Origin of the sequence: Azonexus sp. (genome assembly GCF_041909095.1) — a bacterium.
In the GTDB taxonomy this organism is placed as follows: Bacteria; Pseudomonadota; Gammaproteobacteria; order Burkholderiales; family Rhodocyclaceae; genus Azonexus.
The window spans coordinates 56,903-160,085 of record NZ_JAYREB010000008.1; the positions used below are offsets into that span (position 1 = coordinate 56,903).

Below are 103,183 nucleotides of genomic sequence, written 5' to 3' on the forward strand. Positions count from 1 at the left end.
CGAGCGAACGCAGCACGTCTTCCAGCTCCGGTTCCAGCGTCGCCAGCCCGGTGGCGACGTTGACCACGACCGGAAAGAAGGAGATCAGGAAGGCGGTGAGGATGGCCGGGATGGTGCCGATGCCGAACCAGACGACGAGCACCGGCACGAAGGCGACCTTGGGAATGCTGTTGAAGCCGACCAGCAGCGGGTAGCAGGCCTTGTACACCAGCGGCGAGGCGCCGACGGCGAGGCCGAGCAGCATGCCGACGACAACGGCGAGGGCGAAGCCGGCGAGTGTCGTCCATAGCGTCTGCAGCGCGTGCATCATGATCGGCCCGGCGTATTCGAGGCCGGAAGCCCAGATCGCGCTCGGCGCCGGCATCAGGTAGTCGGGAATTTTCAGGCCGCTGCAGATGATTTCCCAGACCAGGAAAATGGCGACGGTGAGCAGCCAGGGCGCGGCCTTGATGGCGGTGGAGGTTTTGATGGCCATGGGGATTCCTCAGGATTCGCGGATGCGGCCGATGTGGTCGCGCAGTTCATGCACGTAGGCGGCGAAAGTGTCGGTGTAGGTGACATCGAGCGGGCGCGGGCGCGGCAGCTCGATTTCCTTGCGTACCAGGATGCGGCCCGGGCGCTTGCTCATCACGTAGACGGTATCGGCGAGGAAGACCGCCTCGCGCAGGTCGTGGGTCACCAGGATGACGGTGAACGGCTTCTCCTGCCAGAGGTCGCGCAGCATGCACCAGAGTTCCTCGCGGGTGAAGGCGTCGAGCGCGCCGAAAGGCTCGTCGAGCATCAAGAGGCGCGGCTGGTGGATCAGCGCGCGGCAGATCGACGCCCGCTGCTGCATGCCGCCGGACAGCTCCCAGGGGAACTTGTCGCCGTAGCCGGCCAGGCCGACGCGGGCGAGCAGCGCTTCGGCGTCGGCGGTGTATTGCGCCTTTTCCTTCTTCAGATTGCTGCGGAAGGGTTCGACGATTTCCAGCGGCAGCATCACGTTGTCCAGCGTGCTGCGCCAGGGCAGCAGGTTGGCGGCCTGGAAGGCCATGCCGACGATCTTCAGCGGCCCGCCAACCTCGCGGCCATCGACGAAGACGTAACCGTTGCTCGGCGGCTTGAGGCCGGAAACCAGCTTCATCAGCGTGGATTTGCCGCAGCCGGACGGACCGACGACGGCGACGAATTCGCCTTCGCGGATGTCCAGGCTGACCTCCTCGATGGCGTTGGCGCCGCCCGGCGCGTAGGCCAGGCTGACGTTCTCGAACTTGACGAAAGACATGCGGATTCCCTATTGGTGACAGCGTCGACCGGCGGCGGCTGCCGCCGGCCCGGGGCGCCTTACTTGAGCGCGCGTTCGGCGGCCGCCGGCAGGAAGGCGGCGTTGAACAGCTCGGCGGCCTTCGGCGTCGTCGGCAGACCGTAGGCTTCGACGGTTTCGGCCAGCGAGCGCTGCAGGCGCTCGGCGGTGACGGCACCGAGCCCGTTTGCTTTCACTTCCGGCGTGATCACGCTCGATTCGAGCGCCAGCTTGAGACGGCGGGTTTCCAGCGCGACGTTGATCAGCGGATCGCGTTCCTTGACGTAGGCGATGGCGGCGTCCGGGTTGGCGATGGTTTCCTTGAGCGCCTTGTTGAAGGCGCGCAGCAGGCCAGCCACCGCCTTGGGCTGCTCGGCGAGCATCTTCGGGCTGGCGATGATCGCGTTGCCGTACAGCGCGACACCGTGGTCCGGGTACTTCAGGGCGACGATGTCCTCCGGCTTGGCCCCGCGCGCTTCCAGGTTGAGCAGGCTGGTGAAGTAGAAACCGGTGATGCCATCCACGTCGCCGCGCGCCAGCAGGGTCTCGCGCAGCGCCGGTTCGACGCTCTGCCACTTGACCGCGTCGACCGCCAGTTTGTTGGACTTGGCGAAAGCCGGCCAGGCCTTGCGCCCGGCGTCGAAGACCGGCGCCGCCAGCGTCTTGCCGACGAGGTCGGCAGGCTTCGTGATGCCCGACTTCTTCAACACGAAGACGGCAGCCGGCGTCGCGTTGTACACCATGTAGACGGCCTGGATCTTCGAACCCGGCGTCTTCGCGTCGTGCTCGACCAGCGCGTTGAAGTCGGCAAAGCCCATCTCGTAGGCGCCGGTGGCAACGCGCGTCACCGCGCCGGCCGAGCCGGAACCCGAGTCGATCTCGACATCCAGCCCTTCGGCCGCGAAGTAACCCTTGGCCTTGGCCAGCAGGAAAGGCGCCGACGGCCCTTCAAAACGCCAGTCCAGCGTGAACTTGAGTTTCAGCGGCGCCTGAGCGAGCGCGGGGGCAGTCAGGCAGGCGAGACCGGCGGCAAGCAGCAGGCGGCGGCAGGCATTGAAGGGAACGGACATGAGCGATTCTCCTGAACGGTTTGTAATGGCCGTCCCTACGCAATCGCCGTGCCAAACAACAAGCCACTGTTTTAAAGGAATATTTTTAGCAAGCGAATTTTCCGGACTGGTGCCTGAGTGCCCGACGGGCGGTTTTTCCCGAATCTGGCGGAAAAACGCGCCTCAAATTGGTGCCAATGGCGCGAAAACGCCCCCTTCCCGTGCATGGAAAATCGATATTTATCGCCAGACAATCCCATTATATTCAACGGGATATATGAAACCGACTATATGGTTTGAGCGATACGGGTTATGTCGGATACGGACGAGGCTTCCTGATAGATTTTGCCCATCGTCAGGCTGCTGCACCGCAGCATCCGCCCGAGATCACCCAAACTCAAAAACCAGGAGGTTCAATCATGTTTGCCAAGAAGTCCATCGTCGCCGCCAGCGTCCTGCTCGCCGTCGGCATCACCGGCGCCAGCGCCGCCGACTGGAGCGACACCTACATCGGCTGGCGCTACGGCACCCAGTTTGGCGAGCCGTTCAACAAGAACGACATCAGGAAGAACATCTTCAACTTCGGCCACGTCAGCGGCTACAAGTACGGCACCAACTTCCTCAACGTCGACATGCTGCTCTCCGACGACAAGGATTCGCTCAACGGCAGCAGCGGCGCCCACGAAGCCTACGTCGTCTATCGCCACACCCTCGACTTCGGCAAGATCGCCGGCAAACCGGAAATGTTCAAATGGGGCCCGCTGCGCGGCGTCGGCTTCACCGCCGGCTTCGACTACAACAACAAGTCGGGCGACAGCTACCAGTCGCGCAAGCGCATGCTGGTCGCCGGCCCGACGGTGATGTTCGACGTCCCTGGCTTCCTCAACGTCAGCGTCCTGCAACTGTGGGAAAGCAACGCCCCGCGCACCCATCCGCAGCGCTACCACTACGACGCCCACCCCATGCTCACCGCCGCCTGGGGCATCCCGCTCGGCTCGCTGCCGCTCTCCTTCGAGGGCTACCTGAACTACATCGCGTCCAAGGGCAAGAACGAATTCGGCGGCCCGACCAAGCCGGAAACCAACATCGACGCGATGATCATGTACGACGCCAGCAGCCTGGTCGGCGCCAAGGCCAAGACCTTCCGCGTCGGCCTGGAATACCAGTACTGGCGCAACAAGTTCGGCAACGACCACAAGGGCGCGGCCGGCGACGGCGCCTTCGCCAAGACCCCGATGATCCGCGCCGAATACCACTTCTGATCGCGCGGGAAGAAGACTGAATCGAAGCAGGCCGCCCGATGGGCGGCCTGTTTGCGTTGACTCGCCGGAGATCAGGTTGCGACAGGCGGGAAACTGACTGCGGGTTTATCGGAGGCGGTGCTCCGAACGACTGCAGGCGGCGGCTGTCGGCCAACAGCCGACCGTCATCCGACTGGAGCGCAAGACATTCAAGTGGCCGCTCCAGGTGTTAATTCGGCCCCCGGATGCGTCCTCAACCTGTCGCTCCGCCTCTGCTTTGTTCAGCCTTTGCCGACGGATGCGGCATCTCCACCCAACTCCGCCTTTTTGCGCATGGGCGGAAATACCTCCTTATTGAACCAGCGGTGCAGACGCAGGGTTTGCTGATCCAGCGATTGCGAGCGGCGATGCAACCAATCCAGCAGGGCTGATCCGCTGAACCACCAAGCCCCACGCTCATCCCTGAAAAAACCATCGTTCCCATATTGCAGGGCCAGTCGCCGCAAGAGGTTGGTATCGGCTTGGTGGTGAAGAATGTCGAACACATCCGCTGCCAGCGTTTGGCAATCGTTGTTTTGCCAGCGAACGCGGACAGGATGGTCGTGGAAAGCGTGGTGGATACCTTGCTGATCGTTGAGCGCCATGCGCTTTAGCCAGCGAAACGTTACGCCGGCGCCGTGCTTCACGAGAAAAACCGAAACCGCGACGCCGATAACGGGTGTAATCACGACAAAGCCGATCAGCCAGCCAAAGAAAAACTGGGCGCTGGCGAACAAGGCAATAAACGCTGCGATACCCAGTAGCCAATTAACCAGCGCTTTCTTCCTGGCGTCGTCGTCAAAGGACATGGTGATTTATCTTCGGCATTACTTGCTCAGGTAATTTAGTGCCCATCGGTATTGCGCCAGTAACTCAGGATTTTCACCCGTCTCTGGTATCGTCCGCACCCGCCTTTCCAAAGACTCGCGAACAAGAGTCGACTTGCACAGCCGCTTGAATGTAGCAGCCTTCTCGGGCTGGTCAGGACGTAGGTTGTGCATATACATACCGAGATACATCGTAATTTCTTGCGAACCGGCCCCCTGTTTATTGATGCAGGCGCTTTCGTCCGTGAACATTTCCACGGTCAGCTGAGCGGCGACCTTCGGATCCCAATAACTGTCCAGCAGAAACCCCAGTGGCTCCGGCTGATCCACACGCAGCCTGGCAGCAGCGAAAAGCGCTACCGCATCTGCGTCGTGCTGCTTGATGGCCTTAAACAATCCGTATGAAGTCACCTCGTAGTCACGCAATTTCAGTTGCGCACGCGGGTTGTCCATCTGCCGCGACATTTTCTCTACCCCATCCTTGATCATGCTGGTATCCGCCTTGACGTCCAGCAGCACCCCGAGCATGGCCTGCTGCAAATCTTTCAGAGGGGGGTGGGCATTGGCAATCAATCCACCTTTGTTCGCATAAGCCAGCGAAATACCGCCGAACAACGCAGAAACGCCGAGCAAGGCGGCAAGTACGCGGGCAAATGGGTGATTCCAGCGGGCGGGTACTTGCTCGGCAAGTCCATTGGCTTGGGCGGCTTGCCGTTTTTCCCTGATCGCCAGCGTGATCATCCCGACGAAGATCATGCCGATTACTGTGAAAACAACGTATCTCAGGCTAGTGAAAGCATCGCCGAGAAAATCGAGAAACCCATTGAGTACGGTAAACGGCAAGACCAAGGTGTTGATGGGGGTCAGGTGGTCCCTCAGGAATGTGGATGTTTTCGTGAACATGTTGCCCCGGATTGGTTGGCAGATTTTGTTTTATGCACGGCAAAGCTGATTGTTGATGGCGTAAAACAAGGCTAATAAAAATGGTGAGGGGTTCGGAAGCGCTTTCTCTGCATTGGCGAGCGCCCCTCGCTGAGGTCGGCGGTCACTTTCAAGAACATCGATTGGTATTCGCGGATCGCCTTGTCTGACAAATCTGTAGCTGCTTGCAGCGAACCCGGGCGATCTACGTCCACTCCATAAATGATTCCGTGGCGCATCTTGCCGGAGCCTTTGATCGAATCTATAGCATAAAGCTGCGCTTTGTCGCCCACAGTGCAGGACGAGAAAAAGGCCACGCCTTGCGCCGTTCGAATCAAAACAGCTCTTTCCGGAATCGATTCGGTAGTCAGCGTCTCCTTGTCCTTGCAGGTTGTTTCGCGGAAGGTTTTCATCAGGCGAGATCAGAACGCCACGTCCGAGTCCATCTTGTCCGAAGAGAGCACCAGTATTCGCGTGCGTATTCCGTTTTGATCGTCGAACGGCACCAACTCGAACATACCTTGGCCCTCGCTCGGCAGAACAACCCATGAACCCTTTACCTCCAGCGCATCGCCACCAGCCAGAGGAAACACGCTCGTCACTTTCTCCGGCTTCAAATTGTCCGGCATCGCGACCAGATTCATCCGTTCCAGCGGGTTCGCCGCTTCCTGCGCTTTTTCGGTCAGGGCGGGTTGCTTTGGTTCTTTTTCAAGCGACCCTTGGGTAGCGAAAGTTCCGCTACTCAGACAAGCGCAGCCCACAGCCAGTACGATTGATTTCTTCATGGTGTTTGTCCTCGACTTGGGCCAACAAATGAGGTCTGACCCCGGTTATTCTCTGACCCCCATTTTTTCGACTAAGCCGCCGTCCCGCCAGTGCCGACTTTTACACGTGTTGATTACCTGCCTGGCTCCAGTCCCAGGTAGCGATCTTCACTGCAAGCCTTCTGATCCCCGGTCGCAAAGCATCGGTTGTTAGCGTTTCGGCGGTATTCTTCCAAAAAATTCTCCTCGGCTGTTGTGGGCCTGCGGGCCGGCATTAGTTCCTTCAATTGTTCCGCTTCCACACGGGCCATGACATCCGGATCCAGGTTCAGCGCAACGCGAAACCCTCTTGTCACGGAGCGGATGATCGTTCCCCCCGGCTTGCTAAAGCTCACATCGGCGTCAGCGGGCCGGCGCAGGGTCAGATTGGCTGCCAGTAACGCCCAGTTTTCTCCGCGTACGACACGTCGCTCACAACCGGGCGGATCATTCCGAGCACTGCCGTCAACCGGTGCGCCGGCAAACGTCGGGTGGAAACAGTCGGCGGTCATTTCACTCATATTTCCGCTCATGTCGTACAAACCAAACGCGTTCGGTCGGTAAGAGGCCACAGGCGTGGGAAATACCTGCCCGTCGTTGCACTTGAATCGACCGTCCATATTGAACTTTTTGATCGCCTGCGCCGTGACATCTCCGACGTTGGCATACTCGCAAGCTTGGTCCTGATCGCCGCCCCAGGGGTAAAGTCCCGTCGTCCCCGCCCGGGCCGCATATTCCCATTCCGCTTCGCTGGGCAGACGGTATTGCCGCTTGAATTTATAGGACAGCCACTTCACATAGGCATTGGCATCTTCCCAGGTCACGCAGCTCACCGGATGATTCCCGCTGACCGGATAGCCGGGTTCACGCCAACTTTTCACCAGGGCCACTTTCTGTAGGTCAATATCGGCCTCACATCCAACTGATGGCTCCGGCCGGCCGGTTTCCTGCACAAACGCGGCATATTGGGCCACGGTCACTTCCGTGCGACCGATGGCAAACGGCGGCAGGGACACCCGATGCCCCGGATTGGCCTTGTAGTTCACGTTGGCCGGGTACTGCCCCATAGCAAAGCTGCCGGCCGGCAGGTTCACCATTTCCGGGCAACTCTTGCAGTCCTTGTACACCTTGCCGGGCGTGGCATCGCCGAGCAGAAACAAGCCGCCGCGAGTACGCTTCTCCTTCTTTCTGGAATTGTCATCCAGTTGTACGGCGGGTTTGTATGCCACCGGCGCCGCTTGCACCAGCGGCGTCGGCGGGGCGGCGGCCGCTGTTGCCGGCGCCTGGTATCCTCGTTCTTCCCACTCCGTCAGCAGCTGGCAAGCATTTCCGGTATTCCGCTCACAGACCCGTTTGGCATCGGCACGTGCCTGTTCCTTACTCGCACTGCCGGTCTCCAACGCGATGCTACAGCCGTTGTCGCAGGACATGAAGATAGCGAAATATCCGCGCTTCTCGGTGAGCTCGATTACCCTGCAATCGCTGCCGCCGCCGTGGGCCTTGCAGTTCTCCACCGCCGCGGACATGGCGGCTTCCTTGCTGGGGGCATTCATGCTGACGCCCACCCGGCTGGTGGAGTTGCTCAAGGCGACTGCGGTAAAGGCCTGGGCATTGGTGCAAGCCAAGGCGATAGTCAGGCCCGCGATGAATCCTGTAACGCGTTTCACATTGGTTTCCTTGCCATAGAAAGTGGCGAAATATGGCGGTTATTAACACGGCAATTCAATTGGTTAACTTTTTATTATGCGGCGGTATATTAGATTCTCGGATGCTTGTAATGGAATTTCACCCATTTCGTAGTGAAATAGGGGCTTGGCTCCTATTGTTATTCATCTTTGAATCCGACTCATAATGGCTTTGCTGAAAATATTTCCTCCACAACCTTTAGCAGCCACTCTTCAGTGAAATTGGCAGTATCCTTAAAAAAAATTACAGATATACATATTCATCTTTTCAATCGCAGCCTTTTCCAAGACTCCTGTGTCTGTGTACACCCTCGCTTTCCAGTTCCCATTTTTCGGGGTGCTAAGGCGCCGCTCTTCAATCATTAATTTAGAGTACTCGCTGGGGGTAAATCGTAGCTCAATCGAATGACCTGAAATGCTTGTGAAGGGTAAGCTTTTCCAATCTTTGACAATCACGATTGGCTTAAGGCCATTGGGAGTGCTTACGGTGCCAGTCTCAACAAGCGGAAATAAAACGTTACTTGTCGATTCATGGGTGTTGAAAGCATAGTGCAAATCTGGGCGGGGGAATCGCAGTTCTGGCCTTCCGTCTTCTTTTACAATGACTACATCAGTTTCTCTCTCATAAATTAGTTCAAGCCCGGGAACCTTGACTCTCGGGGATTTGCCACGAGTATCCAATGAATATAGGGCACTGTATCTTATCTGCCGCCTGATAAATTCAATTAAGATTCCCATCGCAACTACGATGGCTACGGCGTTGGTAATGTACTGATTATCTAAAAAGCTCAGGAAATCAACCTTCGATATGGCAAATGCCCATGCCATTAGTATGGAAAACCATAGAACAACACAAAGGATAAACTCTATAAACCAATGCCGTTTCTTGACGATTTTCATTTTTTACCTTTCGATAGAATGATGGATTCATGTATTCACGTTTTTTGGCACGTTCCCTGTACAAAACGGGGTGATCTTTGATTTTTTTAAAAAAAGTTGTCGCAACACCAGCAAGGCAGGTCGCTCATGGCTCCGACTGTCTGTCCGATGGGGTAGGTTATTGGGCAAGCCATGGGTCTGAATGATCTAGTTGTTTTCCAGGGAGGGGAGCAGAGCTCTTTTTCTGACGCCGCCTAGATAGGGGTCCCGGGCAGCCTCCATGGTGGAGAGCAGGTTGTCCAACTGGAACAAATCCAGCCGGGCGCGGGTGTAGGGCACTCGGTTGGCCTGTTCGACCCAGTGTCGGGCCGTGTCGAGGTTGCGGTCGACGCCATGGCCGGCGAAATACATTTCACCGAGTTCCACCTGCGCAATGGGGAATCCGGCCTCGGCCGCCTGGGCCAGCCATTTGAGCGCCTTGGAGTTGTTGGCGTTGTAGCGCGTGACTTTGCCGCTGCCCGGTTCAATGGCCTTTTCGATGCCTTCGCGATAGGCAAGCGCCAGCGTGGTCTGGTGCACCAGGCTGCCGCCAGCGGCCTGGTGTTCGAGCGCGGGGAGTTCGTCGGCGGTCAGGCGTTCGACGCGCTGCTGGATTTCCCAATCGAGCATGTCCCATTCCTGTGCACTGAGATCGTTGAACCAGTTGAGCGGTGGCGGGGTTTCTCCCCGAACCTCGCGGCCCTCCCGCCCTAGTCGGGCGAACTGGAGGGGTTTGCCGGCCGCCACGGTAACGCTGTCCGGCGGTTGGAAATAGTAGTCGTCGGTCAGCGACGACTCATACCAGGGAATCTGGTCGTCCAGGCTTTGCCGGCGGACGAGGCTGCCGACCTTGTTGAAAATATCGCGTATTTCAAGTTGCGGTTCGAGCAGCGTTCGGGCCAGCGTTTCGCTGTAAACGCTGTTTTTGCCTTGGCCTTCGGGCGCCTGCTGTCCGGGGGAGGCGGAATAAGCGATCAACGTGCCGCGCGGGGCATGTTCCCGGGCGAGGCCCAACGCGTTGAAACTGCGGTAGCGAACCGCACCGGCCGGCTGGAAAGGATTGTTGCGGCAGGCGTCGAGAATCAGGATGTTAACCGCACTGCGGGCCAGCGCCAGGCGTTCGAGCAGATGGCGCACCGGATAGGCCTTGAGCGGGACGCTGGCTTCGCCGGTCAGTTGCATGTCGATTGGTGTCAGGTAATTGCCGCCGCCCACCTGCATGCCATGTCCGGCGTAGTACACCAGCGCGGTCGCTCCTTCCGGCAGGCCATCGGTGAAGCGGGCCACGACTGCCATCATTTCCTCGCGGGGCAAGTCGGTGCGTTCGGTCACGGCAAACCCCAATTGCCGCAGTGTCTGGGCCATCAGCTTGCCATCGCGCAGGGCATTGGGCAGCGCATCGCGGCTATATCCGCCATTCGCCAGTACCAGCGCATGCTTGACCGCCTGGTTGCCTGCAGCACCGACGCTGGCGCCGCAACTCAGCAGAAAAACCAGGAATACCAGCCGGATCAAGGCTGGCATGCCGCTTCCTTTGTCTCGACGACGATTATATCTGCCACCAACGGGCTGTTGCGCAACTGTGCCAAAGCTTCATTGACTGAAGCATCTGCAGGCAGGCCGAGCCACCATTCGCCGATTTCAGAGGGGCCACTAACCACGCGTACCTCAGCTTTGCGCAATAGCAGCACGACGGCTTCCTGAGGTGCACTGGCCTTGAAGACGACGCGCAGGCGGGCAACTGTCGCGCAGGGCGTTGTGGTCGCGCTGTGGCCCCGATAGCGCCGGGTTTCATCGTCGCTGACGTTGAGCCACAGATTCTGGACAGAGATGACAGCGATCAAGGCCGCCAGGACCGGCGCCGGGGCCCAGTGGCGACTGAATAGCCAAGCGAAGAATCCGCTACGACTCGGCTGTTCTTCGGTCTGGAGGGCCAAGGCCTCGGCTGCGCTGCTCATTTCGTCGGCCAATTGCCGGTGGAGGGCACGATAGGCGTGGCGTGGGTCGCCGGGGCCGCCGAGCGGCGAGCCGGTGATGCCGACATGCTCGGCGTCGAGGTCACGGGCGAAGATATGACCCGGCCGAGGGGGAATGGGCTCGGCACCGGTTGGCGCTTCAGCCAGCGCAATCACGGCCCCCAGGCGCGCCGGGGACAACTTGGCGAGAATCGGCGCGTCACCCGGGATGATGGCTCGCAACGGCAAGCGGGTCATGACCATGCCGGCTTGCGGGTCGGCGGGGCCGTCGTCGTCCTCGATCAGTAAATCCCGGTCGGTGGCGTAATCGGTATCTGCTGTCACCAGCCAGCCTTGCCATTGCTTGCCGCCCAAGTGGGCGCCAAGCAGCACGCCGACATTGCGGCCAAGCGGTCGGGAATTCCGGTCATTTATCGCGTTGACCGCAGACAGGGCGCGAATTTGCCCGACGGCCGGAGCGCTCGGCACATGAGCTAGCTGTGCGGCGACCGTGCGTGCGATGTGTTCGCGGATGAAGTCGGGCATGGCCGGAGGCGGCGTATCTTCCTGGACTGCATCCTGGTCAGGCAGGCGCTCAGATGATTCCGGTGATGCCGGGCTATCGAAAAGCTCCCTGCGTAAGCGTTCGAGTGGGGGATAGAGGCGGTGTGGCATTACGTTTCCCCCTGGGTTTTCTGGACGCGCAAGCACAGCAGATTCAATAGCGCGACCAATTCCCGGTGCCACTCTGGTGATATTTCTGCTCGCAGTTTTTTCAGCCAGCCGCCGAGCAGGGTGTTTTCATAGCCTTGAAAGAAACCGCCCTTTTGCCCCGTGATCCCCAACTTCTTGGCTTTGTAGTGATAGCTGGCAATCTGCCAGCGCTTGGCGATGGCGTCCATCGGCAGACGCGCCTCATCTTCGGCGCAAGTGTGGTGCCGCAACATCCGCCGTTCGCCTTCGCCCAATGTGGCGAGAAATTGGTCCGCTTCGGCATTCACTGTCGCCACATCAATGCCGGCTTCGGCCAGGAGGTGCAAGTCGTCGTGGGAAGGCGTCGTTGTACAAGCCGCCATTTCCTCGGTCTGGATACCTTCTTCGCCTGCAGCGTGCTCATCTATCTCTATGAGCCCGGCCTGGTCGCGTATTTCATCCTGGGCAAAGCGCTTCAGGTAGCCGTGCAGAACATGCGCGCTATCCAGATCGCCCGCCTGGGTCGTCCGGGCGTTTTGCAGAATCTTCTGCACGAAAAAAGCATGGATCAGATCCTGTCGTGCCTCGGTGTCGGCATATTCCGCCGGCAACCGGGTGCGTAACAGCAAGCGGGTGACCTGATGATAGAAATCCGCCCATTCCGCCTCTGTCAGACCAGGTGAAAGTTTGCGCCGGCGCCAGTAATCAAGAATCGCCGGGTTGTCGGAGTGGGGCACCATGCTATCGGTTCAGGATTGAAACGAGCGCCATTATGCCGTGGGGGATTGGCCGTCGGCGAGGATGGATTCAATAACCGTCACGGCCTTCTTGAGGAAAACGTTCCAGTCACCATACTCCGTCGCCACACCTAGGGTATGGTGGCCTTTCGGCAAAAACACCCCGAGGGCAAATTTTCCTGGGTCGCTAAGTTCCAGAAAGTAGCTGGTTTCACAGGTGATGAGCGCAAGAGGTATCTTGCTGCCGCTGGGGTACACCCCAACCATGTAAAGGTACTCGATGGCACCGGAAGACTTCAGATTGGCGTAGCACTCGATGCGCATCGTTCCGTCATCATGACGATGAACGACATCGGCAGATTCAATGGGGGGCAGGTAAAGCCACTGCGGGGCGGGGGAAATCATGGCGAAGGTTTTCTGTGGGCTGATATCTCCATAACTGTCCAAGAAAAATATTTTTGAAATTCTTCGGCTTTCGAGGTTCGCTGTCAGGCCACGCTCTGTACGACCGCTTCACTCTGTCACCGGCCGTAGAAGCCGGGATGCTGTGTAGGTCCGCTTAGGGTCGTGAGCCGTCCCCGTTGACGCTTCCTACACAGCAAAAAAACAACAAGGGCTTGAGCAAATCAGCCGAGGCTCCCTCGGTGAACGGATCGTGTCCCCGCTAGCACCAAGCGGCGCTCGCGGTAGCTGACCAGTTCGCCTTCGTCCAGCAGGGTGTAGCGGATGGCGCCGGTTTCCAGCAGACGGATGGCGACCGAGTTGCCGCCTGGTCGATATCCAGAGAAAACCTGAGTAAGTCTGTGGATAACCCAACAAAAAGCCCGGCGATCAAGGCGATGCCGGGCTGATTCGTTTTTGGGCGGAATCAGGCCGCCAATTCCCGTAAGACTTCCGGATGCGCTTGCGCCACCCGTAGCAAGGTTTTTGCCGCACCGGAAGGCTCGCGCCGCCCCTGCTCCCATTCCTGCAACGTGCGTACCGACACCCCCATCAGTTCGGCGAACTGCGACTGCGATAGCCGGGAAGTCAAGCGGGCCTTGGCAACTGGCGATTCCACCACCCGGCCATCCCGGCTCACCACTGACACCCGGCCGACCTTGCCAGCCTGCATTTCGCGGGCGGCTTCCCGCAACTCGGCATCCAGATCGCGCCCGGCATCGCGGGCCATCAATTCAGCTTCATTCAATTTCGGCATGATCAGCCAGCTCCCGTAAAAGATTCAGCGTCGCCGCAGAAATGTTCTCCTGTGCGCTCTTGGCATACACCGTCAAAAGCCAGATACGGCCCTTGGCGTCCTGCACGTAATAGAGCGCCCTCACGCCACCCCGCTTACCCATTCCGGCGCGCGACCAGCGCAACTTGCGCACCCCGCCAGAACCCGGCACCACAGGTGAAGCGAGCCCACCCTGCCCGCTCCAGCCCCAACCCTAGACTTCAGCGCTGGCGTGCCTTGCCCGACTTCGGCATGGGCTTGCGCGCCCGCTGGCCGGGGCGCGACTGGGTTTCGGGTTTGGGCTTGGGCATCAGCAGGTTGGCGGCGGGACCGGCGGCGGCGGCGCGGTGCGCTTGCATGGCGGCCAGCCAGGGCGAGGCATCGACGGCAACGGGGATTTCCGGCGTCGCCGCGCTGTAGCCGGCGAGCAGGTTGCGCAGCGCAGCCAGGCGCAGCGCGCTGTCGCCCCGCCGCGGCAGCGCTTCGACCAGACGCTCGGCAGCCGGCGTCAGGCCGACGCCGTCGTCGCCGCCGGCGATCAGGCCGGCGCCGTCGAGGCTGGCGAAAGCGGCGGCGAACTCGGCGGCGCTGGGCAGGCTGCCCTGGATCAACTCGACCGCCGCGACGATGGCCGCCGGCTCGGCCGGCCGGCGCTTGGCGGCGAGCGAGACGGCGAGCAGGAGGAGAAGTTCGTGATCGTGGATGGGGGACATGGAAAAACCTTTGCTGAAAATGGCGCCGCTCGGAACTCGACTCGCTGCCTGACCCGACAGTGTACCGGTTCGCCCCGCCAGCGCGCGATCGACTTATACCGATTATGCGTAGTCCTGCGTATTCCCCGCCACCAGCCCTTCCCGGATAATCCGCCCATGACTTCGCGCCTCCCCGCTTTCCAGGCGGACAGCACCGCCACCTGGCACGCCGAGTTGCACCTTGCCTTTGCCCGGCAGGGCGCCCGCACGGTGCTGCGCGAAAACCGCCACCGCGGCCCGCTGCGCGTGCAGAAGGCGCTCTACCCGGAGGGCGACGCGGTCTGCCAGGCGCTGCTGCTGCATCCGCCCTCGGGCATTGCCGGCGGCGATCATCTGGCCATCGACATTGCCGTCGACGACAACAGCCACGCCCAGATCACCACGCCGGGCGCCGGCAAGTGGTATCGCTCGGGCGGCGCCGCAGCGTCGCAGACGGTGACGCTCAAGGTGGATGCCGGCGCGACGCTGGAATGGCTGCCGCAGGAAAGCATCGTCTTCGACGGCGCGATTGCCCGCATGGCCACCCATGTAAACCTCGCCGCCGACAGCCGCTACCTCGGCTGGGACATCCTCTGCCTGGGCCGCGCCGCGGCCGGCGAGCGTTTCGAACACGGGCAGTTTTCACTTTTCTGCCGCGTCGACCGCGCCGGCCAGCCGCTGTGGCTGGAACGCGGCAGCGTCGCCGGCAACGACGCCATGCTCGCCAGCCCGGCCGGCTGGGCCGGGGCGAGCGTCTGCGGCACGCTGCTGTGCAGCTTCCCGGAACTGCCGCAACTGGCCGCCGCCCTGCTCGAAGCCCTGCGCGCCGTAGCGCCCGTCGATGGCGCCCAGCACGGCATCACCGCCCCGCCGGGCATCCTCATCGCCCGTTACCTCGGCAACAACAGTGAAGCTGCCCGGCTGTGGTTTGCCGAACTGTGGAAAATCCTGCGCCCGGCCTGCTGCGGCCGACCGGCCGTGCTGCCCCGAATCTGGAATACCTGAAGGAGTCGTTATGGAACTGACACCGCGTGAGAAGGACAAGCTCTTGATCTTCACCGCCGGCCTCTTGGCCGAGCGGCGCCAGGCCAAGGGCCTGAAGCTCAATTACCCGGAAGCCGTCGCGCTGATCACCTGCGCGATCATGGAAGGCGCCCGCGAAGGTAAAACGGTGGCCGAGCTGATGCACGCCGGCACCCAGGTACTGACGCGCGCCGACGTGATGGACGGCATCGCCGAGCTGATCCCGGAAATCCAGGTCGAAGCCACCTTCCCGGACGGCACCAAGCTGGTCACGGTCCATAACCCGATTGTTTGAAAAAGGAGCGCCCATGATCCCCGGAGAACTCCTCGCCGAACCCGGCGAACTCGAATTGAACGCCGGCCGCCCGACCATCACCCTGGTCGTCGCCAATACCGGCGACCGGCCAATCCAGGTCGGCTCGCACTACCATTTCTTTGAAACCAACGCCGGCCTGAGCTTCGACCGCGAAGCCGCGCGCGGCTACCGCCTCGATATCGCCGCCGGCACCGCCGTGCGCTTCGAGCCGGGCCAGACGCGCACCGTGCAACTGGTCGCACTGGCCGGCGAACGCAAGGTTTACGGTTTCCGTGGCCTGATTCAGGGAGCACTGTGATGGCGAACAAGATTACCCGTCAGGCCTATGCCGAAATGTTCGGCCCGACGACCGGCGACCGCCTCCGTCTCGCCGACACCGAGTTGCTCATCGAGGTCGAGAAGGACTACACGATCTACGGTGAGGAAGTGAAATTCGGCGGCGGCAAGGTCATCCGCGACGGCATGGGCCAGAGCCAGCGAGTTGCCGCTGAAACGGTCGATACCGTGATCACCAACGCGCTGATCGTCGATGCCGTGACCGGCATCGTCAAGGCCGACATCGGCTTGAAGGACGGCCGCATCGCCGCGATCGGCAAGGCCGGCAACCCCGACATCCAGCCGGGCGTAACCATCGTCGTCGGCCCCGGCACCGAAGTCATCGCCGGCGAAGGCATGATCGTCACGGCCGGCGGCATCGACAGCCACATTCATTTCATCTGCCCGCAGCAGATCGACGAGGCGCTGATGTCCGGCGTCACCACCATGATCGGCGGCGGCACCGGGCCGGCGACCGGCACGTATGCAACGACGTGCACGCCCGGCCCGTGGCACATCCACCGCATGCTCGAAGCGGCCGAGGCTTTCCCGATGAACCTCGGTTTCCTCGGCAAGGGCAACGCCAGCTTGCCGGAAGCCCTGCGCGAGCAGGTCGCGGCCGGTGTCATCGGCCTCAAGCTGCACGAAGACTGGGGCACGACGCCGGCCGCCATCGACTGCTGTTTGAGCGTCGCCGACGAGATGGACGTGCAGGTCGCCATCCACACCGACACGCTCAACGAATCGGGCTTCGTCGAAGCCACCATCGGCGCCTTCAAGGGCCGCACCATCCACACCTTCCACACCGAGGGCGCCGGCGGCGGCCACGCGCCGGACATCATCAAGGCGACCAGCCTGCCCAATGTCCTGCCCAGCTCGACCAACCCGACCATGCCGTACACGGTGAACACCATCGACGAGCACCTCGACATGCTGATGGTCTGCCACCACCTCGACCCGAGCATCGCCGAGGACGTCGCCTTCGCCGAATCGCGCATCCGCCGCGAGACGATTGCCGCCGAAGACATCCTGCACGACATGGGCGTCTTCTCGATGATGTCGTCCGACTCGCAAGCCATGGGCCGCGTCGGCGAGGTGATCATCCGCACCTGGCAGGCGGCGCACAAGATGAAGCTGCAACGCGGCACGCTGCCGGAAGACAGCCCGCGCCACGACAACTTCCGCGTCAAGCGCTACATCGCCAAGTACACGATCAACCCGGCGCTGACGCACGGCATCGCCCACACCGTCGGTTCGATCGAAGTCGGCAAGCTGGCCGACCTGGTGCTGTGGAAGCCGGCTTTCTTCGGCGTCAAACCGTCGCTGATTCTGAAAGGCGGCATGATCGCCGCAGCCGCCATGGGCGACCCCAACGCCTCGATCCCGACCCCGCAGCCGGTGCATTACCGGCCGATGTTCGGCAGCTTCGGCAAGGCGCTGAAAACCTCGGTCACCTTCGTTTCGCAGGCCGCATTGCAGAACCCTGCGGTCAACGCGCTGAATCTGCAAAAACCGCTGATCGCCGTTTCCGGCACACGCACGGTGAAGAAGTCGGACATGGTGCACAACGGCGCCACACCGGAAATCACCGTCGATCCGGAAACCTACGTGGTCAAGGCCGACGGCGTGCACCTGGTCTGCGAACCGGCGACCGAACTGCCGCTGGCGCAACGTTACTTCCTGTTCTGACCATGTTGATCCTGAATAAACGCAGCACCGCTCCCGCCACCGACTCGGTGGCGCTCGCCTACGACGAACGCAAGCGCAGCCGGCTCAAGGTGACGCTGGCTTCCGGCCTGGAAGCCGGCATCTTTCTCGAACGCGGCGACCACCTGTACGGCGGCGACAAGCTGGCGGCCGAAGACGGCTCGGCCGTTGTCGAAATCCTCGCCGCGCCGGAAAAACTGATCGAGGCAGTGGCCGACAGCCCGCTGCTCTTTGCCCGCGCCGCCTATCACCTGGGCAACCGGCATGTGCCGGTGCACATCCTGCCAACCGCGAACGGCGGCAAGCTGCGTTTCCAGACCGACCATGTGCTGGCCGACATGGCGCGCGGCCTCGGTTGCGTCATCAGCGAAACGGAAGCGCCCTTCCAGCCGGAATCCGGAGCTTATGGTGGCGGTCACCATCACCACGGCGACGAGCCCGAGCACGCCGACCTGCACAACCCCGGCCACGGCCCGCACCGTTCCGTGCCAAAGATCCACGAATTCAAGCCGCGCTGAGCCCTGAATTGTCGGCAGCTGGCGACAATCAGTTCGCCCAGGCCGGGTCGGGTTCGCTTTGCCCCCGGGAACGCCGCCGCGCCAGGCGGGCGGCCGGCATTTCAACCCAGCGATGAAAACCCGCGGCGGCGACGATGCTCAGACAGAGAGCGACGAGCAAGCCGAAGCTGGCGGCAAGCGGCGTCTGCCAGCCGTAGCTGGCCCAGACGGTGGAAACCAGCAACAGAACGGGGAAATGGACCAGGAACAGGCTGTACGAAATCCGTCCCAGCCAGCCCAGCAGGCGGCTGCGCGGCCACGCCGTCATGAAACCCGTTCTGTCGCCGGCAAACAACAGCAAACCGACGAGCTGGGCGATACCGAGCCGCCAGCGCCATTCGTCAAGCATGGCGACGAGCAGCAACAACTGGAACAACCAGAACTCGGTCCCTCCACCGTCGGCGCGTTGCGCCCGGTAAACCACCACGCCGAGAAAAAAGTAGGGAAAGAAGTAAATCGCCCAGATATCCCAGGCATTATCCAGATTGACGTGGAACAGCGACAAGGCGCTCAATCCCCAGCCACCGAGAACGGCGAAATCGAGGTCATCCCGCCCGACCCGGTCGCGCAGCCAGAGCAGGCCGGCATACAGCGCGCCAAGCTGGAAATTGATGCAGACGAACCATAAGCCGGCCGACAGCGGCTCGTAGCCGAGAATATCCTGCAGGAACAGGAAGTGCGCCAGCAACTGCGGCAAAGTGACCGTCTGCCCGAGCACGGCATCCGGCACCTGCCCGCGGGCGAACAGACAGACCGGCAGCACGATCGAAATGACCGCCAGATAGGGCAAGCCCAGCCGGAGATAGCGCTCGCCAAGGAAGCGCCTGAAGGCTGGCCCGTCCCACTGACGCCCGCTCATGCTGCGGGCCATGACGTAGCCCCCGACGACGAAAAAGACCTGCGTCGCCCGCGCGTTGGTGGCCAGCCAGTCAAGCGCCGTGCCCAGCAAGGGCGCTGCCCATTCGCTCAGCGGGGGATAGAGCGAAAAATGGTGTAGGACAATGACCAGCGAAGCCAGCGCCCGCAAGGCGACGATCAGGGAAAGCCGGGCCCGCCCGGCCATGGCCGGGTGCCGGAAAGCCTGATGAGAAGAAGGATTTTGCATGGGAAGGATTCGGCAAGTTCATGCCGGCCAGCGGCAGAGCGTGGAAAATCCATCCTGATTGCATAAACCGGGCCAAGCCCGGCAGATAGCCAGCAAAAACTCACGAGCCCGCCCTCGACGGCGGGCTGCGTCGTCGTTCCTCGCTGCCAGCTCCCTTCCTGCGTCAGCATGTAGCTGGCAACGGCGCCGTTGCAGGTTTCCAGTCCTTGGCGCTGCTGTGGGCGCGGGCGAGCTTGCTGGTGTCGGCGCACCGCAGGTTGTTGGCGTTGAAGCGCAGGTTGAGGCCGGGCTGCAGGCGGTGGACGGCGAACAGGTCGAGGACGGTACGATCCTCGCTGCGCTCCGGGCGTTCGCCCGGGATGCTGGTCTTCACTTCGGCCTGCCAGAAAGCGACGGCAGCCGTTTTCCGGTAGGCGTTCCGGCTAGCGGCGGTCGAGATCGAGGTCGGCCAGCGAGCCGGCGTCCTCGATCGGTTCGAGATGGGTCAGCACGTGCGAGCGCGGCACCACGGCGCGGATGCCGGCCTCGATTTCCTCGGCCAGATCGTGCCCGCGCTGCACCGTCCATTCGCCCGGCACCAGCACGTGCAGGGTGATGAAGGCGCGCGCGCCGGACTGACGGGTGCGCAGGGCATGGAAGGCCAGGCCGCGTTCGCGGTAGCCGGCGAGCAGGCTTTCGATTGCCCTCACCTGTTCCGCCGGCAGCGCCGCGTCGAGCAGGCCGTCGGCCGAACGACGCACCAGTTGCCAGCCGGTCCACAGGATGTTGATCGCCACCGCCAGCGCCAGCACCGCGTCGAGCCAAAGCCAGCCGGTGAGCCAGACCAGGCCGACGCCGAGGATGACGCCGACCGAGGTCCACACATCGCTCATCAGATGGTGGGCGTCGGCTTCCAGCGAGATCGAGTTGTGCTGGCGCCCGACCGCCATCAGTACGCGCGCCACCGCGAGGTTGATCAGCGAAGCGGTCAGCGAAACGACCAGGCCGACACTGACCGACTCCAGCGGCTGCGGATCGAACAGGCGACCGAGCGCCGCGTAGGCGATGCTGACGGCGGCGACCAGGATCAGGAAGCCCTCGAAGGCGCTCGAAAAATACTCGGCCTTGCCGTGTCCGTGCGGGTGCTTGTCATCGGCCGGCGCTTCGGCCAGCGCCAGCATCCACAGCGCCATCAGGGCGCCTGCCAGGTTGACGAAGGATTCGATGGCATCCGAGAGCAGGCCGACCGAACCGGTGAGCTGCCAGGCCCAGCCCTTGAGCAGGATGGTCGAGACGGCGGCGGCAATCGACAGCCAGGCGTAGCGTTGCAGGGAAACCGGCGCCTTGCGGCTCTGTTCACTCATGGCCCACCCCGCTGATCGGCGTCGGGCGGGCGTTCGCTGCGTTTTCGATAGTCACGGATTGCATCCTGGAGTTCGTTGGCTGCCCATGATCGCTTCATCGCCGCGATCAAAGGGCGCCAAGTCTAGCCGCCGGGTGATGAATGCCGCCTTAACAGGCGATGCCAACGCCCTACCAGCTCCCTTCCAACGTCAGCATGTAACTGGCGACGCTGCCGTTGCAGGTTTCCAGTTGCCAGTCGTTGGCGCCGCTGTGGGCGCGGGCGAGCTTGCAGGTGTCGGCGCGCAACAGGTTGTTGGCGTTGAAGCGCAGGTTGAGCCCTGGCTGCAACCGGTAGACGGCGAACAGGTCGAGGACGGTACGGTCTTCGGTACGCTCCTGGCGCTCGCCCGGGATGCTGGTCTTCACTTCGGCGAAATGCTGCAGGTCGAAGCCGGCCGTGACGCGCTGGCCGAACGGCCGCTCGTAGCCGAGGCTGAGCTGGTAGCGCGGCGATTCGCGGGCTTCCCGGGTCAGGTCGAGGCGCTCGTCGTGCACCCGGCTGCGCGGCACGGTCAGGTGGCCCTTGAGCGTGCCGGGCGCGACACCGAGCTTGCCGAGATTAAGCTTGGCGTCGAGTTCGGCGCCCCAGTGTTCGGCGTCGCCTTCGTTGTACGGCCGGTCGACCCAGCGCGCGCCCTCGAGCGTCACCCGACGCTCGACGAAATCGCTGGTCTGCCGGGCGTAGAGATTGAAACCGACCACCCCGGCGTCGGCCGGCAGGTAGTGTTCGAGTACCGCTTCGAAGTTGGTGCTGCGCTCCGGCTGCAGGTCGGGATTGCCACGCTGGTCGGCTTCGAGCGGCGTGTTGGCGCTCAGGCTGAGGACCGGCCGGTTGCTCAGTTCGTCGAGGCGCGGCAGCTTCAGGCCGCGGCCGATCGAACTCCTGAAAACCCAGCGCTCGGCCGGCTCCCAGCGCACCGCCAGCGACGGCGCGACGATGCCGTGACGGCGGCTGTCGCCGTCCACGTCGAGCCGGAACTGCTCGCCGCGCAGGCCGAAAGTCAGCGTGGTACGCGGATCGAGGGCGAATTCGTCCTGCACCCAGGCAATCGTCTGCCGCTCGCCGGTCTGGTAAAGGCTGGCGGCGCCGGACAAATTCTGGCGGTCGTCGCGTTCGAGGCGGGCGCCTTCCAGCGCCAGCGCCACGACATGGCTGCCCAGCGCGCGGTCGAGGCGGACCATGCCGTTCAGTTCGTCCTCGTCGCGTTCGAGACGGTCGCGGGTCGGCGTCAGGACGCCGCCGGCGCTCAGGTAGTTGCGCCGGGTGTCGGTGTCGCGCTGCCCTTTCATCCAGGCCAGGCGCGAACTCAGCTTGCCGCCGTCGAGCTTGCGCTCGCCTTCGAGGCGCAGGCGGTAGAGGCGGGTCTTGCCGCTTTCCCGGTCGGCGCGGCTGCCGTCGGCGGCGAGGCCGGTACCGGCCAGCGGGTCGGCGTAACTGTAGCGCTCCATCTCGCCCCAGCGCCGGGTGTCGCCGCGAAACAGGGTCGGCCAGATCGAGAAGCTGTCGCCGCCGCGCCGCCAGTTGAGGCGCGGGCTGAAGACCAGTTCGTTCATGGTAAAGCGACCGTCGTTCTCGTCCAGCGCCCAGGCATTGCGGGCGCCGCCGGTGAAGGCCTGGCGATCGCTGTCGCTGCTGGAGACCATGACGTGGTGGTTGATCGTCAGCGGCAGCACCCAGGAGAACTCGCCGGCGTTGCCGCGCCGGGTCACCGTGCTCTGGCCGAAGACCCGGCCGTCGCGCGTACCGGTGGCGAGCTTGACCGTTGTGTCGGACTTCTTGGCGGTCTTCTTCATCACCAGATTGACGGTGACCGAGGCGCCGCCGCCGAATTCGGCCGACGAACCGCGCAGGATCTCGACCCGTTCCAGTTCGCCTGACGGCAGGCGGCCGACCGATGCGGACGCCATCCGCGAATTGCCGCCGACCCGTTCGCCGTCGATCAGCAGTTGCACCGAGTCGCGCACCATGCCGCGCGCCCGCATGCCCTGGCCGCCGTCGCTGCCCTGGCTGCCGGCGTCGATGCCGGGCAGCTTGCTGATCACCTCACTGACCGTCGTCGCGCCGAGATTGGCGATTTCCGCCTGGTTGAGGATCACCTTCTGCGTCACCGCCTGGCGCCGCTCCTCCAGCGCATCGGCATCCGCCGTGACGGTGACCGTCGACAACACTTGTTCCGCCGCCCACCCCTGCCCTGCCAGCACGGCCAGCAGACCGGCCACCCAAGCCTTGTTCATGTTTTTCTCTTCTCCCGTTTCAGACCATGCCGCCAGCACTGGCCCCTTGCCAGAGCTGGACGATGCCCGTTCCCAGCAGCAGGAACGCGCTCAATGCTTCGATGCGCGGTTGCCAGCGCCCCAGTTGTTCGCGCAGTTGCTGGCCGACGTAGGCAACGACGGTGCCGTACACCAGCCAGGGCGCGGCGATGGCGCCGAGGCCAAAGCTCAGGCCGAGCGCGGCGCCGCTCCACGCCGTGCCGCTGGCCGCCGCCGCGACCAGCACCGCACCCTGCGGCGCGCAGGGCGTCAGCGCCATGCCGACGCCCATCAGGTAGAGCCCGGATGGCATCGCCTGGGCCGCCGCCTGACGCGGTCGCCAACTGATTTTCTGTTCGTTCTTTGGCGCGCAACTGCCGCAAGCCGCGCCGGCCGAGCGCCGGCCGAGCAGCGCGACGCCGACCAGCACCAGGGCGATGCCGACCGTCAGATGGACGACCCAGCCATTCACGCCGCCGACGTAGCGCCCGCCCCACCAGCCGCTGACCGCGCCGAAGCCGCCATAGACGGTGAGCCGGCCGAGCGAGACCGGCAGCAGGATGCGCCAGGAACGGGCGATACCCTGGTCGGCATTGACGAAGAGCGGCCCGAGATAGGGCAGGCAACTGAGCAGACAGGGGCCGAGCCCATAGACCAGCCCCAGCCCAAGCGCCATCGGCAAGCCGATGGCTACCGCCTCGACCGGCATGATCAGTGATCTTCCTGCTGTTCGGCGAGGAACTCGCTGCGCGCCAGCACGGCAGCGCCGTAGGCGGTGGTCGTCTGCGGATATTCCGGCACCACCAGCTCGCGTTGCAGTTCGTCCTGGATCGCCGCCACCAGCCCCTTGTTGAGCGCCGGACCGCCGTCCATGTACACGCGGTCCTCGATGCCGACGCGCTTGGCCAGACGCACCGTGCGCTTGGCGATCGAATAGTGGATGCCGGCGACGATCTCGGCCTTGCCGTGGCCGTTGGCGAGCAGGCCGATGATCTCGGATTCGGCGAAGACGGTGCAGGTACTGTTGATCGACAGCGGCGCGCCACTGCCGGTGAAGTGGATGTCGCCCAGCTCTTCCAGATCGAGGTCGAGGTTACGCGCGGCGACGTCGAGGAAGCGGCCGGTGCCGGCGGCGCATTTGTCGTTCATCACGAAGTTGGTGACGTTGCCGCTGTCGTCGATCTGGATCGCCTTCGAATCCTGGCCGCCGATGTTGATGATCGTGCGCACGCCGCCGAAAGCCTTGCCGGCTTCGTGGGCGCCGATGGCGTTGGCAGTGATCTCGGAGATCGAATCGTCGGCTTCCTTGAACAGCTTGCGGCCGTAGCCGGTGGCGATCAGGTATTTCAGACGCTCACGGTCGACCCCCGATTTTTCCAATAAAACGCGCAGCGCCTCCTTGGCGTTCTTGTGGAAGAGGCTGCCGGAGTCGGTGACGTGGATGCCGACGATCTCGCCGGCTTCATTGATCAGTGCGGTCTTGATGGCGGTGGAGCCGATGTCGATACCTGCGAAATAATTCATGCGCGTGCTTTTCTTTTTCTGGTCTTGATGGATTCGAGGAAGGCTTCGACGCGGGTCGACAACTGCCCCATGTCGTCCGGGCTGTAGTCGGTCTCGACGTAGAGCATCGGGATGCCGGCCTGGTTGAGCGCGTCGGCGACGCTCTTCTGCTCCATCTCGTACACCTGGCAACCGGCGAAGGACTGGTAGACGACGCCGTCGGCGTTGAAGGTGGAGACGAGGTCGAGCAGGCGCCGGATGCGGTCGTCGTTGCGGGTGAAGATCGGACAGGTGCAGGGCTTCAGGTACTTGTCGGCGATGCTCTCGATCATGTGGCTGACCAGCCATTCGTCGACCGCCGTCATGTCGTAGAGCATGCGGTTGGCCGAGCAGGTCTCGTCGGCGACGACGACGCCGCCCGCCTCTTCGATCAGCAGCGGCAGCTTGACGTTGGGGAAGATCGGCGGCGAACCGGTGAACACGATGCGCGGCGCCTTCTTCTGCACGGCGCTGAACGCTTCGGCCTCGCGCTGCGCGAGTTCGGCGTTGAGCGCTTCGACGGCGGCGCTCCAGCGCTCGATGTCGTCAAAGAAATAGGCGTTGGTGACGAGAAAGACATCCTTGCCGAGGATCAGCGACGGCGCCTTGCGGCGGAAGTTGTGCAGGGTGCGGAAGGCGGCCTGGGCGCGCGAAGTCTTGGCCATCGCCTCGCGCAGGCGCTGCCGGGTCAGGCGCTTGCCGGTCACCTTCTGCAGGCGCGCCGCCAGTTGCTTGACGACGCGCCGCCAGTATTCGCGCGCCGCCTCGTTGTCCTTGGCGCTCGGCAGGTCCATGTCGTAGACCTCGTAGCCCATGCCTTCCATCATCTGGGCGGCCTTCTTCTTCTGGTCGCAGGTCGTCGGATTGACGATCATCTCCAGCTTGCCGACGTCGGGCACGGCCTTTTCCGAATGCAGGCGGCCGAGCGTCGCCTTGACCAGCGAGCAGGACTTGGCCGGCATGAAGTCAGCGCCGACCTGGTCGTAATGGTAGGCGCCGTTGCACAGGCGCACCGGCGTGCCGCCAGCGGCGTAGATCAGTTCTTCCGGCACCTGGATGCAGGTGGTGCCGATGCCCGGCCCGTCGCGGTCGAGCGGCTGGCCCTCGATGAAGGCGTGGCGGAAGAGGTCGTAGAAATAGGTCATCGCCGCCGGGTTGTCGATGAAATCGTCGACGATGTGGTTGAGCATGACCTCGGCTTCGCGCGCCTGGCGACTCTGGTTGAACGCCGGCTTGAGCGGCACTTCGCGGATTTCACTCACTTGCGGATTCCCTTGTTCATGCGCTTGATGAAACCTTCCTCGGTCGATTCGAAGATGGTGATGTTGGCGAAATCGATCCTCAGCGCGCCCTTTTCCGGGCAGGCGGCGACGCACTTCATGCACAGCGTGCAGTCGTCGGTCATGATTTCCTTGCGTCCGATGTCGTCGGCGATCTCGCGGATTTCCATGTCGCAGGCGGTGTAGCAGTCGCCGCAGCGGGTGCATTTGCTGCCGTCCTTGCGCAGGCGCAGCAGCGCCGGCTTGGAAAGCAGGTAATGCAGCGCGCTCATCGGGCAGAAGAAGCAGAAGAAGCGCTTCTTGACGAAGGAACCGACGATGAAGAGGCCGGTGATGCCCATGCCCAGCGCAGTCAGCACGATCTTGCCGGGGCTGGAGAAGTCGATCGTCCATTGCGAGAAGTCGCCGACGAACAGCGGCAGCACCATCCGTCCCGGGCAGATCTGGCAGAACGGCGCGCCAACCTCGTGCGACCACAGGCCGCCGCCGATGCCGAGCGGAATCAGCAGCAGCAGCGCGAGCAGCACGTACTTGATCCAGGTCAGCCGGCGGAACTGTTCGTGGGTATAGCCCGACTGGCGGATGCCCAGCTTCTGGCGCAGGCTGGTCAGCCAGTCCTGCAAGGTGCCGAGCGGGCAGACGAAGCCGCACCAGCCCTTGTTGAGGACGATGAACCACAGCGCAAAAATGCCGAAGCCGGTGAGCACGGCGATCCCGGCATAGCTGAACAGCTGCGGCCAGGGCCGCGCCAGTTGGTGCTGCAGCGGCAGCAGGTAGCAGACGCCGGCGCGACCGTCGCGGATGTAGCCGCAGCTGAACATCGGCAGGCTGTTGCCGAGGTTGATCGCCAGGTAGCCGCCATAGACGAAGAGGACGAAGGCGGCGAGCTGGAACCAGAAACGGAAACGCTTCAGGTCGACCTTGTTGACCGCGTCGCGCAGCTTACTCATCGAAGCTCACCTCGCGGTAAGGCCGCACGCGGCGCCGGCGGTAGAGGTAGACCGCGGTGCCCGAGAAAAGCAGCACGACGACGGCGATGCCCAGCCCCCAGGCGTAGGACTCGTAGTCCTCGATCGCCGGATAGTAGGCGCCGGCCAGCGTCGTCGTGTAGCGCACGCTGCGGTACGGCGTGCCTTGCCATTCGCCGGCCTGGTCGACCGGGAAGCTGGCGCTGACGACGAAGGTCTCGCGGTGGCGGCGGTCGAACTCGCGCCATTCGGGGAAATAGTCGCGGATGACGACGAAGCTGGCGCGGCCGTCCTCGTCGGACTGCACGCTATTGCTCCAGCCCTGGCCGCTGGTGAAGCTGACGCGGGCGTTCTGCACCGGCTTGCCGTCGCGCAGCACCTGGAAGCGGATGGTGTCGCCGTAGTTGATGCGGGTGAACAGCCCTTCCCCATCCTTGCGCTCGCGGATGATTTCGACCGGCACCCGGGAATCGGTGCGCGGCACCATCATCTGCGCCTCGCCCTCGACCTTGCCATGGCCAGCCGAACGCATCACCTCGGCCTTGGCGACGGTCACCGCCAGGGTTTCCTGGTCGATCGCGCGGCGCACGAAATAGGCGTTATAGACGCCCGGCTCGGGCATCGGGAAAGTCACGTTGTAGGGGCCGCCGTGCGCTTCGACGTCGATGGACGACGCCTGCTGCTGCGCGTCGAGCAGCAACACCGGCTCGCTCGCCGGCACGCTGCCCGCCGTCAGCGGGTTGCTGCCGCTGCGCAGCCACAGGCGCTTGTTCGGGATGCGTCCTGGCGCGCCGCCCATGCCCATGTCGTCCATGCCGCCCATCGCGGCCATCGGGTTGGCGCCACCGCGGGCGCCACCGCGGGCGCCGCCCGGACGCCCGCCGCCGTCGCGGCGCGGCGCCTGGTCGCTCAACCAGAGCACGCCGTCGCCGGCGCCGCCGCGCATGCCGCGCGGCCGGCCGGAGGCTGCTGTGGCCGGCGCGGCGGACATTGCAACCGGAGCGGCCATCGGCATCATGTGCCCGGCATGAGGATCGACCGCCGGGGCGCGAGCGGCCTTCGCCTCGCCGGCTGCCGGCTTGCCCGGGCGAGCATCAGCCGCTGGCGGCGCCTTTTCGGCTGCCGGCGCGGCTGCTTCCGCAGCTACCGGTGCCGCCTCGGCCTTTCGCCGCTCAGCCGCCCGCGCCTGCCAGAAGGCCCGTTTTTCTTCGTCGGAAGCATCGGCCGGCGGCCGCGGCCCGGCGTATTCGCCGCGACTGACGCCAGGCGGCGGTCCGCGCCGCTCGCCGGTGTCCTGCGCCGGCACGCTCGCCGCGCAGAGCAGCATCGACAACAGAACCAGTTCTTTCACCATGCGCACGTTTCGCTCCCGTCAGAAGTTGTAGCTGACGCCGGCGCGCAGGGTCAGCGGTTTGTAGCCTTCGTCGTAAGTCGCCTTGCCGGCGGCGGTCATCCAGGCGCGCTCGGCGTATTTCTTGTCGAACAGGTTGAGGACGTGCAACCAGGCGCTCCAGGTTTTGGTCTTGTAGGCGACGCGCAGGTGGAACAGGTCCGGTCGCTTGTAGGTGCCGCCGACGTTCTCGTTGTTGCGGTAGTAGGAAGCGATGTGGTCGTACTCCAGCTCCGCCCGCAGACCTTCGACGGGCTTGACGCCGACGCGCAAGTTCAAGTGGTGCGCCGGCGCGCCTTTCCAGGTATTTCCGGAATAGTCGTAGGTCGGCGTCTTGTAGTCCTTGTACTCGACGATGCTCCAGGTATGAGATAGCCCCGTATCCAGCCAGCGCGTGACGTCGAATGAAATGGAGGTTTCCAGGCCGTGCAGGCGGGCCTTGCCGGCATTGACGTTCCTTTGGTAGCACGGCTCGGTCGGCGCGCAATCCTCGCGGACGATCATGTTTTTCAGGTCGGTATCGAAATACGCCGTATCGAAGCGCAGGCGTTTCGCCAGCAACTGGCCACGCAGACCCAGCTCGTAGGTCATCGACTCGATCGGCTTGAGGCTCATGTTCATCGGCACATACGTGGTTTGATTCGGGGCCCCGCCGGTGCCCAGCAGGTCGCTCACGCTCGGCGCCAGAAAGCCTTCGGCGGCGCGTGCCCAGAGCACATAACCGCCGGCGAATTCGTAGGTGGCACCGAACTTCCGGACCAGCTTGGAAAAGCTCTTCCGGCCATCGCCCTTGTCGCCCAGCTTGTTGTCGGTCTCGAGATCGAAGTCGTCCTTGCGCACCCCCAATGACAAACGCAGCGAGTCAACCGGGGAAAACTCATAGTGCAGGAATGGCGAGCTGTGTTTTTCCTTGCCTACGGTATAGGTGTTCAGCGCGCCCTTGGCAAAATCGCCGTCCAGCGCGCGGGCATAGGAAGTCGCGTTCTTGAAGCTCTTGGATTTGGCGTCCATCCAGGTCGTGTCGACGCCCAGATAGAGCGTGGACATGGCGAACGAAAAGTCGTGGCGATACATCGACTGGATGCTGTTCTCCGTCGTATCGCCCTCGCCCACGCTCATCGCGGCGGCCGAGGTGGCACTGAGGCTGGTCGAGGTCGTCACGCGATTCAGCGCGGAGACATTTAACTCGCCGTTATCACCGATCCGCCGTTTGTATTGAAACGACGGCGTGACGTAGGTGGTATCGCTCTTCTTGTACTGGGTCGCCAGGCCTTCGCGCCAGTCCGCGTGGAACTGCTCTTCCGAAATCGACCCGGGATCGCGGGAAATATCGTTCAGATATTCCAGACGGGCGGTCAGTTTCGAGAATTCGTCCGGGCGATAGACCAGTTTTCCGCTCAGGGCGCCCTTCTTTTGGGAGGCGCTGTCGTTCTCCCGCCAGCCCTTGTTGTCCATGTAGTTCAGGTTGAAGAAATAGCCGAGATCCTTGTTCAAGGCGCCGCCTTGCGCATAATCCGTCCGGTAGAGGTCGAACGCACCCACTTCCTGCGAAATCCGGCGTTCCAGTTCGCGCGGCGGATCGCGCGTGATGACGTTGATCGTTCCGCCGAAGGCGTTACTGCTGCTCAGCACCGACCCTGGGCCGGTGATCACTTCGACGCGCTCGATATCCGACGGGCTGGTCTCGTCGAGGGCGTTGAAGTTGCCGGTGCTGTAGGTATTCACCCGCATCCCGTCGACCCGCTTGTCGGTGTAGCTCTTGCTCCCGTCGGGAATGCGGATGTTGCGGATCATGGTCATCCCGGGAACGCGCCAGAGCAGCTCGCGCCGGGGATCGACGAACTTCACCGTGTCCAGGACCTCGGGCGAGATCGTCGTCCCGGACATCGGCGAATACGTGCTGAAGGTCTCGATCGCCGATTTTTCCTGAACGCTCAGATCGGCGTCGGCGGTCGTTCTGACCGGCGCCAGAACGCGCTCTTCGCCTTGCGCCAATGCCCATTGGCAAGACAGCCCGAATACGGCGACGGCGATGGCCCGCGGCACATTCTCCGCAACCCCCAGAATTAGCTTTTCCGACATGAATTCACCTAGAGAAATGCGGCTTTGCATCAGAACTGATAGGAAACACCGACCCGCACCAGACGCGGCGAGTAGCCGGCGTCGAAGGAATTGCGCACACCGGCGTCGCTGGAGCCAACGCGTTCCCCGAACTTGGTATCCGTCAGGTTGAGGACGTGCAGCCAGGCGCTCCACGACTTGGCGCTGTAGCTGGCGCGCAGGTTGTAGAGGTCGGGGCGGCTGTAACGGTCGGTATTGGCCTGGTTGGTGTAATAACTGTCGATGTAGTCGCCTTCCAGCTCGACCCGCCAGCCGGCAGCCGGCTTGACCACGACGCGCAGGTTGTAGTGGTTGCGCGGCGTGTAGTAGCGCTTCTTCCCGGAATAATCCGCCGTCGCCGTCTGGTAGTCGGCGTAGCGGTAACGGGCATAGGTGTGCGAGAGGCCGATTTCCAGGTACTGGTTGATGTCGTAGGAGAGCGCCGTCTCGAAGCCGTGAGCGCTGGCCTTGGCGGCATTGACGTTGCGCGTGCGGCAGAAGTCGACGTTCTGGATGCAGGCCTGGGAAACGATCAGGTTCTCGAAGTCGGTCTCGTAGTAGCCGGTATCGTACTTGAGGCCGAAATCGAAGCTGCCACGGACGCCGATTTCGTGGGTCATCGACTCTTCCGGCTTCAGGTCCATGTTGGCCGGTATGTAGCGTGACGCCCAGGCCGCCGCTGGTGTCGCCGGGGTCGGCGTGCCGCTGCCGAGCAGGGTGCTGACGCCCGGCCCCATGAAGCCCTCGGCGACGTTCGCCCAGATCAGGGCGCGCGGCGAGATTTCATAGACGGCGCCGAACTTGCGCACCGTCTTCTGGTAGCTGGTGCTGCCGTCCTTGTTGTTGTTGAACTTGTCGTCGACCCGGTAACTGATGTCGTCGCGCCGCACGCCCACTGTCAGACGCAGCGGATCGAGCGGCGAGAACTCGACCTGCAGGAAGGGTGACTTGTTCTTTTCGTAGGATTTGGAATGCGCAGTCAGCGCCCCGCGCGAGAAATGAAAGCTTTTCGGGCTGAGATCGTTGAATTTCTTGCTGTCGCTGGCCGTGTCCAGATAGTCGAAGCCGCCGGTGAGCGAGGTCTTGGCCAGCGAGAAGTTGTGCTTGTACATCAACTGGATGTTGGTCTCGTACGACTCGGTATCGCCGAGTGTCGAGCCACCGCCGGTAAACCCTGACGAGCGTGCCGTCTGATCGGTGTGACGCTGCTGGCCGTAGAGGTTCAGTTCGCCGACATCGCCGAACATCTTGCGGTAGTGCAGCGACGGCGTCGAATACTTGACCGCGGTGCGCAGGTAGCTGCCCGGCTCGGCCTGCCGCCAGTTATCGTGGAACTGCGCTTCGTCGAGCGAACCGGCGCTCTGGTAGTCGTCGTCGATGTATTCGTAGCGCAGCGCCAGCTTGGAGCTGCTGTCCGGGCGCCAGACCCACTTGGTGCTGAGCGAGGTTTTCTTCTGGTCGGTATGGTCGCGCCAGCCGTCATGGTCCAGCTGGTTGATGTTGAAGAAATAGCCGAGGCTGTCGCTGAGGCGGTCGCCGCCGCTCAGGCCGGTGCGGTAGCCGCCGTCCTCGAAGGCTTCGCCGCTGACCTGGAATTCCCGTTTGGCCGGAGGATCGCGAGTGATCACGTTGATCGTCCCGCCGATCGCATTGCTGCCGCTCAGTACCGAACCGGGCCCGCGGATGAACTCGATGCGCTCGATGTCGCCCGAGTTAACCTGGTCCACGAAACCGTAGGTGCCGGTATTGCGGGCGCGCATGCCGTCGATGCGGTTCTCGGTGTAGTTCTTGCCGCCATCGGTGAAGCGCATGTTGCGACTCATGCTGACGCCGGGCACCCGCGGCAGCAGCTCGTGGAAGGAGTCGACGAAGCGCACCGTCTCCAGTTCCTCGCGCTCAACGACGCTGCCGGCGAGCGGCGTGTATTCGGTCAAGCGGCCGAGTTCGGTGCGCGACTGGACTTCGACCTCGCGCGCTGCCTGCGCCTTGACCGGCGACAGGACGCGGTCGCCGTCATCGGCGCCGAACGCGGGTTGAACGAAAGCAGTCGCCACGGCGACGGCGAGCAGGCTTGGCCTGGATTTCATGAACTACCCCCTGGTGTGTTTTATGTGAATGGATTTTGGCGTCAGCGCGCCTCGCCCGACAGCTGCGTGACGAAGGCGATCTTGACGATGCCGTTGCGCTGCGCCGCCGCCATCACGTCGGCAACGGCTTCGTAGCGCGCCTCGCGGTCGGCGCGCAGGTGCAGTTCGGGCTCGCGGGCGCTGGCTTCGGCGAAGCGGGCGTCGAGCGCGTTGCGGTGCACCGCCTCGCCGTTCCAGTAGGCGATGCCGTCGGCGTTGATCGCCAGCTGGATGACCTCGGGCTTGTCGTCGAGCTTGGTCGAGCTGACGCGCGGCAGGTCGATCGGGATCGCCTGGTGGAAGAGCGGCGCGGTGATGATGAAGATGACCAGCAGGACGAGCATGACGTCGACCAGCGGGGTGGTGTTGATGTCGGCCATCGGGGCGTTGCCGCCCTCGTTGAAGGAACCGAAGGACATCGCGCGCTCCTCAGGCCGCCCGCGCCAGCGTGATGCGGGTGCCGGTGGTCAGGTAGGCGTGCAGGTCGTGGGCGAAGCCGTCGAGATAAGCGGTGACCAGGCGGTTGGCGCGGTTCAGCGCGTTGTAGGCGAGCACCGCCGGAATCGCCACGAAGAGGCCGGCAGCAGTCATGATCAGCGCTTCGCCGACCGGGCCGGCGACCTTGTCGAGCACCACCTGGGTGGCGCCGGAAAGGCCGACCAGCGCGTGGTAGATGCCCCAGACGGTACCGAACAGGCCGATGAAGGGCGCCGTCGAGCCGACCGAGGCAAGCAGGGTGAGCCCCGATTCGTTGCGCGCCTGGGCATGCACCATGTAGTTGCGCAGCGCCCGGGTCAGCGTTTCGCTGTGCGACACGCCGCTGCCGATGCTCTGCCCCTGGCGCCGCTCGTGCGCTTCCATCACCTGCGCCGCGGTCTGCGCCATGCCGGCGAAGATGCCGCTCTTGTCCTGATCGCGGATGATGGTAACGCCGCTGGCCAGGTTGGGCGCGTCCCAGAAGGCATCGAAGGCACGCTCGATGCTGCGGTTGACGCGCAACTGGGCAAAGAAACGGCTGCCGATGATCATCCAGCTGAGGACCGACAATATCGCCAGCAGGATGGCGATACCGTGGGTCACCCAGTCGCCCTGATTCCAGAAATGCATGATCCCCATCGAGGACTCCTTTTCGTCAAGAAAGCTCAAATACGATTGGTACGACGACCCAGGCGGCGACAGGCTCGTCGCCCCGACGGGCGGGAACGAAGCGCCAGCGGGCGACGGTTTCCAGCGCTGAGTTGTCGAGGCGCTCGAAGCCGCTGCTCTTCTTGAGCTGGACCTTGATCGCCTCGCCGCTGGCGCTGACATGGACGCGCAGATGCACGGTGCCGGTCTCGCCCAGGCGGCGCGACGCGGCCGGGTACGGCGGTTTCGGGTTGGACAGGTAATCGGCGTCGAAACGGGCCTCGACCAGAGCCGGCGCGGCCGGTGCCGGCGGCGCCTCGACCGGTGCCGGGGTGGCGACCGGCTGCTCGGCGACGACGAAATTACTGGTCGCAGCGGGCGCCGGCGCGGCGGCCAGCACTGGCTGTTCGATTTGCTTGACGGTGCGCCGCGTCACCTTGGGTGGTGCCGGCGGCAAGGGTTGCGGCGGCGTCGGCGCCGCCTCGTTGAGCAGGCGCACGGCGATCGGCTTCGCCGCCTCGACAATACGCTCGCCCTGTGTCGCCCCGAAGGCGATCAAGGCAAACAGGATACCGTGCACCAGAATGGCGGAGCCCACGCCACCGGCGGACTGCAGCCCGCCCGGCGCCCCCCGGCCCTGCGGGAAAAACAAGGACATCGGCAAACCCCCTCCGGTTACCCGGACCCGCAGGCCTCTTGGCGGGCCACTCGGGTCACTCGAACAAACTGCGCCAACGCAGCGCGACGCGGATTCTGGAGAAAGGTTCCGGCCAGGAGAAGTGACAAATTGTCGCACCAGGCTATGCGGCAATTTGCCGCATAGCAACGCATAAACAATGACTTAGAATTTTCGGTTCAATTTTTTCCAGGCATCGGGCAATTCGCGGCGAGCAGCGTCGCCAGCCCGGCGAAGCGCGACAACGGCAGAGCGGCGCGGCGAGGGTACAATCTCCGGCAAGACCCGACCCGATCCGAGGCCGGGAAGAGATCCAAATCCCGCGGAGCCGCAACCGATGAGTCCCTGCTTTTTCCAGCAATTCGACCCGGACAAGATCGCCGGCTGGCTGGACCGCCTGCAACAAGCCGCCCCCGAAACCCTGCTCTTCGCCCTGTTGCCGGAGGCCGGCACCCATCACGTCGGCGCCTTGCAGACACTGTGCGCCGCCCGCCGGATCGCGCTGCTCGGCGCGATCTTTCCGGCGCTGATCGACGGTGAGCACTTCGCCAGCGATGGCATCGTGCTGCACCCCCTGCCCACGGCAAAATCCCATTTCCTGATCGATGATCTGGACGGTGACCCGGCAACGGCCGCCGCCCGAATCGCCGCCGCCCTGCCGGCGGACGAGCCGGCCAGCCGGGAAACGCAGTCCCTGTTCCTGGTTTTCGACAGCATGCAGCCCAACACCAACACGCTGCTCACCCATCTTTTCGCCGGGCTTGGGCAGCGTTTCCACTACAGCGGCGTCTGCGCCGGCAGCGAAAGCTTCCAGCCCATGCCCTGCCTGTTCGACGGCGAACGCCTGCTCGGTTTAGGGGTCTTGGGCTTCATCCTGCCGGCAACGCAGACGATCTGCGTCGAACACGGCTACCCGGTGGCCAAATCGCTGATGCGCGCAACCTCGACGCAGGGCAACCGGATCGACCGCATCGACGGCAAACCGGCGATGGCCGTCTATCAGCAGGTGATCGCCGACGATTACGGCATTGCCCTGACGCATGAGAACTTCTACGACTACGCAGTGCACTACCCCTTTGGCCTGGTCAGCTCGCTGGAAATTCTGGTCCGCATCCCGGTCGCTTTCAACGCCGACGGTTCGATCTTCTGCGTCGGCGAGGTGCCGCCCGATTCGATGCTGCGCCTGCTGCGCGCGCCCTCGCTCGCCGCCAGCACCTGTACCGATCGCCTCGCCGCCCAGCTCGACCAGACGGCCAGCCCGCTGCTCACCTTCTACTGCGCCGGCCGGCGCCTGCATTTTGCCGCCGATGCCGGCCTCGAACTGGCGGAACTGCAATGCAAGTCCGGTGCCTCGCCGCAACTCGGCGCACTGTCGCTGGGCGAAATCGCCAGCGACGCCGAACTGGGCATTCCTTCCTTCCACAACGCTGCCCTGGTCTGCCTGCGCTGAACGGCGCGCCGCCTGCGCACAACTGCGTATTGGCCGGCGGCCGCCGCCGGGAGACAATGCCGCCATGTCGCCCGCCCTGCCTTCGTTACAACTCGCCCGCCTGCTGCAACTCGCCAGCCCGGCCTTGCCGGTAGGCGCCTACACTTATTCGCAGGGGCTCGAATGGGCGGTCGAATCCGGCGTCGTCGGCAACGAGGCCAGCGCCGGGCGCTGGCTCGGCGACCTGCTGGCGCATGGCATCGGCCGCTACGAGGCGCCGCTGGTGGCGGCGCTGATCGCCGCCTGGGACGCCGGCGACATGGCGGAAGTACAGCGCCTCGACGCAGAATTCCTGGCCAGCCGCGAAAGCGCCGAGCTGCGCGCCGAAACGGCGCAGATGGGTTTTTCGCTGCGCCGCCTGCTGCGCGACCTGCGCGACGAGTCGCTGGCCGGTGTCGGCAGCGTCGTCGAAGCGCAGCCCGAAGTCGCCTTCCCCACCGTCTGGGCCGGCATCGCCGCCGCCTGGAAGCTGGCCCCGGCGGCAGCGCTGACCGCCTACCTGTGGGCCTGGGCGGAAAACCAGGTGATGGCCGCGCTGAAAGCGGTACCGCTCGGCCAGGCTGCCGGCCAGCGCCTGCTCGCCGATCTCGGTGCCCGCCTGCCGGCGATCGCCGAAGCAGCGCTGACGCTGCCGGAAGCTGCCTGGTCGAACTTCACGCCGGCCTTCGCGATTGCTTCCGCCCGCCACGAAACCCAGTATTCCCGTCTCTTCAGATCGTAAAACATGAGCAAACAAGCCCTTAGAGTAGGGATCGGCGGCCCCGTCGGTTCCGGCAAGACCGCCCTGACCCTGGCGCTGTGCCAGGCCCTGCGCGAGCAGATCGACATGGCCGTGGTCACCAACGACATCTACACCGCCGAGGACGCCAAGTTCCTGGTCAATCATTCGGCGCTGGCGCCCGAGCGGATCATCGGCGTCGAGACCGGCGGCTGCCCGCACACCGCCATCCGCGAAGACGCCTCGATCAACCTCGAAGCGGTCGACCGGCTGCAGCGCGCCTTCCCCGGCGTCGAGCTGATCCTCGTCGAATCGGGCGGCGACAACCTGGCGGCGACTTTCTCGCCGGAGCTCTCCGACCTCACCATCTACGTCATCGACGTCGCCGCCGGCGAGAAGATTCCGCGCAAGGGCGGTCCCGGCATCACCAAGTCCGACCTGCTGGTGATCAACAAGATCGACCTCGCGCCCATGGTCGGCGCCTCGCTCGACGTGATGGCGCAGGATGCGAAGGCGCAGCGTGGCGAACGCCCCTTCGTATTCAGCAACCTGAAGACCGGCGAGGGACTGGCGACGATCATCGCCTTCATCCGCGAGCGCGGCATGCTGTGACCCCGGGGCTGGCAGGAGGGGCGGTTATAATCCGCCCTTCGCTTCAAACCCCGTTCAGGAAGAACATGCAGAAAATCGGCAGAATCGCTCTCCTCGCCCTGTGTTCGGCCACCCTTCTCGGCGCCTGCGGCGAGCCCGAAGACACCCGCCCCGGCCAGCCGGTGAAGACCCGGCAAACCGCGTTCAAGGAAATGATCAAGGTCTTCGAACCGATGGGCGTGATGCTGCGCGGGAAACGCTACGAGGAAGAGAAGTTCCTGCGTCTGGCCACCGCCCTGCACGAGAAGCGCGACGGCCCCTGGGCGCATTTCGGTCCCGACACCAATTACCCGCCGACCAAGGCGACGCCGCTGGTCTGGCAGGAACCGGAACGCTTCGCGCGCCAACGCGACGGCTTCCTGAAGGCCACCGACGAACTCCTGGCCGCCGCCCGGAGCAAGGACCAGGCGCGCATCCAGGCCGCCTACGACGCGGCCTACGCCAGTTGTCAGGACTGCCACAAGCCGTTCAAGACGCGCTGAAACCATGCTCCGCCTGACCGAACTCAAACTGCCGCTCGACCATCCGCCGGCGGCACTGCGCCCGGCGCTGTGCGCCCGCCTGGGCATCGCCGACGACGAGCTGGTCGATTTCCACATCGTCAAGCGCAGCCATGACGCGCGCAAGAAGTCGGCGATCGTCTTGATCTACCAGATCGACGTCGCGCTGCGCGACGAGGCCGCCGTCGCCGCCCGCCTGGCCGGCGACCGCCATGTCGTGCCGGCACCGGACATGGATTACCACTTCGTCGCCCGCGCCCCCGCGGGGCTAAGCGAACGCCCGGTGATCATCGGCATGGGCCCCTGCGGCCTGATGGCCGGGCTGGTGCTGGCGCAGATGGGCTTCCGGCCGATCCTGCTGGAGCGCGGCAAGGCGGTGCGCGAGCGCACCAAGGACACCTGGGGATTGTGGCGCAAGCACCAGCTCGACCCGGAATCCAACGTCCAGTTTGGCGAGGGCGGCGCCGGCACCTTCTCCGACGGCAAGCTGTACAGCCAGATCAAGGACCCGCGCTTCCTTGGCCGCAAGGTGATGACCGAGTTCGTCAAGGCCGGCGCGCCGGAAGAGATCCTCTACCTGAGCAAGCCGCACATCGGCACCTTCCGTCTGGTCAAGATGGTCGAGAACATGCGCGCGACGATCCGCGAACTGGGCGGCGAAATCCGCTTCGGCGCCCGCGTCGAACGCCTGCTGACCGAGCACCGCCAGGTCACCGGCGTCGAACTGGCCGGCGGCGAGCGCATCGCCAGCCGCCACGTCGTGCTGGCGATCGGCCACAGCGCCCGCGACACTTTCGAGATGCTGCACGCCGAGGGCGTCTATGTCGAAGCCAAGCCCTTCGCCATCGGTTTCCGCATCGAGCATCCGCAGACGCTGATCGACAAGGCCCGTTTCGGCCCCAACGCCGGCAACGAACTGCTCGGCGCCGCCGACTACAAACTGGTGCACCACTGCGCCAACGGCCGCGCCGCCTACAGCTTCTGCATGTGCCCGGGCGGCCAGGTGGTCGCCGCCACCTCGGAACCGGGGCGCGTCGTCACCAACGGCATGAGCCAGTATTCGCGTGCCGAACGCAACGCCAACTCGGCGCTGGTGGTCAATGTCAAGCCCGAGGACTTCCCCGCCGACTACCGGCAGAACCCGCTGGCCGGCATCGACTTCCAGCGCCACTGGGAAAGCCAGGCCTTCATCGCTGGCGGCAGCAGTTACGACGCACCGGCGCAGCGGGTCGGCGATTTCCTCGCTGGCCGCCCGTCGACCGCGCTGGGCAGCGTCGAACCGTCGTACCAGCCGGGCGTGCACCTGACCGACCTCGCCCAGTGCGCGCCGGCTTTCGTGATCGACGCGCTGCGCGAGGCGATTCCCGCCTTCGACCGGCAGATCAAGGGCTTCGCGATGGCCGATGCGCTGCTCACCGGAGTCGAAACACGCACCTCATCGCCGATCCGCATCAAGCGCGGCGACGACTACCAGAGCATCAACACGCGCGGCCTTTACCCGGCCGGCGAAGGCGCTGGTTACGCCGGCGGCATCCTGTCGGCCGGCGTGGACGGGATCAAGGTGGCGGAAGCCCTGGCGCTGGCGATGCTCGAGCGCTGAGCGGCGCTTGACGACGGCGGCCGCAGACCGCAATCTGGCTGCCAGAAAACCGTAGGGGCAGTTATGGAAGGAATCAATCTGGCGGCGATGCTTGGCGGCGTCGGCCTTTTCCTGCTCGGCATGACGATGATGACCGACGGCCTCAAGCTGGCGGTCGGCCCCTCGCTCTCCGGCCTCCTCCACCGGTGGACGGCGACCCGCCTGCGCGGCCTGCTGTTCGGCATCGTGGCGACGGCGCTGGTGCAGTCGTCGAGTGCCATCACGGTGGCGGCGATCGGTTTCGTCAATGCCGGCCTGCTGCCGCTCGGCCAGTCGCTGTGGGTCTTCTTCGGCGCCAACGTCGGCACCACCTTCACCGGCTGGCTGGTCGCCGTGATCGGTTTCAAGCTCAAGCTGGAGGCGGCGGCGCTGCCGCTGATCGGCGTCGGCGTCCTGCTTCGTCTGTCTGGCCAGGAGACACGGCGCGGCGCGATCGGCAATGCGCTGGCCGGCTTCGGCGTGCTCTTCCTCGGCATCGGTTTCCTGCAACAGGCTTTCGCCGCCGGCGGCAACGCCATCGATCTCAGCCAGTTATCCGGTCACGGCCTCTGGTCGATCCTCGCCTTCGTCCTCGCCGGCGCCGTGCTGACCGCGATGATGCAGGCTTCGGCCGCCACCCTGGCGATCGTCCTGACCCTGGCCGAAGCCGGCGTCCTGCCGCTGAGTGAGGCCGCCGGCGCGGTGATCGGCGCCAACATCGGCACCACGGCGACAGCGTTGCTGGCGTCGATCGGCGCCACCCCGAACGCCCGCCGGGCGGCGCTGGCGCATGTGCTGTTCAACCTGCTCACCGCCGTCGTCGCCCTGCTCGCCCTGCCGCTGCTGCTCGCCCTGATCGGCCGCCTGCGCGAGCTGCTCGAACTGGGCGCCCAGCCGGCAGTGACGCTGGCGCTCTTCCACAGCGTCTTCAACCTGCTCGGCGTGATCCTGATGTGGCCGCTCACCGAACGCCTCAGCCGTTATCTGGAAACCCGCTTCCGGACGCGCGAGGAAGAAATCGGCCGCCCCCGCTACATCGACCGCAACGTCGGCGCGGTACCGGCGCTGGCGGTCGACGCGCTGCAGCGCGAAGTCTCGCGCCTGGGCAACATCGTCCTCGAACTGGCGCGCCAGCGCAGCACGCCGGCAGATGGCGACGGCGCCCCCGCCTGGCCGGCGCTCGATCCCTTCCCGGCGCTGGCGCGCGCCATTGTCGATTTCGTCACCGAGGTCAATCGCCACCCAATGCCGGCCGATACGGCACGCAACCTGGCGGCGCTGCTGCGCGTTCATCGCTACTACGACACCTGCCACGAACTGTGCGCCGAGATTGCCGCCATCCATGCCCTGCCATCAGGTGTCGACGCCGGTCAGGCCGAAGCGATGCGCGACCTGGCGGCGCAGGCACGGCAACTGCTGGAACAACTCGACCCGCAACCCTCAGGCCAGCCGCAGCTGGCGGAAAACGCCCTGCCCGATTTCGAACTCGCCTACCACGCCCTGAAGGCCGGCCTGCTCGAAGCCGGCGCCAGCGGCCGGCTGCCGATCGCGACAATGGAGGAGTTGCTCGGCGGTTTCAGCGCCCTGCGCCGTCTGGTCGAACAGGCGCACAAGGCGGCAAGCACGCTCGCCGGCTTCGCGCCACTGCCCGCCGCCTGAGGTTCAGGCCGCCTCGGCCATCGGCACCAGAAAGTCCTTGCTGATGCCATTGCCGATCAGGTAGATGCGGTCCATGAAGTCGGTCAGCCACTCGTGCAGGCCGGCTTCCAGCAGGTCATCGATGCGGCCGTAGCGCAGCTGCGAGTAGAGCTGGCCGGCCTGACGCAGGGTCTCGCCGGAATGGCTGTTGGCGACCAGCTCCAGATTCTTGACCACACCATTGAGGCAGAAGCGCAAGGAGCGCGGCATGTCGCTGTTGAGGATGAGCAGTTCGGCAACCCGCTCCGGCGTGATGACATCGCGGTAAACCTTGCGATAGACCTCGAAACCGGACACCGAGCGGAGCAGCGCGCCCCACTGGTAGAAATCGGTCGCTTCTTCCTCCTCGCCGTGCGGGCGCAGCACGTGGTACTTGACGTCGAGGATGCGCGCCGTGTTGTCGGCGCGCTCGAGCAGCGTGCCGAGGCGGATGAAGTGGAAGGCTTCGTCCTGCAAGAGCGTGCCCAGCGTGGTGCCGCGCGACAGCGAGGAACGCATCTTGACCCACTCGAAGAACTCGCCGATGCCGGCGTTGGCGATCTGCTCGAAGCTCTTTTCGCGGGCTTCCAGCCAGGTGGCGTTCATCGTCTCCCACATTTCCGTGGTCAGCGTGCCGCGCACGGCGTGGGCATTCTCACGCGCCATGCGCAGGCAGCTGTGGATTGACGAGAAATTGTCGGGATCGCTGACCATGAAGCGCAGCACGTTCTCGCCGGTGACCGTGTCGTACTTGGCGGCGTAGGCTTCCTCCAGGCTGTTCAGGGCGATGATCGCGGCCCAGCTCTGGTTGGTTGCGCCTTCGGACTGCGGCACCAGCGACATCTGCCAGGTCACGTCGAGCAGGCGGGCGAGGTTCTCGGCGCGCTCGATGTAGCGCGACATCCAGAACAGGTGATCGGCGGTACGGCTCAGCATGATTCATCCTCCAGAACCCAGGTATCCTTGGTGCCGCCGCCCTGCGACGAATTGACGACGAGCGAGCCCCTGGTCAGCGCGACCCGGGTCAGGCCGCCGGGCACCATATTGACGCACTTGCCCGAGGACAGCACGAAGGGGCGCAGGTCGAGGTGGCGCGGTGCGATGCCTTCTTCGACGAAAGTCGGGCAATTGGACAGCGCCAGCGTCGGCTGGGCGATGTAACCATCCGGCTTGGCGAGCAGCAACTGGCGGAACTTCTCGATCTGTTCCTTGCTCGAGGCCGGACCGACCAGCATGCCGTAGCCGCCGGCGCCATGCACTTCCTTGACCACCAGTTCGGCCAGGTGGTCGAGCACGTAGGCGAGATCGTCCTTCTTGCGGCACATGTAGGTCGGCACGTTGTTCAGCCTCGGCTCCTCGCCAAGGTAGAAGCGGATCATCTCCGGCACGTAGGGGTAGATCGACTTGTCGTCGGCGACGCCGGTGCCGATCGCGTTCGACAAGGTGACGTTGCCGGCCTGGTAGGCCTTCAGGATGCCCGGCACGCCGAGCGCCGAATCGGCACGGAAGGCGAGCGGATCGAGGAAGTCGTCGTCGATCCGGCGGTAGATCACATCGACGCGTTGCGGCCCCTGCGTCGTGCGCATGTACACCGTGTCATTCTTGACGAAGAGGTCGCGCCCCTCGACCAGTTCGACGCCCATCTGCTGAGCCAGGAAGCTGTGTTCGAAATAGGCGCTGTTGTAGGCGCCCGGGGTCAGCACGACGACGGTCGGGTCGGCGATGCCCTGCGGCGCGACGGCGCGCAGCTTTTCCAGCAGCATGTCCGGGTAGTGCTGCACCGGCGCCACCTTGTGCCGGGCAAAGAGTTCGGGGAAGAGCCGCATCATCATCTTGCGGTCTTCGAGCATGTAGGAGACGCCCGACGGCACGCGCAGGTTGTCCTCCAGCACGTAGAACTCGCCGGCGCCGGCACGCACCACGTCGACGCCAGCGATGTGCGCGTAGATGCCGCCCGGCACGTCGACGCCCTGCATCACGGCACGGTACTGGGCGTTGTTCAGCACCTGCTCGGCGGGAATCTTGCCGGCCTTGAGGATTTCCTGGTCGTGATAGATATCCCACAGGAACATGTTGAGCGCCCGCACCCGCTGGCGCATGCCGCGCTCCAGCGCCTTCCACTCCGCTGCCGGGATGATGCGCGGAATGATGTCGAAGGGAATCAGGCGTTCCTTGCCGGCTTCCTCGCCATAGACGGCGAAGGTGATGCCGACGCGGTGGAAGGCCAGGTCGGCTTCGGCCCGCTTGCGCTCGATGCGCTCGGGCGGCGTCTCCCGCAGCCAGCTCTCGTATCCCTTGTAGTGCTCCCGGACGCCGCCGTTGGCGTCATACATCTCGTTATAGAAGTTCATTTTGGACTCGTCACTGAGGATGCTCTCGCAGATCTTTCAGCAGAATCCATGCCACGCCCCAAAATGGCATCGAATCAGTGAGTTGGCAAAAGGCCGCAGAAACTACCGCCCCAATCTGGTGCCGTATCAATTCATGGTGGTGCAAAAAAAAATCGCCGGCAACTGCCGGCGATTTTCAGGCTGGAACCTGCTTGCGTCAGGCGCGTTCGAAAATCACCGCAATACCCTGGCCGCCACCGATGCACATCGTCACCAGCGCGTACTTGCCGCCGATGCGCTCGAGTTCGTAAAGCGCCTTGGTGGCGATGAAAGCACCGGTACAGCCGACCGGGTGGCCGAGAGCGATGGCACCGCCGTTCGGGTTGGTCTTGGCGGGATCGAGACCAAGGCACTTGGCCACGGTCAGCGCCTGGGAGGCAAAGGCTTCGTTCGATTCGATGACGTCCATCTGGTCGAGCGTCAGGCCGGCCTTCTTGAGCGCCAGCTTGGTCGCCGGGATCGGGCCTTCGCCCATCACGTCATTCGGCACGCCAGCGACGGCATAGCCGGCGATGCGGGCCATTGCCTTGTGGCCGGACCTGGCGGCAACATCGGCAGCGGCCAGCACCATGAAGGCGGCGCCGTCGTTGATGCCGGAAGCGTTACCGGCGGTAACGGTACCGTCCTTCTTGAACGCCGGCTTCATCTTGGCCAGGCTTTCCATCGTCGTGCCACGCTTCGGATGCTCGTCGGTATCGAAAACGACTTCGCCCTTGCGCGTCTGCTTGACGATCGGCAGGATCTGCGACTTGAAGTAGCCGGCATCGATGGCGGCGGCGGCGCGACGCTGCGATTCGACGGCGAATTCATCCTGCTGCTCGCGGGTGAAGCCGTGCTTTTCCGCCAGGTTCTCGGCGGTGATGCCCATGTGGCCGACGCCGAACGGGTCGGTGAGGACGGCAACCATCGAATCAACCGCCTTGGTGTCGCCCATGCGCGCGCCAGAACGCAGCGCCGGCAACAGGTAGGCGGCCTTCGACATGACTTCGACGCCACCGCCGATGCCATAGTCGGCATCGTTCAGCATGATGTTCTGGGCCGTGGTGACGATGCCTTGCAGGCCGGAAGCGCACAGGCGGGAAACCTGCATGGCGACGGAATCCATCGACAGACCGGCCTGGATCGAGGCAACGCGGGAAACGTAGGCATAACGGGAATCGGTCGGCATCGTGGTGCCGACGGTGACGTAGTTGATCGCCAGCGGATCGACACCGGAACGGGCGATCGCTTCCTTCATCACGATGCTGGCCAGTTCGGTGCTTTCAAAGTCGGCCAGGGAACCGCCGAAGGCACCAATCGGGGAGCGGACTGCGCTCAGGACAACAACTTCTCTGCTCATGTAAGACTCCTTGTGAAAATTATTATCAGCCCGCCAGATTGGCCAGCCCCAACAAAAAGAGCAACAACACCCACAACACCGTCGCTCGCCAGACCAAGCCAACGGCACTCTGCATGAAATCGACGTCGGCCGGTTCGCCCAGGCCGAGCTCGGCCCGGTCGGAAACTTCGCCTTCGTCCACCACCGAGCCACCCAGTTGCACACCGAGCGCCCCGGCGCCGCTCGCCAGCACGATGCCGAGATCGCGGTCCGGCCACAGCGCCGGCTGCGTCCGCCAGCAATGCACGGCATCCTCGAAATCGCCGACCACGGCGAAGGCCGACGCCGTCGTCCGCAACGGCAACCAGTCGATCAGGGCGAAAGCCTGCCTGGCGAATGTGACGAACTCATTATGCGCCGCGCCGCCAAGCACTGTCCAACGCTCGCGCACGATCAGCGCCAACCGGTAAAGCAGCGCGCCGCACGGCCCCGGCAACAGGACAAACCAGAGCAGAACGGCAAAGACATGGCGATGCGAGGCGGCCAGCGCGCCCTCGATCGACAGCCGTGCCACCTCGCGCGCGCTCAGGCCCTGCGTCGGCCGGTCCTGCCATTCGCCGAGCAACTGGCGGGCCCGTTCGAGATCGCCAAGGCGCAAGGCCAGTTGAATCTCGGTGTAATGGTGGCTGAACTGGCGAAAGCCCATCGTCAGGTAAAGCACACCGACGTTGAGCAGCCAGGCGAGCAGCGGACTCAGCGCGTAGCACGCGTAATAGAGTCCGGCCAGCAGCACCACCGGCAGGGCGACTGCGAGCAGCCAGGCGCCGATGCCATGGTGGCGGGCGCCGGCGTTGAAGCGCGACTCGATGAAATCGGCCCAGGCCTCGAGTGGCGTCGCGACGATGCGCCGGTAGTCCAGCGGCTTGAACTGCTCGATCAGGAAAACGGCGATCAGCGAAAAGAGGCTCATGGGGCAAGGCGGCAATCAACTGCCATGTTTCTTCGTATCGGAGTCAAGATACCACAAGCCTTTCGCTCAGCGAACGGATCATGCCGGCGGTCGCTCCCCAGATGAAATGTCCGTCATAGGGCATGGCGTAGTAATGGCGCAGCGCGCCGCGCAGATGCACCGAATGCCGCTGGTGGTTGGCATGGTCGAGCAGGAAGGCGAGCGGTACTTCAAAAATATCGGCGACCTCGAAAGGATCGGGCGTCAGGTCGAAGGGCGGGGTCACCGCGGCGACCACCGGCACGACGCAGAACCCCGTGCCGGTGCGGTACTCCGGCAGGTAGCCGAGGACCTCGATGTGACGCCGGGCGAGGCCGATCTCCTCCTCGGTTTCGCGCAGCGCGGTTGCCAGCGGCGAAGCGTCGACCGCCTCGACCCGGCCGCCGGGAAAGCTGACCTGGCCAGCGTGATCGCGCAGATGGGCGGTACGCTGCGTGAGCAGCACGGTATGACCGGCGGCGCGCCGGACGATCGGAAAAAGCACGGCAGCCGGCGTCAGATTGGCGTTCGTCGCGCCGTCCTCGACCACCGCCTCGCCCACCGGCGGGTTCGTCAGCAGGCTGCGGCGCAGGCTTTCCAGGTCGATGCTCATGCGCCGGCCGAGTCCTCCTCGATTTCGGCATGTACCGCCGACAGCGCATCCTGCAGGGTTTCCTCGCTCAAGCCGTTGATGCTGGTGGCGACGACATCGGCCGCCTCGACCGCAGCCACCGGCAGGCGCTTGCTGTCGAGCGAGGCGATCAGCGCAGCGCTGGCGCCAACCACGCGCAACAGCGCCTGGCGTTCGCCCATCAGCATTTCCAGTTCCTCGCGCAGCAGCGCGATCTCGTTTGCCTGTTGTGGCATGTACTCTCTCCTAGTAGCGCTTTTTCAGCGTCATCGTACTGCCGTCGCGCTGCATTTCCATCCGGTTGAGAAAACTCATCCCGAGCAGGGCAATCGGCAGGTCATGCTGGTGGATCGCCGCGTCAACCTGGTGCAGCGTGACGCCGCCAACGCGGACGCTGTCCAGCTTGACCACGCTGATCATGGTCTGGCCGTTGGCGGTTTGCGAAAACCCCTTCTGGCCACGGTTGAAATCCAGCCCCATGCGCCGCGCATCGCTGGCGCCGAGGGAAATCATGCTCGCCCCGGTATCGACCAGGAAGCGCACGGAAGCGCCGTTGATCGTTCCGAGCGTGACGAAATGTCCCTGGCCGTCGGCGGTCAGCACGATCTTCTCGCTGGCGCCGTCGGACGCCAGGCCAACCGCGTGCTGACCGACGCGCAAGGGCCGCTTGCGGCCGCCCATCTCGATCACCGCCTGATCACCCTGCACCGACAGCACCTTGATCCCGTCGACCGTACTGCCGACCGGCACCGCCCGCGGCGGCGCGCCGTTGATCATGAGCAGTGCCTTGCTGCCCATGACGCCGGCCAGGCCGACTTCCTGCGCCAGGGCGACTGAGCTCAGACAGGCCAGGCATGCCAGCGTAAAATGCGGCATCCGGAAACGCTTTACGAGTACCGCCATGAAACCCGTTGCCATCTTTCGTCACTCCCCCACCGAAGGTCCGGGCTATTTTGCCATATTCCTTGAGCGACAAGGGATTCCATGGAAATTGATCGCCGTCGACGAAGGCGCAGCGGTACCCGCCAGCGCCGAGGAATACGCCGGTCTCTGCTTCATGGGCGGGCCGATGAGCGTCAATGACCCGCTGCCGTGGATCGATCCGATCTGCGCCCTGATCCGCGACGCCGTCGCCCGCGACATCCCGGTCATCGGCCACTGCCTGGGTGGCCAGCTGATCAGCAAGGCACTCGGTGGCCAGGTGACGAAGAACGCGGTCAAGGAAATCGGCTGGGGCGAGGCGCTCGCCGAGGACAATGAAATCGCTCGCCGCTGGCTGGGCGACTTCGCCGGCCAGGCGAATACCGTCTTCCAGTGGCACGGCGAAACCTTCAGCATCCCGCCCGGCGCCACCCGCCTGTTCGCCAACGCCTACTGCGCCAACCAGATGTACGTGCTCGGCCCGCACCTGGGCATGCAGTGCCACGTCGAGATGACGCCGGAAATGATCGCCACCTGGACCAGCCAGTGGGCCGACGAGGCGCTCGCCGTCGGCGACCTGCCGAGCGTGCAGACGCCGGACGAGATGAACGGTCAGGTCAGTGAACACCTGCCGGTGATGCGCGCGCTGTCCGACCGCCTGTACACCGCCTGGATCGCCGAGCTGCGCCGGTAAACGCAAGCGGGCGGCCGAAGCCGCCCGGCGGGTCCGTTGCCAGCGATCAGTCGCGGTAGTTGCCGTCCTTGATCGGGAAGTCGGTGATCTTCGAGCGGACCAGCGCGATCGCCTCGCGCAGTTCGTCGATCTTCTTGCCGGAAACGCGCACCGCGTCGCCCTGAATCGAGGCCTGCGCCTTGAGCTTGGCGTCCTTGATCAGCTTGACGATCTTCTTCGCCAGTTCGCTGTCGATGCCGTCGCGGATCTTCATTTCCTGCTTCGACTTGTTGCCAGAAACGCTCTGAATCTTCTGCACGTCGAGACGCTTGACGCTGTCCTTTTCCTTCTTTTCCATGGCCGGGAAAAGCAGGTCCTTGATCTGGTCGAGCTGGAACTCGGAATCGCCCCACAGGGTGATCAGCTTGTCCTTCTCGTTCAGCTCGACCTTGGCCGAAGTGCCTTTGAAGTCGTAGCGGTTTTCGATCTGGCGCGATGCGACATCGACGGCATTCTTCAATGCCACCATGTCGGCTTCGGAGGTGAAGTCAAAGGATGGCATGCTGGCTCACCCGAAGTGGCAGACGTAGTGATAGGGCTCGTCGCAGGCGATCTCGAAGCTGGAATTGCCCGGCACGTTGAACGATTCCCCGGCACCGTAGGTCTTCCACTCGTTCTCGCCCTTGAGCTTGACGCGGCAGGCACCGCCGACGCCTTCCATGATTTCCGGCGCGCCGGTGTTGAAGGTCAGACTGGCCGGCAGGATCACGCCGACCGTCTTCTTGGTGCCGTCGGCGAGGATGACGGTGTGGCTGACGCACTTGCCGTCGAAGTAAACATTGGCGGCCTTGACCACCGAAACGTTGTCGTATTGCGACATCTCAGATACCCCAGAGTTTTTGGATCACGGACTTGGCGATGAAGCCGAGCATACCGAAGGCCAGCACGAAGAAGAGGACGAAGGTCCCCGTCTTGCCAGCCTTCGACCGCCAGGCGATCTCGCCGATGATGAACAGCATGTAGAGGATGAAGGCACCGACTCCCCAGGTCGAGAAGAAGTCGGCGATCTGCTCCTCGTTGAAGCCGAATACGGTACCCTCCACCGATCAACCGCCCTTGCGCGCCTTCAGGTTGGCGGCGATGCGCATGCGCAGTGCGTTCAACTTGATGAAGCCGCCGGCATCCTTCTGGTCGTAGGCACCAGCGTCGTCCTCGAAGGTGGCGATGGTCGAGTCAAACAGCGAATCGGTCTTCGAATCGCGGCCGACGACGATCACGTTGCCCTTGTACAGCTTGAGGCGGACGAAGCCATTGACGTTCTGCTGGGTGTGGTCGATCAGGGTCTGCAGCGCGACGCGCTCCGGGCTCCACCAGTAGCCGTTGTACACCAGGCTGGCGTAGCGCGGCATCAGATCGTCCTTGAGGTGGGCGACTTCGCGGTCGAGGGTGACCGACTCGATGGCGCGGTGGGCGCGCAGCATGATCGTGCCGCCCGGGGTTTCGTAGCAGCCGCGCGACTTCATGCCGACGTAGCGGTTCTCGACCAGGTCGAGACGGCCGATGCCGTGCTTGCCGCCGAGCTGATTGAGCTTGGTCAGCACCTGGGCCGGGCTCAGGCGCTCGCCGTTCAGCGCAACGATGTCGCCCTTCTCGTATTCGATATCGAGGTATTCGGCCGCATCCGGAGCGGCTTCCGGCGACACCGTCCACCGCCACATGCTTTCTTCGGCTTCGGCCGCCGGGTCTTCCAGGTGACGGCCTTCGTAGGAGATGTGCAGCAGGTTGGCGTCCATCGAGTACGGCGAACCGCCCTGCTTGTGCTTCATTTCGACCGGGATGCCGTGCTGTTCGGCGTAGGCGAGCAGCTTCTCGCGCGACAGCAGGTCCCATTCGCGCCACGGCGCGATCACCTTGACGCCCGGCTTCAGCGCGTAGGCGCCAAGTTCGAAGCGGACCTGGTCGTTGCCCTTGCCGGTGGCGCCGTGCGAGATGGCGTCGGCACCGGTCAGGTTGGTGATCTCGATCAGGCGCTTGGCGATCAGCGGGCGGGCGATCGAGGTACCGAGCAGATATTCGCCTTCATAGACGGTATTGCAGCGGAACATCGGGAAGACGAAGTCGCGCACGAACTCTTCGCGCAGGTCGTCGATGAAGATGTTTTCCGGCTTGATGCCGAACTTAAGCGCCTTGGCGCGCGCCGGCTCGAGCTCTTCGCCCTGGCCGAGGTCGGCAGTGAAGGTCACCACCTCGCATTGATAGGTGTCCTGCAGCCACTTGAGGATGACCGAGGTATCCAGACCGCCCGAATAGGCGAGAACCACTTTCTTGACGTCGCTCATTTGCTTTTCCAGTTTCGTTTTGACAATGCCGATCAGACCTTGAGGCGGCCGAGCAGCAGGTATTCCATAAGGGCCTTCTGAACGTGCAGGCGGTTTTCCGCCTCGTCCCAGACCACCGACTGCGGACCGTCGATGACGTCCGCCGTCACTTCCTCGCCGCGATGCGCCGGCAGGCAGTGCATGAACAGCGCCTTCGGATCGGCGACCGCCATCATCTCTGCATCGACGCACCAATCGGCGAAGGCCTTCATGCGCGCTTCGTTCTCCGCCTCGTAGCCCATCGACGTCCACACGTCGGTGGTGACCAGGTCGGCGCCGCGGCAGGCGTCCATCGGGTCGGCGAAAACCGCGTAGCGCGACGGGTCGACCCCGGCGATCAGCTCCGGGTTCAACTCGTAGCCGGGCGGCGTCGACACGTGCACCTTGAAGTCGAGCACGTCGGCCGCCTGCAGCCAGGTGTTGCACATGTTGTTGGCGTCGCCGACCCAGGCCACCGTCTTGCCGCTGATGCAGCCGCGGTGCTCGATGTAGGTGAAGATGTCGGCGAGGATCTGGCAGGGGTGATATTCGTTGGTCAGGCCGTTGATCACCGGCACGCGCGAGTTGGCGGCGAAGCGTTCGATGATGTCCTGCTCGAAGGTGCGGATCATCACCAGGTCGCTCATGCGCGAGATGACCTGCGCCGCATCCTCGACCGGCTCGCCGCGCCCGAGCTGGGAATCACGGGTGTTCAGGTAGATCGCCGAGCCGCCGAGCTGCTGGACACCAGCCTCGAACGACAGGCGGGTGCGCGTGCTCGCCTTCTCGAAGATCATCACCAGCGTGCGGTCGGTCAGCGGCCAGTACTTCTGGTAGGACTTGAACTGGTCCTTGATCCAGCGCGTGCGCTCGAAGACGTACTGGTGTTCTTCGCGGGTGAAGTCCTTGAACTGCAGGAAATGCTTGATCGCCATCGTCTCACCCCGCCAGGAAGGCCTTGATCAGCGGCAGCATGCGGGCCACCAGTTCGCGGGCGTCGGCCTCGCTGAAGTTGAGCGGCGGCAGCAGGCGGATCACGGTGTCGCCGGTGACGTTGATCAGCAGGCCGGCAGCCAGCCCCTGGGCAACCAGCGCGCCGCACGGACGATCGAGTTCGACGCCGATCATCAGGCCGTGGCCGCGGATATCGACGACGCCCGAAGTGCCGGCCAGGCCTTCGGCCAGGCACTGACGGATCAGCGCGCCGATGCGTTCGGCGTTGGCCAGCAGACCTTCTTCCTCGATGCAGTCGAGAGTGGTCAGCGCCGCCGTGCAGGCGAGCGGGTTGCCGCCGAAGGTCGAGCCGTGGTTACCCGGCCCGAACAGCCCGGCAGCGCGGCCGCCGGCCATGCAGGCGCCGATTGGCACACCGGAACCGAGGCCCTTGGCCAGCGTCGCGACGTCCGGCTGGACCCCGACCTGCTGGTAGCCGAACCACTTGCCGGTGCGGCCCATGCCGCATTGCACTTCGTCGCAGATCATCAGCCACTCGTGGGCGTCGCAGATTTCGCGCAAGCCGCGGTAGTAGGCAGCATCGCGCAGGTGAATGCCGCCCTCGCCCTGGATCACTTCCAGCATCACCGCGACGATGTTGCGGTTGTGCTCGGCGACCGCCCGGATGGCGTCGAGATCGCCGTAGGGAACGCGGACGAAGCCGCCGACCAGCGGCTCGAAGCCGACCTGCACCTTGTAGTTGCCGGTCGCCGACAAGGTCGCCATGGTCCGCCCGTGGAAGGACTTTTCCATGACGATGATGGTTGGCAGCTCAACGCCCTTCTTGTGGCCGTAAAAACGCGCCAGCTTGATCGCCGCCTCGTTGGCTTCGCAGCCGGAATTGCAGAAGAACACTTCCTGCATGCCGGACAGCGCGCACAGCTTGTCGGCCAGTTTTTCCTGGCCGGTGACACCGTAGAGGTTGGAAGTGTGGATCAGGCGCCCGGCCTGTTCGGCGATCGCCGCGACCAGCTTGGGATGGGCGTGGCCCAGGGTATTGACGGCGATCCCGGACAGCGCGTCCAGGTACTCGCGGCCCTCGGTATCGGTGACCCGGCTGCCCTTGCCGTGGCTGAAAGCCACCGGCAGGCGGGCGTAGGTGTTCATGACATGCGACATGAGGCAGACCCCATAAAACGAAAACGGCGGCCATCGCCGCCGGAACGATTGCAACGCGGACCGGCGAAAATAACCGGAAAGAGTTGCAGAAAGCTGAATGTTAAGTGAAAAATAGCGCCTTGTATAGAACGGCCACACCATGCGAATCGCCATTTTCAACCAGAAAGGCGGCGTCGGTAAAACGACCACCGCGCTCAACCTCGGGGCCGCCCTGCATCGTTCGGGAAACGCCCCACTGCTTATCGATCTCGATCCGCAAGGCCACCTCTCCAGCATCCACGGCAACATCCCGCTCGCTTCCGACCAGAGCCTGTTCGCCTTTTTCCAGGATCAGCAGTCGCTGCAGTCACTGGAAGTCGAATGGGAGCACATCGGCAGCCTGATTCCGGCCCACCAGCAACTGATCAAGGTGGATTCGATCTTCGGCAAGGGACCGGCGGTTCTCAACAAGCTGCGCCTCGGCCTCGACGCGCTGGAAGCGGAACATCCCGACCGCCACTGCCTGATCGACTGCTGTCCCTACATCGGTGTCCTGGCGCTCAACGCCATCTTCGCCTGCGACACGCTGCTCATCCCGGTATCGACCGACTACCTGTCGCTGCAGGCCGCCGAACATATCACGCGCACGCTGCAGGTGCTCGAACCGGTGATGAAGCGTCGCGTCAACCGGACCTACCTGCTGACCCGTTTCGACCGTCGCCGCCGCATGAGCGAAGACGTGCGCCAGCGCCTGTGCGAGCGCTACGGCGACGACGTTCTTGACGTGGTGATTGCGGAAAACGTGACCGTCGCCGAAAGCCCCTCACTGCAGCAGGACGTCTTCCGTCACAACGCCTCAAGCAGCGGCGCCCACGACTACCGCAGCCTGCTCGCCGAACTGGCCGAACGCGGCTGCCTGCCACTCAAGACAAACTGAGCGGCAGCGTCAGACTCTCGTAATTGACCGTCCCCAGACGACCGTTCATGCTGACCCGCCGCTGCGTGCATTCGAGCACTTCGCAGTGCTTGTAGATCTGCGCCACCTTGCGCCGCGCCTCGTCCTCATCGCGCCCGTAAAAGGAAAGATGGTCGACGAGGACGCCGTTGCGCGTTCTGATCCGGAAGAGAAATTTGTTCATCGTCCCAGGCAGCATAAAAAGTCCAGACAGATCAATGTGCTGCGACAAGTATATGCCGTTGGTAGTAACAACACAATCCACCAACATTGTTAAATAAGCCCGCGCCGCCCTACTTCGCGGCGCCGCCGCCAGACCCCGGCAAGGCTTCGCCGCGCCCGACAAATGCCGACACCAGACGGTCCATGAAGGCGAACAGCAGTTCGACGCTGTAGCCGGCAAGGAAAGCCAGGGCGAACGGGGTCAGTGAGGCGAGCGGACTCGCCGCATCGCCGCCAACGCCGAACCAGGCGATGACCAGCCCGGTCAGCCCGCCGGTATAGATGCGCACCTGATAGAGACGACCGGCGACATGGGTCCGGCGCTCGATGCCGGCGGCCAGCGTGCGCAGCACGTGCAGACAACTGCCGAGCAGACCGTAGAGCAGCGGCAGCAGGTAGAGTTCGACACATTCCTTGGCCAGGCTGGCCTCCAGCCTCGCCTTGCGCATCGTCGAGAAGGGACTGGAACTGCCGGCGGCCTCGGCGAGCGCCGCACTGCGGCGGGCAATGCCGGGCACCAGGGCGCGCCAGATATCGTTCCACTGTTCGAGGGCGGCGACGCGGATCGCCAGATCGAGATCGAGTTGCTCGCCGGCCGCCTCGAGCTTCAGCAGTTCCCGGTCGTCGTCGGCGAGTTGCGCCTTGTTCAGCGTCGCCAGCCGTTCGCCGACCCGCTCCGCCTCGGCGACCAGTTGTGCCGCCTGGGCTTCGAGCCGGTTGCCGATCACCCAGTACATCTGCACCGCCAGCAGCAGCACGAGGACGACGAAGGAAGCGAGCGAGAAGCGGTAGATGCTGCGCTCGGCCAGCGTCGTCAGCTTGGGGCCGAACAACTGGTCGAGCAGCCGGCCGCCAAAGCCACGCCGGCCCTGGCGGCTCATCGTCGCCTCGATGCTGTCCGAGCTGACCGGCTGTACGGCACGGGCCAGACTACCATAGGCTTCCCAGAACCTGGTCGTCGCCGCCACCGCCGCCGCATCGGCAGCCACGTCCGGCAGTTGTCGGGCGCCGACGATGGTGGCCAGTACGCCGTCGTCGAGTTCGATGCCATTCTCGGCGGCGTAGGCGAGCAACAGGTCGGCTTCGGCGATGGCGCGGCGCAGTACCGGGTTGGCGTGCGGGGTCGGCTCCATGTCATTTCACCGTGATCGAGTAGCGACAGGGTTCGCCGCCGTCGCACAGAACCGGCGTACGGTCGGCATAGACGACGGCGACGCTCCACCGCCCAGGACCGGGGCGCGCCTTGGCGCTCCAGGTCCGCCAGTCGAAATGACCGCGCGCGCTGACTTCCTGGCGCAGCGCGGTGAGCAGTTCGCGACTGCCGGCGCTGAGAGCGATCGAATCGGTCATCTCGGTCTGCCCCTCGGCCTGCACGCCGGCGAAACTCTCGCGGAACCAGCGATGGCGGATCGGCAGGCGCCCCGCCTGCTCGAGACGAGCGAGCGCCGCCTCGCTGGCCCGGATCCGCATCCACAGTACCAGCGGTCGGCGCGCCCGGGCGTCGTTGAGGAGAACGGCCGGCTGCCGCGATCCGGGATCGACCGCGGAAGCCCAACGCGCTTCGGCGATTTCAACCAGTGGCGGGGCGGCGCCCGCGGTATCTTCCTGCTGCGCCGCGGCGCCAGATACCACCAGGGCAGCCAGGATACCGGCCAGAATATTTGCTGCCTTCATCAATCGCCCGCCTTTCCACCAGCTTCCTTGCAGAGCCAGGCAAAATAGGCCGCGGCACAAGCAATGTCAACGACATTGTTTCAAGCCAAAGGCATGAAGCAAAGGCTTCAGGAAACCCCCTGCGGCACGCCGCCGAGCAGCCGGACCTCGCGCTGCGGGAAGGGAATCTGCACGCCGTGTTCGCGGAAACTGCGCCAGATGTCGAGGTTGATCAGCGAGACGACGTTCATCTTGCCGTTCTCCGGATCGGCAACCCAGAAACCCAGCTCAAGATTGATGCTGCTATCGGCGAACTGGGTCAGCAGCACGCTCGGCGCCGGATCGGCGAGCACCCGCTCCTGGCGCTGCGCGCACTCGACCATCAGGCGCATCGCCAGTTCGAGATCGCTGTCGTAGGCGACGCCGACCGTGGTGAACAAACGCATGCGGTTGTCGGAGTAGGTCTGGTTCTGCACCGTGCTACCGATCAGGGTTTCGTTGGGAACGATGAATTCGGTACCGCCGGGATGGCGCAGCACCGTGTAACGGGTCGTGATCTGGGTGACCGTGCCGCTGTCGGTGCCGACCTGGACGATGTTGCCGATGCGGATCGAGCGGTCGAGCAGGATGATGAAACCGGAAACGTAGTTGCTGGCGATCTTCTGCAGGCCGAAACCGAGACCGACACCAAGCGCCCCGGTGAACACCGAGAGCGCCGTCATGTCGATGCCGACCAACGCCAGGCTGGCGAGCACGGCGACCACGGTGAGTACCGCCTTGGCGACGCGCACGCCGACGATGCGCAGGTTGCCATCGAGCGACTGCATGCGCATCAGGCGCCCTTCGATGACGCCGGCGATCCACAAGGCGAAAACGACAGTCAGGAAGACGGTGACGATGCCGCTGAAAATCAGCCACAGGTTGAGGTGTTGCTTACCGATCGTGAAATCGACCTGCTCCAGCGCATCGACCACATGCGGCGCAAGGTCGGTGATGTAGAGCGCCAGCCAGCCCCAGACCAGGCTCGCGATCAGCTTTTCCCAGGCGGCCAGCCAGCCGGCGCCGGGAAAGGCCTGGCGCAGCACGAAGACGACGCCGCGCACGAGCGCCATCGAGCCGAGCAGCGACATCGCCAGCTTGAGCAAGGTGACCGGGAAGAAATTTTTCAGGATCAGCAGCGCGACCCCGGTCAGCAGCATGCCGGACAAGGGGAAGGCCAGCCGGCTACCGACCTGGCGCAGATGCCAGCCCGCCTCCTGCGGATGCGTCGCCCGCCACCAGCGGGCAATGCTCCAGGCCAGCCCGAGGCTGAGCAGCAGCGCTGCCAGTTGCCAGATGAAGCTCGGTTCGCGGAAATCGGCGAGGAGATTGCCGATCAGCTTGCCGAAAGCGACACCGGAATCGTTCATGCCTGACGCTCCAGGACGGCGGCGAAGAAACCGTCGGTATCGTGCAGTTGCGGCAGCAGTTGCAGCATGGCGCCGGGCAGTGCCATGCCGAAGCGCGCCAGCACGCCGTCCGCCGGCAGCAGCACGAAAGCCGGATGGGCGGCGAGGAAGGCCTCGACGATCGCTGCGTTTTCCTCGCGCAGCAGGCTGCAGGTCGCGTACACCAGACGCCCGCCAGGGCGCACCAGCGTTGCCGCCGAGGCCAGGATGGCGGCCTGCTTGGCGGTCAGTTCGGCAACCGCGCCGGCATCCTGGCGCCATTTCAGGTCGGGATTGCGGCGCAACGTGCCAAGCCCTGAACAGGGCGCGTCGACCAGCACGCGGTCGGCCTTGCCGGCCAGGCGTTTGACCTTGAGATCGCGCTCATGCTCGATGCGCACCGGATGGACGTTGGACAGCCCGGAACGGGCCAGGCGCGGCTTCAGGTTGGCCAGGCGCTTGTCGGAAACGTCGAAGGCGTAGAGACGTCCGGTGTTCTTCATCTGCGCGCCGAGCAGCAGCGTCTTGCCGCCGGCGCCGGCGCAGAAGTCGACGACCAGCTCGCCGCGCCGCGCTTCGAGCAGCAGGCCGAGTAACTGGCTGCCCTCGTCCTGGACCTCGAAACTGCCATCGAGGAAGGCCGGGTTCCTGGCCAGCGCCGGCTTGTCGCGCAGGCGCACGGCGAGCGGCGACCAGCGCCCCGGGGCGGCGCCGATGCCGTCGCCGGCGAGCCGGGCAAGCAGCCGCTCGCGGTCGGTCTTCAGGGTATTGACGCGCAGGTCGAGCGGCGCCGGCCGGTTGAGGGCGGCGGCCAGGGCGCGGATTTCCTCGGCACTGTACTGGGCGAGCAGGCGCTCGTAGAGCCAGTCCGGCAGGTCGCAGCGCACCGCCGGCGGCAGGTCGTCATCGCGCACCGCCTTGACCCCGGCGAGCCAGGCCTCCTCGCTCGCCTTCAGCACCGGCGCCAGCTCGCGCTGGCTCCAGCCGCGGGCGACGGCGAGCGTCGCCAGCAGGCGCTGCCGGTTGTCCGGGCGTTCGCCGCAACGGGCGTCCAGGCTGCGCCGGCGGCGCAGGAAGGCAAACACCGTCTCGGCAACGAAGGCGCGGTCGGCGTGGCCAAGCTGGCGGTGCTCACGGAAATAATGCGAAACAACGGCGTCGGCCGGGTGGTCGAAACGCAGCAACTGGCCGAGCAGGTGTTCGGCATGGGCAAACAGGGCGGGAGTGAAACGGGCTTTCGTGGTCACTGCGGTTCGGCCTCGGTAATATCTATCTCGGTGGCGCGCAATTCGTAACTGTCGCCCTTCTTGTCGGTGAAGCGGATTTTAACCGGGAGTCGCCAACGGTCGAGGGCGATCCAGATTTCGCTGATGGTGTCGCCGGCGGCCCGCAGGTGCAGGGTGCGGAAACTGCCGGCCGGCGTTTCTATGGTTTCCTCCCCGAAGGCATCGAGGCTGTAGGGCTGGTACTTGCGGCCGGTGACGACACCGATCGTGCTGCCGTTTTCCGGCGCCGCCAGGTAGGCAAGCTGGTAGTTGAGCGAGAGCAGGTCCTGGCTGCCACTGGCCACCGACTGCACGCTGCCGTCGCGCTGCAGCCGGACCTGGCGCGTCTCCCAGTCGAAATCGGCGTCCTCGCCGCGCGACACGCCGTTGCGCAGGATGCGGAAGCTTTCCGGCTGCAGGCCGCCCGGCCCCAGCCGGCCGCGGCTCTCGTGCTCCTGGCGCAGCGGCTTGATCAGCGCGGCCAGGCCGCTGGTCTCGATCAGCGCTTGCAAGCGGTAAGTGCCGTCGCCGGGAAAGTCCCAGCGATGCTCGGCGCGGCCGATCTGCATGCCGAGCGAGTCCTTGACGACGACGAAGGCGAGGCGGCCGCTGCCGGCCAGTACCGGTGCCGCCGGCGGTGGTGCGGCGGGTGCTGGCGGGTGCGGCGCGGATGTCACCTCGGGCGGCAGCAGTTCGCCCGGCGTCAGGGCTTCCTCTGCCGCGCCACTGGGCGGCACGAGCGGTGGCACCACGCTTGCCGGCGGCGTTTCCGGAAGCGGCGGCGGGTTTTCCGGCGCCGCGGGCGGTGGCGCCGCGGGCGGTGGCGGCGCGGGCGCTGGCCGCGCGGGCGCTGGCGGCGGCGACCGCAGCTCGGCCAGCAAGGGCTGCGTTTCCGGCGGCTCGCCGAACATCCCGAAATCGATGCCGAACAAGGCCAGGGCGTGCACCAGCACGGACAAGGCGACGGCAAGGACCAGGATGTAACGCATCCGGATCAGCGCAGACTGGGGGCGATCAGTACCGCATCGTCAACCAGCGTGGCATCGAGCACGACCCGGCCGTCGACCAGACGCGCCCGGCCTTCGGCCAGCCAGCGCACGGCCTGCGGATAGATGCGGTGTTCCTGGCGCAGCACGCGCGCCGCCAGGCTCGCCTCGTCGTCGCCGTCCAGCACCGGCACCGCGGACTGGATGACGACCGGCCCGTGGTCGAGTTCGGCGGTAACGAAATGCACGGTGCAGCCGTGGATGCGCACCCCTTCGTCGAGCGCCCGCTGGTGCGTGTGCAGGCCGGGAAAGGACGGCAGCAGCGAGGGATGGATGTTGAGCAGGCGGCCTTCGTAATGCCGCACGAAGTCTGGCGTCAGGATGCGCATGAAGCCGGCAAGGATCACCAGGTCGGGCGCGAATTCGTCGATGCAGGCGGCCAGCGCGGCATCGAACTCGGCGCGCCCGGCGTAAGCCTGGTGATCGAGACAGCGGGTGGCGATGCCGGCGGCGTCGGCGGTCTCCAGCCCTTTGGCGGCCGGCCGGTTACTGATCACGGCAGCGATGTCGACCGGCAGGCGTCCGCCGTCGCGTTCGGCGATCAGTGCCTCCATGTTGCTGCCACGGCCGGAAATCAGGATGACGATCTTTTTCATGTTCAGAGACCTACGGGAAGAAAGACGGCGGTCGCCAGGGACTGGGTGAAACGCGACAGCGTGCGGCCGTTGCGGTCGGCGACGATCTGCGCCATGAAATCGAGCAGGCCGATGATGCGGCCGAATTCGCGCTCGAAGGAAATATTGCGGTTGCCGGGGTCGAGTTCGTTCGACAGGAGGAAGAATTCGCCGCTGGCGCGGCGGTCGTGGCCCAGCTTCCAGATGGCGATCTCCATGTTGCGCGCGGCGTTGTACAGCTTGGTCTCGTTCAGGCCGTCGAGCATGTAGAACTCGTCCTTGTGCTCGTAAGCCGCATCGACCATGGTGAGCAGGCCGAACATCAGCGCCGCCACACGATCGCCGGCAAATTCCTCGGCAAAGGCCAGGTTCGCCGCCAGGCGTTCGCGCTGGCCGCGCAGTTCCGGCCAGTCGGCGCTGACCCGCTGGCGCAGGCGCAGCACTGCCGCCTCGCGACTGGCCGCGCCGGACTGCTTCCATTCGCGCGGGTTGCGCTTGTAGAGCTTGTCGGCGATCAGCAGCAGGCCATCGACGACCTCACGCCGACTGCTGTCGGTGATGCGGTCGACTTCGGTCTTCAGCAGGTAGCGGGCGTTGACCGTCGTCTCGGTGCGGCCGTCGCGCCCCAGCTTGGTCGCGCAGGCAAGCTGCGTCAGCGCCAGGACGGCGACGATCAGCCAGCGCATCGGGCGGCCCGCCGGTGCTGCAGGTAACCGATCGCCGCCGGCAGCAGCGAGACGGCGATGATGGCGAGAATCAACAGCGACAGGTTCTGCTTGACCCAGGGCAGGTTGCCCAGCCAGTAGCCGGCCAGGCACAGCGACAGCACCCAGGCGGCAGCGCCGATCAGATTGAAGAAGGTGAATTTTGCCCAGGACATCGCGCCGATGCCGGCGACGAAGGGCGCGAAGGTGCGAAACAGCGGCAGAAAGCGCGAGATGATCAGCGTCTTGCCACCGTGGATCTCGTAGAAGGCGTGCGTCTTCTGCAGCGCCGCCTTGTTGAAGATGCGCGAGTTTTCCCAGTGGAAGACCTTCGGCCCGAGGAAGCGGCCGATCTGGTAATTGACCGTGTTACCGAGCACCGCGGCGGCGAGCAGGACGGCGCACAAGGTGGTGATGTCCATGCCACCCTGACCGAGCGCGGCCAGCGCCCCGGCAACGAAGAGCAACGAATCGCCGGGCAGGAAGGGAAAGACGACGAAACCGGTCTCGGCGAAGATGATGAAGAAGAGGATGGCGTAAATCCACAGGCCGTACTGCTGGACCAGCAGGGCAAGGTGAACGTCGAGGTGGAGGACGATGTCGATGAATTGGGTCAGCAGTTCCATGCACGGGGCCGGTCTTTGAACGAGGCGGCATTATAATCCGGGCATGCCCACCATCGCCCGCCTCCCCGACCTCCTGATCAGCCAGATTGCCGCCGGCGAGGTCGTCGAAAGACCCGCTTCGGTCTTGAAGGAACTGCTCGAAAACAGCCTCGACGCCGGCAGCACGGCGATTCAGGTGCATCTCGAGGAAGGCGGCGTCAAGCTGATCCGCATCACCGACGACGGTTGCGGCATCGCCCGCGACGAACTGGCGCTGGCGCTGACCCGGCACGCCACCTCGAAGATCGCCAGCCTCGACGACCTCGAACGCGTCGCCAGCTTCGGCTTTCGCGGCGAGGCGCTGGCCTCGGTCGCCGCCGTCGCCCGGCTCGCCATCACCAGCCGCGAACGCGGCGCCGCGCATGCCTGGAAACTGCGCGGCGATAATCTGGCAACACCCAGTGGCGCAGAACCCGAGCCGGCAGCGCTGATGGCCGGCACCGTGGTCGAGATGCGCGATCTCTATTACAACACCCCGGCGCGGCGCAAATTCCTCAAGTCGGAGAGCACCGAGTTCGCCCACTGCGCCGACGCCGTCCGCCGCCTGGCGCTGACCCGGCCCGACGTCGCCATCAGCCTGACGCACAACGGCCGCAGCCTGTTCCAGCTCGCCCCGGCCGACCGCGCCCGGCGCATCGCCGAAGTGGTTGGCGACGACTTCGTCGCCGCTGCGCGTTCGGTCGACGCCGCCGCCGGGCCGATATCACTGAGCGGCTTCGCCATCGACCCGACCCGCGCCAGCGAGGCCAAGGACGGCCAGAACGTCTTCGTCAATGGCCGCTTCGTGCGCGACAAGATCATCGGCCACGCGCTGCGCGAAGCCTACCGCGACGTCCTGCACGGCGCCCGCCAGCCGGCCGTCTGCCTGTTCCTCGAAATCGACCCCGGGCTGGTCGACGTCAACGTCCATCCGGCCAAGACCGAAGTCCGCTTCCGCGACTCGCGCGCCGTACACCAGTTCGTTTATCACGCCATCCAGCGCACCTTGGCGACGCCGATCCAGGCGACACCAGCGGAAAACCGGGGACACGAAAACCGGGGACAGACCCCGGTTTTCCCCGAGAAAAAGCCGGGCGCCGCCCCCGCTTTCCCGCCACCGCTGCGCCACCAGGCCAGCCTCGGCGTTGCCGAACCCGCCGCCACCGCCTACCTGGCCTTTGCCCAGGCCGCCCAGCGCCCGGCGCCGAGCAGCAGCACTGCCGACGCGCCGCAGTTCCGCCCCGAGGTGCCGGTCGACCGCGACGGTCCGCCGCTCGGCTACGCCCTGGCGCAACTGCACGGCATCTACATCCTGGCGCAGAACGCGGGCGGGCTGATCGTCGTCGACATGCACGCGGCGCACGAGCGCATCCTCTACGAGAAACTCAAGACCGCTTTCGACGACCGTCAGGTGGCGACCCAGAACCTGCTGATCCCGGCGGTGTTCTCGGCCGACCCGCTGGATGTCGCGGCGGTCGAGGAACATGCGGAAGCGCTCGCCGAACTCGGCTTCCGGATTGCCCCGCTCGGCCCGGGCCAGCTCGGCGTGCGCGCCGTACCGGCGCTGCTCCAGTCGGGCGACCCGGTGGCGCTGGCGCGCTCGTTGATCGCCGATCTGCGCGAACACGGCATCACCCAGTTGGCCACCGCGCGGCGCAACGAACTGCTGGCGACCATGGCCTGCCATGGCGCGGTACGCGCCCGCCGGCAACTGGCGATTCCCGAGATGAACGCGCTGCTGCGGCAAATGGAAGAGACCGAGCGCGCCGGCCAGTGCAACCACGGCCGGCCGACCTGGACCGCGCTGTCACTTGACGAACTCGACAAACTGTTTCTGCGCGGTCGATAATCCGGGTTCATCACGCCCGGAGCATCGATGAAGTTTCTTATTTCGCGGATCCAGCACCTGGTTTCGCTACCGCAGGAAAGCTGGCGCCGCCTTGCCCTGCTTGGTCTGGGCACGCTGGCCTTCCTCACCTATGCCGCCCTGCTGGCCATCGGGCTGACCATCGCCCATCAGCGGGAAAGTGAATTCGCCCAGCGCAACCTGGAGAATCTCGCGCGCGTCCTCGAAGACCATGCGCACAGCACGATCGACAAGATCGACACGATCCTGCTCGGCGGCCAGTTACATCTTTCGCCGCTGCGCGACAAATACAGCGTCGATGTCAACGCCAGCCTGGCCCGCCACCTGCAACTGATCGCCAGCGAATCGCAAAGCCTGCGCGTTGCCGACGCCCAGGGCCGCTTCATCTATGACGCCGCCGGCCAGACGGCGGACGCCCGGATCAGCGACCGCGACTATTTCAGACGCAACAGGGACGACCGCTCCGGCCGCCTGATCATTTCCGAACCGCTGTTCGCCCGCATCACCCACAACTGGGTGATCACCCTGAGCCGGCGGCTCGAGGACAGTCACGGCAACTTCGCCGGCTTGATCCAGGCGGCAATCCGCACCGAGCATTTCCAGAACTTCTTTGCCAGTCTCAATCTGGGCGACGGCCAGAGCGTTGCCCTGGTCGACGAACAGGAACGCCTGATTGCCCGCCATCCCGCGGTACCAAGCCGGATCGGCGAGCGGGTCAGCCACCCGAAGATCGCCGAACTGATCCGCCAGCAAGCCGCTTACACAAGTTTCACGACGCGCTCGGCACTCGACGGTATCGAACGGCTATACACCGTCCGCCGGGTCGGCGACTATCCTTTCTACGTAGTCGTCGGCCACGCCCCGGCACACTTCCTGACCAACTGGCGGCAGCAGGTGTTCTGGGCCAGCCTCAGCGCCGCCCTGCTCGCCGCCGTGCTCGCCGGCTGGATCGTCGTCTGGCTGCGGACCTACGACCGCGCCCGGGAAATTGCCCAGGGCATGACCCGGGCCTACGAAACCACCTTCCGCCGCACCCGCGCCCTGCTCGACAGCCTGCCCGATCCGGCCTGGCTGAGCGACCGCCAGGGCCTGTTGATCGCGGTCAACGACGCCTACGCTGCGCTGTCGGGCAAGGCGGTCGATGCCATCCTCGGCCAGCCGGTCGAAAACGCCCTTCCCTCGCGCCTCGGCCAGGCGCTCGCCGCACTCGCTGGCGAAGCCCTGCTGCAACAGTGTCAACAGAAACAGACCGGTGATCTGCATTGCGATGATGGCGGGCAACACCATTACGAGTTCATTGCCACCCCGGTCTTCGACGACCGCGGCATGATCGCCGGCGTCGCCGGCGTCGCCCGCGACATTACGCAACTGCACGAGGACCAGCAGCGCATCCGCCACCTCGCCGAACACGACCTGCTGACCGACCTGCCCAACCGCGTGCTGCTCACCGAGCACATGGCCAGCGCGCTGGCCGAGACGCTCGGCAACCATGCCGAACTGGCGTTGATGTTCCTTGACCTCGACCATTTCAAGAACATCAACGACACGCTCGGCCACGACATCGGCGACCAACTGCTGCTGCAGGTCGCCCAGCGACTCAGCGCCAGCCTAGACGAACGCGACACGATCAGCCGCCAGGGCGGCGACGAATTCGCCATCCTGATCCGCGGCCACGGTGCACCGGCGCGCCTGGCGACGATCGCCCAACGCCTGATCAACGCCATCAGCCACCCCTTCGTCGTCGCCGGTCACGAATTGCGCGTCGGCGCCAGCATCGGCATCTGTACCTACCCGAGCGACGGCAACGACATCGGCAGCCTGCTGAAGAACGCCGACACCGCGATGTACCAGGCAAAAGCGGCGGGCGGCAACACCTACCGCTTCTTCACGCCGGAAATGAACCTGCGCATTTCGGAACGGGTGACGCTGGAGAACAACCTGCGCCGCGCCCTCTACGGTGACGAGATCTTTGTCCATTACCAGCCGCAGACCGACGTCCGCAACGGCCGCCTGATCGGTTTCGAAGCACTGGTCCGCTGGCAGCACCCCGAACTCGGCAACATCCCGCCGACACGTTTCATCCCGGTCGCCGAGGAAAGCAGCCTGATCTACCAGGTCGGCGAACGCGTCCTGCGCGAAGCCTGCCAGCAGAACCGCCGCTGGCAGGCAATGGGGCTGCCGCCGGTGGTGGTCGCCGTCAACCTTTCAGCCGTCCAGTTGCGCCAGCCCGACCTGCCACAGCGAGTCGCCCGCATCCTCGCCGAAACCGGCCTCGAGGCGCGCTGGCTGGAACTGGAGATCACCGAGAGTGCCTTCATCCACGACACCGAGCGCATCATCGATATCCTCCTGCAGTTGCGGGCGATCGGCATCAAGCTGTCGGTCGATGATTTCGGGACCGGCTATTCCAGCCTCGGCTACCTGAAGCGCCTGCCCTTCGACCGGATCAAGATCGACCAGTCCTTCGTCCGCGACTTGCCGGCCGACGGTGACGACGTCGCCATCGTCCGCGCCATCATCGCCATCGCCGCCAGCCTGCAGAAGGAAGTCATCGCCGAAGGCGTCGAACAGGAAGGACAGCGCGAGTTCCTGCTACAGCTCGGCTGCGCACTGATGCAGGGCTACCACTTCGGCAAGCCGGCCAGCGCCGCAAGCGCCGAAGCCCTGCTGCGTGCCATGGCGCAATCCTGAAACTCAGGCAGTAGCCAGTCTTTCCCGGGCATATCTGCGCAGGCGGGCCATGTCGCGGGCGCGCGCCTCGCGATCCGCCGCGTTGAGGACAACCAGGGCGACGACCCGGCCGCCGAACTGCTCGGCCTCCGCCAGGCAGAAGCCCGCCGCCGACGTGAAGCCGGTCTTGCCGGCGAGCAGCGCCACCGAGCGGTCGTGAGCGAAGCGGTTGACGTTGAGTTTGCCGCCCACCGCCGTTTTACGCGACAGTGCCTGGAAATAGGGAATCTGCGCCAGGGTCACCAGCAGCACGCCGAGATCGCGGGCGCTGGCGCGGTTGGTCGACGAGAGGCCGGCGGCGTCGCCGAAATCGAAGCTGAACAACTGCATCTGCGTCATCAGCGCCCGCATCGAGTAACGAAATTCCTCCCAGCCGCCTGGGAAGGTACGCGCCAGCGCCGCCGCCGCCCGGTTGTCGGAGGTCACCACCAGCCACTCGAGCAGTTGCTCACGCCGCCAACGGGTCCCGACCTCGAGGCTGGAGCGCGTGTATTCGGAGCGCACGACATCCTCCTGCTCGATGCGGATGCTCTCGCCCAGCGGCAGTTCGGCACTGAGCACGACCCAGGCGGTGATCAACTTGCTGATCGAGGCGATCTGCACCGGACGGTCGGCGTCGATCGCCAGCAGCGTGTCGTCGAGGCTGCCGACGTAGGCGTGGCGGGCGCTCAGGCCGGGCAGGCGGTCGGTTGCCGCCGCCCCGACCAGCGACGGCAGGAAGACGCTTGGCGCGAGCAGGCCAGCGGCGAGAAGACGGCGACGGGTGGAAAGTGAAGACATGGTCCGGGGATTATAGCCCTCCGCCGTGCTAGCATTCGCCGCCATGAATCTGCCGCCCGCCATCCTGATCATGGGCCCGACCGCCTCGGGCAAGACCGCCGCCGCGATGGCACTCGCCGACCGCTTTCCCGTCGAACTGATCAGCGTCGATTCGGCGCAGGTCTTCATCGACATGGACATCGGCACCGCCAAACCCGACGCCGCGACGCTGGCCCGCTACCCGCACCGGCTGATCGACCTGATCACGCCAGAGGAACGCTACTCGGCCGCCCGCTTCTGCGCCGACGCCCTCGCCGCGCTGGCCGAGATCAGCGCCGCCGGCCGCGTGCCGGTGCTGGTCGGCGGCACCATGCTCTACTTCCGCGCCCTGCTGCAGGGTCTCGCCGAACTGCCGCAAGCCGACGCCGCGCTGCGCGCCGAACTCGACGCCGAGGCGGCGCGTGCCGGCTGGCCGGCGATGCATGCCCGGCTCGCCGGGCTCGACCCGGTCACCGCCGCCCGCCTGGCGCCGAACGACAGCCAGCGCATCCAGCGCGCGCTCGAAGTCTGCCTGGCGAGCGGCCGGCCGATGTCGGAACTGCTGCAGGAGAGCGCCGCCGAGAAGCCGCCCTACGACTTCCTGCAACTGGCGCTGCTGCCGTCCGAGCGCGCCGTGCTGCACGAGCGCATCGCCCGCCGTTTCGACGAGATGCTGCTCGCCGGTCTCGTCGACGAAGTCGCCGCGCTACGCCGCAAATACCGGCTCAGCGCCGACCTGCCTTCAATGCGCTGCGTCGGCTACCGCCAGGCCTGGGAAGCCCAGGACGGCCTGATCACGCGACGCGAGATGCGCGAGCGCGGCATCTTCGCCACCCGCCAGCTGGCCAAGCGGCAGATCACCTGGCTCGGCAACTCGTTCAGCGCGGAAAGCCTGGACTGTGTCGCCCCGCAACTCAGCGAACGCGTGGTCGACCGCGTCGCCCGCTTCCTCAACGCCTGAGCACGTCCTGAAGGCTGGCGGCGAGCGCCTGCAGTTCGCCGATCGTCTGCAGGCTGGCGTCCTGGCTGGCGACCATGCGCTGCATGTAATCGTCGGCCAGCGTCGTCAGCGAGTTCTCCTGCGACTCGGTCAGGCCGAGCGAAATGAAGGATTTGCCGAGCGCCTCCTGAAACTCGATCATCGCCTGCGTCAATTCCAGCGAATTGCGCCGGTAGTTGGCCTGCACCGACTCCAGCGTCGATTGCACGCGCGGCAGCGCCGCCTCAATGCCAGCACGGCGATGGCGCGCCAGTTCCTCGGCCTCGATCGAGCGCATCCGGGCGTCCGCTCCCTCGGCGAGCAGCGCCACGTTGTCGCGGATGCGGCCGCAGCGCTCGCCATCGGCCAGCGGCATGTCGTTGATCAGCACCGTCACCCGGCCGTAGTTGAAGACGCAGCGGCTGCGGAACTGGAAAATCCGACCGGAATGGCGGACATGGTTGAGCACCGAAACTTCCAGCGGCAATTCGCGGCCGTTGTCGCTGACGGTCAGCGCGCCGTCGCCGAGGCGCAATTGCAGCGCGGCGTTCAGCTCGTAATGGCGCAGCGCGTCGAGCAGCGCGGCCCCGAGTTCCTCCTGGGTACCGCAGGCAAAGGACTTGCTGAGGAACTGCAGGACGACGCCCAGCTCGCCCATGCTGACCATCGCCGACATCGCGGTGCGTTGCGCGTAGCCGGCCTGTTCATGAAGGGCGCGCTTCTCGTCGAGGATGCGGGCGGCGACGCGCACCTTGCGCAGCAGCTCGGCGGGATCGAAGGGCTTGGTGATGAAATCCTCGCCGCCCGCCTCGTAGCAGAGCAGGCGGGTGTCGATGTCGTCGCTGGCGGAGATGAAGAGGATCGGAATATCGCGGCTTTCCCAGTCGCCCTTCAGGCGCTGGCAGACCTCGAAGCCGCCGATGCCGGGCAGGCTGAGATCGAGCAGGACGATGTCCGGGCGGCACTCGGCAAGCCGCGTCAGGCAGGCTTCGCCGGCGGTGAAGGACGCACGGCGGAAATCGTCGGCGAGCGCCGCATCGAGCACATCGAGGAGGACCGGGTCGTCGTCGACGATGAAAACCAGCGGTTTTTCTTCCATGCTTACTCCGGGCTTGCCAAGGCGGCCTTGCGCGCCGCCAGCAAAGTATAGACGGCAGGCACCACGAACAGCGTCAGGAAGGTACCAAGCAAGAGGCCGCCGACGATCACCCAGCCGATCTGCTGGCGCGATTCGGCGCCGGCGCCGCTGGCCAGCGCCAGCGGCACGGCGCCCAGCACCATGGCGCCGGTGGTCATCAGGATCGGCCGCAGGCGCAGTTCGGCGGCCTCGATCACCGCCGCATGCAGCTCGCGGCCCTGCTCCTGCAACTGGTTGGCGAACTCGACGATCAGGATGCCGTGCTTGGTGATCAGCCCGACCAGCGTCACCAGGCCGATCTGGCTATAGACGTTGAGCGTGCCGTTGGTCGCCCACAGCGCGAACAGCGCGCCGGCCATCGACAGCGGCACGGTGAGCAGGATGATGAAGGGATCGCGGAAGCTCTCGAACTGCGCCGCCAGCACCAGGTAGATGAAGGCCAGGGCGAGCGCGAAGGTCAGCGCCAGCGACGCCGACGACTGCCGGAACTCGCGCGACTGACCGTTGTAATCGACGGTATAGCCCGGCTTCAGCACCTGCGCGGCAAGCTGGTCCATCGCCGTCAGCGCTTCGCCCATCGTGTAGCCCGGTGTCAGGTTGGCAGTGATGGTCACCGCCCGGCGTTGACCGAAGTGGTTGAGTTCGCGCGGCGCCACGGTTTCGCCGACGTCGAGCAGGTTGTCGAGCGAGAGCATGCTGCCGTCGCCGCCCCGCACGTAGATGTCGCGGATGTCGGCCGGATTGGCGCGGTCGGCGTCGCCGACCTGGACGATCACGTCGTACTGCTCGCCGTCGCGCTTGAAGCGGGTGACCTGGCGACCGCCGAGGAAGCTTTCCAGGGTGCGGCCGATGGTCTCGACCGGCACGCCGAGGTCGGCCGCCTTGTCGCGGCGCACGGCGACCGAGAGTTCCGGCTTGTTCAGCTTGAGGTCGGTATCGACGTTGGTCAGCCCGGGGTTCCTGGCCAGTTCGCCGAGGAACTCCTGGGTCATCTTCTGCAGTTCGGCGTAGGGCGCGCTGGTGACGATGACGAAATTGATCGGCCGCTCGCGCGGACTCTGGCCGAGCGACGGCGGCGTCACCGGGAAGGCCATGACGCCGGGCACGGCGCCGAACTTCGGGAACAGTTCCTTGGCAATGTCGGACGAACTGCGCTGGCGCTCGCTCCAGTCGGTGAGGCCGACGAAGGAAATCCCCTGGTTCACCACCGGGTTGCCGGAGACGACGAAATAACGCTCGATGTCCTGCGTCTGGCTGTAGATGTTCTCGATCTGCCGGGCGTACCTTTCCGTGTAGTCGAGCGTCGCGCCGTCCGGGCCGTTGAACACGCCGAGGATGACGCCGCGGTCCTCGACCGGCGCCAGTTCGGACTTCAGCGCCTTGAGCAGGACGCCGCAGGCAACGGCGACGACAACGAAGCCGAGGAAGACGATCCAGCGCTGCCGCAGCGCCGCGCTCAGCACCCGGCGATAGCCGGCGTTGAGCCCGTTGAGGAAGTTCTCGACGAGGACGAAGCCCTTCGAGTGCTTTTCCTCGTGCTTGAGCAACACCGAACACATCATCGGCGACAGGGTCAGCGCGACGAAACCGGAAACCAGCACGGCGCCGGCCAGGGTCAGCGCGAATTCGATGAACAGCTTGCCGGTGCGCCCGGTCATGAAGGCGACCGGCGCGTAGACGGCGGCCAGCGTCAGCGTCATCGCCACCACCGCGAAGCCGATTTCCTTCGCCCCCTTGAACGCCGCCTCGCGCCGCGGCATGCCTTCCTCGATGTGGCGGAAGATGTTCTCGAGGACGACGATCGCGTCGTCGACGACGAGACCGATCGCCAGCACCAGCGCCAGCAGCGTCAGCGTGTTGATCGAGAAGCCGAGCGTGAACATGATAGCGAAGGCGCCGACCAGCGAGACCGGGATGGTCACCAGCGGAATCAGCGTCGCCCGCAGGTTGCGCAGGAAGAAGAAAATGATCGCCAGGACGAGGACGATGGCCTCGCCGATGGTGGTGAACACCGACTTGATCGAGCGGTCGATGAAGATCGACGAATCGTAGGAGATGTCGACGGTCATCCCCGGCGGCAGCTCACTGGCGATGCGCGGCATCTCGGCGCGCAGCGCCTTGGACAGTTCGAGCGGGTTGGCGGTGGCCTGCTTGATGACGCCGAGCGACACCGCCGAACGCCCCTTGAAGCGCACCGAGGTGCGCTCGGCGGCGGCGCCGATGTCGACCCGTGCGACGTCGCCGAGACGCACCGGGTAGCCATCGACGGTACGCAGGACGACCGCGGCGAACTGTTCCGGCGTCTGCAGGTCGGTGCTGGCAACCACCGAGAATTCGCGCTCGCGGCTCTCGATGCGGCCAGCCGGCACCTCGACGTTCTGCTTGCGCAGCGCGTCCTCGACGTCGGCGGCGGTGACCCGGTAGGCGGCCAGGCGCTGTTTGTCGAGCCAGATGCGCATGGCGAACTTGCGCTCGCCGAAAACGCGCACGTCGGCGGCACCGGGCAGCGTCTGCAGGCGCGGCTTGACGAAGCGGTTGGCAACGTCGGTGACTTCCAGCGGCGAATGCTGGTCGGACGAGAAAGCGAGCCAGATGATCGGGTTGGCGTCGGCCTCGACCTTGGCGATGACCGGCTCGTCGACCTCGTCGGGTAGCCGGTTGCGCACCCGCGAGACGCGGTCGCGGACGTCGGCGGCGGCCGAATCGGGCTCGCGTTCGAGCTTGAAACGGACCGAAATCTGGCTGCGCTCGGCGCGCGAGATCGAGGTGATGACCTCGACGCCCTCGATGCCGGCGAGCGAATCCTCGAGCGGCTTGGTCACCTGCGACTCGATGATGTCGGCGGAAGCGCCGCGGTAATCGGTGGACACGGTGACCACCGGCTCGTCGATCTTCGGGTATTCGCGCACCGTCAGGCGGTCGTAGGAGACGATGCCGAGCAGCATGATGACGAGCGACAGCACGGTCGCGAAGACCGGGCGCTCGATGCAGATTTCGGAAATTCTCATGGTTGTGCCGCTTGCGGCATCTTCACCGGGGCGCCGGGGCGCAGCTTCAACTGGCCGGCGGTAACGATCAGGTCGCCGGCAGCCAGTCCCTCGACCACCTCGACCTGCGCGTCGCGGCGCAGGCCGAGCCTGACCGGCGCCACCTCCGCCTTGCCCTCGACGACGCGGAACACCGACGGCTTGGCACCCGGTTGCACCGCTTCCTCAGGAATCATCAGGACGCCCTTGCGCTCACCGAAGGCGACACGGACGCGCACGAACATGCCCGGGCGCAGCTTGCCCTGGCGGTTGTCGAGACGGGCGCGGACGGCGATCGAGCGGGCGGCGGGGTCGATCTGCGGGTCGATCGCTTCGACCGTCGCCGCGAAGGTCTGGCCGGGCAGCGCATCGCTGGAAAGTTCGAGCGCCAGCCCCGGCCGCAGGCGGCCGAAATAGGCTTCGGCGAGGCGGAAGTCGGCGCGCAGGCTGGAGATGTCCTCGACATTGACCAGTTCCTCGCCTTCCTTGACGTAGCCGCCGACGCTCACGTCGCGCAACCCGACGATGCCGGCAAACGGCGCCACCAGGCGCATCTTGGCGGCCTTGGCGGTGGCAAGCTGGAGCGCCGCTTCCTGCACCTTGAGCGTTGCCGCCGAGGCGTCGAGCGCCTGCGGGCTGATGAATTTCTTCGCCAGCAGTTCCTGGTTGCGCCGGAAGCTCGTCCGTGCCAGCTCGACATTGGCTTTCGCCTGCGCCAGTTCGGCTTCCTGGATCGTCGCGTCGAGGCCGATCAGCAGGTCGCCGCGCCGCACCAGCGCGCCGTCGCGAAAGCCGATGCGGGCGATGCGGCCGCTGACCTCGGGCCGCAGCACGACCGATTCGGCGGCCTTCAAGGTGCCGACTGCACTCGTCTCGTCGCTGAAATCAACCGCCGTTACCTTGGCCAGTTCGACCGCCACCGGCTTTGCCGGGGCGGCGGCCGGCGCCGCCTTGGCCGCCGGCTCCGGCGCAGCAACGGCCAGAGCACCGCGATTGGCCGACCAGGCAAAGTAGCCGAGCCCGATCAGGCCGACCAGGGAAAGCGCGACTACGGCGCGCCGCTTCATCTGCTTCATGGCTGGGTGATTCCTTGGGAAATGCCGTTTTCGATCTGTTCCAGCAAGCCGGGTTCGCCGCGCGGCGCCTCGCCGCCGGTGAAGGCTTCGCCGCAGGCCTGCGGCCCGCGTTCGCGCCAGTTGTCCGGCAAATGCGCCAGACGCACCTGGACGATGCCTTCCTTCAACATTTCGAGGTAATCGGCGGCAGCCGCCGACAGGTCGATGACCCGCCCGCCGCGTTGCCGATGGTGCATGCGGTCGTTGATGCGGACGATGACGCATAGCCCGCTCGCCGGCCGCAGCACGGCGACGTGGCTGCCGAGCGGAAAATGGTTGCTGGCGGCGGTGAGTTGCTTCTTGTCGAAACGTTCGCCGGTGGCGGTCTTGCGACCGTGAAAGCGGTTGCTGTAAAAACTGGCCAGCCCATCGACGATCGAGCTGCCGCTCGCCGCCGGCAACTCGAGCGCCAACGCCGCCCCCGCCAGGCCAAGGCCGGCGCCGAGCAGCGCGGCCTGGCGCAGGCGCTCAGACCACCAGGGTCTGCGCTTCGTCACCCTGCCGTGCCCGGATCCGGCCGATGCGGTAAACCGCCTCGCCCTGCGCCTTCAGTTCGGCCTCGGCGGCGCCCGCCTCGGCGGCCGAGACGATGATGACCATGCCGATGCCGCAGTTGAAGGTGCGGTGCATTTCCTTCTCGTCAACCTGGCCTTCCTGCTGCATCCAGTCGAACAGCTTGGGCCGCGGCCAGGCCGCCTTCTGCAGTTCGGCGACGGTGTTTTCCGGCAGCACGCGCGGCACGTTCTCGAGCAGGCCGCCGCCGGTGATGTGGGCCATGCCCTTGATCGTCACCTTCTGCATCGTCGCCAGCACCTGCTTGACGTAAATGCGGGTCGGCGCCATCACCACCTCGGCGAGGCTACGTTCGCCGTCGAAGGGCGCGTTCATGTCCGGGTTGGAACGCTCGATGATCTTGCGCACCAGCGAATAGCCGTTGGAATGCGCGCCTGAGGAAGCGAGGCCGAGCACCACGTCGCCTTCGCCAATCGACTTGCCGTCGATGATCTTCGACTTCTCGACAACGCCGACCGCAAAACCGGCCAGATCGTATTCGCCCGCCGGGTACATGCCCGGCATCTCGGCGGTTTCGCCACCGATCAGCGCGCAGCCGGCCAGTTCGCAACCCCTGGCGATGCCGCCGACGACGGACGCGGCGGTGTCGACATCGAGCTTGCCGCAGGCGAAGTAGTCGAGGAAGAACAGAGATTCGGCGCCCTGCACCAGGATGTCGTTGACGCTCATCGCCACCAGATCCTGGCCGACGGTGTCGTGCCGGTTCAACTGGAAGGCCAGCTTGAGCTTGGTGCCGACGCCGTCGGTACCGGACACCAGCACCGGTTCCTGGTAGCGCTTGGGCACTTCGAACAGGGCGCCGAAGCCGCCGATGCCGCCGAGCACGCCGTCGCGCAGCGTCTTCTTGGCCAGCGGCTTGATGCGGTCGACAAGCGCATCGCCGGCATCGATGTCGACACCGGCGTCACGGTAGGAAAGCGGGGTATTCTGGGTCATGGTGGGCAGAGGCAAATTGCTGAAAGAAGCGGATTTTACCCGAAACGGAGCCGCTTCCCGAAACTCGCAACAACTGGTGACACTTCAACCAGGACATCGACATGCGCAAGCGGGAAAAACCAATCCTGTCGATAGGCAAAAGTCATCGCCAAAGCGCTTTCCATCGAGCCCTGCGGTGCTAACCTGAGTTCACCCCGAGCCGCCAGCGCAAGACGGTGAGCGGCGACCCAATAATTCAAGCAGACAGGAGAGAACAAGATGGAAGGCAACAACCCGAAAGCCACCGGCCAATGCCCGGTGATGCACGGCGGCAACACCGCCAGCGGCAATTCCAACATGGCCTGGTGGCCGAAGGCGCTGAACCTCGACATCCTGCACCAGCATGACAGCAAGACCAATCCGCTGGGTGCCGGTTTCAATTACCGCGAGGCAGTGAAGAAGCTCGACGTCGCCGCCCTGAAGGCCGACCTCAAGGCCCTGATGACCGACAGCCAGCCGTGGTGGCCGGCCGACTGGGGCCACTATGGCGGCCTGATGATCCGCATGGCCTGGCACTCGGCCGGCACCTACCGCATCGCCGACGGCCGTGGCGGTGGCGGCACCGGCAACCAGCGCTTCGCGCCGCTCAATTCCTGGCCTGACAACGCCAACCTCGACAAGGCGCGCCGTCTGCTCTGGCCGATCAAGAAAAAGTACGGCAACAAGCTGTCCTGGGCCGACCTGATGATCCTCGCCGGCAACGTCGCCTACGAGTCGATGGGTCTGAAGACCTTCGGCTTCGCTTTCGGCCGCGAAGACATCTGGCATCCGGAAAAGGACATCTACTGGGGTTCGGAAAAGGAATGGCTGGCGCCGACCGGTAGCGCGAACAGCCGCTATTCCGGCGAACGCGATCTGGAAAACCCGCTCGCCGCGGTGATGATGGGCCTGATCTACGTCAATCCGGAAGGCGTCGACGGCAAGCCCGACCCCTTGAAGACGGCGCAGGACATGCGCGTCACCTTCGCCCGCATGGCGATGAACGACGAGGAAACGGTAGCACTCACCGCCGGCGGCCACACCGTCGGCAAGGCGCACGGCAACGGCAGCGCTGCCAATCTCGGTCCGGCGCCGGAAGCCGCCGACGTCGAAGAACAAGGCCTGGGCTGGAACAACCACAGGAGCCGCGGCATCGGCCGCGACACCGTGACCAGTGGCATCGAAGGCGCGTGGACCACGCACCCGACGCAATGGAATACAGGCACTGGCGGCTACTTCGACCTGCTCTTCAAGTACGACTGGTGGCTGACCAAGTCGCCGGCCGGCGCCCACCAGTGGGAGCCGATCAACATCGCCGAGGAAGACATGCCGGTCGATGTCGAAGACCCGAGCATCCGCTGCAAGCCGATGATGACCGACGCCGACATGGCACTCAAGTTCGACCCGGCATACCGCAAGATCGCCGAGCGCTTCCGCGCCGACCCCGCTTACTTCTCGGAAACCTTTGCCCGCGCCTGGTTCAAGCTGACGCACCGCGACATGGGCCCGAAGGCGCGCTACATCGGCCCCGAGGTGCCGGCTGAAGACCTGATCTGGCAAGACCCGGTACCGGTCGGCAACAGCGACTACGACGTCGCGGCAGTCAAGGCGAAGATCGCCGCCAGCGGCCTGTCGGTCGGCGACCTGGTGGCCACCGCCTGGGACAGCGCCCGTACCTTCCGCGGCTCGGACAAACGCGGCGGCGCCAACGGTGCCCGCATTCGCCTCGCCCCGCAGAAGGACTGGGAAGGCAACGAACCGGCCCGCCTGGCCAAGGTGCTGGCCGTGCTCGAAGGCATCGCCGCCCAGACCGGCGCCAGCGTTGCCGATGTGATCGTGTTGGCCGGCAACGTCGGCATCGAACGCGCTGCCAAGGCGGCCGGGATCGACGTGGTCGTGCCCTTCGCCCCGGGCCGCGGCGACGCGACGCAGGAGATGACCGACGTCGACTCCTTCGAAGTGCTTGAACCACTGGCCGACGGCTTCCGCAACTGGCAGAAGAAGTCCTACGTCGTCACACCGGAGGAAATGCTGCTCGACCGCGCCCAGTTGCTGCGCCTGACCGCCAGCGAAATGACCGTGCTCGTCGGCGGCCTGCGCGTCCTCGGCGCCAACCACGGCGGCAGCGCGCACGGCGTGTTCACCGACCAGGTCGGCGTGCTCAGCAACGACTTCTTCGTCAATCTGACCGACATGGCCTATAGCTGGAAACCGACCGGCCGCAACAGCTATGCCATCGTCGACCGGCAGAGCGGTGCAACGAAATGGACGGCGACCCGCGTCGATCTCGTCTTCGGTTCCAACTCGGTGCTGCGCGCCTACGCCGAGCTGTACGCCCAGGACGACAACCGCGAGAAATTCGTCCATGACTTCATCGCCGCCTGGACCAAGGTGATGAACGCCGACCGCTTCGACCTGAGCTGAGCCTCAGCGCCCGCTGCCGCAAAGGCAGCGGGCGGCTTGCCACGACTGGCGATTGCGGGCAGGATCAACCCATGACAGCGCCATCCGACGCTGTCACCAATCGCTGAACGGGGTTGCCATGGACGAAACGGATGTCGAATACGCGGGTTTCTGGGTCAGGGTCGGCGCCAGCTTCATCGACTCGCTATTGATCGTGATCATCACCTTCCCGCTGCTCATTTCCCTCTACGGCTGGGAATACTTCGGTTCCGAGCAGTTGCTCGCCGGGCCGGCCGATTTCCTGATTTCCTGGATTCTGCCGGCGGTCGCCGTGATCTGGTTCTGGATGCAACGCCAGGCGACGCCGGGCAAGGCGGCGCTGGCGCTGCGCGTGGTCGATGCCGAGAGCGGCGCCGCGCTGTCGCTCGGGCAAAGCCTCGGGCGCTACCTGGGCTATTTCGTTGCGACGATTCCGCTTGGACTCGGCCTGCTCTGGGTCGGCTTCGACAGCCGGAAACAGGGCTGGCACGACAAGCTGGCGAGCACGGTGGTGATCAGGTCGAAACAGCGCGGCCCGCAAGCGGTCCGCTTCCCGCGCGGCTGAGCGGCACCGCGCGCGCGACAGGCATTCCGCTTGGGGCGCCCGGCAACACCACCGTCGCGCCAACGGCCGGGCGTAGCGCCGATTCGCGCTGGCGCCGCTCGAATTCGGCCAGACTCTGCCCGCTCGCTCGCGGCCGCGCGCCGAACAGGAATTCGCCGACCTCGCGCAGCCAGACGCGGCGCCCCATCTGCACGTACCAGCGCATGGCGTGACGGAATTCCGGGTCACGGCTGAAGTAGGTGCGCAGCAGCGCACGCGGCCGCAACTGCAGCGCCACCTCGATGCCCTTGACCCAGAGCAGCAGGCGCCAGGGCGGCATGCCCGGCGTCGCCAGCACCTGATGCTTGTAGTCCCAGAGGCGCGTATCGGTCTGCACCACCTCGCGCTGGGCGACCGTCTCGAAGAAGCGCGTCCAGCGATGCGGCGTCGCGTAAAGGAGCTGGATCTGGTCCGGGTCGTAGCGCAGCAGATGCTTGAGCGAGCGCCAGTAATCGCCGTCCGTCTCGGCGCCGAAGCCGACCACGTAGGTCGCCATCGAGACGATGCCGTGCCGGCGCAGCAGGCGGATCGCCTCGGCATCCTCGCGTGGGCTCGCGTCCTTGCCGATGGCCTTGAGTGTCGCCGCATCGTAGCTTTCGATGCCGAGCAGGAAGCGGATGACGCCGGCGCGGCGGTAGAGGTGCAGGATGTCGGCGTCGCGCACGATGTCGCCGGCGCGCGTCGAGCCGACCAGGGTGAGATTGACGTTTTCCGCGATCAGCGCTTCGAGGAAAGCCTGCCAGGCGGCGCGCGAGGCGGTCGGCAGTTCGTCGGCGAAGTTGATCACCTCGACGCCGTGTTCGCGGTGCAACCAGGCCAGCTCGCGGGCAAAACGGACCGGATCGCGATGCCGCCAGCTACGCCAGAAGCCGCGCTGGCCGCAGTAGCTGCAGAGATAGGGACAACCGCGCGAAAACTGCACAACCACCGCCCGCCGCCCGCCCCAGTAGGAATAACGGGCAAAGTCGATCAACTCCCAGGCGACGCGGTAGTCGTCCAGATTCGCTATCGGTTTCGCCTGCCGCGTCGCCCACACTCGCCCGTCCTGGCGGTAGGCGATGCCGGGCACGGTGGCGACCAGGCCGTGGCTGACGATGGCCCGTGCCAGCAGCAGCGCCGTGCGCTCGCCCTCGCCGCGCACGACCAGGTCGATGGCCGGGCACTGGCTCAGCGTCTCGCGCCAGTGATAGGTCGGATGGACGCCGCCATAGACGATGCAGACATCTGGTAGCGCCGCCTTGATGCGGGTGGCCAGTTCAAGGATGGTGGCGTGCGCGGTCGACGAGCCGGCGTGGCCGACCATGACGATGCGCGGCGCCGCCGCCCGCACGCGGCGGACGATTTCTTGTGGCGACAGCGGATCGTAGTCGGCATCGAGCAATTCGACGGCAAAGCCGGCGTCGAGCAGCGGCCCGCCGATGGCGAGCAGGCCGAGCGGCGGCAGATGATCGTCGGGAACGCGGCTACCGATGGCGGTATGCGGCGGATTGAGCAGAAGGATCTTGGCGTTGCGGGTCATGGCGGTCTCCTGAAGGAGGTGCCGCCACTGTCCAGCGGCCGGGTGAGGAGAGGATGAAGCGAGGGTGAAGCCGGCGGCCGGTGTTACAGTCGCTGCTCCAACGCCCCACCGCCGAACGCATCAGCATGAACCGCCAGCAAACCCCTCGCGCCTGGGTGCGCCAGCCGTCCGGCCGGCGCCTCGACCTGGCCAACCCGACCCCTTTCGACTGGGACGACCGCGACCTGGCGATCGGCCTCGCCCGGACCTTCCGCTGGGGCGGCCACTCGGTCTGGCCGCGACCGCTTTCGGTGGCGCAGCACAGCCTCCTGGTGCTGGCGCTGCGCCGCCGGATGTCGCCGGCACCGCTCGAACGCGCGGTCGCCCTGCGCGAACTGCTGCACGACGCCGAGGAGGGCCTGATCGGCTTCGACCCGATCTCGCCGCTCAAACCGATCCTCGGCGACGCTTTCGCGGCCTTGATGGAACGCCTGACGCAGGCGGTCTTCCTCCGCTACGGACTGCCCGCCTGGAGCGCCGACGAGAAACGCCTGCACAAGGACGCCGACCGCCTTGCCGCCGCCAGCGAGGCGGTGCACGTCGCCGGCTGGTCGGCGGCGGAAGTGCGCAGCGTGCTCGGCATCAAGGTCAGGCCGCTGGCCGACGACCCGCTGCTCGCCCAATACGGCGGCACGCCCTGGGAACCCTGGCCGGCCAGCATCGCCGCCGAACGCTTCCTGGCAGCGCTGAGCAATCCGTAAACCGCCCGACCGGGCGTTTCAGTCGATCGCCGGGATATTCCAGCCCTCCAGCGAGAACAGGAAAAGCAGCATCCCCGTGCCGACGACGAAGTACAGGCCGGCCGCAAGCAGCGAGCGGCCGAGGCCCGCCTCCAGCCCCACGGTTTCCGCCGCGTGCCGCGGCCAGCGCAAGAAGAAGAACCAGCCCCAGATAACGAGGACGATGAAGGGCAGGAGCAGCGGCAGGACACCGCGCCACAGCCCGAAGACGAAGCCGCCATGCATCACCAGGAAGGCGCCACCGCCGTAGAGCAGCGCCGGCTGCCAGCCAAGATGGCCAGCGCCGAGCAGGCGGCAGGCCAGGCTGGCGCAAGTGGCGCAAAGCAGAATGAAGAGCAGCGGATAGAGCAGAAGCAGCCACATCGCTTCAGCCCCCCGCCCGCCGGCGGGCGGCAATGGCAGATGACGGCACGACGGGGCAAACGACTGATGGCATGGCGGACTCCCGAAAGGTTCAGGCCGCCACTGTCGCCCGGCCGGGTGAGGCGACGATGAAGCAAGGGTGAAGCCGCAGTTCAGGCGCTGACCGGTTCGGAAATCTCGATCAGGTTGGCGTCGGGGTCGCGCACGTAGACCGAGCGGATCGGACCTGTGGCGCCGGTACGCAGGCGCAGGCCTGTCGATCTTCAATCACCACCACCTACGCCCGCCGTGGCAGCTGACACAAGCGCCGAGCCGATGCCTGTCTTGGCCGACGACATTTCGCGGAGATCTCACGTCGGCGATGACAGCGAAAGCCATATAATGCCGTTTCAATACTTCGTCATATCCAGGAGAGAGGAAACATGAGCGGTGCGGCACGATTGGCCAGATTGATGAAGATCTCTCTATATCTTGCAGTAGCTGTTCTGCTAATGCGCCATCTTTCAGGTTGGGCGCAATTCGATGGCCAGGTGAACCGGCTGGCGCTCGATCTGGCGAAACCGGACGGCATCGTCGTCACCCGTTCGCTGTCCCGCCTGCCACGCGATCTCCTACGCGTACCGCTACTGAAGGACACACTGAGCGAGGACTTCGTCTTCTATTACGAGCACAACGAAGACCGCTTGAGTCTGACCGGCAGCCTCAGGCGCATCGCCTACGAGCACGACCTCAACTGGAGCGACCGGTTGCTGCAGGAGGTGCTCGATCAGCCGGCAGAAATCGCCTTCTGGCGCGACGCCAAAGGTGCCGCCGAGTACACCCTGACCGTCATCACGCGCGACACCCTTGCCCGCCTGGTGCAGGAAGCCGCCACCTTCGCGCTCAAGGACAAGCAGCTCACGCGAGCCGGCGAGATCGCCGTGGGAGGCGATAGCGTTCCGCTACTGGTGCTCTCCTACGGGCGCGACCGCAACCTGCTGATCGCCAGCCGGGGCAACCGCGTCGCCATTCTCTCCGACCCGGGAATGTTGCTCGCCAGCCCCAACAAGGTAGACGACAAAGCCGCCACCGTGCTGGCCCGATTGCTGAGCGCAAACGCCAACGACCAGGGCCTATTGCGCCGCGAATTCAGTCTCGACAACGCCGATCTCGATCATCGCCTGGTGGTCTCCGCGCGCTTCCTGTCCTTCGGCTACCAGCGCTTCTTCCCGGCCGTCGAAGCATTGCGCTTCGATTTCGGCCGAGGACAATGGAGCACCGCGGTCCGACTGGCCAGCGGCACGTCGTTGCAGCCTGCTGCTTCGTCCCGCGCCTTGCCGGCCGGCCCGGCCGCCTGCGCCTGGCTGCCGGCCGCCCTACCGGCAAACCTGATTCCCGCCTCCGCCCAGGGCGCACCGACCAGCCTGCCACGCCTTGCCGGCACCGCCGCTGCCTGCTGGTACGACGAGTCGTCGCTGCATACGCCCTTGTTCGTGGCCGAACTAGCCGCGGAGGCCGATGCCGTTACCGACAAGGCGCTGGGCGAGTTGTATGCCTGGATGGTCAAGGGAACGCGGGTAGACGACGTCAGCCGCCAGGGGACGGTGCAATGGCAGAACCAGACCCCCGCGCGCTACGGCCCGTACGGCGGTGATGGCCAGCCGGCTTACTACAAACCCACGTTTGCCCGTAAAGGCCGGCTGCTACTCTTCTCGCCCGACGACCAACTGGTCGGTCGGGCGCTGGATGTCCTGGAACGGCGCTACCCCAGCATCGCCGATGCCATGCCGGTCCGACAGGGGAGCGTGCCGTTGGCGACGTTCACGCCGGCAGCGATGGCCAGCTTGTCGCGCGCGGCAGTTTTCGAAGTGCTCGACAACCAGGCGGCGCTGCACGACGCCGCCGAAACGCATCTGGTGCCGCGCCTCGAAGCGCTCGCCAAGTACCCAGCCTATCGCCTGATGCTGCCTGCTTCCGGCACAAATGGCGGCTGGCAAAAAGTGAATTGGGAAGCGCTGGCCGCCAATCCCTGAGCACAACCGTAACACCAAGCCATGATCGATCTTCGCCGCCGCCTGCTCCTGCAAGGGCTCACCGCCGCCTGCCTGGGCACGGCGTTCGGGCCTGCACGCGCTGCCGTCGGCCTTGATCCGGCGCAGTCGCGCATCTTCCGCGCCTGGCTGGTACGCATTGTCCGGGCGCAGGTCGACCAGGGCCCGACGCCACGCTGGCAGCACCGCGATTGCGCCGGGCTGGTCAGGTTTGCCGTTGCCGAAGCGCTGCGCCCGCACGACGCGAAATGGAAGAAGTCGATGGGCCTGGCCGGGGTCGTCCTGCCGCCAGAACTCGAACTCGACGCCGAACAGCGCGCTGCCCTGCGCCACAACTGGCGCCTGGCCGACGGGTCGCGTTCGGCCTACGCCGGCGCCCTGGAACTTGTGCAGGGCAACACCCGCTTCGTTTCCCGGGAGTGGCAGCAGGCGCTGCCGGGCGACCTGTTTTTCTTCGACCAGGGGGATGACCAGCATCTGATGGTCTGGATGGGTCGTTACCTCGCTTACCACACAGGCGCCGCAACACCGGCAGACAACGGCTTGCGCGCCCTCGACATCAAGACACTCATTCATTGGAAGGACACCAGATGGCCACCGGTCCCGCACAATCCCAATTTCGCCGGTATCTATCGCTTGTCGTTCTTGCCCTGACCCTGAGCGCGGCGCTGCTCGGCGTTCCGCCGCCGGTACTGGCGCAGGAGCCGGCGCGGGGGGCGCCGTTCTTCCTGTTGTCCGATGCCTCCTACGGCTCCAACGAAGAGGCCAAGGTCCGCTTCGAGGCCACCAACATGGGAGCGGTGGCCGAATACGGCGGCGCCGACGTCTACATCTATCGCATCCCGCGGCCGCTCGACTTCCTGCAACGGCAGAAGAACCTGCACCGCGTCCAGGTCGACGGCAACCTGGCCGGCACCGGGCTGGCGAATGCGCTGCGCTATTCGTGGGACCGCTGGTACGTGCGCTCGCGTCAAGCCTGGCGCGGCCTGTTCTCGGGCGCTGCGCGCGGTGCGGCGGTCAAGCAGGCGCCGGAGCTCGCGATCAAGCCCGGCTTCGACACGCCAACGCGCTTCCGTCAGGACCCGCAGTACAAACCGATCAAGGGCCTCGACCTGCAGGACAGTTTCCGCTATCCAATCGCGGCTGCGCGCCCGATCGAGCCCCCGCAGGGTGTGCAGCTCGACGGCAGCAGCAGCGAATTCATCGCTCCCGGCAACGGCAACGTGATGATCCCGCTGGGCAGGCGCCAGCCCGGCCTCTACCTCGTTGAGGCCGTCGTCGGCCAGCACCGCGCCACCACGCTGCTGTTCGTCGCCGACACCGTCGCCATCACCAAGATCTCCGCCGGCCAGCTCCTGACCTGGGCCGCCGGGCGCCGGAACGGAGAACCGGTCGCCGGCACGCGGGTGTTGTGGACCGACGGCAGCGGCGTGCTCAAGAGTGGCGTCACCGACACCGACGGACTGGCCATCTTCGAGCGCAGTGCGCCGGAACAGACCTACGTGATGGGCGAGGACAAGGCCGGCGGAGTTTTCATTTCCGAGAACTACTACTACGACAGCGAGATCTACAACGCCAAGCTCTACGCCGTCACCGACCGCCCCCTGTACCGGCCCGGCGACCAGGTGTTCATCAAGGTGATCGGGCGCGATTTCGTGTCCGCGCGCGAATCGCGCCCGGTGGCGTCCGGCGAGTTGCTGGTGCAGGTGTTCGACCCGAACGGCCTGCCGGTGACTCGGCAGAAGATCACACTCGCCAGCGACAGCGGCGCCGATACCAGCTTCCGCCTGCCCGACAATTCGCCGGCCGGCGGCTACGAGATCCGCTTCGACTACCGCGGCGACCGCTATGGCGCCGCCTTCCGCGTCGCCGAATACCAGAAGCCCCATTTCGAGATCGCCGTCCTGCCGGACAAGCCGGACTTCCGGACCGGTGAAGCCGTCACCGGCCGCCTGCAACTCGCCTATCCGGACGGCAAGCCGGTCCGCAACGCCAATGTCGAACTGTCGGTGCGGGCGCAGCAGATGACGATGGTGGATGGCGACCTGGGCTACGGCGGGCAATTCCCGGTCAAGCTCGCCGCCGCGTCGTTTAAAACCGATGACAAGGGCGTGGCCACCTTCGCGCTACCGCCCGCCACCGACCCCAGCCGCTACGTGCTCACGGTTTTCGCCACCGACGGTGCCGCCTACCGGGTGAAGACGACGCGCGAACTCCTCGTCGAAAGCGGCGGCCATGCCTGGACCCTGAAGGCCGATCGCCAGTTCTCCGCCGCTGGCGAGCGCGTCGAGTTCGCCGTCACGGCCGCGGGCGAGGCGGGCAGCCCGCCTGTGCGCTGGGAGTGGGTGCGCCTGGAAAACCGCGCCCGCGAAGAAGGCCGGATCGAACGGCCCGGCCGCGTCTCGGTGGTTTTCCCCGGCGCCGGCTCTTACACCCTGACGCTGCGCGACGCGAACAACAACGTCGTCGCCGCCGCGTCGCACTTCGTCAGCGGCGCCGGGGCGAAGGCGCCCGCCGGCAGCATCGCCATCGTCTTCGACCGCAGGCAGTACCGGCCAGGCGACACCGCCGAGGCGCTGATCACCTTCCCGGACGAGGTCGCGCATGCGCTGCTGACCCTCGAACGCGACAAGGTGGAAAAGACCTCCATGCTCGCCGGCACCGACTGGGTGAAGCTGGAACGCCTGACGCCGACGCAGTGGCGTGCCCGGCTGCCGGTGGCCGAGCACTACGGCCCGAACATCACGCTCTCCGTGGCTTACGCCAAGGATGGCGACTACGTGTTCCAGAACCAGGGCCTCAAGGTCGACCAGCCGCGCATCGATCTGGAGTTCAAGCTCGCCAAGGCGACGTATGCACCCGGCGAGAAGGTTGACATCGATATCCTCGCCCATCGCCAGGGCAAGCCGGTCGCGGCCAGCGTGGCCGTTGGCGTCGTCGACGAGATGATCTACGTCCTGCAACCGGAGATCGCACCGGACATCTTCGATTTCTTCTATCACCCGCGCCGCAACAATGTGCGCACCGCCGCCAGCCTCGGCTTCATCGGCTACGACCTCGCCTCGCCACGCACCGGCAAGGGCCCGAGCCGGCGCCAGGTGCACGAGCGCGCCGTCAAGGTGCTGGAACGCCCGCGCCGCGAAGAGGTCGACACCGCCTTCTGGCATCCGCGCCTGAAGACGGACGCCGACGGCCGCGCCCGCTTCAGCTTCACCATGCCCGATTCGCTGACACGCTGGCGCATCACCGGCCGCGCCATCGACGACACGGGAACGGTCGGCCAGAAGACCGCGTGGCTACGCTCGGAAAAAACCGTCTACCTCAAGTGGACCAGCCCCGACTGGTTGCGCGACAAGGATGCGCCGATGGCCTCGGTGGCGCTCTTCAACCAGAGCCAGGAGGTGCAGAAGGTCGAATTCAGCGCCCAAGGCGGGGCGAGCCATCACGAATCACTGAACCTCAAGCCCGGCATCAACTTCGTGCACCTGCCACTGACCGGCGGCGCGCTGTCGCCCGTGCTGCTCACCGTGCGCCAGCACGGCCGGGCGATCGATGCGCTCGAAGTGCCGTTGCGGCACGAACCGCTGCACTGGTCCAGCCCGCGCAGCCGGCAGATCGACCTGGCTGCCACCCGCGTGCCACTCGATCTGCCGGCCGATGCTCGGCAGGTACGCGTGCGTTTCTCCACCGGCGCCGACGCGCATTTCGCGCGCGTCGCCGAGGACCTCATCGAGTATCCCTACGGCTGCGTCGAGCAGACCGCCAGTCGGCTGATCCCGCTGGCACTGGCGATCCAGAGCATGAACGACGTCGCGCCCGACAGCCTGCTGCGGCAGCGCCTCTACAGCCAGCGCTTCCGCCTGGCGCAGATGGCCGGCCCCAACGCCCGGTTCACCTGGTGGGGCGACAGCACCGGCGATGATGCCTTCCTGACCGCCTATGCCTACTATGCCGACTGGCTCGCCAGCCGCAGTCTTGGTCTGATACTGCCGCCCGAGCACTGGAACCGCCTGCTCAATAGCTATGCCGCCAGCGGTTATCGCCTGCCGCCCCTGCAACGGGCACTCGCACTGGCCTGGATGCAGGAAATCGGCCTGCCCGTCGTTTCGCTCGTCGAAGCGCTGGCCGACGACCTGGCCGGCATCGACAAGGCAGCGGCGAGCCGGCACGGCGACGGCGACAGCATCGCCATGACCGATCCCGCCGGCCGTCGCGGCGTCGCCGCCGCCCGGGTACTGACCGCGCACACCGCCCGGCAGGCTGGCGCCCGCGTCAGCAAGACGCTGGAAGCAAGTGAAGCTGCCGATCTCGACGTGCTCAAGTCGGCAAAGCGGCCGTTCGAGAACGCCCTGCTGTTGCTGACTGGCAAAGCTAGCGGCCTGCTGCCGGAACAGGTGCTGGCTGCCGCCAGCCCTGCCAGCCCGACCTTCGAACGGGCGATGGCGCTGGTCTGGACCCACCGGGCACTGGGCGGCAAGTTGGGCGGAGGCGCTGCCAGCCCCGTTCCGGCAGCGCCCTGGCGCAAGGTCGTTACCGCCACCGGTCGTAGTGCCTTCGTCCTGCCGGCGGGCACAGCAACACCGAAGACGCTCGATCTCGCGGCGGCGCCGGCCGCCGGCAGCGTCGCCTTCGTCGACTACGAGAGCCGCGCGCCCCAGGCGGGTTCGCTGCCGGTGACGGTCGAGCGGCGCCTCTACCGGCTCGTCCAGGCGGCAACGACGCGTCAGGAAGCGGACGGCACGCCGCGTCGTGGCCAGACATCGGCCCCTGACACGGTGGCCTTCAGCGCCGAGTTCAGCCTGGAAGCCGTCGCCCGCAACGGCGTCGTGCACAGCAACGAGGTGTATCTCGACGAAATCGTGCTGCGGCCCAACGGTACGCCGATGCACTACGGCCTGCTCGAAGCCGCCTTGCCGCCTGGTGCCGCGGTCGAGAAGAGCACCTGGGGGATCAGCCTGCGCCGTGGCGGCAAAGGCGCGGAAGCGATGGAGAAGGCACGCCAGGAGAACACCCGCTTCGGCTATGCAGTGCCGGTCGCCCCTCTCGACCGTGAGGTGACGATCCGGCATCTGCTGCGCTTCTCCCAGAAGGGCCAGTTCCAGTTGCCGCCGGCGCGCTTCCACCGGATGTACCAGCCGGAACAGAAGGCCTTCGAAGCGAAGGATCGCGCATGGACCAGCGTCCGCGTCGACTAGTGCGATCGCTGCTGGCCGCCTGCACCGCCCTGATGGTGCAAGCCGCCGCGGCCCAGGATGCCGTCGTCGCCTGGCGCGATGCCGGCACGGTGCGCTGGCACGGACTGTCCTCCGGGCAGGCCCGGCTACCGGAGCGGATACCGCTCGGCAGCGTCTGGAAACTCTTCGTCTACGCCTACCTCGCCGACACCGGCAAGGATGAACCCGCCTACCGCTGCGCAGCGCGTTCCACCGCGCGCGGTGAAGACGAGTACTGTTGCGAACCCGGAGCCTGGGTGGAGCGCGACGATGCGCTTGCACGCTCCTGCGCCCCCTACTTCGCCCCGACGCGGCTGGGCATCGCTGCGGCCGACTGGCGCCGTTACTGGCAAGAACGCGGCGATCCCGACGCGGAATGGCTGGCCGACCTCGACAAGCTCAAGGCGGACACGCGGGTTGCGCCGGCGCAACTCCTCGCGGCGCTGGATGCGGTGTCGCCACCGGCGCGCCGGCGTGCACGCGAAGCGCTGCTGGCCGTGCTGCTGCAAGGCTACGGCCGCGACGCCTGGCCCGAGACTGGCACTGGCCTGAGGTTCAAGACCTTCTCCTGGCACGACGAGCACGGCCGCAATATCGGCGGTGGCGCGGGCTGGACGTCGGACGGCACGGCCTTCTGGTTTGCCGCGGCCGGCGCCAGCCGTAACGCCATCGAACGCCATGGCGCCGCGCTGGCGCAAGGTCTGCCCGCGCCGGACACCGATGCCGACGAGGGCGATGCACCCTGCGTCGACGTCCACTTCTTCGCCCGCTATCCGATTGCCAGCGTGCGCGACGCCCAGGGCAGGGCCGTTCCGGGCGGTAGCCTGGCGGGGCCGGTGGAGGTGCGCTTCGAGAATGGCAGCCGGCTTACCCTGTACCCCCGGCGCACGTTGGACCTCGACCATGAAGGCGGCCGGCCGGTGATACGCGGCCGCTTTACCATCGAGGACTATGTCGCCCGGGTCATCGACCGCGAAGGCAGCGCTGCGCAGCCGCAAGCGGCGCGCGCGCTGGCCGTGGCCGCGCGCAGCTACCTCGTGCAACAGGCGAATTTCGCCAACGGTTGCCGCAGCATCGCCGACGACAGCCGCCGCCAGCGCGTCAGCCCGAATCCGCCATCGGCCGCCGCCCGTGCCGCCGCCCGGTTCACCGAGGGCCTGGTCCTGCAAACCCCGGTGCGTTACCACCGCGACAAGGCGGCGCCGCAGGTCATGTCCTGGCGTCGCGCCGAGGCACTGGCGGCCTCCGGGCAGCGCTTCGATGCCATTCTTGCCGACGCCTTCAGCCCTGCCGCCTTCGGCGGCATCGGCCATGGCACAGATTGCGCACGGCTTGCGGACGCGGAAGCCTGGCTTGCCGGCCGGGGCGTCACCTGGGCGCGCGCGCTGCGACCCGAGCCCGGTTTCGAAACGCCGGAGCGCATTACGGTTTGCGCGCTCGGCACCGGCCATCCCTATGCCGACGAAGGCCGCAACCGCATTTATGTCCGCGACTGGATGTCCGCCCAGGGGCGCCTCGCCCTGGCGCATGAATACGTCCATCTTGCTTTCCGTTTCCACCCGAGCGGCGAAGACGAAGACTTCGTCGAACGAACTGCGCGTCGGCTCGACGCCGGAGCATTGCCATGAAAACGCATTCCGCCGCCCTCCTCTGCATCCTGCATGCCGCTTCGGCCGGCGCGCAGGTGACGATTGACCGGCCGGCCGGCGGCTGGCGGCATTCCGCCGGCGAGCCGGGCCGCTTCCACCAGCAGGTCAATTACCCCGCCTCGTCGGTCAACGTCGACGGGCAGCCGTTATCGGCACAGATTCGCGGCCGTATCGCCGGAACCGGTAAACCGGACGGCAAGCCGGCGACGCTGATCGTCAACGGCACCGCCATGCCCCTGCAGGTGGACGCCGACGGCAGTTTCGCCCGCCCCTATGCCTTCGGCAGCGGCAGCAATAGCGTCGAAGTGCGCGCCCCTGACGGGCGTCGTACGCGCCGCCAGTTCGTGGACGGCTACGCGGGCCGTGCCCAGGCAAGGTTGCGCGTCGTGCTGTCCTGGGATTCGGACAACACCGACCTCGACCTGCACGTCATCTCGCCCGACGGACAGCATGTGTTCTATGGCGCGCGCCAGGCGGCCAACGGCGGCGCGCTCGATGTCGACGTGACGACCGGCTACGGACCGGAGATTTACGCCAACCCCGCGCCGCCGGCGGGCGTGTACCATGTCTTCGTCAATTACTTTGGTGCCGGCTCGTTGTCCGACGACCACCTGAGCACGGCGCAGGTGGCGGTGATCAGCGAAGAGAACAGCCTCGCCGAACGCCGACAAGTCTTCCGGGTGCCGCTGCGCAAACCGGGGGAACTAACCCTTGTGAAGTCCTTTGCCTATCCATGAAGAACACCATTGCATTCGGCGCCATCATCGCTCTCACCTGCCTCTCCGTCCCTGCAGCGGAGATCGACAAGCCGGTCGGCGGCTGGAATTACGGTGGCCTGATCGACCGTAGCGGCGACGCCGCCTACGCCTATCCGAACCCGCCCATCGACCGTGGCGCGCAGCGCCATCGTTCGCTGATCCAGGGACGCCTCAAGGCCGCCGGTCCGCGCAAACCCGGCACGCTGATCGTCAACGGCAACGCCATGACGCTGTACGCCGGCGAAGACGGCCGTTACGCCCGGCCCTATGCCTTCGGCGCCGGCTCGAACAGCATCGAGGTACGCGACAACGACCGCAGCGTCAAGCGGGTGCAGTTCTACGAGGCGAATGCCGGCCGTCCCCAGCCGCGCCTGCGCGTCGCTCTGGCGTGGGACGACAGCCAGGCCGAGGTGGACATGCACGTCATCACCCCCGACGGCCAGCATGCCTTCTGGGCCCATCCCGTCCTCAGCAACGGCGGCGGGCTGGACGTCGACAGTGTCGACGGGCCGGGCCCCGAGATGTTCACCGCCGCGGCGCCGCTGCACGGCGACTATCATATCTTCGTCAACTACTGGGGCAATTTCGGTGCCGGCGGCTACCACTTCGACGAAAGCACGCGCGAGATTCCGGTCATCACGGCGCGGATCAGCCTGGTTTTCGACGAGAACACACTAGCCGAGAAGCGCGAAACCTTCCTGATTCCGCTGCGCAAGATCGGCGACCTGACCCTGGTCAAATCCTTCCGCCGCTGAAGGCCGGCGCCGGCTGATCACCAGTGCAACAGCGCATTCGTCGCCCGTCAGAAATCCCCGACTTGCATGCAAATGAGTTGGGATAAGCAAGGTTTTTTGGGATCATTGCCGCCATCATGAACATCCTGATCGTCGACGACGAACCGGCCATCGCCGATACGCTGAGCTACGCGCTGCGCGCCGAGGGTTTCGCCACCGAGTGCTGCACGCTCGGCGGCGAGGCGCTGGCGCGCTTGCAACAGGGTGGCGTCGATTTCGTCGTGCTCGACGTCGGCCTGCCCGACATCACCGGCTTCGACGTCTGCCGTGCGCTGCGCCGCGACTCCGACCTGCCGGTGCTGTTCCTGACCGCCCGTTCCGACGAGGTGGACCGCATCGTCGGCCTCGAACTGGGCGGCGACGACTACGTCACCAAGCCGTTCAGCCCGCGCGAGGTCGCCTCGCGGGTGCGCGCCATCCTGCGCCGCCTGCATCCGGAGCCGCGCCAGAACGGCGACTCCGGCGCCCAGGCGCCCAAGCCGGAAAGATTCGCCGTCGACCGCGACGGTCTGCGCATCGCCTACCACGGCCACTGGCTGGCGCTGACCCGCTACGAATACCTGCTGCTGGCGCTGCTGCTCGAACGCCCGGGGCGCATCCTGAGCCGCCCGCAGATCATGGCGGCGGTCTGGCAGGACGACGGCGAAAGCCTGGAGCGCACCGTCGACACCCACATCAAGACGCTGCGCAGCAAGCTGCGCGCGGTGCGCGACGACGAGGTCATCCTCACCCATCGCGGCCTCGGCTACAGCCTGGCCGCCTGAACCGTGAACATCTCGATCCGCCTGTTCTTCGGCTATTTCCTGGTGGTCGGGCTGGCCGCCTGGTTCGTGCTGTACACCTTCGTCAAGGAGAGCGAGCCGAGCATCCGCCAGGCCACCGAGGAAAGCCTGGTGGACAGCGCCAACCTGCTCGCCGAACTGGCCGCCGGCGAACTCGCCGCCGGGCAGATCAACGACGGCGCCTTCGCCACGGCCGTCGCCGCCGCATTGCAACGCCATCCGGGCGCCGAAATCTACGGCATCAGGAAGGACAGCGTCGACCTGCGCATCTATCTCACCGACGCGCACGGCGTCGTCGTCTACGACTCGGCCGGCCAGGCGCGGGGCGCGGACTTCTCGCAGTGGAAGGACGTCGCCCGCGTCCTGCGCGGCGAATACGGCGCCCGCCAGAGCCGATACAACCCGGACGATCCGACCACCTCGGTCATGCACGTCGCCGCGCCGGTGCGCCGCGACGGCCAGTTGATCGGCGTCATCTCGCTGGCCAAGCCGATGACCTCGATCGCCCCCTTCGTCGAGCGCGCCACCGACCGCGTGCGCGCCTCCGGACTGACGCTGCTGCTGGCGACGGCGGTGATCGGCCTGGTATTCACCGCCTGGCTCAGCTGGTCGATCCACCGCCTGCGCGACTACGCCCGCGCCGTCAGCGAAGGGCGCAAAGCCGAACCGCCGAGCGGCGGCGGCCGCCAACTCTCCGAACTGGCGCAGGCGCTGGCGACGATGCGCGAAAAACTCGAAGGCAAGCAGTACGTCGAACGCTACGTGCAGAATCTGGCACACGAGATGAAAAGCCCGCTGACCGCGGTGATCGGCGCCGCCGAAATCCTCGAGGACGAACTCCCGGCGGAAGACCGCCGCCGCTTCGCCGCCAGCATCGGCGAACAGGCCGGGCGCCTGCGCGACATCATCGAACGCATGCTGCAACTCGCCCGCGTCGAACAACTGCAGGCGCCCGGCGCCAAGGCCACGGTCGACCTCGCCGAACTCCTCAAAACCGCCGTCGCCGACCGCCAACTGGCGCTCGCCGCGCGCAACCTGCACTGCGTCATCGACGCCGAACCGGGCATCACCCTCAACGGCGACGCCTTCCTGCTGCGCCAGGCCGTGCTCAACCTGCTCGACAACGCCATCGAATTCTCACCCGCCGGCGGCGAAATCTTCCTGACTCTGCGCACAACCGCCGAAGCCGCCGAAATCCGCGTCCGCGACCACGGCGCCGGCGCCCCCGACTACGCCCTGGCGCAACTCTTCAATCGCTTCTACTCCCTGCCCCGACCGGCGACGGGGAAGAAGAGCACAGGACTGGGGCTGGCGCTGGTGCGGGAGGTGGCGAGGTTGCATGGTGGGGAGGCGGGGTTTGCGAATCATCCGGAGGGCGGTGGGGAAGCGCGACTGACGCTAGCGCGCGGATAGCCCCGCGAGCGACCATTTTCGTGGCGCCACGAAAATGATCAACCAGGCTCATACGAGCAGCGTGCAAAATTCAATTTACTAAGGCACAATCAACAACATATTGTTGAAAACAGTCGAGCAACAAATTGATCCACGCCCTGCGCTTCTCCAACTTCTTCTCCTTCGCCGACGAAAGCGAAATCTCTTTCGTCCTGGATGCGCGCGCCAGCGGCACCGAGAGCAGCTTTGCCTCGACCGCCACCGACCGCCAACTGAGCAAGCTGCTGGCGGTCGTCGGTGCCAACGGCGCGGGCAAGACCAACGTGATCAAGGCGCTGGATTTCGTCTGCTGGTTCATCACCCAGTCCTTTTTCAAGGAGGGCGGCGGCGCCCTGGCCGTCGAACCCCATCTGCTCGGCGCGGATCGCGCCAGCCACTTTGAACTGGAGTTTGAAGCCGAACACAAGCTGTACCGCTACACGCTCGCAGTCAGCAGCGAACGCGTGCTTTCCGAATCCCTGCAACTCAAGACCAGCCGCCTGTTCAGCACGCTGTTCACACGCGAATGGGACGAAGCCAGCGGCACGGAGAAAATCCAGCAACGCAGTTTTGGCCTGCCGCAGAAACAGGCCGAGAAGGTCAAGCCGCTCGCCTCGCTGATTTCCACGGCGGAGCAGTTCGGCGTGGAAACCGCCCGGAGCATTGTCAACGCCCTGGGCAAGCGCCGGAGCAATGTCGGCCCGAACGGTCGCAAGGCCTTTCGCGGCATGCACGATGTCATGAACGCCACCCAATTCTTCTTCGATAGCGAACAACATCGCCAGAAGATGACGACGCTGCTCAACCAGTGGGATTTCGGCTTGCAGGACGTCCAGATCGAGACCTTGCGCAGCATGCAGGACGGCAAGGAAGAAGAGGTCCTGGTGCCTTTTGGCATCCACCGCGACGGCGAACGCGAAATGAAATTACCCATGTTTGCCGAATCCAGCGGTACCCAGGCGGCCTTCGTTTTGCTTGCCGGCCTGCTGCCCATTCTGGCGGAAGGCGGTGTGGTGATCTTTGACGAACTGGAATCCGACCTCCACCCGCTGATGCTGGAGCCGATCCTGAACCTGTTCATCAGCCCGAAGAGCAATCCGCACAACGCCCAGATCATCTTCACCTGCCACTCGCTGGAAATCCTCAACCTGCTCAGGAAAGGCCAGATCATGCTGGTCGAGAAGACCGAACACTGCCGCAGCGAAGCCTGGCGCCTGTCGGAAATGGAAGGCGTGCGCGCCGATGACAATTTCTACGCCAAGTACATGGCCGGCACTTACGGCGCCGTGCCCATGCTGTGAGACCGGCACATGGCAAAGCGTCCGCTGCGCAAAACCAACCGGACCGTGCAGATCGTGGTCGAGGGCGAAACGGAAGAAGCCTTCATCACTCACCTCAAAAAGCTCTATTACCGCCGGGGGATGCGACTGTCCGTCAGGATCAGGAATGCCCACGGGCATGGCCCGCAGGGCATCATCGACAAGCTGAAGTCGGTCGCCAAGACGGAAGATTTCAGCCAACGCATTGCCGTGCTGGATGCCGACATTCCGCTCACGGCAGCGGAAGCGCGTTGGCTACGAAAGGAAAAAGTCGACACCATCGTTTCCGTGCCCGCGATTGAAGCAACCCTGTTGGCGATCCTCGGCAAGCCAGCGCCAGATACTACCGAAGCCTGCAAGAAGGAACTGCAAAAGCATGCCCCCGGCGACCCGACCGAGGTCAGCTATCACGAAAAGTATTTTCCGCACGAGAAGCTCGAACAGGCGCGCGGCAAGCTTGCGGTGCTTGATGCGCTGATCGCCGCCGTCAGCACCGAATAGCCGCACGCCCGGAAACGCTTCCTGTCATCGCACAGGCAAGCCAGCAAGGAAACACTCCCTCCCTACGCCGCCAACCGAAACATCCCCACCGCCGGATTCTGCCGCCGCAGTCCTGCGTTGGCCTTGTCGGCGAGCAGGAAATCCGGCCAGTCGGCGGTTGGCTGGAAGCAGAAGCGGCGCGGCAGTTCGGTGTACAGCGAGCGCGGCGGCGCCGAGTGGCCGATGCGCTTGAGCAGGCGGCCGCTCGCTTCGCTGTGGTAGTAGATGTGCGCGATGCCGATTTCCTCGCGCAGGAAGTCAATCGCCGCCCACAGCATGGCTTCGGCCCAGATCGGCTGGTAGCGTTCGCGCAGGTGGCGGCAGTAGGCGAGCGACTGGCCGAGCGGTAACGGCAGCTTGCGGTAGCCGTACTTGACGACGTCCTGGTCGCCGGCGCCGGCCCGCTTTTGCCGCAGCAACCAGTCTTCCAGATCGTCCGCGTAGCGCAGCCAGTCGTTCTGGATTTCCTCGATCAGCGCGCTGCCGCTCGCCCAGTCGATGTCGATGCGCGCCCAGGCCAGCGTGTGGCGCTGGCGCGCGACCGGGTGGCTGTAGCAGGTGAACAGGTGGTCGGCGTCGCCGAGCGGCGCGAATAGGCGCTCGTGTTCGCCGCTGAAATTGAGTTGCAGCACCAGATTGACGCCCGGCCGCGAGGTCTGCTGCCAGCGCCACTTACTGCGCGACTCGTCGCCCCAGAGCGCGAGGTTGAGGATGAAAGGCATCTGCGCCGCATCGTAATCGGCGGCATTGAGCCAGGCTTCGTCGAGGCTGCCGCCGCAGGTGGCGAGCAAGGGCTTCAGGCGCGGCTTTTCGAGCAGGCCGGCGTAGGCGGAACGGCGCAAGGCGGCGACCGGCGCGCGGCGCCCCGGCTGCTGGCGGCAGTGATGCCGCAACAGGCCGATGCCGTAGCGGTCACGGTAATAGGAATAGACGGTGCGTTCGCCCTGCAGGCAGGCGACGATCTCGTCGGCGAGTGCTTTTTGCATGGATGACTCCGGGAGGTGCATTCGGGAATGAGGTGCGTAGCGGGGGCTGGGAAAGGTCAGTCATGGTTTTCTCCTTGGTAAAAAATGCGCCGCGACCGGATCGGCCGCGGCCTTGTCCTTCAATCAATTTCAAACTCCGCCACATCGCCGGCGAGCAACGCATCGAGCATCTCTCGAGTGCGTTGCCGCGCCTGCTGGCGGGCGGCCTTGCGGGTGTTGCCGTGCGGGCCGGCGCGGCGGGTCAGGCCGGGCACCAGCAGCGGATTGCGCGGCCGGCTTTGCGGCAGGATCAACGGTTCAAGTTTCTTGGCCATCGCTCACCCCTTCACGCACAGGACCTGCTTCAGGGTATGGACCACCTCCACCAGATCGCGCTGGTTGTCCATCACCTGATCGATGTCCTTGTACGCCGCCGGAATTTCATCGACGACCCCGCTGTCCTTACGGCATTCGATACCCGCCGTCTGGTCTTCCAGATCGAAACGGGAAAAGCGCCGCTTGGCCGCGCTGCGGCTCATCCGCCGCCCCGCCCCGTGCGCGCATGAGCAGAACGACTGGGCATTGCCCAGCCCACGCACGATGTACGAACGCGCCCCCATGCTGCCGGGGATGATGCCCAGTTCGCCCGCCTGCGCCGAAATGGCGCCCTTGCGGGTGATGAGCAGGTTCTCGCCGAAATGCCGCTCGCGCGCCACGTAGTTGTGGTGGCAGTTGATCGCCTCGCTCTCCAGCCGGAAAGGCGGCAGCTGCTTCTTCAACACCTCGACCACCGCCGCCAGCATCTGCTGCCGGTTGAGCAGCGCGTAATCCTGCGCCCACTCCACCGCCTCGACGTAATCGTCGAACAGGTCCGAGCCCTCGCTGAAATACGCTAGGTCGCGGTCCGGCAGATGGATGCGGTGACGCTGCATGTCCTTCTGCGCGGCGGCGATGAAATAGCGGCCGATGACGTTGCCGATGCCGCGCGAGCCCGAATGCAGCATCACCCACACCGCGCCGGCCTCGTCTAGGCAGAGCTCGATGAAGTGATTGCCGCCGCCCAGCGTGCCAAGCTGGCACAGCCAGGTTTCGCTGAAACGGCGCTGCATCTTCATCAGCCCCGGATGCTTGCCGACAATCGTATCCAGCCGCTGGTCGAGCACCCGCCCGACCCGCTGCAAGGCGCTGCCGCGCATCCGGCTCGCCGCGTGCTGCTCGAAACCGCAAGGCACGCTGCCCTCGATGCCCAGACGCAGACTGCGCAGATTGTCCGGCAAATCCTCGGCACGCAACGTCGTGCGCACCGCGTTCATGCCGCAACCGATGTCCACGCCGACCGCCGCCGGAATGATCGCCTGCCGCGTCGGAATGACGCTGCCGACGGTGGCGCCGATGCCCGCATGCACGTCCGGCATGGCCGCGACATGACCATGCACGATCGGCAGGTTGGCCACGTTCAGCAACTGCTGCATGGCCGAAGCTTCGATATCGCGCGTCCACACCTTGACCGGGACGCGCCCCTTGTTCAGTTCTAATTGAATGCCCATGATGGATTCCAGAATATTGCTTTGCTACGGAATCCGGCCCGCCCGAGTTCGACAGTTAAACGCGTAAGCTGTTGTTTTATATGAACCGTAGTTCAAAAACGTGTACTACAAGAGAGAAAGTTGCTGTGGTTGCGTCGGTTTTCTCAATCTCAAAGCGGTAAAGACGCGGTCCTGTGTGTCGGAAAGACGCGAGATGCCTGTCACTGGCCGTTCGGCCTGGTTGATACGAATCTGATGATGCTGAAGCTTCTGCAACTCCTGCAGCGCCCGCTCAGGCGACAGTTGCGCATCGGCGCTGCTTAGTCGCTGTCGCATGACGCGGTAAAGGATCAAGGCAATGAAGCAGATGGCGGCGTGTGCCTTGATTCGTTCCGGTAACCGATGAAACACCGGGCCGATTTCGATCTCCGATTTCAGCACCCGGAAGCCGCGCTCGATATCAGCGAGCGACTTGTAACGGTCAACCACGCCCTGCGGCGACAAATCCGGCGTGTTGGTCACCAGTAGCAATTTGCCGTCCATCAGTTCGGCCAGTGCCAGGGCATCGTGGTCGATTTCGTAGGCAAAGAGTTCATTCTTCAAATCGACACGAATGATGTTCGCCAGATGGGCGTCCTTGACCGCGTGATACAACCTTGCCTTGGCGCCGCTGTCAGAGAGTTTTTTGCCACGGGCCTTCACCCCGGCATCCTGCGCATCGAGCTTGCCCGCCCAGGCGTTCGCCTGCGCTTCCAGTGCTTCGATCCGTTCGCGGCGCAAAGCTTGGGCATCCTTGGCCACTTCGGGATCGTGCGCAACGACCAAGCGCAAGCCGCGCCACGGCAATTCGTCGATGATTTCCTGTTCGGCTCCAGCACACTGCGCCTGAAACGCATCCAGCAACTCGGTAAATTCACTGTAACGCCGACCGGGAACGGCCAGCACGAATTCCAGGGGCTCGCCGCTTTCCAGGCGGATATCGGAGAGCGCCTCCAGGTTGTCCAGCGACAGCAAGCCCCGATCCGCCACCAGTACCACCCGGCGAATCGAAGGGAAGCGTTCGAGCACCGTCTTCAAGGTCGGCAACAGCGTCGGCGATTCCGCCGTATTGCCGGCAAACACTTCGTGATAGATCGGCAGGCCATCCCCTGTTTGCACGACACCGAGCATCACCTGGCGGGCGATGAGGCCTTCCTTGGCCATGCCGAACTGGCGGACATCACCTTCCTGGTCAGAGGTGCCTTCCGTGCGAATGGTGGTCATGTCGTAGAACACCACCGACAATTCCTGGTCGATCAAGGGACGCAGCAGATTGGCGACCACGGCATCGACGTCGGTCTGATGATCGACCAAGGCATCCATGCTGCGCAGCAGATGCTGGTGGGTGATCGATTCCACCTCAACGCCCGGCATCGCTACCGTATCCAGCCAGCGCAAGACACCGAGTTTCGATTCCGGATCGCACAGGCGATTGAACACCATCACCCGAATCAGCGCTTCAACATCGATGCTGTGCCGGGTCTTACGGAATACACGACGCAACTCGCCAAAGCCCAGCGATTCCCAGAGTTCGTTGAGTGCCCAAACGTTGCCAAGCGCACGTGCCGATTCGAACTCGACCGCTGGCAACGGCGCATTCAGGAAATCCGGTCGTCCGGTCACCTTGAGCAGCCCGGAGATGACGGAATCCAGGCTGTCGGTCAGTTGATCCAGGCGCCCGAGCGTGACCAGCGTGCGATGCTTGGCCTTGCCGGCGTCGTCACGGAAGGCTTCGACAAGCTGGAGATATTGGCGCGGACCGGAGTGGGTGATCTTGAGGAACATGCCAAGACTTTACCAGCACGGAAAAGCTTGTCAAATATAGCCACTAAAACCATCGACGTGCCACTACACGACTTTTTGGAAAATCGCCTCGAAACCCGCATGGCTGCGTTGGTGGCTTCTCGAAAATGGCCTTTTTTTGGCTTGAACTGTCGAACTCGGGGGCCCGCAATGAAAACTTTGCGGTCAACCGCCAAAAAGGCATAAAAAAACCCCGGCGGACGGCCAGGGTTCATTTCCCGGCCCGGATTCGCTGATCAGCGCGTTCCGGGCGACGACTCGCCTGCGGCTCAGCGCTGGAAAACCTCGTGATCTAGTGCAGGCATGTCGTACTCCTTTCAAAAAATGCGGTTGGCAAAACGTGGGGGAAGTATCGCGGGGGGATGGGGCGGGGGTCAAGGTGATGTTTCGGCATGGATGCAACAGGTGTTGCGTGGATGCAACGCTCGTACTGAAAGCATCGAGCAGGATCAGTGTCTCGCTGGTAGCGGAATCGGGAGTGACTTCGTCTCAAATCGACCCATAGGGCGCATTCATTATCTGCCAAAGCAGACATTCAACCTCTGCTTCCACCTAACGAGGCCACGCAGAGCCGCGCCAGATGGCAATTTTTTAGCCATTTGCATTCTTCTCAAGCAATTGGAGCAAGCCGTGGACATCGCCAAGCACCCACAAGTCAGCGACCTTCTCACCCTCGAACGAAAAGAGTGCAGTCCCCTGCCACTCAACAGGTTTTCCAGTAGGTTGATAACCAAAGAACTCGCCCCGATGGATGCCAGAAAAGCGCATACGTGCGAATGCCTTCGAACCCTCGATAACGAGGTCAAGTATGTCGCAGCGATAACTCGCCAAGGCGGAGTGCACAAAATCGACATATGACCCAAACCCCTCGTGGCCGACCTTCGTTTGACCGAGCGAACCACGAAAAGTGAAGCCATCACAAAGCAAAACAGGAATTTTTGACTTGTCGTGTCGGTTCCAGATGTCGCTGTAAAAGCTTTCTACGACTGAACGAATATGTGATGGCGTCATCGGAGTGTCTAAACAGTTGCTGGTAAGGGTATGGCCTATGCCGACATTGATCATCGATTCGAAAGTGGCAGGAATCGTCAGTCATAGTCAAAAAAGCTGACGGACAATTCGGCTACAACTAAGTCTTGATTTCGATCGTCCGAGCCTCTGCAATTAATGTGGTCATATTGGCCCTAGACTGATCAATTAACCGACGAGCGACGCGAACGCGCACCGCTGCAAGCCGCTCACTCGCTTGAGCTTCCAGCATAATTGGAGGAACGAATGCAGATGCGGTATCACGGAATTCGTTGGCCAATTCATCTAACTGCTTGTTAAATGCAGTTTCGGCATCTTTAAGTCGCCCCCGAAAGGCTTCTTCGAACGCCTTTCGCTTGTTGGCAATTTCGTTGTCCTTGCGCTTGTTCGAATCTGTGAGCCACTTAAATATTCCAGCAACTGCAACTGCACCTCCGGCGTAGGGGATCACTGGCGCAATCACTGGCATAACGAGAGCAGCCCCCAGATAATAAATAGCGGCACCAGCACTTACAGCAGACAAAAAACCAATGCCTAACGTGGCGTCTGCGACTTGATCTGTCCCGTTTAATACCCGAGTCGTCGGTCTCAAAGCTGGCATTAAGGTCACAAAATAGCTGTGATGCATACGCGCAAGAATCGACGTTCTGGATAGTTTCATTTCGACCTGAAACAGGCGGAGTTCATCTTTCAATAAGGCCAGAGATTCTTCCTTTCGTCGAACGATACGATCAATGCGCCGCTCAAGCTCCTTCGAAAAACTCGTTCGTGCAATGCTTTCCCATACTTGAGGTAGTTTCCACTGATCGGTCTTCAATCGGTTGCCAACCTCCAATTCGAAGGTGTCACCGGCGTCGTGAACGGCATCATCGATTTCCTCAGCAAACGAGCGCTTCTCGAATTCGATTCTGGATTCAACGTTGGCTAGGCGTTGGGATACTTGGTCGAAAAGAGCTTCGGCCGAAGCAGCATGCCCGTTCACGCTGGTCTGGACTTGTTCGGCTACTCTAAGCTGCGCCTCATAGGTGTCGACCTGTTCGATGATTCGTTGAAGCGTCGTGACAATAGACTCCTGAAGGTCTTTCTGGGTGATCTTTCCTTCTTCGTAGTTCCAGATATGATCGACAATACTAGGCTGCCCAGTCGCGCGAAAGCAGTTCTCGCCAAGGCGAAGTAGTTGTTTCCCACGGATCAACCGCATCGAATGGCGTGCGACTGTGTTCCAAAGTCGCTCGTGTTCGTCAGTTGGAAATTCCTCAAGTTCCGTTAGCGTCGTTTGATGGCCAAGGCTTTCCGCGAGATTCCGGGCGATCTTTCGGCTGTCGTTTCCTTGGATGACCAGTAGGGGCCTTGCAGCCTCGAACGCTGAGCGAGCAGTTGCCGGTTCGATTTCCTGACTGGCATTTTTTAGACGACTGAATGCCTTGTTAAGGTCAGTTGGATTTTCAAGAGAATCGAGAATTATCAAGCACGCGAGTGCACTTTGCTCCACCGAGACAAAAATCTCATGGAGTGCGACATACTCGGCGAGGTTGACGGTACCGTCCGAGGCCGCAATAGCCCCCAGCGTCCTGAAATACTCGGTCAGAAACGTCGCGTCTGAGCGGATAAACTGGTCCAGGTTCGGTCGCATCGGTGCAAACTTGGGCTGAACCTTACTGGCACCAAATTTTAATAAACTCATGCTTTCTCCCTAAGCCGGACTGACCGGAACCAAACATGCAAACGCCTCCATCGGCCGTGCGCAGAAATTATGGACCCTCCGTCCGATTTACGTCCTTGCAAATGTTCCCGGGTCTCCGGGGGAAGTAATGCAACCCATTGGGTTCATGGGCGGTTTAGCCGTTGCGCTAACCGCGCTGCCTGAAGTATGGCACATGAAAATTCTGCTCACAGTTTAAGTCCCATACATAATGATAATGTTCTTGAATGTGCGCAATGCCCGCCGAGCAGATAATTCCAGCCACGTCGGAAGGTTGATCACGGGGAGTAACTAAAGCCCGAATACCCTTAGCGCCGCGTCGACAAATACGTCCATGCCTTTACTACCCAGACCGCCGCTTTTGGTCGGATGCGGGATTTCCTCATAAACGTAGACGCCGCGAGGCCCAATGAACCTATCCTTGAGGAGGGGCTTTCCACCGAATAGATAGGCTGCGAAGGTCTCGGCGCGAAGAGCACCGTAGTCAAGGTCAGCGCTAAATCCGATGGTCAGTTGTTGCGAGACAGTGCCGCCGTTTAGCGCATCTTGAACTACAACACCCCGGCAACCTTTGACGATCAGCTTTGCCGGTCCGTGGAAAACGATGTAGCGCAATTGCAGGGTCAGCCACGCCTGCAGATTTAAAAGCCGCCACTGTCTGGAAATTGCAAGCGTGCCGCCGGTCTGCCGGATGATTCCTATCAAGTGTGTTGGCCTCAGGCAGACAGATGCGCCTTCAGGCACATCGATCACAATCAGTTCATTAAGGGAATCCTTGCCGACCGAGACAACAACTGAAGTTTCGTTCAGAGGGCTGACCTTGGTGAGGTTGCGCATCCCAGCAGCGTAGCTGGAGAGAATGCCGCAACCCTTGAGCCACCATTCTGCCGAGATGCGGCAGTCGTCCGGCGTATAGGCTTGCAGGAACTCAGGAAGGACGATGAGATCCTCTCCGGGACGCAAGCTGATAGGCTTGGAAACCGAAGAGGTTTCCCCGTTTGAGGCAATGTCTGTTGTCGACTCCGTTACCAGAAGGCGGATCGGGCGTTGGCGCTCGGCCAAAGGAGCGAGAACATAGTAAAAGACTATCTTCAAGCCAATTGGCATCACGATGAATCCAACGACGATCCAGAGAGCCAGGGGGGCTACTTTGCGGACAGGTTCGATCAGCAGCGACTGCAGCCAGTGATCGGAGACTTTCTTCCTGAAAATTGAGGTCTCTTTCTCAAGAGCCTTGATCGCTGAGTTTTCATTGGCACTGTTGACCTTAAACTCGCCAATTTTCTTCAGGCCCTTCTCCATCTCAATAACCAGTCGCTGACACCTCATGTGCTGGTCCTGCAACTGGAAAGTCCGTTGCGCTACTTCATTGGCTCTGTTGAGCAGCACCTTACGTCTTATGTTGTGGCCCGAAAACGGGTTTCGCTTCTCGACGAGGCCGGCGTTATGGTCCATTTCGTCAAGCTGAGCAACAAGCATCGAATGCTCACGAAGGGCCCTGTGATGGTTATCCACGAGGTTGGCGCATCTGGTTTTCTGGTTGGGTATTCCTTGCGAGAGTGCTCGAAATTCCTGAAGATAGTTGAGTTCCTGTCGGGCCAGATCGATTTCGATTTTCAGACGTGTTGAGCCGATCAGAGTCGTCGGGTTCAATCTGCCCATGACTGTGTCCAGTTCTTTCAGTCGGGCCTCCTTGTCGGAAATTTCGGTCTGCAGCACCTGAATCCGCTTGTCGATTTCGTGAGGCAATTTCGTGAGCCGATTCGTCGAGGTCTCAACTTGTTGCCGCGACGCGGCTAGCTCCGATTGCATCCTTTTCTGGTTTGTCTCCAAAAATTCGACGCTCTGCTCGAGTTCGCGAAGTACTTGCCATTGTTGCGACAGGAGGAGCCCAAACCAGAGGATGAGCGTCACCCCGATGAACCAGTAGGCTCGGCGCAACAGCCATGAGCCAATGTCAAATACGATTCGAAACATTTACTTATTTTTGTATAGATAGTTTTGCGGGCACCTCATCCTGCCATTTGCCCGCAAATTGTGCCAACTTGTAATGGCATGGTGGGAACGTTGAATCTATTAACCCGGCAATCCAATAGGTTCATTACGCAGCATATTGGATTTTCTGGTGCTTGAAATATGACATAACCCGTTCCGGTCGATTCTGTATTTTCATCATTGCGCCACGCACCTTCGATTCCAAT

At 64.6% G+C, this 103,183-nt stretch carries 98 protein-coding genes (1 of these 98 only partly in view); 30 read left to right on the top strand and 68 right to left on the bottom strand.

Annotated features, from left to right (window positions below; genetic code table 11):
• The 3 genes in view from ACE3OV_RS14230 to ACE3OV_RS14240 are tightly spaced (at most 59 nt apart) and all read right to left on the bottom strand, a layout consistent with a single transcriptional unit that may run on beyond the window.
• Nucleotides 1–475: the 5' portion of an ABC transporter permease gene (locus ACE3OV_RS14230; protein ID WP_374328008.1), read on the bottom strand. 302 nt of this gene lie to the left of the window's left edge; only the first 475 of its 777 coding nucleotides appear in the window; its start codon is at nucleotides 473–475; its stop codon lies beyond the left edge, outside the window.
• Nucleotides 476–484: 9 nt separating this feature from the next.
• Nucleotides 485–1,264 (bottom strand): ABC transporter ATP-binding protein, encoded by a 780-nt coding sequence (locus ACE3OV_RS14235; protein WP_374328009.1) that lies wholly within the window; start codon nucleotides 1,262–1,264, stop codon nucleotides 485–487.
• 59 nt (nucleotides 1,265–1,323) lie between these two features.
• Nucleotides 1,324–2,352: an ABC transporter substrate-binding protein gene (locus ACE3OV_RS14240; RefSeq protein WP_374328010.1), complete on the bottom strand. Its 1,029-nt coding sequence runs from the start codon at nucleotides 2,350–2,352 to the stop codon at nucleotides 1,324–1,326.
• 398 nt (nucleotides 2,353–2,750) lie between these two features.
• Between ACE3OV_RS14240 and ACE3OV_RS14245 the strand changes: the two genes are divergently transcribed.
• Nucleotides 2,751–3,593: a hypothetical protein gene (locus tag ACE3OV_RS14245; protein ID WP_374328012.1), complete on the top strand. Its 843-nt coding sequence runs from the start codon at nucleotides 2,751–2,753 to the stop codon at nucleotides 3,591–3,593.
• Nucleotides 3,594–3,853: 260 nt separating this feature from the next.
• Here the strand turns inward: ACE3OV_RS14245 and ACE3OV_RS14250 are convergent, their stop codons facing one another.
• The 13 genes from ACE3OV_RS14250 to ACE3OV_RS14310 form a co-directional block, all read right to left on the bottom strand.
• Nucleotides 3,854–4,420, bottom strand: a complete 567-nt coding sequence (locus ACE3OV_RS14250; RefSeq protein ID WP_374328014.1) for a hypothetical protein — start codon at nucleotides 4,418–4,420, stop codon at nucleotides 3,854–3,856.
• 18 nt (nucleotides 4,421–4,438) lie between these two features.
• Nucleotides 4,439–5,341, bottom strand: coding sequence for a hypothetical protein (locus tag ACE3OV_RS14255; protein WP_374328016.1), 903 nt, complete (start codon nucleotides 5,339–5,341; stop codon nucleotides 4,439–4,441).
• Nucleotides 5,342–5,412: 71 nt separating this feature from the next.
• Complete coding sequence (locus tag ACE3OV_RS14260) at nucleotides 5,413–5,772, bottom strand: hypothetical protein (protein ID WP_374328018.1); 360 nt, start codon at nucleotides 5,770–5,772, stop codon at nucleotides 5,413–5,415.
• A 9-nt stretch (nucleotides 5,773–5,781) separates the two neighbouring features.
• Nucleotides 5,782–6,144, bottom strand: coding sequence for a hypothetical protein (locus tag ACE3OV_RS14265; protein ID WP_374328020.1), 363 nt, complete (start codon nucleotides 6,142–6,144; stop codon nucleotides 5,782–5,784).
• 113 nt (nucleotides 6,145–6,257) lie between these two features.
• Nucleotides 6,258–7,829, bottom strand: coding sequence for an SUMF1/EgtB/PvdO family nonheme iron enzyme (locus ACE3OV_RS14270; protein ID WP_374328022.1), 1,572 nt, complete (start codon nucleotides 7,827–7,829; stop codon nucleotides 6,258–6,260).
• Between the two features lie 252 nt (nucleotides 7,830–8,081).
• Nucleotides 8,082–8,747 carry a hypothetical protein gene (locus ACE3OV_RS14275; RefSeq protein WP_374328024.1) on the bottom strand — a complete coding sequence of 222 codons (666 nt, stop codon included), beginning with the start codon at nucleotides 8,745–8,747 and terminating at the stop codon, nucleotides 8,082–8,084.
• 186 nt (nucleotides 8,748–8,933) lie between these two features.
• Complete coding sequence (locus ACE3OV_RS14280) at nucleotides 8,934–10,289, bottom strand: caspase family protein (RefSeq protein WP_374328026.1); 1,356 nt, start codon at nucleotides 10,287–10,289, stop codon at nucleotides 8,934–8,936.
• Entirely contained in the window at nucleotides 10,277–11,395 is a 1,119-nt protein-coding gene (locus ACE3OV_RS14285) for a hypothetical protein (protein ID WP_374328027.1), read from the bottom strand. The genes ACE3OV_RS14280 and ACE3OV_RS14285 overlap by 13 nt, the downstream gene beginning before the upstream one ends.
• Nucleotides 11,395–12,153 (bottom strand): hypothetical protein, encoded by a 759-nt coding sequence (locus ACE3OV_RS14290; protein WP_374328028.1) that lies wholly within the window; start codon nucleotides 12,151–12,153, stop codon nucleotides 11,395–11,397. Before ACE3OV_RS14290 ends, ACE3OV_RS14285 begins: the two co-directional genes overlap by 1 nt.
• Before the next feature lie 30 nt (nucleotides 12,154–12,183).
• Entirely contained in the window at nucleotides 12,184–12,555 is a 372-nt protein-coding gene (locus tag ACE3OV_RS14295) for a hypothetical protein (protein WP_374328029.1), read from the bottom strand.
• Nucleotides 12,556–13,018: 463 nt separating this feature from the next.
• Nucleotides 13,019–13,348, bottom strand: a complete 330-nt coding sequence (locus ACE3OV_RS14300; protein ID WP_374328030.1) for a helix-turn-helix domain-containing protein — start codon at nucleotides 13,346–13,348, stop codon at nucleotides 13,019–13,021.
• The gene (locus ACE3OV_RS14305; RefSeq protein ID WP_374328031.1) at nucleotides 13,332–13,520 is read right to left on the bottom strand and encodes a type II toxin-antitoxin system RelE/ParE family toxin; all 189 of its coding nucleotides are present in this window, start codon (nucleotides 13,518–13,520) and stop codon (nucleotides 13,332–13,334) included. The genes ACE3OV_RS14300 and ACE3OV_RS14305 overlap by 17 nt, the downstream gene beginning before the upstream one ends.
• 67 nt (nucleotides 13,521–13,587) lie before the next feature.
• Nucleotides 13,588–14,079: a hypothetical protein gene (locus ACE3OV_RS14310; protein WP_374328034.1), complete on the bottom strand. Its 492-nt coding sequence runs from the start codon at nucleotides 14,077–14,079 to the stop codon at nucleotides 13,588–13,590.
• Between the two features lie 156 nt (nucleotides 14,080–14,235).
• Between ACE3OV_RS14310 and ACE3OV_RS14315 the strand changes: the two genes are divergently transcribed.
• From ACE3OV_RS14315 to ureE, 5 genes are read left to right on the top strand one after another with little or no spacing between them, the layout of a single operon-like run.
• Nucleotides 14,236–15,102 (top strand): urease accessory protein UreD, encoded by an 867-nt coding sequence (locus tag ACE3OV_RS14315; protein WP_374328035.1) that lies wholly within the window; start codon nucleotides 14,236–14,238, stop codon nucleotides 15,100–15,102.
• Nucleotides 15,103–15,112: 10 nt separating this feature from the next.
• A complete protein-coding gene (gene ureA, locus ACE3OV_RS14320) occupies nucleotides 15,113–15,415 on the top strand; it encodes an urease subunit gamma (RefSeq protein WP_374328036.1) in 303 nt (100 codons plus the stop codon).
• A gap of 13 nt (nucleotides 15,416–15,428) precedes the next feature.
• Nucleotides 15,429–15,734 carry an urease subunit beta gene (locus ACE3OV_RS14325; protein WP_374328038.1) on the top strand — a complete coding sequence of 102 codons (306 nt, stop codon included), beginning with the start codon at nucleotides 15,429–15,431 and terminating at the stop codon, nucleotides 15,732–15,734.
• Nucleotides 15,734–17,440, top strand: a complete 1,707-nt coding sequence (gene ureC / locus ACE3OV_RS14330; RefSeq protein WP_374328039.1) for an urease subunit alpha — start codon at nucleotides 15,734–15,736, stop codon at nucleotides 17,438–17,440. The genes ACE3OV_RS14325 and ureC overlap by 1 nt, the downstream gene beginning before the upstream one ends.
• 2 nt (nucleotides 17,441–17,442) lie before the next feature.
• Nucleotides 17,443–17,976 (top strand): urease accessory protein UreE, encoded by a 534-nt coding sequence (gene ureE, locus ACE3OV_RS14335; protein ID WP_374328041.1) that lies wholly within the window; start codon nucleotides 17,443–17,445, stop codon nucleotides 17,974–17,976.
• Nucleotides 17,977–18,004: 28 nt separating this feature from the next.
• On the opposite strand, the gene ACE3OV_RS14340 is transcribed toward ureE, so the two are convergent.
• From ACE3OV_RS14340 to ACE3OV_RS14405, 14 genes are all read right to left on the bottom strand, one after another.
• Nucleotides 18,005–19,120, bottom strand: coding sequence for an acyltransferase family protein (locus ACE3OV_RS14340; protein WP_374328042.1), 1,116 nt, complete (start codon nucleotides 19,118–19,120; stop codon nucleotides 18,005–18,007).
• A gap of 163 nt (nucleotides 19,121–19,283) precedes the next feature.
• Nucleotides 19,284–19,493 carry a hypothetical protein gene (locus ACE3OV_RS14345; protein WP_374328044.1) on the bottom strand — a complete coding sequence of 70 codons (210 nt, stop codon included), beginning with the start codon at nucleotides 19,491–19,493 and terminating at the stop codon, nucleotides 19,284–19,286.
• 49 nt (nucleotides 19,494–19,542) lie between these two features.
• Complete coding sequence (locus ACE3OV_RS14350) at nucleotides 19,543–20,463, bottom strand: cation diffusion facilitator family transporter (RefSeq protein ID WP_374328045.1); 921 nt, start codon at nucleotides 20,461–20,463, stop codon at nucleotides 19,543–19,545.
• Nucleotides 20,464–20,632: 169 nt separating this feature from the next.
• Entirely contained in the window at nucleotides 20,633–22,738 is a 2,106-nt protein-coding gene (locus ACE3OV_RS14355) for a TonB-dependent receptor plug domain-containing protein (RefSeq protein ID WP_374328047.1), read from the bottom strand.
• 19 nt (nucleotides 22,739–22,757) lie between these two features.
• Nucleotides 22,758–23,465: a sulfite exporter TauE/SafE family protein gene (locus tag ACE3OV_RS14360; protein ID WP_374328049.1), complete on the bottom strand. Its 708-nt coding sequence runs from the start codon at nucleotides 23,463–23,465 to the stop codon at nucleotides 22,758–22,760.
• Between the two features lie 2 nt (nucleotides 23,466–23,467).
• Nucleotides 23,468–24,280, bottom strand: a complete 813-nt coding sequence (locus ACE3OV_RS14365) for an acyl-CoA dehydratase activase (protein ID WP_374328050.1) — start codon at nucleotides 24,278–24,280, stop codon at nucleotides 23,468–23,470.
• On the bottom strand, nucleotides 24,277–25,560 hold the full coding sequence (locus ACE3OV_RS14370; protein ID WP_374328051.1) for a double-cubane-cluster-containing anaerobic reductase: 1,284 nt from the start codon (nucleotides 25,558–25,560) through the stop codon (nucleotides 24,277–24,279). Before ACE3OV_RS14370 ends, ACE3OV_RS14365 begins: the two co-directional genes overlap by 4 nt.
• A complete protein-coding gene (locus tag ACE3OV_RS14375) occupies nucleotides 25,557–26,528 on the bottom strand; it encodes a 4Fe-4S binding protein (RefSeq protein WP_374328053.1) in 972 nt (323 codons plus the stop codon). The genes ACE3OV_RS14370 and ACE3OV_RS14375 overlap by 4 nt, the downstream gene beginning before the upstream one ends.
• Nucleotides 26,521–27,906, bottom strand: a complete 1,386-nt coding sequence (locus ACE3OV_RS14380; protein ID WP_374328054.1) for a hypothetical protein — start codon at nucleotides 27,904–27,906, stop codon at nucleotides 26,521–26,523. The genes ACE3OV_RS14375 and ACE3OV_RS14380 overlap by 8 nt, the downstream gene beginning before the upstream one ends.
• Nucleotides 27,907–27,918: 12 nt before the next feature.
• The gene (locus ACE3OV_RS14385) at nucleotides 27,919–30,018 is read right to left on the bottom strand and encodes a TonB-dependent receptor (protein WP_374328055.1); all 2,100 of its coding nucleotides are present in this window, start codon (nucleotides 30,016–30,018) and stop codon (nucleotides 27,919–27,921) included.
• 29 nt (nucleotides 30,019–30,047) lie between these two features.
• Complete coding sequence (locus ACE3OV_RS14390) at nucleotides 30,048–32,123, bottom strand: TonB-dependent receptor (protein ID WP_374328057.1); 2,076 nt, start codon at nucleotides 32,121–32,123, stop codon at nucleotides 30,048–30,050.
• A gap of 41 nt (nucleotides 32,124–32,164) precedes the next feature.
• On the bottom strand, nucleotides 32,165–32,581 hold the full coding sequence (locus ACE3OV_RS14395; protein WP_374328058.1) for an ExbD/TolR family protein: 417 nt from the start codon (nucleotides 32,579–32,581) through the stop codon (nucleotides 32,165–32,167).
• Between the two features lie 10 nt (nucleotides 32,582–32,591).
• A complete protein-coding gene (locus tag ACE3OV_RS14400; protein ID WP_374328059.1) occupies nucleotides 32,592–33,269 on the bottom strand; it encodes a MotA/TolQ/ExbB proton channel family protein in 678 nt (225 codons plus the stop codon).
• Nucleotides 33,270–33,294: 25 nt separating this feature from the next.
• Nucleotides 33,295–33,945 carry an energy transducer TonB gene (locus ACE3OV_RS14405; RefSeq protein ID WP_374328060.1) on the bottom strand — a complete coding sequence of 217 codons (651 nt, stop codon included), beginning with the start codon at nucleotides 33,943–33,945 and terminating at the stop codon, nucleotides 33,295–33,297.
• A 355-nt stretch (nucleotides 33,946–34,300) separates the two neighbouring features.
• Here ACE3OV_RS14405 and ACE3OV_RS14410 point away from each other — a divergent pair, with 355 nt between their 5' ends.
• The 6 genes from ACE3OV_RS14410 (at nucleotide 34,301) to ACE3OV_RS14435 (ending at nucleotide 40,598) form a co-directional block, all read left to right on the top strand.
• On the top strand, nucleotides 34,301–35,413 hold the full coding sequence (locus ACE3OV_RS14410) for an FIST signal transduction protein (protein WP_374328061.1): 1,113 nt from the start codon (nucleotides 34,301–34,303) through the stop codon (nucleotides 35,411–35,413).
• Between the two features lie 64 nt (nucleotides 35,414–35,477).
• Complete coding sequence (locus tag ACE3OV_RS14415) at nucleotides 35,478–36,173, top strand: urease accessory protein UreF (protein WP_374328062.1); 696 nt, start codon at nucleotides 35,478–35,480, stop codon at nucleotides 36,171–36,173.
• A gap of 3 nt (nucleotides 36,174–36,176) precedes the next feature.
• The gene (ureG, locus tag ACE3OV_RS14420; RefSeq protein ID WP_374328063.1) at nucleotides 36,177–36,782 is read left to right on the top strand and encodes an urease accessory protein UreG; all 606 of its coding nucleotides are present in this window, start codon (nucleotides 36,177–36,179) and stop codon (nucleotides 36,780–36,782) included.
• 65 nt (nucleotides 36,783–36,847) lie between these two features.
• A complete protein-coding gene (locus ACE3OV_RS14425; RefSeq protein WP_374328064.1) occupies nucleotides 36,848–37,303 on the top strand; it encodes a cytochrome c in 456 nt (151 codons plus the stop codon).
• A 4-nt stretch (nucleotides 37,304–37,307) separates the two neighbouring features.
• Complete coding sequence (locus ACE3OV_RS14430) at nucleotides 37,308–38,921, top strand: NAD(P)/FAD-dependent oxidoreductase (RefSeq protein WP_374328065.1); 1,614 nt, start codon at nucleotides 37,308–37,310, stop codon at nucleotides 38,919–38,921.
• Between the two features lie 63 nt (nucleotides 38,922–38,984).
• Nucleotides 38,985–40,598 (top strand): Na/Pi cotransporter family protein, encoded by a 1,614-nt coding sequence (locus ACE3OV_RS14435; protein ID WP_374328066.1) that lies wholly within the window; start codon nucleotides 38,985–38,987, stop codon nucleotides 40,596–40,598.
• 3 nt (nucleotides 40,599–40,601) lie between these two features.
• On the opposite strand, the gene ACE3OV_RS14440 is transcribed toward ACE3OV_RS14435, so the two are convergent.
• The 7 genes from ACE3OV_RS14440 to ACE3OV_RS14470 all read right to left on the bottom strand — a co-directional run bounded on the left by ACE3OV_RS14440 (nucleotide 40,602) and on the right by ACE3OV_RS14470 (nucleotide 46,846).
• A complete protein-coding gene (locus tag ACE3OV_RS14440) occupies nucleotides 40,602–41,552 on the bottom strand; it encodes an alpha-E domain-containing protein (protein ID WP_374328067.1) in 951 nt (316 codons plus the stop codon).
• Nucleotides 41,546–42,967, bottom strand: coding sequence for a circularly permuted type 2 ATP-grasp protein (locus ACE3OV_RS14445; protein ID WP_374328068.1), 1,422 nt, complete (start codon nucleotides 42,965–42,967; stop codon nucleotides 41,546–41,548). The genes ACE3OV_RS14440 and ACE3OV_RS14445 overlap by 7 nt, the downstream gene beginning before the upstream one ends.
• Nucleotides 42,968–43,163: 196 nt before the next feature.
• On the bottom strand, nucleotides 43,164–44,345 hold the full coding sequence (locus tag ACE3OV_RS14450; RefSeq protein ID WP_374328069.1) for an acetyl-CoA C-acyltransferase family protein: 1,182 nt from the start codon (nucleotides 44,343–44,345) through the stop codon (nucleotides 43,164–43,166).
• Between the two features lie 25 nt (nucleotides 44,346–44,370).
• Complete coding sequence (locus tag ACE3OV_RS14455; protein WP_374328070.1) at nucleotides 44,371–45,294, bottom strand: CobD/CbiB family protein; 924 nt, start codon at nucleotides 45,292–45,294, stop codon at nucleotides 44,371–44,373.
• A gap of 43 nt (nucleotides 45,295–45,337) precedes the next feature.
• On the bottom strand, nucleotides 45,338–45,925 hold the full coding sequence (locus ACE3OV_RS14460; RefSeq protein WP_374328072.1) for a CoA pyrophosphatase: 588 nt from the start codon (nucleotides 45,923–45,925) through the stop codon (nucleotides 45,338–45,340).
• Nucleotides 45,922–46,179, bottom strand: coding sequence for a hypothetical protein (locus ACE3OV_RS14465; RefSeq protein WP_374328073.1), 258 nt, complete (start codon nucleotides 46,177–46,179; stop codon nucleotides 45,922–45,924). The genes ACE3OV_RS14460 and ACE3OV_RS14465 overlap by 4 nt, the downstream gene beginning before the upstream one ends.
• Before the next feature lie 10 nt (nucleotides 46,180–46,189).
• Nucleotides 46,190–46,846 (bottom strand): TIGR02281 family clan AA aspartic protease, encoded by a 657-nt coding sequence (locus ACE3OV_RS14470; protein WP_374328075.1) that lies wholly within the window; start codon nucleotides 46,844–46,846, stop codon nucleotides 46,190–46,192.
• Here ACE3OV_RS14470 and ACE3OV_RS14475 point away from each other — a divergent pair.
• A complete protein-coding gene (locus ACE3OV_RS14475) occupies nucleotides 46,845–47,558 on the top strand; it encodes a type 1 glutamine amidotransferase (RefSeq protein ID WP_374328077.1) in 714 nt (237 codons plus the stop codon). The genes ACE3OV_RS14470 and ACE3OV_RS14475 overlap by 2 nt on opposite strands.
• A gap of 46 nt (nucleotides 47,559–47,604) precedes the next feature.
• Here ACE3OV_RS14475 and ACE3OV_RS14480 read toward each other — a convergent pair whose 3' ends face one another.
• From ACE3OV_RS14480 to ACE3OV_RS14505, 6 genes are read right to left on the bottom strand one after another with little or no spacing between them, the layout of a single operon-like run.
• Nucleotides 47,605–48,099, bottom strand: a complete 495-nt coding sequence (locus ACE3OV_RS14480) for a YajQ family cyclic di-GMP-binding protein (RefSeq protein WP_374328080.1) — start codon at nucleotides 48,097–48,099, stop codon at nucleotides 47,605–47,607.
• A gap of 6 nt (nucleotides 48,100–48,105) precedes the next feature.
• Nucleotides 48,106–48,417 (bottom strand): pyrimidine/purine nucleoside phosphorylase, encoded by a 312-nt coding sequence (locus tag ACE3OV_RS14485; RefSeq protein WP_374328082.1) that lies wholly within the window; start codon nucleotides 48,415–48,417, stop codon nucleotides 48,106–48,108.
• 1 nt (nucleotide 48,418) lies between these two features.
• Nucleotides 48,419–48,640, bottom strand: a complete 222-nt coding sequence (locus tag ACE3OV_RS14490; RefSeq protein WP_374328084.1) for a DUF2788 domain-containing protein — start codon at nucleotides 48,638–48,640, stop codon at nucleotides 48,419–48,421.
• A 3-nt stretch (nucleotides 48,641–48,643) separates the two neighbouring features.
• The gene (locus ACE3OV_RS14495) at nucleotides 48,644–49,876 is read right to left on the bottom strand and encodes an argininosuccinate synthase (protein ID WP_374328086.1); all 1,233 of its coding nucleotides are present in this window, start codon (nucleotides 49,874–49,876) and stop codon (nucleotides 48,644–48,646) included.
• A 32-nt stretch (nucleotides 49,877–49,908) separates the two neighbouring features.
• Nucleotides 49,909–50,829, bottom strand: a complete 921-nt coding sequence (argF, locus tag ACE3OV_RS14500; protein ID WP_374328087.1) for an ornithine carbamoyltransferase — start codon at nucleotides 50,827–50,829, stop codon at nucleotides 49,909–49,911.
• A gap of 4 nt (nucleotides 50,830–50,833) precedes the next feature.
• The gene (locus tag ACE3OV_RS14505; protein WP_374328089.1) at nucleotides 50,834–52,006 is read right to left on the bottom strand and encodes an aspartate aminotransferase family protein; all 1,173 of its coding nucleotides are present in this window, start codon (nucleotides 52,004–52,006) and stop codon (nucleotides 50,834–50,836) included.
• 139 nt (nucleotides 52,007–52,145) lie between these two features.
• On the opposite strand from ACE3OV_RS14505, the gene ACE3OV_RS14510 reads away from it, so the two are divergent.
• Nucleotides 52,146–52,922, top strand: coding sequence for a ParA family protein (locus ACE3OV_RS14510; protein WP_374328091.1), 777 nt, complete (start codon nucleotides 52,146–52,148; stop codon nucleotides 52,920–52,922).
• Here the strand turns inward: ACE3OV_RS14510 and ACE3OV_RS14515 are convergent.
• From ACE3OV_RS14515 to ACE3OV_RS14555, 9 genes are all read right to left on the bottom strand, one after another.
• Nucleotides 52,909–53,124: a hypothetical protein gene (locus tag ACE3OV_RS14515; protein WP_374328092.1), complete on the bottom strand. Its 216-nt coding sequence runs from the start codon at nucleotides 53,122–53,124 to the stop codon at nucleotides 52,909–52,911. The two genes, ACE3OV_RS14510 and ACE3OV_RS14515, sit on opposite strands and share 14 nt — an antisense overlap.
• A gap of 109 nt (nucleotides 53,125–53,233) precedes the next feature.
• Nucleotides 53,234–54,295: a hypothetical protein gene (locus ACE3OV_RS14520; protein ID WP_374328093.1), complete on the bottom strand. Its 1,062-nt coding sequence runs from the start codon at nucleotides 54,293–54,295 to the stop codon at nucleotides 53,234–53,236.
• Between the two features lies 1 nt (nucleotide 54,296).
• A complete protein-coding gene (locus ACE3OV_RS14525; protein ID WP_374328094.1) occupies nucleotides 54,297–54,836 on the bottom strand; it encodes a hypothetical protein in 540 nt (179 codons plus the stop codon).
• Nucleotides 54,837–54,943: 107 nt separating this feature from the next.
• The gene (locus ACE3OV_RS14530; RefSeq protein WP_374328096.1) at nucleotides 54,944–56,224 is read right to left on the bottom strand and encodes a mechanosensitive ion channel family protein; all 1,281 of its coding nucleotides are present in this window, start codon (nucleotides 56,222–56,224) and stop codon (nucleotides 54,944–54,946) included.
• Nucleotides 56,221–57,489, bottom strand: a complete 1,269-nt coding sequence (locus tag ACE3OV_RS14535; protein ID WP_374328098.1) for an RsmB/NOP family class I SAM-dependent RNA methyltransferase — start codon at nucleotides 57,487–57,489, stop codon at nucleotides 56,221–56,223. Before ACE3OV_RS14535 ends, ACE3OV_RS14530 begins: the two co-directional genes overlap by 4 nt.
• Nucleotides 57,486–58,496 carry a DUF3108 domain-containing protein gene (locus ACE3OV_RS14540; RefSeq protein ID WP_374328100.1) on the bottom strand — a complete coding sequence of 337 codons (1,011 nt, stop codon included), beginning with the start codon at nucleotides 58,494–58,496 and terminating at the stop codon, nucleotides 57,486–57,488. Before ACE3OV_RS14540 ends, ACE3OV_RS14535 begins: the two co-directional genes overlap by 4 nt.
• Nucleotides 58,497–58,501: 5 nt before the next feature.
• On the bottom strand, nucleotides 58,502–59,149 hold the full coding sequence (gene purN, locus ACE3OV_RS14545; protein WP_374328102.1) for a phosphoribosylglycinamide formyltransferase: 648 nt from the start codon (nucleotides 59,147–59,149) through the stop codon (nucleotides 58,502–58,504).
• A 2-nt stretch (nucleotides 59,150–59,151) separates the two neighbouring features.
• On the bottom strand, nucleotides 59,152–59,853 hold the full coding sequence (locus tag ACE3OV_RS14550; protein WP_374328103.1) for a hypothetical protein: 702 nt from the start codon (nucleotides 59,851–59,853) through the stop codon (nucleotides 59,152–59,154).
• Nucleotides 59,841–60,497, bottom strand: a complete 657-nt coding sequence (locus tag ACE3OV_RS14555; RefSeq protein ID WP_374328104.1) for a DedA family protein — start codon at nucleotides 60,495–60,497, stop codon at nucleotides 59,841–59,843. Before ACE3OV_RS14555 ends, ACE3OV_RS14550 begins: the two co-directional genes overlap by 13 nt.
• 43 nt (nucleotides 60,498–60,540) lie before the next feature.
• Here ACE3OV_RS14555 and mutL point away from each other — a divergent pair, with 43 nt between their 5' ends.
• On the top strand, nucleotides 60,541–62,364 hold the full coding sequence (gene mutL / locus ACE3OV_RS14560; RefSeq protein WP_374328106.1) for a DNA mismatch repair endonuclease MutL: 1,824 nt from the start codon (nucleotides 60,541–60,543) through the stop codon (nucleotides 62,362–62,364).
• Between the two features lie 27 nt (nucleotides 62,365–62,391).
• Complete coding sequence (locus ACE3OV_RS14565; RefSeq protein WP_374328107.1) at nucleotides 62,392–65,073, top strand: EAL domain-containing protein; 2,682 nt, start codon at nucleotides 62,392–62,394, stop codon at nucleotides 65,071–65,073.
• A 3-nt stretch (nucleotides 65,074–65,076) separates the two neighbouring features.
• Here ACE3OV_RS14565 and ACE3OV_RS14570 read toward each other — a convergent pair whose 3' ends face one another.
• Nucleotides 65,077–65,892, bottom strand: a complete 816-nt coding sequence (locus ACE3OV_RS14570) for a D-alanyl-D-alanine carboxypeptidase family protein (RefSeq protein WP_374328108.1) — start codon at nucleotides 65,890–65,892, stop codon at nucleotides 65,077–65,079.
• A 43-nt stretch (nucleotides 65,893–65,935) separates the two neighbouring features.
• Here ACE3OV_RS14570 and miaA point away from each other — a divergent pair, with 43 nt between their 5' ends.
• The gene (gene miaA, locus ACE3OV_RS14575) at nucleotides 65,936–66,871 is read left to right on the top strand and encodes a tRNA (adenosine(37)-N6)-dimethylallyltransferase MiaA (protein ID WP_374328109.1); all 936 of its coding nucleotides are present in this window, start codon (nucleotides 65,936–65,938) and stop codon (nucleotides 66,869–66,871) included.
• Here miaA and ACE3OV_RS14580 read toward each other — a convergent pair.
• From ACE3OV_RS14580 to purM, 5 genes are read right to left on the bottom strand one after another with little or no spacing between them, the layout of a single operon-like run.
• Nucleotides 66,861–67,988, bottom strand: coding sequence for a two-component system response regulator (locus ACE3OV_RS14580; protein WP_374328110.1), 1,128 nt, complete (start codon nucleotides 67,986–67,988; stop codon nucleotides 66,861–66,863). The two genes, miaA and ACE3OV_RS14580, sit on opposite strands and share 11 nt — an antisense overlap.
• Before the next feature lie 2 nt (nucleotides 67,989–67,990).
• On the bottom strand, nucleotides 67,991–71,035 hold the full coding sequence (locus ACE3OV_RS14585) for an efflux RND transporter permease subunit (RefSeq protein ID WP_374328112.1): 3,045 nt from the start codon (nucleotides 71,033–71,035) through the stop codon (nucleotides 67,991–67,993).
• Nucleotides 71,032–72,129, bottom strand: coding sequence for an efflux RND transporter periplasmic adaptor subunit (locus ACE3OV_RS14590; RefSeq protein ID WP_374328113.1), 1,098 nt, complete (start codon nucleotides 72,127–72,129; stop codon nucleotides 71,032–71,034). The genes ACE3OV_RS14585 and ACE3OV_RS14590 overlap by 4 nt, the downstream gene beginning before the upstream one ends.
• Entirely contained in the window at nucleotides 72,126–72,665 is a 540-nt protein-coding gene (locus ACE3OV_RS14595; protein ID WP_374328114.1) for a septal ring lytic transglycosylase RlpA family protein, read from the bottom strand. Before ACE3OV_RS14595 ends, ACE3OV_RS14590 begins: the two co-directional genes overlap by 4 nt.
• A complete protein-coding gene (purM, locus tag ACE3OV_RS14600; RefSeq protein WP_374328115.1) occupies nucleotides 72,637–73,677 on the bottom strand; it encodes a phosphoribosylformylglycinamidine cyclo-ligase in 1,041 nt (346 codons plus the stop codon). Before purM ends, ACE3OV_RS14595 begins: the two co-directional genes overlap by 29 nt.
• A gap of 258 nt (nucleotides 73,678–73,935) precedes the next feature.
• On the opposite strand from purM, the gene katG reads away from it, so the two are divergent.
• On the top strand, nucleotides 73,936–76,119 hold the full coding sequence (gene katG / locus ACE3OV_RS14605) for a catalase/peroxidase HPI (RefSeq protein WP_374328117.1): 2,184 nt from the start codon (nucleotides 73,936–73,938) through the stop codon (nucleotides 76,117–76,119).
• A 118-nt stretch (nucleotides 76,120–76,237) separates the two neighbouring features.
• Nucleotides 76,238–76,702 (top strand): RDD family protein, encoded by a 465-nt coding sequence (locus ACE3OV_RS14610; RefSeq protein ID WP_374328119.1) that lies wholly within the window; start codon nucleotides 76,238–76,240, stop codon nucleotides 76,700–76,702.
• On the opposite strand, the gene bchE is transcribed toward ACE3OV_RS14610, so the two are convergent.
• Nucleotides 76,653–78,260: a magnesium-protoporphyrin IX monomethyl ester anaerobic oxidative cyclase gene (gene bchE / locus ACE3OV_RS14615; protein ID WP_374328120.1), complete on the bottom strand. Its 1,608-nt coding sequence runs from the start codon at nucleotides 78,258–78,260 to the stop codon at nucleotides 76,653–76,655. The genes ACE3OV_RS14610 and bchE overlap by 50 nt on opposite strands.
• A 125-nt stretch (nucleotides 78,261–78,385) precedes the next feature.
• Between bchE and ACE3OV_RS14620 the strand changes: the two genes are divergently transcribed.
• Complete coding sequence (locus ACE3OV_RS14620) at nucleotides 78,386–79,000, top strand: phosphohydrolase (RefSeq protein ID WP_374328121.1); 615 nt, start codon at nucleotides 78,386–78,388, stop codon at nucleotides 78,998–79,000.
• A gap of 18 nt (nucleotides 79,001–79,018) precedes the next feature.
• Here ACE3OV_RS14620 and ACE3OV_RS14625 read toward each other — a convergent pair whose 3' ends face one another.
• Nucleotides 79,019–79,402 (bottom strand): hypothetical protein, encoded by a 384-nt coding sequence (locus ACE3OV_RS14625; protein WP_374328123.1) that lies wholly within the window; start codon nucleotides 79,400–79,402, stop codon nucleotides 79,019–79,021.
• Nucleotides 79,403–79,893: 491 nt separating this feature from the next.
• Here ACE3OV_RS14625 and ACE3OV_RS14630 point away from each other — a divergent pair, with 491 nt between their 5' ends.
• The 10 genes from ACE3OV_RS14630 to ACE3OV_RS14675 all read left to right on the top strand — a co-directional run bounded on the left by ACE3OV_RS14630 (nucleotide 79,894) and on the right by ACE3OV_RS14675 (nucleotide 93,879).
• Entirely contained in the window at nucleotides 79,894–81,414 is a 1,521-nt protein-coding gene (locus tag ACE3OV_RS14630; protein ID WP_374328124.1) for a DUF2138 family protein, read from the top strand.
• Nucleotides 81,415–81,435: 21 nt separating this feature from the next.
• Nucleotides 81,436–82,086 carry a DUF1175 family protein gene (locus ACE3OV_RS14635; RefSeq protein ID WP_374328125.1) on the top strand — a complete coding sequence of 217 codons (651 nt, stop codon included), beginning with the start codon at nucleotides 81,436–81,438 and terminating at the stop codon, nucleotides 82,084–82,086.
• A complete protein-coding gene (locus tag ACE3OV_RS14640; protein ID WP_374328126.1) occupies nucleotides 82,023–86,627 on the top strand; it encodes an alpha-2-macroglobulin in 4,605 nt (1,534 codons plus the stop codon). Before ACE3OV_RS14635 ends, ACE3OV_RS14640 begins: the two co-directional genes overlap by 64 nt.
• Entirely contained in the window at nucleotides 86,603–88,273 is a 1,671-nt protein-coding gene (locus ACE3OV_RS14645) for a DUF2300 domain-containing protein (RefSeq protein ID WP_374328127.1), read from the top strand. The genes ACE3OV_RS14640 and ACE3OV_RS14645 overlap by 25 nt, the downstream gene beginning before the upstream one ends.
• The gene (locus tag ACE3OV_RS14650; protein ID WP_374328128.1) at nucleotides 88,270–89,031 is read left to right on the top strand and encodes a YfaP family protein; all 762 of its coding nucleotides are present in this window, start codon (nucleotides 88,270–88,272) and stop codon (nucleotides 89,029–89,031) included. Before ACE3OV_RS14645 ends, ACE3OV_RS14650 begins: the two co-directional genes overlap by 4 nt.
• Nucleotides 89,028–89,807: a YfaP family protein gene (locus tag ACE3OV_RS14655; protein ID WP_374328129.1), complete on the top strand. Its 780-nt coding sequence runs from the start codon at nucleotides 89,028–89,030 to the stop codon at nucleotides 89,805–89,807. The genes ACE3OV_RS14650 and ACE3OV_RS14655 overlap by 4 nt, the downstream gene beginning before the upstream one ends.
• A gap of 116 nt (nucleotides 89,808–89,923) precedes the next feature.
• The gene (gene creB, locus ACE3OV_RS14660; protein WP_374328130.1) at nucleotides 89,924–90,610 is read left to right on the top strand and encodes a two-component system response regulator CreB; all 687 of its coding nucleotides are present in this window, start codon (nucleotides 89,924–89,926) and stop codon (nucleotides 90,608–90,610) included.
• 3 nt (nucleotides 90,611–90,613) lie between these two features.
• Nucleotides 90,614–92,041, top strand: a complete 1,428-nt coding sequence (gene creC, locus ACE3OV_RS14665) for a two-component system sensor histidine kinase CreC (protein WP_374328132.1) — start codon at nucleotides 90,614–90,616, stop codon at nucleotides 92,039–92,041.
• Between the two features lie 125 nt (nucleotides 92,042–92,166).
• Complete coding sequence (locus ACE3OV_RS14670; protein WP_374328134.1) at nucleotides 92,167–93,360, top strand: ATP/GTP-binding protein; 1,194 nt, start codon at nucleotides 92,167–92,169, stop codon at nucleotides 93,358–93,360.
• A 45-nt stretch (nucleotides 93,361–93,405) separates the two neighbouring features.
• Nucleotides 93,406–93,879, top strand: a complete 474-nt coding sequence (locus tag ACE3OV_RS14675) for an RloB domain-containing protein (protein WP_374328135.1) — start codon at nucleotides 93,406–93,408, stop codon at nucleotides 93,877–93,879.
• Between the two features lie 62 nt (nucleotides 93,880–93,941).
• On the opposite strand, the gene ACE3OV_RS14680 is transcribed toward ACE3OV_RS14675, so the two are convergent.
• The 8 genes from ACE3OV_RS14680 to ACE3OV_RS14715 all read right to left on the bottom strand — a co-directional run.
• Entirely contained in the window at nucleotides 93,942–94,904 is a 963-nt protein-coding gene (locus ACE3OV_RS14680; RefSeq protein WP_374328136.1) for a hypothetical protein, read from the bottom strand.
• Nucleotides 94,905–95,023: 119 nt separating this feature from the next.
• Nucleotides 95,024–95,218 carry a hypothetical protein gene (locus tag ACE3OV_RS14685; RefSeq protein WP_374328137.1) on the bottom strand — a complete coding sequence of 65 codons (195 nt, stop codon included), beginning with the start codon at nucleotides 95,216–95,218 and terminating at the stop codon, nucleotides 95,024–95,026.
• A 3-nt stretch (nucleotides 95,219–95,221) separates the two neighbouring features.
• A complete protein-coding gene (locus ACE3OV_RS14690) occupies nucleotides 95,222–96,430 on the bottom strand; it encodes an RtcB family protein (RefSeq protein ID WP_374328139.1) in 1,209 nt (402 codons plus the stop codon).
• 105 nt (nucleotides 96,431–96,535) lie between these two features.
• The gene (locus tag ACE3OV_RS14695) at nucleotides 96,536–98,233 is read right to left on the bottom strand and encodes an IS1634 family transposase (protein ID WP_374328141.1); all 1,698 of its coding nucleotides are present in this window, start codon (nucleotides 98,231–98,233) and stop codon (nucleotides 96,536–96,538) included.
• Nucleotides 98,234–98,842: 609 nt separating this feature from the next.
• On the bottom strand, nucleotides 98,843–99,316 hold the full coding sequence (locus ACE3OV_RS14700; protein WP_374328142.1) for an ester cyclase: 474 nt from the start codon (nucleotides 99,314–99,316) through the stop codon (nucleotides 98,843–98,845).
• Between the two features lie 64 nt (nucleotides 99,317–99,380).
• Nucleotides 99,381–100,964, bottom strand: coding sequence for a hypothetical protein (locus tag ACE3OV_RS14705; protein ID WP_374328144.1), 1,584 nt, complete (start codon nucleotides 100,962–100,964; stop codon nucleotides 99,381–99,383).
• A 309-nt stretch (nucleotides 100,965–101,273) separates the two neighbouring features.
• A complete protein-coding gene (locus ACE3OV_RS14710; protein WP_374328145.1) occupies nucleotides 101,274–102,959 on the bottom strand; it encodes a hypothetical protein in 1,686 nt (561 codons plus the stop codon).
• 35 nt (nucleotides 102,960–102,994) lie between these two features.
• Nucleotides 102,995–103,183: hypothetical protein (locus ACE3OV_RS14715; RefSeq protein WP_374328146.1), on the bottom strand; the 189-nt coding region annotated here is incomplete at its 5' end.

Bases quoted from the DNA above. Each gene is read 5' to 3' on its own strand.
- ACE3OV_RS14235 (WP_374328009.1), bottom strand. From the start codon at position 1,264: ATGTCTTTCGTCAAGTTCGAGAACGTCAGCCTGGCCTACGCGCCGGGC.
- ACE3OV_RS14240 (WP_374328010.1), bottom strand. From the start codon at position 2,352: ATGTCCGTTCCCTTCAATGCCTGCCGCCGCCTGCTGCTTGCCGCCGGT.
- ACE3OV_RS14245 (WP_374328012.1), top strand. From the start codon at position 2,751: ATGTTTGCCAAGAAGTCCATCGTCGCCGCCAGCGTCCTGCTCGCCGTC.
- ACE3OV_RS14250 (WP_374328014.1), bottom strand. From the start codon at position 4,420: ATGTCCTTTGACGACGACGCCAGGAAGAAAGCGCTGGTTAATTGGCTA.
- ACE3OV_RS14255 (WP_374328016.1), bottom strand. From the start codon at position 5,341: ATGTTCACGAAAACATCCACATTCCTGAGGGACCACCTGACCCCCATC.
- ACE3OV_RS14260 (WP_374328018.1), bottom strand. From the start codon at position 5,772: ATGAAAACCTTCCGCGAAACAACCTGCAAGGACAAGGAGACGCTGACT.
- ACE3OV_RS14265 (WP_374328020.1), bottom strand. From the start codon at position 6,144: ATGAAGAAATCAATCGTACTGGCTGTGGGCTGCGCTTGTCTGAGTAGC.
- ACE3OV_RS14275 (WP_374328024.1), bottom strand. From the start codon at position 8,747: ATGAAAATCGTCAAGAAACGGCATTGGTTTATAGAGTTTATCCTTTGT.
- ACE3OV_RS14280 (WP_374328026.1), bottom strand. From the start codon at position 10,289: ATGCCAGCCTTGATCCGGCTGGTATTCCTGGTTTTTCTGCTGAGTTGC.
- ACE3OV_RS14285 (WP_374328027.1), bottom strand. From the start codon at position 11,395: ATGCCACACCGCCTCTATCCCCCACTCGAACGCTTACGCAGGGAGCTT.
- ACE3OV_RS14290 (WP_374328028.1), bottom strand. From the start codon at position 12,153: ATGGTGCCCCACTCCGACAACCCGGCGATTCTTGATTACTGGCGCCGG.
- ACE3OV_RS14295 (WP_374328029.1), bottom strand. From the start codon at position 12,555: ATGATTTCCCCCGCCCCGCAGTGGCTTTACCTGCCCCCCATTGAATCT.
- ACE3OV_RS14300 (WP_374328030.1), bottom strand. From the start codon at position 13,348: ATGCCGAAATTGAATGAAGCTGAATTGATGGCCCGCGATGCCGGGCGC.
- ACE3OV_RS14310 (WP_374328034.1), bottom strand. From the start codon at position 14,079: ATGTCCCCCATCCACGATCACGAACTTCTCCTCCTGCTCGCCGTCTCG.
- ACE3OV_RS14315 (WP_374328035.1), top strand. From the start codon at position 14,236: ATGACTTCGCGCCTCCCCGCTTTCCAGGCGGACAGCACCGCCACCTGG.
- ureA (WP_374328036.1), top strand. From the start codon at position 15,113: ATGGAACTGACACCGCGTGAGAAGGACAAGCTCTTGATCTTCACCGCC.
- ACE3OV_RS14325 (WP_374328038.1), top strand. From the start codon at position 15,429: ATGATCCCCGGAGAACTCCTCGCCGAACCCGGCGAACTCGAATTGAAC.
- ureC (WP_374328039.1), top strand. From the start codon at position 15,734: ATGGCGAACAAGATTACCCGTCAGGCCTATGCCGAAATGTTCGGCCCG.
- ureE (WP_374328041.1), top strand. From the start codon at position 17,443: ATGTTGATCCTGAATAAACGCAGCACCGCTCCCGCCACCGACTCGGTG.
- ACE3OV_RS14340 (WP_374328042.1), bottom strand. From the start codon at position 19,120: ATGCAAAATCCTTCTTCTCATCAGGCTTTCCGGCACCCGGCCATGGCC.
- ACE3OV_RS14350 (WP_374328045.1), bottom strand. From the start codon at position 20,463: ATGAGTGAACAGAGCCGCAAGGCGCCGGTTTCCCTGCAACGCTACGCC.
- ACE3OV_RS14355 (WP_374328047.1), bottom strand. From the start codon at position 22,738: ATGAACAAGGCTTGGGTGGCCGGTCTGCTGGCCGTGCTGGCAGGGCAG.
- ACE3OV_RS14360 (WP_374328049.1), bottom strand. From the start codon at position 23,465: ATGCCGGTCGAGGCGGTAGCCATCGGCTTGCCGATGGCGCTTGGGCTG.
- ACE3OV_RS14365 (WP_374328050.1), bottom strand. From the start codon at position 24,280: ATGAATTATTTCGCAGGTATCGACATCGGCTCCACCGCCATCAAGACC.
- ACE3OV_RS14375 (WP_374328053.1), bottom strand. From the start codon at position 26,528: ATGAGTAAGCTGCGCGACGCGGTCAACAAGGTCGACCTGAAGCGTTTC.
- ACE3OV_RS14385 (WP_374328055.1), bottom strand. From the start codon at position 30,018: ATGTCGGAAAAGCTAATTCTGGGGGTTGCGGAGAATGTGCCGCGGGCC.
- ACE3OV_RS14390 (WP_374328057.1), bottom strand. From the start codon at position 32,123: ATGAAATCCAGGCCAAGCCTGCTCGCCGTCGCCGTGGCGACTGCTTTC.
- ACE3OV_RS14395 (WP_374328058.1), bottom strand. From the start codon at position 32,581: ATGTCCTTCGGTTCCTTCAACGAGGGCGGCAACGCCCCGATGGCCGAC.
- ACE3OV_RS14400 (WP_374328059.1), bottom strand. From the start codon at position 33,269: ATGCATTTCTGGAATCAGGGCGACTGGGTGACCCACGGTATCGCCATC.
- ACE3OV_RS14405 (WP_374328060.1), bottom strand. From the start codon at position 33,945: ATGTCCTTGTTTTTCCCGCAGGGCCGGGGGGCGCCGGGCGGGCTGCAG.
- ACE3OV_RS14410 (WP_374328061.1), top strand. From the start codon at position 34,301: ATGAGTCCCTGCTTTTTCCAGCAATTCGACCCGGACAAGATCGCCGGC.
- ACE3OV_RS14415 (WP_374328062.1), top strand. From the start codon at position 35,478: ATGTCGCCCGCCCTGCCTTCGTTACAACTCGCCCGCCTGCTGCAACTC.
- ureG (WP_374328063.1), top strand. From the start codon at position 36,177: ATGAGCAAACAAGCCCTTAGAGTAGGGATCGGCGGCCCCGTCGGTTCC.
- ACE3OV_RS14425 (WP_374328064.1), top strand. From the start codon at position 36,848: ATGCAGAAAATCGGCAGAATCGCTCTCCTCGCCCTGTGTTCGGCCACC.
- ACE3OV_RS14430 (WP_374328065.1), top strand. From the start codon at position 37,308: ATGCTCCGCCTGACCGAACTCAAACTGCCGCTCGACCATCCGCCGGCG.
- ACE3OV_RS14435 (WP_374328066.1), top strand. From the start codon at position 38,985: ATGGAAGGAATCAATCTGGCGGCGATGCTTGGCGGCGTCGGCCTTTTC.
- ACE3OV_RS14440 (WP_374328067.1), bottom strand. From the start codon at position 41,552: ATGCTGAGCCGTACCGCCGATCACCTGTTCTGGATGTCGCGCTACATC.
- ACE3OV_RS14445 (WP_374328068.1), bottom strand. From the start codon at position 42,967: ATGAACTTCTATAACGAGATGTATGACGCCAACGGCGGCGTCCGGGAG.
- ACE3OV_RS14450 (WP_374328069.1), bottom strand. From the start codon at position 44,345: ATGAGCAGAGAAGTTGTTGTCCTGAGCGCAGTCCGCTCCCCGATTGGT.
- ACE3OV_RS14455 (WP_374328070.1), bottom strand. From the start codon at position 45,294: ATGAGCCTCTTTTCGCTGATCGCCGTTTTCCTGATCGAGCAGTTCAAG.
- ACE3OV_RS14460 (WP_374328072.1), bottom strand. From the start codon at position 45,925: ATGAGCATCGACCTGGAAAGCCTGCGCCGCAGCCTGCTGACGAACCCG.
- ACE3OV_RS14465 (WP_374328073.1), bottom strand. From the start codon at position 46,179: ATGCCACAACAGGCAAACGAGATCGCGCTGCTGCGCGAGGAACTGGAA.
- ACE3OV_RS14475 (WP_374328077.1), top strand. From the start codon at position 46,845: ATGAAACCCGTTGCCATCTTTCGTCACTCCCCCACCGAAGGTCCGGGC.
- ACE3OV_RS14470 (WP_374328075.1), bottom strand. From the start codon at position 46,846: ATGGCGGTACTCGTAAAGCGTTTCCGGATGCCGCATTTTACGCTGGCA.
- ACE3OV_RS14480 (WP_374328080.1), bottom strand. From the start codon at position 48,099: ATGCCATCCTTTGACTTCACCTCCGAAGCCGACATGGTGGCATTGAAG.
- ACE3OV_RS14485 (WP_374328082.1), bottom strand. From the start codon at position 48,417: ATGTCGCAATACGACAACGTTTCGGTGGTCAAGGCCGCCAATGTTTAC.
- ACE3OV_RS14495 (WP_374328086.1), bottom strand. From the start codon at position 49,876: ATGAGCGACGTCAAGAAAGTGGTTCTCGCCTATTCGGGCGGTCTGGAT.
- argF (WP_374328087.1), bottom strand. From the start codon at position 50,829: ATGGCGATCAAGCATTTCCTGCAGTTCAAGGACTTCACCCGCGAAGAA.
- ACE3OV_RS14505 (WP_374328089.1), bottom strand. From the start codon at position 52,006: ATGTCGCATGTCATGAACACCTACGCCCGCCTGCCGGTGGCTTTCAGC.
- ACE3OV_RS14510 (WP_374328091.1), top strand. From the start codon at position 52,146: ATGCGAATCGCCATTTTCAACCAGAAAGGCGGCGTCGGTAAAACGACC.
- ACE3OV_RS14515 (WP_374328092.1), bottom strand. From the start codon at position 53,124: ATGAACAAATTTCTCTTCCGGATCAGAACGCGCAACGGCGTCCTCGTC.
- ACE3OV_RS14520 (WP_374328093.1), bottom strand. From the start codon at position 54,295: ATGGAGCCGACCCCGCACGCCAACCCGGTACTGCGCCGCGCCATCGCC.
- ACE3OV_RS14525 (WP_374328094.1), bottom strand. From the start codon at position 54,836: ATGAAGGCAGCAAATATTCTGGCCGGTATCCTGGCTGCCCTGGTGGTA.
- ACE3OV_RS14530 (WP_374328096.1), bottom strand. From the start codon at position 56,224: ATGAACGATTCCGGTGTCGCTTTCGGCAAGCTGATCGGCAATCTCCTC.
- ACE3OV_RS14540 (WP_374328100.1), bottom strand. From the start codon at position 58,496: ATGCGTTACATCCTGGTCCTTGCCGTCGCCTTGTCCGTGCTGGTGCAC.
- purN (WP_374328102.1), bottom strand. From the start codon at position 59,149: ATGAAAAAGATCGTCATCCTGATTTCCGGCCGTGGCAGCAACATGGAG.
- ACE3OV_RS14550 (WP_374328103.1), bottom strand. From the start codon at position 59,853: ATGCGCTGGCTGATCGTCGCCGTCCTGGCGCTGACGCAGCTTGCCTGC.
- ACE3OV_RS14555 (WP_374328104.1), bottom strand. From the start codon at position 60,497: ATGGAACTGCTGACCCAATTCATCGACATCGTCCTCCACCTCGACGTT.
- mutL (WP_374328106.1), top strand. From the start codon at position 60,541: ATGCCCACCATCGCCCGCCTCCCCGACCTCCTGATCAGCCAGATTGCC.
- ACE3OV_RS14565 (WP_374328107.1), top strand. From the start codon at position 62,392: ATGAAGTTTCTTATTTCGCGGATCCAGCACCTGGTTTCGCTACCGCAG.
- ACE3OV_RS14570 (WP_374328108.1), bottom strand. From the start codon at position 65,892: ATGTCTTCACTTTCCACCCGTCGCCGTCTTCTCGCCGCTGGCCTGCTC.
- miaA (WP_374328109.1), top strand. From the start codon at position 65,936: ATGAATCTGCCGCCCGCCATCCTGATCATGGGCCCGACCGCCTCGGGC.
- ACE3OV_RS14580 (WP_374328110.1), bottom strand. From the start codon at position 67,988: ATGGAAGAAAAACCGCTGGTTTTCATCGTCGACGACGACCCGGTCCTC.
- ACE3OV_RS14585 (WP_374328112.1), bottom strand. From the start codon at position 71,035: ATGAGAATTTCCGAAATCTGCATCGAGCGCCCGGTCTTCGCGACCGTG.
- ACE3OV_RS14590 (WP_374328113.1), bottom strand. From the start codon at position 72,129: ATGAAGCAGATGAAGCGGCGCGCCGTAGTCGCGCTTTCCCTGGTCGGC.
- purM (WP_374328115.1), bottom strand. From the start codon at position 73,677: ATGACCCAGAATACCCCGCTTTCCTACCGTGACGCCGGTGTCGACATC.
- katG (WP_374328117.1), top strand. From the start codon at position 73,936: ATGGAAGGCAACAACCCGAAAGCCACCGGCCAATGCCCGGTGATGCAC.
- ACE3OV_RS14610 (WP_374328119.1), top strand. From the start codon at position 76,238: ATGGACGAAACGGATGTCGAATACGCGGGTTTCTGGGTCAGGGTCGGC.
- bchE (WP_374328120.1), bottom strand. From the start codon at position 78,260: ATGACCCGCAACGCCAAGATCCTTCTGCTCAATCCGCCGCATACCGCC.
- ACE3OV_RS14620 (WP_374328121.1), top strand. From the start codon at position 78,386: ATGAACCGCCAGCAAACCCCTCGCGCCTGGGTGCGCCAGCCGTCCGGC.
- ACE3OV_RS14625 (WP_374328123.1), bottom strand. From the start codon at position 79,402: ATGTGGCTGCTTCTGCTCTATCCGCTGCTCTTCATTCTGCTTTGCGCC.
- ACE3OV_RS14630 (WP_374328124.1), top strand. From the start codon at position 79,894: ATGCGCCATCTTTCAGGTTGGGCGCAATTCGATGGCCAGGTGAACCGG.
- ACE3OV_RS14635 (WP_374328125.1), top strand. From the start codon at position 81,436: ATGATCGATCTTCGCCGCCGCCTGCTCCTGCAAGGGCTCACCGCCGCC.
- ACE3OV_RS14640 (WP_374328126.1), top strand. From the start codon at position 82,023: ATGGCCACCGGTCCCGCACAATCCCAATTTCGCCGGTATCTATCGCTT.
- ACE3OV_RS14645 (WP_374328127.1), top strand. From the start codon at position 86,603: ATGGACCAGCGTCCGCGTCGACTAGTGCGATCGCTGCTGGCCGCCTGC.
- ACE3OV_RS14650 (WP_374328128.1), top strand. From the start codon at position 88,270: ATGAAAACGCATTCCGCCGCCCTCCTCTGCATCCTGCATGCCGCTTCG.
- ACE3OV_RS14655 (WP_374328129.1), top strand. From the start codon at position 89,028: ATGAAGAACACCATTGCATTCGGCGCCATCATCGCTCTCACCTGCCTC.
- creB (WP_374328130.1), top strand. From the start codon at position 89,924: ATGAACATCCTGATCGTCGACGACGAACCGGCCATCGCCGATACGCTG.
- ACE3OV_RS14680 (WP_374328136.1), bottom strand. From the start codon at position 94,904: ATGCAAAAAGCACTCGCCGACGAGATCGTCGCCTGCCTGCAGGGCGAA.
- ACE3OV_RS14685 (WP_374328137.1), bottom strand. From the start codon at position 95,218: ATGGCCAAGAAACTTGAACCGTTGATCCTGCCGCAAAGCCGGCCGCGC.
- ACE3OV_RS14690 (WP_374328139.1), bottom strand. From the start codon at position 96,430: ATGGGCATTCAATTAGAACTGAACAAGGGGCGCGTCCCGGTCAAGGTG.
- ACE3OV_RS14695 (WP_374328141.1), bottom strand. From the start codon at position 98,233: ATGTTCCTCAAGATCACCCACTCCGGTCCGCGCCAATATCTCCAGCTT.
- ACE3OV_RS14700 (WP_374328142.1), bottom strand. From the start codon at position 99,316: ATGATCAATGTCGGCATAGGCCATACCCTTACCAGCAACTGTTTAGAC.
- ACE3OV_RS14705 (WP_374328144.1), bottom strand. From the start codon at position 100,964: ATGAGTTTATTAAAATTTGGTGCCAGTAAGGTTCAGCCCAAGTTTGCA.
- ACE3OV_RS14710 (WP_374328145.1), bottom strand. From the start codon at position 102,959: ATGTTTCGAATCGTATTTGACATTGGCTCATGGCTGTTGCGCCGAGCC.